Source organism: Photobacterium sp. MCCC 1A19761 (assembly GCF_037389125.1).
GTDB lineage: Bacteria > Pseudomonadota > Gammaproteobacteria > Enterobacterales > Vibrionaceae > Photobacterium.
The window spans coordinates 57,672-173,014 of record NZ_JAZGTF010000015.1 but is presented as its reverse complement, the minus strand read 5'-3'; the positions used below and the strand labels follow the sequence as shown (position 1 = coordinate 173,014).

The 115,343-nt window shown below is 54.0% G+C and carries 114 protein-coding genes, 3 tRNA genes and 3 pseudogenes (2 of these 120 cut by a window edge); 50 read left to right on the top strand and 70 right to left on the bottom strand.

Going from position 1 to position 115,343, the window contains the following annotated elements; genetic code table 11:
- Positions 1-1,359, top strand: partial view of a GTPase gene (locus VV869_RS15585; RefSeq protein ID WP_337735844.1) — the 3' portion only. The gene continues 240 nt to the left of window position 1, outside the view; 1,359 of the gene's 1,599 nt are visible here — the last part of the coding sequence; its start codon lies beyond the left edge, outside the window; it ends in the stop codon at positions 1,357-1,359.
- Between the two features lie 141 nt (positions 1,360-1,500).
- Here VV869_RS15585 and VV869_RS15580 read toward each other — a convergent pair whose 3' ends face one another.
- The 3 genes from VV869_RS15580 to VV869_RS15570 form a co-directional block, all read right to left on the bottom strand.
- Entirely contained in the window at positions 1,501-1,794 is a 294-nt protein-coding gene (locus VV869_RS15580; protein ID WP_337735843.1) for a GNAT family N-acetyltransferase, read from the bottom strand.
- Positions 1,795-1,809: 15 nt separating this feature from the next.
- On the bottom strand, positions 1,810-1,992 hold the full coding sequence (locus VV869_RS15575; RefSeq protein ID WP_337735842.1) for a hypothetical protein: 183 nt from the start codon (positions 1,990-1,992) through the stop codon (positions 1,810-1,812).
- A gap of 61 nt (positions 1,993-2,053) precedes the next feature.
- Entirely contained in the window at positions 2,054-2,971 is a 918-nt protein-coding gene (locus tag VV869_RS15570; protein ID WP_337735841.1) for a LysR family transcriptional regulator, read from the bottom strand.
- Between the two features lie 281 nt (positions 2,972-3,252).
- Here VV869_RS15570 and VV869_RS15565 point away from each other — a divergent pair, with 281 nt between their 5' ends.
- Complete coding sequence (locus tag VV869_RS15565) at positions 3,253-4,179, top strand: NADP-dependent oxidoreductase (protein WP_337735840.1); 927 nt, start codon at positions 3,253-3,255, stop codon at positions 4,177-4,179.
- Positions 4,180-4,323: 144 nt separating this feature from the next.
- Here VV869_RS15565 and VV869_RS15560 read toward each other — a convergent pair whose 3' ends face one another.
- A complete protein-coding gene (locus tag VV869_RS15560; protein WP_337735839.1) occupies positions 4,324-5,976 on the bottom strand; it encodes a hypothetical protein in 1,653 nt (550 codons plus the stop codon).
- Between the two features lie 312 nt (positions 5,977-6,288).
- Between VV869_RS15560 and VV869_RS15555 the strand changes: the two genes are divergently transcribed.
- On the top strand, positions 6,289-6,675 hold the full coding sequence (locus VV869_RS15555) for a DUF6627 family protein (protein ID WP_337735838.1): 387 nt from the start codon (positions 6,289-6,291) through the stop codon (positions 6,673-6,675).
- Positions 6,676-6,737: 62 nt separating this feature from the next.
- On the top strand, positions 6,738-7,673 hold the full coding sequence (locus VV869_RS15550) for a PA2778 family cysteine peptidase (protein ID WP_337735837.1): 936 nt from the start codon (positions 6,738-6,740) through the stop codon (positions 7,671-7,673).
- Positions 7,674-7,790: 117 nt separating this feature from the next.
- Here VV869_RS15550 and VV869_RS15545 read toward each other — a convergent pair whose 3' ends face one another.
- From VV869_RS15545 to VV869_RS15505, 9 genes are all read right to left on the bottom strand, one after another.
- The gene (locus VV869_RS15545) at positions 7,791-8,567 is read right to left on the bottom strand and encodes an SDR family NAD(P)-dependent oxidoreductase (protein ID WP_337735836.1); all 777 of its coding nucleotides are present in this window, start codon (positions 8,565-8,567) and stop codon (positions 7,791-7,793) included.
- Positions 8,568-8,616: 49 nt separating this feature from the next.
- On the bottom strand, positions 8,617-9,012 hold the full coding sequence (locus VV869_RS15540; protein WP_337735835.1) for a MerR family transcriptional regulator: 396 nt from the start codon (positions 9,010-9,012) through the stop codon (positions 8,617-8,619).
- An 88-nt stretch (positions 9,013-9,100) separates the two neighbouring features.
- Positions 9,101-9,439 carry a DUF2834 domain-containing protein gene (locus VV869_RS15535; protein ID WP_337735834.1) on the bottom strand — a complete coding sequence of 113 codons (339 nt, stop codon included), beginning with the start codon at positions 9,437-9,439 and terminating at the stop codon, positions 9,101-9,103.
- Between the two features lie 110 nt (positions 9,440-9,549).
- Positions 9,550-11,604 (bottom strand): PhoX family protein, encoded by a 2,055-nt coding sequence (locus tag VV869_RS15530; RefSeq protein WP_337735833.1) that lies wholly within the window; start codon positions 11,602-11,604, stop codon positions 9,550-9,552.
- Between the two features lie 157 nt (positions 11,605-11,761).
- Positions 11,762-12,385 carry a glutathione S-transferase family protein gene (locus VV869_RS15525; protein ID WP_337735832.1) on the bottom strand — a complete coding sequence of 208 codons (624 nt, stop codon included), beginning with the start codon at positions 12,383-12,385 and terminating at the stop codon, positions 11,762-11,764.
- A 217-nt stretch (positions 12,386-12,602) separates the two neighbouring features.
- Positions 12,603-18,722 carry a pullulanase-type alpha-1,6-glucosidase gene (gene pulA, locus VV869_RS15520; protein WP_337735831.1) on the bottom strand — a complete coding sequence of 2,040 codons (6,120 nt, stop codon included), beginning with the start codon at positions 18,720-18,722 and terminating at the stop codon, positions 12,603-12,605.
- Positions 18,723-19,340: 618 nt separating this feature from the next.
- Positions 19,341-19,417, bottom strand: a tRNA-Asp gene (locus VV869_RS15515).
- A 41-nt stretch (positions 19,418-19,458) separates the two neighbouring features.
- Positions 19,459-19,549: transfer RNA gene (locus VV869_RS15510), tRNA-Ser, on the bottom strand.
- Positions 19,550-19,658: 109 nt separating this feature from the next.
- A complete protein-coding gene (locus VV869_RS15505) occupies positions 19,659-20,519 on the bottom strand; it encodes a LysR family transcriptional regulator (RefSeq protein ID WP_337735830.1) in 861 nt (286 codons plus the stop codon).
- A 189-nt stretch (positions 20,520-20,708) separates the two neighbouring features.
- On the opposite strand from VV869_RS15505, the gene VV869_RS15500 reads away from it, so the two are divergent.
- The 5 genes from VV869_RS15500 (at position 20,709) to pcaF (ending at position 26,535) form a co-directional block, all read left to right on the top strand.
- The gene (locus VV869_RS15500; RefSeq protein ID WP_337735829.1) at positions 20,709-22,316 is read left to right on the top strand and encodes a hypothetical protein; all 1,608 of its coding nucleotides are present in this window, start codon (positions 20,709-20,711) and stop codon (positions 22,314-22,316) included.
- 90 nt (positions 22,317-22,406) lie between these two features.
- Positions 22,407-23,117, top strand: a complete 711-nt coding sequence (locus tag VV869_RS15495) for a 3-oxoacid CoA-transferase subunit A (protein WP_337735828.1) — start codon at positions 22,407-22,409, stop codon at positions 23,115-23,117.
- Positions 23,114-23,884, top strand: coding sequence for a 3-oxoacid CoA-transferase subunit B (locus VV869_RS15490; RefSeq protein WP_443147325.1), 771 nt, complete (start codon positions 23,114-23,116; stop codon positions 23,882-23,884). The genes VV869_RS15495 and VV869_RS15490 overlap by 4 nt, the downstream gene beginning before the upstream one ends.
- A gap of 9 nt (positions 23,885-23,893) precedes the next feature.
- The gene (locus VV869_RS15485; protein ID WP_337735827.1) at positions 23,894-25,243 is read left to right on the top strand and encodes an aspartate aminotransferase family protein; all 1,350 of its coding nucleotides are present in this window, start codon (positions 23,894-23,896) and stop codon (positions 25,241-25,243) included.
- A gap of 92 nt (positions 25,244-25,335) precedes the next feature.
- Positions 25,336-26,535: a 3-oxoadipyl-CoA thiolase gene (gene pcaF, locus VV869_RS15480; protein ID WP_337735826.1), complete on the top strand. Its 1,200-nt coding sequence runs from the start codon at positions 25,336-25,338 to the stop codon at positions 26,533-26,535.
- Positions 26,536-26,641: 106 nt separating this feature from the next.
- On the opposite strand, the gene VV869_RS15475 is transcribed toward pcaF, so the two are convergent.
- The 11 genes and pseudogenes from VV869_RS15475 to VV869_RS15425 form a co-directional block, all read right to left on the bottom strand.
- The gene (locus tag VV869_RS15475; RefSeq protein WP_337735825.1) at positions 26,642-27,118 is read right to left on the bottom strand and encodes a GNAT family N-acetyltransferase; all 477 of its coding nucleotides are present in this window, start codon (positions 27,116-27,118) and stop codon (positions 26,642-26,644) included.
- A 43-nt stretch (positions 27,119-27,161) separates the two neighbouring features.
- Positions 27,162-27,582 (bottom strand): annotated as a pseudogene (locus tag VV869_RS15470) (GNAT family N-acetyltransferase).
- Positions 27,583-27,635: 53 nt separating this feature from the next.
- Positions 27,636-27,893 carry a hypothetical protein gene (locus VV869_RS15465; RefSeq protein ID WP_337735824.1) on the bottom strand — a complete coding sequence of 86 codons (258 nt, stop codon included), beginning with the start codon at positions 27,891-27,893 and terminating at the stop codon, positions 27,636-27,638.
- A gap of 198 nt (positions 27,894-28,091) precedes the next feature.
- Positions 28,092-28,385 (bottom strand): antibiotic biosynthesis monooxygenase family protein, encoded by a 294-nt coding sequence (locus VV869_RS15460; protein WP_337735823.1) that lies wholly within the window; start codon positions 28,383-28,385, stop codon positions 28,092-28,094.
- A gap of 21 nt (positions 28,386-28,406) precedes the next feature.
- Positions 28,407-28,745: a cupin gene (locus VV869_RS15455; protein WP_337735822.1), complete on the bottom strand. Its 339-nt coding sequence runs from the start codon at positions 28,743-28,745 to the stop codon at positions 28,407-28,409.
- A 52-nt stretch (positions 28,746-28,797) separates the two neighbouring features.
- A pseudogene (locus VV869_RS15450) lies at positions 28,798-29,433 on the bottom strand (LysE family translocator).
- Positions 29,434-29,645: 212 nt separating this feature from the next.
- On the bottom strand, positions 29,646-30,113 hold the full coding sequence (locus VV869_RS15445; RefSeq protein ID WP_337735821.1) for a GNAT family N-acetyltransferase: 468 nt from the start codon (positions 30,111-30,113) through the stop codon (positions 29,646-29,648).
- Positions 30,114-30,247: 134 nt separating this feature from the next.
- Positions 30,248-32,128, bottom strand: a complete 1,881-nt coding sequence (locus VV869_RS15440; protein ID WP_337735820.1) for an amidohydrolase — start codon at positions 32,126-32,128, stop codon at positions 30,248-30,250.
- A 241-nt stretch (positions 32,129-32,369) separates the two neighbouring features.
- A complete protein-coding gene (locus tag VV869_RS15435) occupies positions 32,370-33,206 on the bottom strand; it encodes a sulfurtransferase (protein ID WP_337735819.1) in 837 nt (278 codons plus the stop codon).
- Positions 33,207-33,423: 217 nt separating this feature from the next.
- The gene (locus tag VV869_RS15430; protein WP_337735818.1) at positions 33,424-33,708 is read right to left on the bottom strand and encodes a MazG nucleotide pyrophosphohydrolase domain-containing protein; all 285 of its coding nucleotides are present in this window, start codon (positions 33,706-33,708) and stop codon (positions 33,424-33,426) included.
- Between the two features lie 56 nt (positions 33,709-33,764).
- The gene (locus tag VV869_RS15425; RefSeq protein ID WP_337735817.1) at positions 33,765-34,106 is read right to left on the bottom strand and encodes a winged helix-turn-helix transcriptional regulator; all 342 of its coding nucleotides are present in this window, start codon (positions 34,104-34,106) and stop codon (positions 33,765-33,767) included.
- Between the two features lie 141 nt (positions 34,107-34,247).
- Here VV869_RS15425 and VV869_RS15420 point away from each other — a divergent pair, with 141 nt between their 5' ends.
- The gene (locus VV869_RS15420) at positions 34,248-34,817 is read left to right on the top strand and encodes an NAD(P)H-dependent oxidoreductase (protein ID WP_337735816.1); all 570 of its coding nucleotides are present in this window, start codon (positions 34,248-34,250) and stop codon (positions 34,815-34,817) included.
- Positions 34,818-34,836: 19 nt separating this feature from the next.
- Entirely contained in the window at positions 34,837-35,067 is a 231-nt protein-coding gene (locus VV869_RS15415; RefSeq protein WP_337735815.1) for a tautomerase family protein, read from the top strand.
- Between the two features lie 178 nt (positions 35,068-35,245).
- Here the strand turns inward: VV869_RS15415 and VV869_RS15410 are convergent, their stop codons facing one another.
- From VV869_RS15410 to VV869_RS15390, 5 genes are all read right to left on the bottom strand, one after another.
- The gene (locus VV869_RS15410) at positions 35,246-35,731 is read right to left on the bottom strand and encodes a GNAT family N-acetyltransferase (protein ID WP_337735814.1); all 486 of its coding nucleotides are present in this window, start codon (positions 35,729-35,731) and stop codon (positions 35,246-35,248) included.
- A gap of 29 nt (positions 35,732-35,760) precedes the next feature.
- The gene (locus VV869_RS15405; protein WP_337735813.1) at positions 35,761-36,153 is read right to left on the bottom strand and encodes an NUDIX hydrolase; all 393 of its coding nucleotides are present in this window, start codon (positions 36,151-36,153) and stop codon (positions 35,761-35,763) included.
- 103 nt (positions 36,154-36,256) lie between these two features.
- A complete protein-coding gene (locus VV869_RS15400; protein WP_337735812.1) occupies positions 36,257-37,051 on the bottom strand; it encodes a carbon-nitrogen hydrolase family protein in 795 nt (264 codons plus the stop codon).
- A gap of 111 nt (positions 37,052-37,162) precedes the next feature.
- Positions 37,163-37,588 (bottom strand): GNAT family N-acetyltransferase, encoded by a 426-nt coding sequence (locus VV869_RS15395; protein ID WP_337735811.1) that lies wholly within the window; start codon positions 37,586-37,588, stop codon positions 37,163-37,165.
- Between the two features lie 144 nt (positions 37,589-37,732).
- Positions 37,733-38,224 carry a hypothetical protein gene (locus tag VV869_RS15390; protein WP_337735810.1) on the bottom strand — a complete coding sequence of 164 codons (492 nt, stop codon included), beginning with the start codon at positions 38,222-38,224 and terminating at the stop codon, positions 37,733-37,735.
- Positions 38,225-38,632: 408 nt separating this feature from the next.
- On the opposite strand from VV869_RS15390, the gene VV869_RS15385 reads away from it, so the two are divergent.
- Positions 38,633-39,154 carry a DUF2058 domain-containing protein gene (locus VV869_RS15385; RefSeq protein WP_337735809.1) on the top strand — a complete coding sequence of 174 codons (522 nt, stop codon included), beginning with the start codon at positions 38,633-38,635 and terminating at the stop codon, positions 39,152-39,154.
- A gap of 520 nt (positions 39,155-39,674) precedes the next feature.
- On the opposite strand, the gene VV869_RS15380 is transcribed toward VV869_RS15385, so the two are convergent.
- From VV869_RS15380 to VV869_RS15370, 3 genes are all read right to left on the bottom strand, one after another.
- Complete coding sequence (locus VV869_RS15380; RefSeq protein ID WP_337735808.1) at positions 39,675-41,654, bottom strand: methyl-accepting chemotaxis protein; 1,980 nt, start codon at positions 41,652-41,654, stop codon at positions 39,675-39,677.
- A gap of 659 nt (positions 41,655-42,313) precedes the next feature.
- Positions 42,314-42,404 (bottom strand) — tRNA-Ser (locus VV869_RS15375).
- Positions 42,405-42,565: 161 nt separating this feature from the next.
- The gene (locus VV869_RS15370) at positions 42,566-43,018 is read right to left on the bottom strand and encodes an NUDIX domain-containing protein (RefSeq protein ID WP_337735807.1); all 453 of its coding nucleotides are present in this window, start codon (positions 43,016-43,018) and stop codon (positions 42,566-42,568) included.
- A 127-nt stretch (positions 43,019-43,145) separates the two neighbouring features.
- Between VV869_RS15370 and VV869_RS15365 the strand changes: the two genes are divergently transcribed.
- On the top strand, positions 43,146-44,270 hold the full coding sequence (locus tag VV869_RS15365; protein WP_337735806.1) for a M14 family metallopeptidase: 1,125 nt from the start codon (positions 43,146-43,148) through the stop codon (positions 44,268-44,270).
- Between the two features lie 88 nt (positions 44,271-44,358).
- On the opposite strand, the gene VV869_RS15360 is transcribed toward VV869_RS15365, so the two are convergent.
- On the bottom strand, positions 44,359-46,320 hold the full coding sequence (locus VV869_RS15360; RefSeq protein WP_337735805.1) for a ligand-gated channel protein: 1,962 nt from the start codon (positions 46,318-46,320) through the stop codon (positions 44,359-44,361).
- Between the two features lie 159 nt (positions 46,321-46,479).
- Here VV869_RS15360 and VV869_RS15355 point away from each other — a divergent pair.
- Positions 46,480-47,370 (top strand): annotated as a pseudogene (locus VV869_RS15355) (LysR family transcriptional regulator); the annotation flags it as partial.
- Between the two features lie 117 nt (positions 47,371-47,487).
- Here VV869_RS15355 and fliJ read toward each other — a convergent pair.
- Genes fliJ through VV869_RS15315 form a run of 8 tightly spaced genes read right to left on the bottom strand, consistent with a single transcriptional unit; the run spans position 47,488 to position 55,502 of the window.
- Positions 47,488-47,931 (bottom strand): flagellar export protein FliJ, encoded by a 444-nt coding sequence (gene fliJ, locus VV869_RS15350; protein ID WP_337735804.1) that lies wholly within the window; start codon positions 47,929-47,931, stop codon positions 47,488-47,490.
- A gap of 2 nt (positions 47,932-47,933) precedes the next feature.
- Positions 47,934-49,295, bottom strand: a complete 1,362-nt coding sequence (gene fliI / locus VV869_RS15345) for a flagellar protein export ATPase FliI (protein ID WP_337735803.1) — start codon at positions 49,293-49,295, stop codon at positions 47,934-47,936.
- The gene (gene fliH, locus VV869_RS15340) at positions 49,285-50,160 is read right to left on the bottom strand and encodes a flagellar assembly protein FliH (protein ID WP_443147324.1); all 876 of its coding nucleotides are present in this window, start codon (positions 50,158-50,160) and stop codon (positions 49,285-49,287) included. The genes fliI and fliH overlap by 11 nt, the downstream gene beginning before the upstream one ends.
- 3 nt (positions 50,161-50,163) lie before the next feature.
- A complete protein-coding gene (locus tag VV869_RS15335) occupies positions 50,164-51,192 on the bottom strand; it encodes a flagellar motor switch protein FliG (RefSeq protein WP_337735802.1) in 1,029 nt (342 codons plus the stop codon).
- Complete coding sequence (gene fliF / locus VV869_RS15330; protein ID WP_337735801.1) at positions 51,146-52,885, bottom strand: flagellar basal-body MS-ring/collar protein FliF; 1,740 nt, start codon at positions 52,883-52,885, stop codon at positions 51,146-51,148. The genes VV869_RS15335 and fliF overlap by 47 nt, the downstream gene beginning before the upstream one ends.
- 3 nt (positions 52,886-52,888) lie before the next feature.
- Positions 52,889-53,254: a flagellar hook-basal body complex protein FliE gene (gene fliE, locus VV869_RS15325; RefSeq protein WP_337735800.1), complete on the bottom strand. Its 366-nt coding sequence runs from the start codon at positions 53,252-53,254 to the stop codon at positions 52,889-52,891.
- Positions 53,255-53,275: 21 nt separating this feature from the next.
- The gene (locus tag VV869_RS15320) at positions 53,276-54,619 is read right to left on the bottom strand and encodes a sigma-54-dependent transcriptional regulator (RefSeq protein WP_337735799.1); all 1,344 of its coding nucleotides are present in this window, start codon (positions 54,617-54,619) and stop codon (positions 53,276-53,278) included.
- A gap of 10 nt (positions 54,620-54,629) precedes the next feature.
- On the bottom strand, positions 54,630-55,502 hold the full coding sequence (locus tag VV869_RS15315; protein WP_337735798.1) for a MotY family protein: 873 nt from the start codon (positions 55,500-55,502) through the stop codon (positions 54,630-54,632).
- A 479-nt stretch (positions 55,503-55,981) separates the two neighbouring features.
- Here VV869_RS15315 and VV869_RS15310 point away from each other — a divergent pair, with 479 nt between their 5' ends.
- The 17 genes from VV869_RS15310 (at position 55,982) to VV869_RS15230 (ending at position 70,584) form a co-directional block, all read left to right on the top strand.
- Positions 55,982-56,800, top strand: a complete 819-nt coding sequence (locus VV869_RS15310) for a FliM/FliN family flagellar motor switch protein (protein WP_337735797.1) — start codon at positions 55,982-55,984, stop codon at positions 56,798-56,800.
- Positions 56,797-57,165 carry a flagellar motor switch protein FliN gene (fliN, locus tag VV869_RS15305; protein WP_337735796.1) on the top strand — a complete coding sequence of 123 codons (369 nt, stop codon included), beginning with the start codon at positions 56,797-56,799 and terminating at the stop codon, positions 57,163-57,165. The genes VV869_RS15310 and fliN overlap by 4 nt, the downstream gene beginning before the upstream one ends.
- A 9-nt stretch (positions 57,166-57,174) precedes the next feature.
- A complete protein-coding gene (fliP, locus tag VV869_RS15300; RefSeq protein ID WP_337735795.1) occupies positions 57,175-57,933 on the top strand; it encodes a flagellar type III secretion system pore protein FliP in 759 nt (252 codons plus the stop codon).
- Between the two features lie 15 nt (positions 57,934-57,948).
- The gene (gene fliQ / locus VV869_RS15295; RefSeq protein WP_337735794.1) at positions 57,949-58,218 is read left to right on the top strand and encodes a flagellar biosynthesis protein FliQ; all 270 of its coding nucleotides are present in this window, start codon (positions 57,949-57,951) and stop codon (positions 58,216-58,218) included.
- On the top strand, positions 58,218-58,994 hold the full coding sequence (fliR, locus tag VV869_RS15290; protein WP_337735793.1) for a flagellar biosynthetic protein FliR: 777 nt from the start codon (positions 58,218-58,220) through the stop codon (positions 58,992-58,994). The genes fliQ and fliR overlap by 1 nt, the downstream gene beginning before the upstream one ends.
- Positions 58,991-60,118 (top strand): flagellar biosynthesis protein FlhB, encoded by a 1,128-nt coding sequence (flhB, locus tag VV869_RS15285; RefSeq protein ID WP_337735792.1) that lies wholly within the window; start codon positions 58,991-58,993, stop codon positions 60,116-60,118. Before fliR ends, flhB begins: the two co-directional genes overlap by 4 nt.
- A gap of 69 nt (positions 60,119-60,187) precedes the next feature.
- Positions 60,188-62,281: a flagellar biosynthesis protein FlhA gene (locus VV869_RS15280; protein ID WP_337735791.1), complete on the top strand. Its 2,094-nt coding sequence runs from the start codon at positions 60,188-60,190 to the stop codon at positions 62,279-62,281.
- A 387-nt stretch (positions 62,282-62,668) separates the two neighbouring features.
- Entirely contained in the window at positions 62,669-63,541 is an 873-nt protein-coding gene (gene lafA / locus VV869_RS15275; protein ID WP_337735790.1) for a lateral flagellin LafA, read from the top strand.
- 434 nt (positions 63,542-63,975) lie between these two features.
- Positions 63,976-65,313, top strand: a complete 1,338-nt coding sequence (gene fliD / locus VV869_RS15270; protein WP_337735789.1) for a flagellar filament capping protein FliD — start codon at positions 63,976-63,978, stop codon at positions 65,311-65,313.
- Positions 65,314-65,326: 13 nt separating this feature from the next.
- A complete protein-coding gene (gene fliS, locus VV869_RS15265; protein ID WP_337735788.1) occupies positions 65,327-65,716 on the top strand; it encodes a flagellar export chaperone FliS in 390 nt (129 codons plus the stop codon).
- A complete protein-coding gene (locus VV869_RS15260; protein WP_337735787.1) occupies positions 65,709-66,011 on the top strand; it encodes a hypothetical protein in 303 nt (100 codons plus the stop codon). Before fliS ends, VV869_RS15260 begins: the two co-directional genes overlap by 8 nt.
- A gap of 3 nt (positions 66,012-66,014) precedes the next feature.
- The gene (locus VV869_RS15255) at positions 66,015-67,130 is read left to right on the top strand and encodes a flagellar hook-length control protein FliK (protein ID WP_337735786.1); all 1,116 of its coding nucleotides are present in this window, start codon (positions 66,015-66,017) and stop codon (positions 67,128-67,130) included.
- Between the two features lie 12 nt (positions 67,131-67,142).
- Entirely contained in the window at positions 67,143-67,625 is a 483-nt protein-coding gene (locus VV869_RS15250) for a flagellar basal body-associated FliL family protein (RefSeq protein ID WP_337735785.1), read from the top strand.
- A 7-nt stretch (positions 67,626-67,632) separates the two neighbouring features.
- A complete protein-coding gene (locus tag VV869_RS15245; protein ID WP_337735784.1) occupies positions 67,633-68,361 on the top strand; it encodes a FliA/WhiG family RNA polymerase sigma factor in 729 nt (242 codons plus the stop codon).
- A gap of 8 nt (positions 68,362-68,369) precedes the next feature.
- Positions 68,370-69,227, top strand: a complete 858-nt coding sequence (motA, locus tag VV869_RS15240; RefSeq protein ID WP_337735783.1) for a flagellar motor stator protein MotA — start codon at positions 68,370-68,372, stop codon at positions 69,225-69,227.
- Positions 69,227-70,195, top strand: a complete 969-nt coding sequence (locus VV869_RS15235) for a flagellar motor protein MotB (protein ID WP_337735782.1) — start codon at positions 69,227-69,229, stop codon at positions 70,193-70,195. The genes motA and VV869_RS15235 overlap by 1 nt, the downstream gene beginning before the upstream one ends.
- Before the next feature lie 98 nt (positions 70,196-70,293).
- Complete coding sequence (locus VV869_RS15230; protein ID WP_337735781.1) at positions 70,294-70,584, top strand: hypothetical protein; 291 nt, start codon at positions 70,294-70,296, stop codon at positions 70,582-70,584.
- An 11-nt stretch (positions 70,585-70,595) separates the two neighbouring features.
- On the opposite strand, the gene VV869_RS15225 is transcribed toward VV869_RS15230, so the two are convergent.
- From VV869_RS15225 to VV869_RS15215, 3 genes are read right to left on the bottom strand one after another with little or no spacing between them, the layout of a single operon-like run.
- A complete protein-coding gene (locus VV869_RS15225; protein ID WP_337735780.1) occupies positions 70,596-70,763 on the bottom strand; it encodes a DsbA family oxidoreductase in 168 nt (55 codons plus the stop codon).
- Positions 70,760-71,668, bottom strand: a complete 909-nt coding sequence (locus VV869_RS15220) for a glutathione S-transferase C-terminal domain-containing protein (RefSeq protein WP_337735779.1) — start codon at positions 71,666-71,668, stop codon at positions 70,760-70,762. Before VV869_RS15220 ends, VV869_RS15225 begins: the two co-directional genes overlap by 4 nt.
- Positions 71,659-72,228, bottom strand: coding sequence for an NADPH-dependent FMN reductase (locus VV869_RS15215; RefSeq protein WP_337735778.1), 570 nt, complete (start codon positions 72,226-72,228; stop codon positions 71,659-71,661). Before VV869_RS15215 ends, VV869_RS15220 begins: the two co-directional genes overlap by 10 nt.
- Before the next feature lie 210 nt (positions 72,229-72,438).
- On the opposite strand from VV869_RS15215, the gene VV869_RS15210 reads away from it, so the two are divergent.
- The 3 genes from VV869_RS15210 to VV869_RS15200 all read left to right on the top strand — a co-directional run bounded on the left by VV869_RS15210 (position 72,439) and on the right by VV869_RS15200 (position 75,752).
- Positions 72,439-73,359: a LysR family transcriptional regulator gene (locus VV869_RS15210; RefSeq protein ID WP_337735776.1), complete on the top strand. Its 921-nt coding sequence runs from the start codon at positions 72,439-72,441 to the stop codon at positions 73,357-73,359.
- Positions 73,360-73,400: 41 nt separating this feature from the next.
- Entirely contained in the window at positions 73,401-74,483 is a 1,083-nt protein-coding gene (locus VV869_RS15205) for a saccharopine dehydrogenase family protein (RefSeq protein ID WP_337735775.1), read from the top strand.
- Positions 74,484-74,954: 471 nt separating this feature from the next.
- A complete protein-coding gene (locus VV869_RS15200) occupies positions 74,955-75,752 on the top strand; it encodes a hypothetical protein (protein WP_337735774.1) in 798 nt (265 codons plus the stop codon).
- 261 nt (positions 75,753-76,013) lie between these two features.
- Here the strand turns inward: VV869_RS15200 and VV869_RS15195 are convergent, their stop codons facing one another.
- The 12 genes from VV869_RS15195 to flgB are packed head-to-tail and all read right to left on the bottom strand — an operon-like array spanning position 76,014 to position 86,102.
- Positions 76,014-77,054: a flagellin gene (locus tag VV869_RS15195; RefSeq protein ID WP_337735773.1), complete on the bottom strand. Its 1,041-nt coding sequence runs from the start codon at positions 77,052-77,054 to the stop codon at positions 76,014-76,016.
- 15 nt (positions 77,055-77,069) lie between these two features.
- On the bottom strand, positions 77,070-77,966 hold the full coding sequence (gene flgL / locus VV869_RS15190) for a flagellar hook-associated protein FlgL (RefSeq protein WP_337735772.1): 897 nt from the start codon (positions 77,964-77,966) through the stop codon (positions 77,070-77,072).
- 9 nt (positions 77,967-77,975) lie between these two features.
- Positions 77,976-79,349 (bottom strand): flagellar hook-associated protein FlgK, encoded by a 1,374-nt coding sequence (gene flgK / locus VV869_RS15185; protein ID WP_337735771.1) that lies wholly within the window; start codon positions 79,347-79,349, stop codon positions 77,976-77,978.
- A gap of 6 nt (positions 79,350-79,355) precedes the next feature.
- Complete coding sequence (locus tag VV869_RS15180; protein WP_337735770.1) at positions 79,356-79,982, bottom strand: rod-binding protein; 627 nt, start codon at positions 79,980-79,982, stop codon at positions 79,356-79,358.
- A gap of 9 nt (positions 79,983-79,991) precedes the next feature.
- Complete coding sequence (locus VV869_RS15175; protein ID WP_337735769.1) at positions 79,992-81,113, bottom strand: flagellar basal body P-ring protein FlgI; 1,122 nt, start codon at positions 81,111-81,113, stop codon at positions 79,992-79,994.
- Positions 81,113-81,790 (bottom strand): flagellar basal body L-ring protein FlgH, encoded by a 678-nt coding sequence (gene flgH, locus VV869_RS15170; RefSeq protein WP_337735768.1) that lies wholly within the window; start codon positions 81,788-81,790, stop codon positions 81,113-81,115. The genes VV869_RS15175 and flgH overlap by 1 nt, the downstream gene beginning before the upstream one ends.
- Before the next feature lie 10 nt (positions 81,791-81,800).
- Positions 81,801-82,586: a flagellar basal-body rod protein FlgG gene (gene flgG / locus VV869_RS15165; RefSeq protein WP_337735767.1), complete on the bottom strand. Its 786-nt coding sequence runs from the start codon at positions 82,584-82,586 to the stop codon at positions 81,801-81,803.
- A gap of 47 nt (positions 82,587-82,633) precedes the next feature.
- Positions 82,634-83,365 (bottom strand): flagellar basal-body rod protein FlgF, encoded by a 732-nt coding sequence (flgF, locus tag VV869_RS15160; RefSeq protein ID WP_337735766.1) that lies wholly within the window; start codon positions 83,363-83,365, stop codon positions 82,634-82,636.
- Between the two features lie 12 nt (positions 83,366-83,377).
- On the bottom strand, positions 83,378-84,598 hold the full coding sequence (gene flgE, locus VV869_RS15155; protein WP_337735765.1) for a flagellar hook protein FlgE: 1,221 nt from the start codon (positions 84,596-84,598) through the stop codon (positions 83,378-83,380).
- Positions 84,599-84,622: 24 nt separating this feature from the next.
- Positions 84,623-85,300: a flagellar hook assembly protein FlgD gene (gene flgD, locus VV869_RS15150; RefSeq protein ID WP_337735764.1), complete on the bottom strand. Its 678-nt coding sequence runs from the start codon at positions 85,298-85,300 to the stop codon at positions 84,623-84,625.
- A complete protein-coding gene (gene flgC, locus VV869_RS15145) occupies positions 85,297-85,734 on the bottom strand; it encodes a flagellar basal body rod protein FlgC (protein ID WP_337735763.1) in 438 nt (145 codons plus the stop codon). Before flgC ends, flgD begins: the two co-directional genes overlap by 4 nt.
- A 5-nt stretch (positions 85,735-85,739) precedes the next feature.
- The gene (gene flgB, locus VV869_RS15140; protein ID WP_337735762.1) at positions 85,740-86,102 is read right to left on the bottom strand and encodes a flagellar basal body rod protein FlgB; all 363 of its coding nucleotides are present in this window, start codon (positions 86,100-86,102) and stop codon (positions 85,740-85,742) included.
- Positions 86,103-86,178: 76 nt separating this feature from the next.
- Here flgB and flgA point away from each other — a divergent pair, with 76 nt between their 5' ends.
- From flgA to VV869_RS15120, 4 genes are all read left to right on the top strand, one after another.
- The gene (gene flgA, locus VV869_RS15135; RefSeq protein ID WP_337735761.1) at positions 86,179-86,985 is read left to right on the top strand and encodes a flagellar basal body P-ring formation chaperone FlgA; all 807 of its coding nucleotides are present in this window, start codon (positions 86,179-86,181) and stop codon (positions 86,983-86,985) included.
- A gap of 75 nt (positions 86,986-87,060) precedes the next feature.
- Entirely contained in the window at positions 87,061-87,342 is a 282-nt protein-coding gene (gene flgM, locus VV869_RS15130; RefSeq protein ID WP_337735760.1) for a flagellar biosynthesis anti-sigma factor FlgM, read from the top strand.
- Positions 87,343-87,393: 51 nt separating this feature from the next.
- Positions 87,394-87,891, top strand: a complete 498-nt coding sequence (flgN, locus tag VV869_RS15125; protein WP_337735759.1) for a flagellar export chaperone FlgN — start codon at positions 87,394-87,396, stop codon at positions 87,889-87,891.
- 2 nt (positions 87,892-87,893) lie between these two features.
- Complete coding sequence (locus VV869_RS15120; RefSeq protein WP_337735758.1) at positions 87,894-88,712, top strand: lytic transglycosylase domain-containing protein; 819 nt, start codon at positions 87,894-87,896, stop codon at positions 88,710-88,712.
- A 2-nt stretch (positions 88,713-88,714) separates the two neighbouring features.
- Here VV869_RS15120 and VV869_RS15115 read toward each other — a convergent pair whose 3' ends face one another.
- Positions 88,715-89,965: an MFS transporter gene (locus VV869_RS15115; RefSeq protein ID WP_337735757.1), complete on the bottom strand. Its 1,251-nt coding sequence runs from the start codon at positions 89,963-89,965 to the stop codon at positions 88,715-88,717.
- 113 nt (positions 89,966-90,078) lie between these two features.
- Here VV869_RS15115 and VV869_RS15110 point away from each other — a divergent pair, with 113 nt between their 5' ends.
- Complete coding sequence (locus VV869_RS15110) at positions 90,079-90,996, top strand: LysR family transcriptional regulator (protein ID WP_337735756.1); 918 nt, start codon at positions 90,079-90,081, stop codon at positions 90,994-90,996.
- Between the two features lie 37 nt (positions 90,997-91,033).
- Here the strand turns inward: VV869_RS15110 and VV869_RS15105 are convergent, their stop codons facing one another.
- Positions 91,034-91,465, bottom strand: coding sequence for a DMT family transporter (locus VV869_RS15105; RefSeq protein WP_337735755.1), 432 nt, complete (start codon positions 91,463-91,465; stop codon positions 91,034-91,036).
- Positions 91,462-92,067, bottom strand: coding sequence for a DMT family transporter (locus tag VV869_RS15100; protein WP_337735754.1), 606 nt, complete (start codon positions 92,065-92,067; stop codon positions 91,462-91,464). The genes VV869_RS15105 and VV869_RS15100 overlap by 4 nt, the downstream gene beginning before the upstream one ends.
- Before the next feature lie 114 nt (positions 92,068-92,181).
- Here VV869_RS15100 and VV869_RS15095 point away from each other — a divergent pair, with 114 nt between their 5' ends.
- Positions 92,182-93,081, top strand: coding sequence for a LysR family transcriptional regulator (locus VV869_RS15095; RefSeq protein WP_337735753.1), 900 nt, complete (start codon positions 92,182-92,184; stop codon positions 93,079-93,081).
- A gap of 67 nt (positions 93,082-93,148) precedes the next feature.
- On the opposite strand, the gene VV869_RS15090 is transcribed toward VV869_RS15095, so the two are convergent.
- From VV869_RS15090 to VV869_RS15055, 8 genes are all read right to left on the bottom strand, one after another.
- The gene (locus VV869_RS15090) at positions 93,149-95,146 is read right to left on the bottom strand and encodes a HAMP domain-containing methyl-accepting chemotaxis protein (protein WP_337735752.1); all 1,998 of its coding nucleotides are present in this window, start codon (positions 95,144-95,146) and stop codon (positions 93,149-93,151) included.
- 827 nt (positions 95,147-95,973) lie between these two features.
- The gene (locus VV869_RS15085; RefSeq protein ID WP_337735751.1) at positions 95,974-97,059 is read right to left on the bottom strand and encodes a YjhT family mutarotase; all 1,086 of its coding nucleotides are present in this window, start codon (positions 97,057-97,059) and stop codon (positions 95,974-95,976) included.
- 13 nt (positions 97,060-97,072) lie between these two features.
- A complete protein-coding gene (locus tag VV869_RS15080; RefSeq protein ID WP_337735750.1) occupies positions 97,073-98,230 on the bottom strand; it encodes an N-acetylneuraminate epimerase in 1,158 nt (385 codons plus the stop codon).
- Between the two features lie 190 nt (positions 98,231-98,420).
- Entirely contained in the window at positions 98,421-99,257 is an 837-nt protein-coding gene (locus VV869_RS15075; protein ID WP_337735749.1) for a MurR/RpiR family transcriptional regulator, read from the bottom strand.
- A 133-nt stretch (positions 99,258-99,390) separates the two neighbouring features.
- Positions 99,391-100,287, bottom strand: coding sequence for a dihydrodipicolinate synthase family protein (locus tag VV869_RS15070; RefSeq protein ID WP_337735748.1), 897 nt, complete (start codon positions 100,285-100,287; stop codon positions 99,391-99,393).
- Positions 100,288-100,347: 60 nt separating this feature from the next.
- A complete protein-coding gene (locus VV869_RS15065; RefSeq protein WP_337735747.1) occupies positions 100,348-101,631 on the bottom strand; it encodes a TRAP transporter large permease in 1,284 nt (427 codons plus the stop codon).
- Positions 101,632-101,640: 9 nt separating this feature from the next.
- Complete coding sequence (locus tag VV869_RS15060; protein ID WP_337735746.1) at positions 101,641-102,150, bottom strand: TRAP transporter small permease; 510 nt, start codon at positions 102,148-102,150, stop codon at positions 101,641-101,643.
- A 43-nt stretch (positions 102,151-102,193) separates the two neighbouring features.
- A complete protein-coding gene (locus VV869_RS15055) occupies positions 102,194-103,159 on the bottom strand; it encodes a sialic acid TRAP transporter substrate-binding protein SiaP (protein WP_337735745.1) in 966 nt (321 codons plus the stop codon).
- A gap of 237 nt (positions 103,160-103,396) precedes the next feature.
- Here VV869_RS15055 and VV869_RS15050 point away from each other — a divergent pair, with 237 nt between their 5' ends.
- Genes VV869_RS15050 through VV869_RS15040 form a run of 3 tightly spaced genes read left to right on the top strand, consistent with a single transcriptional unit; the run spans position 103,397 to position 105,791 of the window.
- Positions 103,397-104,098 carry a putative N-acetylmannosamine-6-phosphate 2-epimerase gene (locus tag VV869_RS15050; protein WP_337735743.1) on the top strand — a complete coding sequence of 234 codons (702 nt, stop codon included), beginning with the start codon at positions 103,397-103,399 and terminating at the stop codon, positions 104,096-104,098.
- Positions 104,095-104,979 (top strand): N-acetylmannosamine kinase, encoded by an 885-nt coding sequence (locus tag VV869_RS15045; protein ID WP_337735742.1) that lies wholly within the window; start codon positions 104,095-104,097, stop codon positions 104,977-104,979. Before VV869_RS15050 ends, VV869_RS15045 begins: the two co-directional genes overlap by 4 nt.
- Positions 104,976-105,791, top strand: coding sequence for a GDSL-type esterase/lipase family protein (locus VV869_RS15040; protein WP_337735741.1), 816 nt, complete (start codon positions 104,976-104,978; stop codon positions 105,789-105,791). The genes VV869_RS15045 and VV869_RS15040 overlap by 4 nt, the downstream gene beginning before the upstream one ends.
- A 71-nt stretch (positions 105,792-105,862) precedes the next feature.
- On the opposite strand, the gene VV869_RS15035 is transcribed toward VV869_RS15040, so the two are convergent.
- On the bottom strand, positions 105,863-106,372 hold the full coding sequence (locus tag VV869_RS15035; RefSeq protein ID WP_337735740.1) for a phage regulatory CII family protein: 510 nt from the start codon (positions 106,370-106,372) through the stop codon (positions 105,863-105,865).
- 367 nt (positions 106,373-106,739) lie between these two features.
- On the opposite strand from VV869_RS15035, the gene VV869_RS15030 reads away from it, so the two are divergent.
- A complete protein-coding gene (locus VV869_RS15030; protein ID WP_337735739.1) occupies positions 106,740-108,251 on the top strand; it encodes a vWA domain-containing protein in 1,512 nt (503 codons plus the stop codon).
- 59 nt (positions 108,252-108,310) lie between these two features.
- Here the strand turns inward: VV869_RS15030 and VV869_RS15025 are convergent, their stop codons facing one another.
- Together VV869_RS15025 and VV869_RS15020 are read right to left on the bottom strand one after the other, a co-directional pair.
- On the bottom strand, positions 108,311-110,326 hold the full coding sequence (locus tag VV869_RS15025; protein ID WP_337735738.1) for an MBL fold metallo-hydrolase: 2,016 nt from the start codon (positions 110,324-110,326) through the stop codon (positions 108,311-108,313).
- Between the two features lie 44 nt (positions 110,327-110,370).
- Entirely contained in the window at positions 110,371-111,567 is a 1,197-nt protein-coding gene (locus tag VV869_RS15020) for an RtcB family protein (RefSeq protein WP_337735737.1), read from the bottom strand.
- Positions 111,568-111,814: 247 nt separating this feature from the next.
- On the opposite strand from VV869_RS15020, the gene VV869_RS15015 reads away from it, so the two are divergent.
- The 6 genes from VV869_RS15015 to VV869_RS14990 all read left to right on the top strand — a co-directional run.
- The gene (locus VV869_RS15015; RefSeq protein ID WP_337735736.1) at positions 111,815-112,315 is read left to right on the top strand and encodes a GNAT family N-acetyltransferase; all 501 of its coding nucleotides are present in this window, start codon (positions 111,815-111,817) and stop codon (positions 112,313-112,315) included.
- Positions 112,316-112,339: 24 nt separating this feature from the next.
- Positions 112,340-112,720, top strand: coding sequence for a nuclear transport factor 2 family protein (locus VV869_RS15010; protein ID WP_337735735.1), 381 nt, complete (start codon positions 112,340-112,342; stop codon positions 112,718-112,720).
- Positions 112,721-112,805: 85 nt separating this feature from the next.
- Entirely contained in the window at positions 112,806-113,300 is a 495-nt protein-coding gene (locus VV869_RS15005; protein WP_337735734.1) for an SAM-dependent methyltransferase, read from the top strand.
- Positions 113,293-113,646: a hypothetical protein gene (locus VV869_RS15000; protein WP_337735733.1), complete on the top strand. Its 354-nt coding sequence runs from the start codon at positions 113,293-113,295 to the stop codon at positions 113,644-113,646. Before VV869_RS15005 ends, VV869_RS15000 begins: the two co-directional genes overlap by 8 nt.
- A 68-nt stretch (positions 113,647-113,714) precedes the next feature.
- On the top strand, positions 113,715-114,044 hold the full coding sequence (locus VV869_RS14995; RefSeq protein ID WP_337735732.1) for a hypothetical protein: 330 nt from the start codon (positions 113,715-113,717) through the stop codon (positions 114,042-114,044).
- A gap of 193 nt (positions 114,045-114,237) precedes the next feature.
- Positions 114,238-115,343, top strand: the 5' portion of a protein-coding gene (locus VV869_RS14990; protein ID WP_337735731.1) for a lytic polysaccharide monooxygenase. 406 nt of this gene lie beyond the right edge of the window; the window shows 1,106 of its 1,512 coding nt (coding positions 1-1,106); its start codon is at positions 114,238-114,240; its stop codon lies beyond the right edge, outside the window.

Sequence of the window (115,343 nt, the reverse complement as noted above, 5' to 3'; positions counted from 1 at the left end):
GATGCCTATCAGGTGGGCGATGTTCAGATCCTGGATACCCCGGGCATTGATGCGCCGATAGAACACGAAGCCGTCAGCCGCGAGCAACTGAAAAAATCCGATGCGGTGATCTTTGTCCTGAGCAGCGACGGAGTCCTGGAAGAACAACAGACCTATGAGGAAATCGGGAAAATTCTGGCGTCCGGTAAACCCCTGCTCGTCGTCATCAACAACAAGAGCGGTTATCAGGACAGTGATCCGGATTATGTCGCCCTGAAAGAGAAATTTCGCAGCAACCTGTATCAGCATTTTGCCGAAAACGAGCCCCTGCTGGCTCGCCTGAATGAGACCCCGGATTTTCTGGTCAATGCCGATCTGGCTTTGAAGGGCAAACTCACCGGCAAAGCGAAACTGGTCGAATTCAGCCAAATCGAAGCACTGGAAAAGGCCGTCACCCGGCTGTTTAAGGAGACCGATAGTGCCCGCATCGCATCGACGCTGGCTTACCAGTTAAGCGAGCTGCTGGAAGAAGCCATCGGTAAAGCGCAGGGACAAGCAACGCAGCATGAATTGCAGCAGCTGGAAGCCCTGATCACCAGTATTGCTGATGCCAGAAGTACGGTGTTCGACAAAGTCAAAACCCGGGCAGAAAAGGCAAAACCAAGCTTCAAGACTGAACTGGTCTCTTTGTTTGAAGACGGCCGGGTCGATGCCGTTGAGCCGGTGCTGGCTGCCTGGCAAAATGATCTGGGGGATTATTTCGATTATCAATTACAACGTACCGCTAAAAAGCTGGACGCTGAAGCAGCCGAAGTGGCGAAAATATTCCGAAACTCGCCATCATATGCCGAGAGTTTTCGCGATGATGACAACGCACAAGCTGAAAACGGCTCCGGCTTCACCGAGCTGTTAAAAGGCCTGGCGATCAAAGGCGGCAGAGCCGGCATCAGCGATGAGCTGATGAAAGAAGGGATTATCTACGCCCTCAAACAAGGGAAATCTCTGGCCCCTGAAATCTTTAAAGGGATCGGCAAGAAAACCATGGAAAAAATGGCCGGTAAGGTCGTTCCCTTTATCGGCCCAGCCATTGACGTGCTTGTGGCGATTTATGACTACCTCAAAGCCAGAGAGCAGGAACAAAAGGAAATGCGTCAGGCGCAGCAACGTTCTGAGCGGATCCGGCTGCATGTGGCAACCCTAGTCGAGGAACTCTACGACGACTTCTATGAACGGACCAGCGATACGTTAGAAGATACTTTCGAACCCATGACCTTGAGCCTGGAGAGCAGCCTTCGCGAGCTATCAGCGCAAGTTGGCGGGGTCGAATCCGACCTTCGCGCTTTAAAACGCGCGCTGGCGCAGCTGAAGCAACCGGTGTAATCCGCTCAAGCACCGGCGTTTTCGAGTCAATTCAAGCATCGAGTCCCGCAGCGCCAGCGGCGGGGTTCTTGACGCGTCTTCAGGCAGTATCATTTGGCCTGAAGGCATGCATAAACTAGGTGGGAGTGTATCCCTTTCCCCTCACGTCCCTTCAGACGCTCGCCACTCATAAAGCATATCCGGCAACCCTTCCTCATTATTGCTGTCGCCATTGATGGCACGAAAGCCGTGGTGTTCATAGAAACGTTGCGCGTTTGGGTTGACCTCAAACATGCGCAACTGCAAACCACCGCTTGACCCTTGCTTGGCGATAGCCATTAGCGCACTACCAATCCCGCGATGTTGATGCGCCACATGGATGTAGAGCTGACTGATGCACCTTTCATTAGCGGCCATAAAGCCGATTGGCGTGCCAGAGGTTGCCTCTCGTGCCACCCAAATCTGATGCTCCTATGGCAGGATTTCTCGTAGAAAATAGGCTTGCGAATCAAAGGAGTGAACCGGCGGGATCCCGATCGCTTGCTTCATAGATTCACGCCACAGCGCGGTGATCACTTCAGTCTCAGATGGCTCAAATGGGCCGATTGAAAAGCTTGATCCTGCTGGTTTACTGAATTGAATGTTGTTGTCCATCCCTGTCCCTATTCCTTGTGTGATTCAGCCGATTTGGCTCAAATCAATTAAACGCTCTCGGCTATGGCACATGATCCAAAATCGGCCGCATGGCTTCAATAATTTCCAGTACCTGCTGGCGCAACCAGCGCACCCCGGGATCCGCTTCGGAGCGGATATGGTAGGCCAGACTAATCGGTGCCGGTGGTACATCCAGTGGCAATGGCTGGCTGATCAGGGTTCCGGCAGCAATGTCATGATGGGCCACCGGATAAGGCAGCACACAAAGCAAGTCAGTTTGCTTGATCAGATCAATGGCCGCAGCAAAGCTGTTCACCGTCATCGCGATACGCCGCTGCAGCTGATGTTTTGCCAGCGCCGAACAGACCACACTTCCGGTATTGCCGGTCAGCGACACCATCAGATGATCCGCGCTCGCGAAGGCTTCGAGCGACGGCGCAGTTTGGGCGAGTGGATGTTCAGGCCGCATCAGGCAAGAGAAACGATTATCAAACAGGTGCTGGCGAACAATTTTGCGATTCTGGTTTTCATAATAATCCACCACCAAATCGACTTCGGCGTCGACCAGCAGCGATTCCCCGTTGCCGCGAAACGGCATGGCGTGCAAATTCACCTTCGGCGCCTGCTGCTCAATCCGCTGGCGCAGCGGCAGCCACAGTATCCGGGTCATGCCGTCGGTTAAAGCAATGCGAAACGTGCGTTCGCTGCTGGCTGGCTCAAACCGCTGTTCGGTGGTCGCGTGAACCAGCGTCTGGATCGCCGGACGGACTTCCTGCCACAACACTTCGGCTCTCGGCGTCGGTTTGATCCCTCGCCCATCGCGGACAAACAGCGGATCTTTCCAGGCATAGCGCATCCTCGAAATGGCTTTCGAAACGGAAGGCTGCGTCAGCGCCAGTCGATCGGCCGCTGCCGTCACCGATTGCTCCGCCATGATGGCATCAAAAATCACCAGCAAATTAATATCAAGTTTGGCCATCTTTCCTTATCTCTTTTCCTGCGATTCCTTCCTGACCCCGGGCGCTTTGGCACTTCGACTCTTTAGCGCACTGGCACACTGGCACACTGGCACACTGGCACTTTGACGCAATGACGCAATGACGCAATGACGCAATGACGCAATGACGCACTGAAACTGTACCGCCATTCAGCGCACCACTCATTCCCAGATGGAATGATATCTATATCAACCATCAATTTTACGACATGACTGTAGCAGAACATAATGATTTCAAGCCAAACAAAATGAGGAAAAACAAGATGAAAGCAATCGTCATTGAACAATACGGACCAGCCGAGCAACTCAGTATCAGCCAGATCACAGCCCCGAAACCCAAAGCCGGCCAGGTACGAATCCAGGTCAAAGCCGCCAGTGTGAACCCGGTCGATACCATGGTCCGGGCCGGGATGCTGGAGAGCTTTATCTCCTTGCCCCTGATTGCCGGATGGGATGTCTCCGGTGTGGTGCTGGAGACTGCGGGTGACAGCCATGGAGTGCAAGTGGGTGATGAAGTGATGGCGATGATCCCAATCGGCCAGCCGGGCGCTTATGCCGAGCAGGTGATTGTCGACAGCGCATTGGTGGTGAAAAAGCCCCATAACCTGAGTTTTGAACAGGCCGCCGGAACACCCATGGTGTCCCTGACCGCCTGGCAGGCCATTCATGACATCGGTAACGTTTCGTGCGGGCAAACCGTGTTGATCCACGGCGGTTCCAGTGCCGTTGGCGCCTTTGCGATTCAGTTCGCCAAGCTGGCCGGTGCCCGTGTCATCGCCACGGCTTCGGCCACGAATCATCCATACCTGCGCGAGCTGGGTGCCGATCAGTGTATTGATTATCGCAGCGGACAGTTTGAAGCCATGGTCAGCAATGTTGATCTCGTCTTTGCCGCCATCGGTGAAGAAGGACTGCTGGAGCGTTCGCTCAAGGTCATCAAATCCGGCGGCAAGCTGGTCTCAACGCTCAGTGAAATTGACCCTGAAATAGCCCAGGCCAGTGGCATCACATTCCAGCGGGTTTGGGTCACACCGGATCACGATAAACTGGCCCACATAGCCAACTTACTCAGCGACGGGCGGCTGTCGTTGAAAATTGACTCTGTCTTTCCCCTTGAACAAGCCGCGCAGGCCCATCAGCGCAGCGAGTCCAGACGCGCAGTGGGGAAAGTTATCCTGACCATGGCTTAGAGGTTCCATGGCTTAGAGGTGCCATGGCAAAGTGTCCTGCCAAGCAACAGGCCCCCGGAGGGCCTGGCTTTACCAACCTCTGATTCAATAAATTGCATTGCCTGATACGTGCAGTCAATTCGGGGTACAGGGACCAACAGAACCTTACTTGCCGGACAGAAAGTCTTTCGCATGCTGCAATCGCGGTCGACTTGCCTCCCCTGCTCCAGCGAGATCGAGTCCAGCCAGATCAAGCAGCATCTGATAGTAATGCGTTGCCTGATCTTTATCTCCAGCCAACTCTGCCGATCGTGCCGCCCCATAAATACTGTTGAAGCGATTTTTGCTGCGATTCAGGGCCGTTTCATATTCAACCAGTGCTTGCCGGTACTTTTTCATTTCCAGCAGCATGTCGGCCAACAACTCTCTGGCCGGTAATATTTCACCCGGTGTCACCGGATGTTTTTCTGTGGTTGCTTCCAAATCTGCTGCGTTTTGCATGGTCTGCAGGGCCTGATCCTGCTTGCCCAGATGGAAATAAAGCCACGCCAGGGCCGACAGGCGCTGAATTTCCACCTGCTTTGCCCAATAGGCGGAGCCTTTTTCAGCCAGGGCCTGCAACTCGCGTAACTTTTGCAGCGCTTTTTCGGCACGTTGAGTATCACCGCTACGGGCAGCACCGAGCGCATTCGCAAAATGGGTGATGGCTTCCATGGCTGGAGCGCTATCCCATGGATAGCTGCCAGGTATTCTGGGGTTGAGTTGGGCGGCAAGCGCCCACTGCTGCCTCTCTAATGCATAGCGTGCCGGAGCCGCGGCAAGCGTATAGGCGGAGGCGACATGCGGCTGAAGCGGATCATTCAGCGCCAGAATCGTGTCTCTCACATTGACGGCTTTCTCGTCTTGCGCCTGCTGAAGGTATGCATACATCAAATAATCGAGCGCATGGAGGTAATGAAGCGAGAGTTGATTCCCGGCAGGATGCTGCTTAGCTGCTTCGGCCGACCGAATGTTCATGGCTATCGACTCATCCCATAGGCCAAGCCGGGTGAAAATATGTGTTGGCATATGTAAAGCGTGCGGGATAGATGGCGCAATATCCCCATATCTTCGCGCCACCGCTAACGCTTTGGGCGCCAGCTCAGGATAATCGTACGCGTGAATCATGTAGTGATGGGCACCCGGATGCGTCGGGAGCTGCTTCAACACAGTGGCAGCCGTTTCCCCGGCCTGGTTTTGCTTCACATAGCTTTTATCTTCCGGGGAGGCTGTCGCCAAATGCGCCAACGCATAAAAAGCGGTTGCTTCCGGATCATCCGGAAACGCTTCGTGCACGTTTTGCCAGCCTTGTGCAAAAGCGGTGAGGTTATCGGTTTCCTTGGGTGTTCTGCCTTGGGCGTAATAACTTGCCACGGCTTCGATATACGCAAGTTCTCGCGGGGTTTTCTCTCCCTTACTTCTCGCCGATTCAATCATGGCCTGACCTTGCACAAACTCATCCTGATTCGGCGGATCTGACCAGAGCGGGTGGATTAATGACATTGCCATGCCCCAATAGGCCATCGCACAATCAGGTTCAGCTTTGGCAACCGCTTCAAACGTTGTCCGGGCATCGACATAGGTCATGTGATGGAGCAAGGCTAACCCTTTTTCCAGCATCGGCTGACTTTCTGCCCGACAAGAGGTGGGAAATTGAACGGCGCCAAGCTGATCCTTGTCACCGCCGTGGGAGGCGGCCTGAACACCCTGGCCCAAGAATGCTGAACTGGCAAAGATAGCCGTCACCAGCCCCCTGCGATACTTACGATTCGTACTCATATCCTCACTCCAGAACATGGGGTACCCCAAATTGATTGAGCCATGCTTGAATCGCCCCCTATTGTGATAACGACTTAGCCACGGTGAACGGGTGAAGCCCGATGATTGAAGAAAGTATAGGTAAGAATACTTGAGCCAGATAAGAAATGGCCTTCTCGCTCCAGCTCTGATGTGTGGCTCTTCGATCAGCTTTGTCTGGAACGCATTCCAACCGGATGAACACTGATATTTTTCTGCATATCAACAAGAACATTTATTTTCCTTTTCTATACTTAGGAAGCGCTGATGGAATGTTTTACAGGGAGAAATAGAATGAAAAAGCCAACAAAGTTCATGACCGCAGCCCTGGTCTTGCTGTTCAGCCTGGTGCAAATGCCTGTGGTACAGGCGGCAATGATCACCACCGGTGAAGCAATCCAGGTACAACAAAGGCATATCGATCGGGGCAATCTGCTGTCGATGCTGCAAAAGGATGAGCTGCAACAACAGCTCGCTGAATATGGATTGGATGCACAATTAGTCGCAGAAAGAGTGCGTCATATGACTGACGCTGAGATCGCCATGCTCAATAAGCACCTGGACGAAATGCCCGCCGGTGAAGGGGTTCTCAGTATCATCGGGCTGATTGTTGTCGTTCTGGTCGTCACGGATCTGATCGGCGTGACGGACGTATTTCCCTTTATCAGACCCATCAATTGACTGTGTTCTTCAGATTTTCCCTGACTTTAAGGCGTGTCCACATCTGTGGGGTAGCCATCGCTTTGTTGCTCTCGGGATGCAGCACTCCGGGGGCGTGGCGCGCGCAACTTGACCAAGAACTGTCGCTGCCTGCCAGCGTGGCCCTGGATGACACCCCGTTCTTCCCGCAGGATCAATATCAGTGCGGACCTGCGGCACTGGCGACGGTGCTGAAAGAGTCCGGCATAGAAACCAATCCTGATGCGCTGCTCCCCTATGTTTACCTCCCCGGGCGAAAGGGAAGTTTACAGCTTGATCTGATCGCCACCACCCGCCGTTTGAAGCGCCTGCCTTATCAGGTGGATGGCAATCTCGCGGCGGTCTTCACCGAATTAGCGCACGGAAAGCCTGTACTGGTAATGCAGAATCTGGGATTGAGCTGGTATCCGCAGTGGCACTATGCCGTGCTCATCGGTTATGACCTGGACCAAAATACAGTGACGTTGCGCTCAGGCAAAGAGCGCCGCCATGTGCTCCCAATCGACACTTTTGAGCAAACCTGGGCGCGCGCGGGACACTGGGCCATCATGGCCCTCAAACCCGATGAACTCCCCGTCACCGCCAACGCCCCTGATTATCTGCGTCTCGTGCACGATATTGAAACTCACCATCCCGAGCTGGCGGTGACCGCCTACCAAACGGCGCTCCACCAATGGCAAGATGAGCCGCTATTATGGCTGGCCCTGGGCAACCTGTACTACCAACAGAAGCAATTTAGCCGCTCCGTCGAAACCTTTGGCGAAGGGCTGGCGAACCATCCGCAGCAAGCTCAGCTATGGAATAACTATGCCTACGGCCTTCAAGCGCAAGGGTGCCCGGCGGCGTCACTGCGCGCAATTCAGTGCGCCCTGACAATGAAACCTGAGGATCCGGCGCTCAGACAAAGCCTCACGGAGTTGCGTGGCGCCGCTGGTATGGATGAGATTCAAGGCTGTCCAATTTTAACCTGCCCGCAATAGCTTCCTCGGATTGGCAATACGAAACCGCTATCTGCGCTCGTTCAGTTCGTTCAGGTATAGAACCGATACGCCTGAATGAGCGCAAAAATCCCGGCGGAATTGTTCAAGCCAAGCCGCTTAAATATTCTTCATCGCCCGTTCATAGATGCTCAACATGGTCGTTCGGGGCAACAACCGATTCAAAAACACATAGAACTTATTTTCAAACAACGGTATTTCGCGAAGTTTCTCGGCAAACATCGCTTTGAGACCAAGCCGGGCAATTTCTTGGGGATGGGCACGATGCTTGGCCGAAAACGTGCCGGTGCCCGATTTCGCGTCGTCTTTACCCTCAAAGGTAAAAAAACCAGTATCGGTGCGCCCCGGAGAAAGGCACGTCATACTCACGCCGCTTGATTTCATTTCCAGCGCCATCGCTTCGGTAAAACTGGCGACATAGGCTTTGGTGGCCGCATAGGCGGCAAAATAAGGCTGGGGCTGATACCCGGCTGTCGAGGCGACATTCAGAATATGACCGCTCCCCTGCACAGCCATACGTTCAGCAAAATAACGGCTCAACCGGGTCAGAGCACTCACATTTAAAGCCAGCATGGCCGCAATATCGCTCTCTTTCAGCTCAGTATGCTTTCCGTATAAGCCAAAGCCCGCATTGTTAATGGCCACATCAATCGGCTGCTTGACCTGTTCCAGCTGTTCAATCATTACCGTCACTTCGTCGCTGCATGATAGGTCGGCGGCGAGCGTCAGTTGTACATTCGGCAAAGACGCGCTTAATTCGCTCAACTTCCTGACATTTCTGCCATGAAGAATCAGCCCGTAACCTTGCTGGGCCAACAACTCAGCAAAAGCCAGTCCAATGCCTGATGTTGCGCCGGTAATCAATGCTGTTTTCATCCGTTTCACCTCAATTATTCGTATTTGAGGTGCCAGCATAAAGTCTCCCCTATACCGGAGAGTCAACCGCTTTCGGTAAAGATTGCAAAAGACAGCCATTATATTCTTGCACGCTGTTTTCCAGCTCGGTTAACCCTTCCAGCATAGCGTTCATATGCTGTATCTGCGCCAGCAGGCGTGCCCGCTTTCGGTTGATCTCAGTTGTCAGCAGATCCATCGGTATCAGGCCCTGCTGCGTTTTTGCCCGGGCAATCATTTTCAGCTCTTCCAGCGTAAACCCCAGGTTTTTGGCAAGTTTGATCATCGCCAGCACCGGCAGGTAGCTTTCATCATAAACCCGGTACTTCCCTTCCCGCTGCGGGGTTTTAATCAGACCGATGTCTTCGTAATACCGGATGGCTTTAATGCTCACCCCGGATTGTTTCGCCAATGCGCCGATATACATATGAACTCCAATGTCCTGATAAATAAAGCCGCAACCCATCGCTCATGAATGATCCACCATCAGTTGCGGAACATAGTCACGTCGCCTGTTAGCCGCGCTGTGCCTGCATCTCCCCAACGTCGCCTTGCTGTTTTTCTTTCAGATACAAATACAACGGCAGACCGCATGACACCCCGACGGTGAAAGTCCCAATCAGGGCCAACCAACGAAACCGCACCCCATGGGCTTTGCCGTCTGTGACAATGAATGTCGCGAGCGCCAGTGCGGCAACCACCACATCCAGCCAGGCAAAGATACTAATCGGGTTGGCAATAGCATCCTGGATCAGCCGGATCACATCCAATCCGTGTGTCATCAACCAGGGTAGAAATGCCCCGTAAGGCAGCAGGATCCCAAGAATAGTGAAGATAAGATAAGTTCTTGCCATATCGACCTCCTTGTCGAAAACGGTATTGGTCACAGAATACACAGGTACTATACACAAAAGAGCCGCTGGACAGACAGCGGCTCTGGGAAGGTCACAGCGAAAAATATGCGCTATACCGCGAGTTCGCCACCATCCTGACGGCGGATCACTACGATCGAAGCCCGGGCGCGAACTGTCGTTCCCGCCGGTGTCGCTTCGGCCGCATTGTCACTGTATGGCCAGTTCCCCGGGTGCTGAATCGACACAAACATCGCGCGATGATCCGGGCTGATGGTAAAGCCGGTCACCTCACAGCCATTCGGGCCGACAAAAAAGCGCTTCAGTTCTCCCTGATTGGCCGCGCCGATGGTTTCCTGCTTGCCATCGGCATCCTTCAGGTTCGAAGGCACCACAGCCAGCATCTGATCATTAGTATAATTCGCCACTTCGGCCGCACCGTTATCAGTCTGGATCCATAAAATGCCGCGTGAATCAAAAGCCAGGCCATCCGGGCTGGCAAACTGGTTCATTTCATCCAGGCCGGACAGGTTAATGTCTTCCGAGGCATCAGCCGCTGAGCCAAAGACGAAAATATCCCAGCTAAAGTCAGTGTGGTTTTCAGTTTCATCCCAGCGAATCACATGACCAAACTTGTTTTTCAGACGCGGGTTGGCCGGGTTGGTGCCGGTGTCTTCCGTGCGTCGCGTATTGTTGGTTAGCGTCAGGTAGACCGAGCCGGTGATTGGATCAACCGCACACCACTCCGGTCTGTCCATCGGTGTCGCACCAACCAAGTCTGCCGCGCCGGCAGTATTGAGGATGATCTCCGCCTGTGTGCTGAAGTGATCCGCCAGGGTGCCATTATCCTTCGTGATGCCATCTAGCTTCAGCGGCAACCAGACCCCTTTGCCATCCGCATCAAATCGCGCAACATACAGCGTGCCTTCATTCATGTATTTATCGCCCATCCCCAGGCGATCAACCGAATCAGCATCGGCCGGATCCCACAACGCGTCTGACACAAACTTATACATGTATTCAAAGCGCGAGTCGTGGCCTGAGTAGAACACCAACGGCTTGCCTGCTTCCAGCGTGCCGAAAGTGCAGCCTTCGTGACGGAAACGGCCCAGTGCCGTACGTTTGACCGCACGAGAGTTGGCGCGATACGGGTCAATTTCCACGATATAGCCGTGCCCATTGGCTTCGTTGCGATAATCGCTCAGCTCGCTGGCACCGGTTGGGGTGACATCAAAACGGCGGAACTCATCCAAACGTTCATCCGCATTGCCGGCCAGGGTTTCCCAACGGTAGCGTCCTCTCGCACCAGTCCCGGAAACAATCCCAATCCGCTCCTGATCGGCGGTGATCGTGCCCTGATTGACGAAATAACCCGGCCAGTTTTCTTCACAAGTCAGGTAAGTACCCCAAGGCGTATACCCATTGCCGCAGTTATTCAAAGTACCGCGCGCCTGGCTGCCATCCGGTGAAAACGGCGTCACCACATGCTTGGTATGGGCCAGTGGTCCTGCAATATCCATCGTGCTGGCCCCGGTATAACGGCGGTTGCGGACGTCTTGTTTGACCATCCACTGGTCACCTTCCAGCGCGATGTGGATCACGCTCACCCCATGCGCGAAGATCTCTTTGCGCACGGCATCGACATCGTTCCGGCTGCCGTCCGGATCAAAGGTCGCCGCCTTATCCTGATGCAACTCATCCATTTCAATGTATTCGTGGTTTACGCACAGTAACCCTTCGGTTGCACTGCCGTTGAGCGGGAAGAAATGCAGACCGTCATGGTTCATGCCGACCGCATTGGCCTGATCCATCGCGGTATTACTCCCATCGTTTTGCCAGGCCTGGGCAATCCCGTTCAGTGGCGTGCCCCACGGGGCCAGCACCTGCGCGGTGTACCCGTCAGCAACATGAACAGCATCGGTCAGCGCGCCGGGGATCGACTCAAACTTCAAAGAAATCGGCTGAATGGTTTCTCCAGTCTTCGCCGTTGTACTGTCGGACGATGAATTACACCCGGTCAGGCCGAAAGCGCCCATTGCCGCCATCGCACTGAGGCCCATCCCACCCTTGAGGATTTTTCGGCGGGAGACAAAGGCATCGAGCACTTCATCAAAAGAGGTATTCTCACTGCGGTTGTAACGCTTGGGATCAAAAACTGCCTTGCTCATTTACTTTCCTTGGCTATTAAGTTGTTGTTTTAAAGGCATCTAGGCTGAAGTAAATGTATGACGGATTGATTGATATTTGATGAAAAAAATATGCACAACGCGTCATAAGCGATGTGCATTGGGAGAATATGGCGTTTTGATTTGCGGGTTACGGAGCCTATCCGGCGTTGTATTGCTGTTCCAACGCATTGGCACGCTGGTAGCCCGGATGCGCACTCAGCAGCTCGCCGTAGTGCTGAATATTCGGGAACTGCTCGCCCAGGCCGTACATCTGCACCAACTCAACAATGAAAGACATCATGATATCCGCCCCGGTCAGGCGCGCTTCCACCAAGTAACTTTTCCCGGCCAGGCAATCATTGAAGTAACTCAGAACTTTCATTGCTTCTGAATCGGCGTAGTCGGCCAGGAAGTTCGTCTTTGCACCATCTTTGGCCACGAACATCTTGAGCAATAACGGCAGGATGGCCGAACTTTCGGCAAAATGCAGCCATTGCAGATATTCGGTATAGGCCCGGGTGCCGCGCGCCGGGGCTAGTTTGTCCGCGCCGTATTTGTCGATCAGGTACTCGGTGATTGCCCCGGATTCGGTGATCACCTGGCCGTCTTCTTCTATGACCGGTGCCTTGCCCAACGGATGGATCGCTTTGAGTTCCGGCGGCGCCAGAAAAGTCTCTGCATCCCGCTGATACGGGATAATCTCGTAGTTCAAGTCCAACGCTTCTAAAAGCCAGATGATGCGTTTTGAGCGTGACTGATTAAGGTGGTGGAGTTTAATCATCAAAATTTCCTTTGAATTAAATAAATCAAGTAGCGCAATGTGAACAAACCATACAATACGCCTGAACGCTGCCAATTACGTTGAAGCAGCCCAGTTCGATCACAACGCTTTGATAAAAAAATAAAAGCCCCGGCAATTCGCCAGGGCTTGTTTCAGCTCAGTTCACGTCCTGCGGACGCTTTCCTGATTCCCATCAGTGCTTATTTCACTTCAGTGCCTATTTCAAATCGAGCAACCTGCCGGTCAGGGCCGGGACGGTGATCGCCGTTTCCGGAGTTTGCACCGTAATCACCTCACCGCTCATCAAATCCACTAGCTCCGTGGCCGGTTTCACCTGATCCATCTTCAGGTTCAGGGTCTGCGGCTCGGTTGAAACGTTCAGCACATAGACCACCTGCTGCTCCCCGAAGGTTTTCAGGTCGGCATACAGTACTTCGGATTGTGCCAGGTTCCGGCGTTCACCTTTGTACAGCGCCGGATGCTCTGCGCGCACCGCCATCAATTGTGCCAGCCACTGTTTCAGCTCCGCCTGCTCAGCACTCAGCGTAACGTCTGTGACGCCTTCGATTTTGGCACTGGAGCGCGCGACATGGTCATCGCACAGTCCCAGGTTGGCACAGTTCTCGGTCACTTTGGCGGCAAAGTCCGGCACTTCATCACCAATCTCATCACCATAGTAGAAGGTGATCGGACCGGACCAGGCAGCCATAAAGCTGAACGCGGCCTTGTGACGCTGGAAGTACTCGCCTTTGTTGCCCCGCTGGATCAGATCCCCGAAGCGAACCAGGTCATGGTTGCCCAGCATCAGGTTCGGCATCGCATGGTACGGGTAATTCGACATCGCATTCCAGAACGCATTCAGCTTAGTCGCATCCCCGGACGCACCAGATTCCTCGACCGCCAGTGCCTGCACCAGACCGTAACGCAGCGGGAAGTGGAAGGCAGACGACAGGCCCGGCGCTTCATCCGTCCCGTAGGTGGTCCGGGTAATTGCTTCCGCACCATCCCAGGTTTCACCGACCAGATAGCCCAGCGTGCCCCAGGTTTTTCCGGCCGTTTTGTTCTGTGCGGCTGCCGCGTCGACCGCTGAGCGGATCTCGCGCCACTGTGCCAGCGGCAGCTGGTAGGCCTGATCCAGGCGCCAGCCATCAATGCCGAATTCTTTGATCCAGTAAGTCGCCACTTCCTGGAAGTATTCAACACTGTTGCTGTCCGGATAAACCACCAGTTGACCCGGGTAACCATCAGCACCGGCTTTCAGCGTCGGCAGTTTTCCGGTCGGTGACGGTTTCACGCCGGTGATGTTGGTGTGGCCGAATACCCCGTCGAGGAAGACGTACATGCCTTTAGCGTGCGCCTGATCAATCAGGGTTTTCAGCTGCGCCTTGGTACCGAAGTTCGGATCAACATTGAAGTAGTCGCAGGCAAAATAGCCGGTTGCATCAAGTTTAAGATCGCCGCCTTCACCGGCACAGGAGTCAAACACCGGCGTCAGCCAGATCGCATTGACATTCAGGCTCCGGATGTAATCCAGGCTATTGATAATCCCCTGCAGGTCACCACGGTGGTGGGACGAGCCGTAACCGTCGGTATAATCGGCCTGGGAGTCACCATCAACGAAGGATTCCACCATGATCTGGTAGATCCGCAGATCACAAGCCGGATCGTCACCGCCGTAACAGGCATAGTCCTGCCCGGTAGGTTTCACCGTCAGTGCCGGCTGAGACGTTTCACTGGCATCCAGCTCAAACGCCCAGACACCCTGCTCGGTAACCGTCACTTTGACGTTCTCGCCATCAACCTCGAAACTCACCGAACCTTCGCCTGCCGTCAGCTGCGCATAGCCCAGGTTCACCGAACTCCAGTTTTCGCTGGCAATTTTGAACGTATACACACCCGGCTCGAAATAACGCTCCAGCTTGTATTTACCGTCGCCGATGTACTGCATGGCTTCATTGGCAGACCAGCTGTTAAAGCTGCCGCGCACATAAACCACTTCGCTGCCGTACGGCGCAGGCACCACCGGTGCCAGGTTGCCGCCCAACCCTTCGCCTTGCTCGCCCGCCTGCGGCTTCACGAACACCACGGCAGTCAGACCAGGAATGGTAAACGTGCCCTCACTAAAGCTGGCTTGACCGATTTTGCTGTCGTCCGAGTTGGCCAGAACCGGATGCAGCTCAAAGCCACTGGTCCCGTCAACGGTGATCGACTGAGCATTCAGGTTGGCATTGACCGCCACCACCAGCGCCTGGTAATTGCCATCGAGATCAGCGCCGGCGTTCACGCCGTCATCCACACTCATGACAATCATTCCCGGCGCGGCGTTCGGGCCGGTATTGTGGAAGCGGACTCGGTTCAGAACTTCCTGTTCATCGATCAGTTTCAGCAATGGCGTCTTTGAGCGAATCTGCAGCAACTCCTTGAACCGGGCATCTGTCCAGGCGATTTCCTGCGGCCCTGCCACCGTGTTCGGGTTAGCAATGATCTGCTTGATGGCATCCCAGTTGGCCTGGTCTTTATCCGCCCGCGGCAGCCCGACATTCCAGTTGTTGGTTTGCTTGCTGAAATCAACCCGGTTCACCCAGTCGCCGGAATCATAGCTATCCCGCGCCATGGATTTAGAGCGCAACAGCTCTGAGCCCATATGCAGGAACGGGATCCCCTGTCCCAGCATCACCGGCGCCAGGCCGACAATCTGCATCCGCGCCCGATCTTCGACCGAGACATCCGCTGCCGCTTTATACTGGTTGAAGTCCCACAGAGTCTGGTTATCGTGCTTGGAAACGTAATTGATGGATTCTTGCGGATCCAGGGTATAGGCCGCGCCCTGATCGCCGTACTTGAAGTCGCGACCAGAAACCGTCATGCCACTGTAGGTCACCAGCGGGTAAGATTGCAGGTTCCCCGCCATGCCGTAACGGATCAGATCCATCCGCGACATCAGCGCCGCATCGAACCGATCGCCGGCATTGGCAAAGCCCGGGGTCTGCAACAATGCATCACCGCTGTCGAACGGACCGCCGCCGCGCACACCGTCACGCAGACGGTCGTTATAGGTGCCAATCCCGGTCCCTGCCATCGGCCACTGAGTGGCATTCTCACCTCGGGTGCCGTTCACGACTTCCCCGAAGTTCCAGCCTTCACCGTAGAACCAGCTGTCCGAATCAACCGCTTTCACCTCGGCATAGACTTTCTCCATGCTGGATTTCATCAAATGGCCCATCAAATCGAAACGGAAGCCATCGATCTTGTAGTCCTGAGCCCACATCACCACGCTGTCGGCGACCAGTTTTTCAAACATCCGGTTCTCAGAAGCGGTATTGTCACAACAGGTAGAATTCTCAACCGCGCCGCTTTCCGCGTTCAGACGGTGGTAATAACCGGGAACGGTTTTATCCAGCACCGACTTGTCATACAGACCCGAAGAATAGGTATGGTTGTAGACCACATCCTGCACCACCCGGAAGCCCAGCTCATGCAGCTTCTGGATCATCTGACGATATTCTTTAATCCGGGCAATACCATCACTGGCGACCGCATAGCTGCCTTCCGGCGCGCTGTAATGGAACGGATCATAACCCCAGTTGAAGCTGTCGAGCGGACGGATATCCGCCATCAACGCCTGCGCTTGATCTGTTGCCGGATCGGTCTGCTCCAGCAGCGCCAGAATGGTGGTGGTGCGTGGCGTACCGTCCTGACACAAGTTGGCTTTTGGGTTCAATTCACACAGTTTGCCGACCGTATCGTTCAGATCGACTCGTTTTTCTTCATCTTCGGCAATCGAGGCCAGATCGTAACTCGGTAGTAGATGGACCGTGGTCAGCCCGGCAGCTTTCAATTGCTTGAGATGGCTGACGCTGTCGCGATCTTCTTCAGTAAACGCCAGATATTTACCGTCATATGCCGGGGTCCCTTTGCTATCACTGGAACTAAAGTCACGGATATGGACTTCATAGACAATGTTATCTTCCGGGTTGGTCAGGGTCGGGATCACTTGTTCATCCCATCCCGCCGGTTTGGTGGCCGGATCGGACAGATCCACCAGCTGCGAGTAACGGCTATCGGTGCTGAGCGACAACGAATATGGATCGGTAGTGCTCATCCACTCCACCTGAGCGGTTTTCGGATGATAGGCTTTGATCCGGTAACGATAGAACACATGCTTGAGATCCGCAGTGCCGGTATAGCGCCAGATCCCGGTCGTCGGATCTTCGATCAGCGTCAGGGGTGAGTTCGCCAACGGGGTCTTATCTTCGCCGTAGAGATACAGCTCGACTGCGGTTGCGGTCGGTGCCCATAAGGCAAACTGGGCCTGGCCGTTCTCCAGCCACGAACCAAGCCGCGCTTCGTCGGCATCCTGTGCACCTGCGGTATAGAGCGCATCTACCACACCCGGGATCTGCACTTTGGTCGCCGCCAGGACTTTGCCGTTGTCATCCATCGCCACCGCAATCAGCTGCTGTTTCAGCAGGGCTTTGGCCTGTGCTGCTTCCACGTCCAGGTGAAACCCGGTGCGGCCGTTCAGGTGCGGGAAGTCGCCATGGTTGGTGGTACCGGCTTGTGTCAGTGGTAGCCGCTCAAACTGGGCCGGCTGATTGATATCGCCATTGCCTTTAGGGTTCGCCCACAGTTCGTAACGCGATGCACCATTTTGTTCATGCCAGGACAGCTCATTCACACCCAGCCAGTGCGCAGATGCGCCAGAGAGCATCACCGGCACTTCCGTCACGGGCTCGTAATACAGGGTGCTGTTGCCATCAAAGGTATATATTTGGTTCCCTTTAGTGAGATCCAGCTGCAAATCGTTGCCACCCAGTGCTTTGGTGTCCCCTTTGTGGAGAATAAAGTTCAGGCAGCTGGCATGCTCCGCTTTCAACGGCAGGCGATACACAGCGCCGTATTCATCGCTGATTTCAGAGGCGAGGAAAGGCGTGCCCCAATCCATTCCTTCCAGGGCACTGTCAGCAATACTGTCACAGCTGGCGTTATTCCAGAGATGAAGCCCCCAGCCTTCATAGTTACCGTCATCCCGCTTGTAGTGGATCACCGCTTCGGTGTAGTGCGGCGCCGGCTCACCGGTATCGGCGGTGTTGTTCGGATTTTTCGGCTCCGGATCGATACTGTCCGGGATGCCGTCGCCGTCATCATCACTGGAAGCAAAATCCCCCAGACCGTCGCCATTGGTATCCTGGCTTTCAAAGCGATCACGCGGGAACCGATCCTGTTCGTTATTCGCCCCGTCATTATCGATATCGGTGTCCTCGATATCTGCGACCTTATCCCCGTCCAAATCAGCCGGAACTGCGGTTGGATCCTGGCTGTCGGTGCCGAGTCGCGCTTCATCAGCATTCGACCACCCATCACCGTCGATATCATCGTCATCGGCGTCCGCGATCCTATCGCCATCGAGATCCGCCGGAGTGGACTTGGCATCATACGGATCGGTGCCGAGGCGCAGCTCATCCGTATCGTTCCAGCCATCACCGTCATCGTCCAAATCCGCGTGATCGCCAATCTGATCCTGATCGAAATCCGCACTTTCCAGCGGATCGTTCGGGAATGCGTCAATCTCATCGGCGACGCCGTCACCATCACTATCGGTCGCCAGTACCGGTTTGCCGCCGACTCCCGGGTGAAGCGTTTTCCCTTTCAAATTCGGCGTTTGATTATTCTTACGCTGCTCCGCGATGGTTTGCCCCAAGGTTCCTGCTCCCTGAGACAAATTCTCCAGATGCTCGGCAACGCTGTTATTTCCCAGCTGTTCCGGCAGCAGCTGGGCCAAAGCCCGAGCCGAATCCGCCAACAGGGTATTTTTCTCTGCGATATAGTCCTGCTCAGGTGCCAGATCCGGCTGCGCCAGCTCGCTACGCACGGCCGCTAAGGCTTCTTCTGCCGTAGCTCCTTGCGCCATTTTCAGGCCAATCAGCGTCGTCACCGGGCTGATTTTCTGATAGCCCTCCGGCGCCATCATCAGATAGTCCCGGGTCACAGCAACTCCCGGATTATCTTCATCAATTGTCTGACCTTTCAGCACCCGGGTCATCAGCGGATACTGGGCCGGATCGCCGTTAAACTCGCTCAGATCGAGCGTCGCTTTACCCTGCTTCCCCGTCACCGCCTGTGGCTCTCCGGCATCCAGGGCGAAGTTACGATTCACATCCAGCCATACCTGCGCTTTTTGCAGATATCCATCCATCGCCTGAACACTGAGTTCGGTTTGCATCTCGACCTTCGGCTGCGAAGCATCAGCATTGTTCTGCGTCGCATCATCGCCGCATCCCGCCAGTGCTCCCACCGACGCCAGCGCAACCGCCAGCTTGGTTAGATTTGTCTTCATTGCTATCCCACTGATTTATTGAACATGATTCCGTAAACAAATCGAGGTGATTGCACGCCAAACCCAACCCACAACAACGGATGCCGCGCGCAAATCACCAGTTCAGACAGGGTAAATAAAATCGAGAATGACCCACCTCACCCCGCCCCTTCACTGCAGGGGGAGGACACGGGAGGCGTAGAAGGGAGCGCAATTGATAATCATCACACTTTGTTTGGGCAAGGCATTATTTCCCTTTCTTCTGGGGCAACAGAAAAGGGAGAAGCATCACAGCAGGCGTAACTTTTCGCATGATTTGTGAAAGTTAACTACATTTCAGTCAATATGATGGAATATCAAAAATTATGCAGCAAATCACAAACGGATGTTTACGGCAGGGGTCGCACCTGAAGGGCAGGCCTTCCTGCGGGACTCATTTGCCCATAGGGCAAACACAAATTCGAGATATACAAAAAAACCTTCATCTTGCGATGAAGGTTTCATGTAGTGGCAGAGCGGCCGGGCTGGCGCTCCAGCGGACTCGATGGTCCGGCATTCCGGCCCGCGAAAAAGTGCGCAGCACTTTCGGGAGCGTTAAATACAAAAAACCCCAAACCTTTCGGCTTGGGGTTATTGTAGTGGCGGAGCGGACGGGACTCGAACCCGCGACCCCCGGCGTGACAGGCCGGTATTCTAACCAACTGAACTACCGCTCCAATTTTTTAAGAAATCCGGCAAATGCCCAACTTCTGAAATGTGGCGGAGAGATAGGGATTTGAACCCTAGATACGCTATAAACGTATGCCGGTTTTCAAGACCGGTGCTTTCAACCACTCAGCCATCTCTCCGTAAGCGGGATGAATAATATTGAGCAAACTCAAGGTTGTAAAGCAGTTTTTTCATGATTTTGCACAACTGGGCAAGCTTTAGGCACAAGAGTGCGACTCAGCGCACTTTTCATACCCCAACCAAAGTCTGCGACTGACTGGCCGCACGACAAACGTCAATCACCGAAGCGATCAGCGGATCACTTTCCCGGCCTGCTTTATACGCCAATCCAATTCGTTTCTGTAAATCGAGCGAGGCCACCTGCCGCAGGACGATCTCCTGCGCCTGACAAATCTCCTGCCAGTCCGGCAGCAAAGCCGCCCCGACCCCCGCTCCCACCAACGGCCAGGCGTACTCGACAGTCCGAATATTCGCCCGGTGCTGAAATTTCACCCCGGCTTCGGCCATCACCAGCTTAAGTTTTTCCAGCGCATCACACGGGCTGCGATGGATAAACGGCAGTCCGTCCAGCTCCTCCAGTGAGATCTGATCCTGCGCCGCCAACGGCCAGGAACGAGGTAGCGCTAACAAGTAGAGATCATTCCAAATCGGTACAAATTGCTCACTTTTCGTTGCCGATTGCGACAGAATGATTCTGGCATCACACGGCTCATCCGGATCCACCAGCGTCAGTTCCAGATGCTCGATCTGGTTGGTCAGCGCGGTCAACAAACAACTCATGCGCTGAGCCCCCAGCGATCGCATCAACCCCAACCTCAGGGGCACCGGTGCCGGACCTTCCCCAAACAAGTTCAGGATTTTCTGCTCGCCCGCACTCATATTTTTGGCCAGCGGATACAGCTTCTCGGCCGCTGCCGTCGGCAATACCCCCCGGGCATGACGGACAAATAAACTGGTCCCGAGAAGGTGCTCTAACTGCTTGATCGCAGCGGTAATGGAAGGTTGCGACACATAACACTGGCGCGCCGCGCCGCTGACACTCCCTTGCTCATAAACTGCCTGAAAATACTTTAAAGCCCGCAATTCCATTGCCACTTCCCCTGAGTACGAAATCGAGAACCCGTGGTTCTCGCGCGCCGTACAAACAACACATCTTTGCAGAGGTATAGCTCTGCCCTATAAGCAACATAAAAATAACATATTTCTCATAACCGGCGAGCATCTCTAAGGTAATAACCATCAAAAGAGTGAGGTAAATACCGAATACAGGATGAACCGATGAATATGCCAAACACCGCTGAACACATTGCTGTCACAACCCCGACTACCTTAAAAAAGCACCTGGTGGTGACCCCAGACCAGGTCGTTGAAGCCATGGTACGCCATGGCTACAGCCCGGAAACATCCGCCATCATCGCCCAGGAAAACCTGCTCCCGGCCGGACTACTCAGCCGACTGCATGCCTCTTACCCGCAGCACTCCGGTCTGCTGGAAACCCGTGCGATGCTTTTTACCGACAAGGCCCATTACACCGGGTTATCCGGGTTCCGGGAAGTTGTCAGTATTTTGCTGAAAAACGGGATCAATATCGGCGATATTGAAGAAAGAGAGCTGTTTGTTGAGGTTTATCGCTTTCTTGCCACCCGCCATACGCTCAACAGCATCAACTGGGACGACTACGAAACCGATTCGGTGTTTCAGCTGGTGTTCCCGCAACCGGGGATGATCAACCCGGAAACAACCCAGGCGTATTTACAGGCCGAAACCCGCGAACAACGCACCCAGGTTGCTGTTGCTTATATGGAAAAAACCAATCCCCATGACGGCAACCAGCAACTAAACAAACCCTGGTTTGAAAACGAGCAGGGAGAGATTGAATTTCTCGACGGCAGCCAACACAAATACCCACAATGCCAGCTGATCTTCGACAAAACGACGCAGAACTGCTTTTCATTTTGTACCTACTGCTTCCGACATGCTCAGGTCCGCGGCGATGAAGATATGTTCATCCAGAAAGATATCCAGCAGATCCACCAGTATCTGCGCCAGCACACGGAAGTGACCGATTTGCTGATCACCGGCGGTGACGGCGGCTATATGCCGGTGAACCGGCTACAACAATATGTGATGCCGCTGATCGAAGACCCATCCTTGCTGCATGTGAAGAATGTCCGGCTGGCGACCCGCGCACTGACCTTTCAACCCGAGATGATCCTGAGCCACAAATACGATGCCATGCTCGAGCTGTTTGATACCCTGCGCGACAATGGCATACAGCTGGCCTGGATGGCCCACTTCTCAACCCCGCGCGAGTTGCTCAACCCAACAACCATTGCCGCGATCCGCCGCTTACAGAATCACGGTGTCACGATCCGCAGCCAGAGCCCGATGATGAACCATATCAGCCTGTTCACCGACGAGCATGGTGAAGTCGACATTGAACGTTCAGCACAAAACTGGATCGATCTGGCCAATATCCTCGGCATGCTGTCGGTCGGTTTCCACTCCATGTACTGCGCTCGCCCGACAGGGGAACACCATTACTACACAGCACCGCTGGCTGCGGTCGAGCAGATCTTCAACCGCATATACCGCTCGCTGTCGTCAATCAACCGGCCATCGCGTCATATCTCGATGACCATCTCTGCCGGTAAGCTGGCGATTCTCGGCACCTCGATTATCAACGGCGAGAAATGCTTTGCCCTGAGGTTCACCGAAGCCCGCAACATGGCATGGATGGATCGAATTTTTCACGCCAAATACGACGAGCAGGAAAACAAGGTGGATTTCCTGACGCCCATCGACGGCGACAAATTCTTCTTTGAAGACGAACTCAAGACTATCGAAGCCGAACTAGCCAATGCGATTCGCCAGCGACTGCGCTGAGATCTTTCCGACAACCATTCTCCGGGTCACCACAGCCGCTGTGGTGGCCTCTGAACCATACAGAGATACGTTTCACAAGGCGTGACTTACATGATAAATAAACATTTTGACTCCCCCGCCCGGGCCGTCGCCGATATCTTCGACGGCGCAACCGTCATGATTGGCGGCTTTGGCGAAGCCGGCAGCCCGATTGAGCTGATCCATGCACTGATCGACCACGGGGCCCGCAACCTGACGGTGATCAACAACAACACCGGCAGCGGCCATGTCGGCCTGGCGGCGCTGATTGAGAACCGTCAGGTCGGCAAAATGATCTGCTCGTTTCCCCGCACGGCCAATTCCACGGTTTTTCCGGATTTATATCGCGCCGGTGAAATTGAGCTGGAACTGGTGCCACAAGGCACCCTGGCAGAACGCATCCGGGCCGGCGGCGCCGGGATCCCCGCGTTCTATACTGCAACTTCGGTCGGCACCCCTCTGGCCGAAGGCAAAGAGCACCGCATATTTCATCAGCGGGAGTATGTACTGGAAACCGGCCTGACTGCGGATTTTGCCCTGCTCAAATGCCAGCAGGCTGATCGCTACGGCAACCTGACTTACAACAAAACGGCGCGCAACTTTGCCCCCATTATGGCGATGGCATCCAACACCACCATCGTGCAGACCAGCGCTTCGGTCGAAGCCGGTGAGATCGACCCTGAAATGATCGTCACCCCGGGCATTTTCGTCGACCGGATTGTGACCGTGTCAGCACCCGCCCAGGAATCCCAACTTGTTGCTGAGGGGAGATGTTACCCATGACCAGTCCATCATTACAAAAATCTCAACCACAATTTCAGTCACCCGCAATGGGCTGGAGCCGCGACCAGATGGCCCAGCGTGCGGCGCTGGACATTCCCGATGGCGCTTACGTGAATCTGGGGATTGGGATTCCGGAGCAGGTCGCCCGTTATGTCCCCGAAGGCCGTGAGGTGATCTATCACACCGAAAACGGCCTGCTGGGCATGGGCGTGGCGCCAGAACCCGGCGCGGAAGACAGCGAACTGATCAACGCCGGGAAAAAGCCGGTCACGGCGATCCCCGGTGCTGCGTATTTTCACCACGCCGACAGCTTCGCGATGATCCGCGGCCACCACATCGATATTTGCGTGCTGGGCGCGATGCAGATCTCCCAGTCCGGCGATCTGGCCAACTGGTCAACCGGGGCAGCCGATGCCATTCCTGCGGTCGGTGGTGCAATGGATTTAGTTGCCGGGGTCAAAACCATTTATGTCATCACCCAACACACCACCAAGAACGGCGAGCCCAAACTGGTAGAGCACTGCACCTACCCGCTCACCGGGCGCCAGGTGGTTAATCGCATCTATACCGATCTGGCGGTGATTGCCGTGACGCCTGAAGGCTTCGAAGTGCTGGAACTGGCACCCGGCGTCGATTTTGAAACGGTGCAGCAACGTACAGGCGGCACCGTGTTTCTCAGTGAGCAACTGAACCAAGCTGCAAAGCAGGCGCCAGAAACCGCTATAAAATTCGCCGATTCCAATTCCGCAGATTACGCCCTGAAGTGAGCCAATCCCATGATGAAACAACAAACTCAATCATCTAAACAGCCGTCCTCACAACGCAGCGCGGCACTGTATCAGAAAGCCCTCCAGCTGATGCCCGGCGGCTGTAGCCGAAACACTGTGCTGCGCCAGCCGCACCCACTCTATGCCGAGGCTGGTCGGGGCTGCTACGTCACCGATATTGATGGCGTGCAGCGGATCGATTTTGCCAACAACATGGCTGCGCTTATCCACGGTCACGCCCATCCACAGATTGTCGCAGCGGTCACCGAGCAGCTCCACAAAGGCACGGCGTTTACCCTGGCAACCGAAGTTGAAATCGATTTTGCCGAACACCTGTGCAGCCGCAATCCCGGCTTCGAGAACATTCGCTTCGTTAACTCCGGTACCGAAGCCATTATGAGCTGCCTCAAGGCCGCGCGCGCCTTCACCGGACGCCCGAAAATTGCCAAGGTCGAAGGCGCCTATCACGGCCTGTATGATTTTGCTGAAGTCAGCCAGACCGCCAAACCGGAGAACTGGGGCGCACCCGATCACCCGGCGAGCGTGCCGGTGGCCCACGGAACCCCCCCTTCCACCTTGAATGACGTCATTGTGATCCCATTCAACGATCCGGAAACCGCCCTCGCCATCCTGGATCAGCACGCTGACGATCTAGCTTGCGTACTGGTCGATCCGATGCCGCATCGGGTCGGCCTGATCCCGGCCTCGGAGTCCTTTATCACCGCCCTGAGCAACTGGACCCGCAAGCACGGCGCGCTGCTGGTGTTCGATGAAGTGATCACCTTCCGCACCCGGTACGGCGGCGCACAAGAGCGCTATTCGGTTCAGCCGGACTTGACCGCGATGGGCAAATTGATTGGCGGCGGCTTTCCGGTCGGTGCCCTGGCCGGACGCCGGGACGTCATGGAAGTAATGAATCCCCGGGCGAATCAACTGCTGTTCCCGCACTCTGGAACCTTCTCAGCCAACCCGATCACCATGACCGCCGGACTGACCGCGATGCAGCTGTTCGACCGCGATGCCGTGTGCCGACTCAACGCCCTGAGCGATCAGCTCCGCGGCCAGATCACCGAAGCGATCCAGCTAGCCGATGTCCCGGCCTGTGTCACAGGCGAAGGCTCGATGTTCCGCATCCACATGAAACCGACGCCGCCGACGGATTATCGCTCGGCTTACGAGACCCCACAGGAAGCCCGGATCAAATCCGCCCTGCTGGATCACCTGTTCGACCATGGATTCATGATGATCAACACCTGCTCGGGGACTTTGTCGACCGCCATGACTGAGAAAGAAATCAGCGCTTTCAGTGAAGTCCTGCTCAACGGATTGCGCACCGTGAAGCCGCTCTTTGATGAATAAGTCTGAGGCATGAACCTGACGAATGCGCTTGATGGCTTGGGTTTCTGAAGGATTGAGCGCTTCAAGCATGAAACAAGGAAGGATTTTGAGTAATGAATAACGTTTATCTGTGCGATGCGGTGCGGACCCCAATTGGCCGCTACGGCGGGGCGCTGGCTTCGGTGCGAGCCGATGATCTGGCAGCGCTGCCCATCAAAGCGTTAATGGTGCGCAACCCGGAAGTGAACTGGCAGCAAGTCGATGATGTATTGCTCGGCTGTGCCAACCAATCCGGCGAAGACAACCGCAATGTGGCAAGGATGGCATCCCTGCTGGCCGGACTACCAATCGAGGTTCCCGGCGCGACCATCAACCGGCTATGCGGCTCCGGCCTCAACGCGATTGGCGATGCCGCCCGCGCCATTCGATGCGGCGAGGCCGATTTAATCATCGCCGGCGGCGTCGAGAGTATGTCCCGCGCGCCGTTTGTCATGCCCAAGGCCACCAGCGCCTTTGCCCGCTCGGCAGAGCTGTACGACACCACCATGGGCTGGCGGTTTATCAACCCCGAGTTCGACCGGCAGTTCGGCACCGAAACCATGCCAAAGACCGCTGAAAACCTGGCGGCTGAGTTTGGCATCAGCCGCGCCGATCAGGACAAGTTTGCCGTCAGCAGCCAGCTCAAAGCCGCCACCGCGCAGGAAGACGGACGGCTGGCTGAAGAGATCATCGCCGTCACCCTGGCCAATCGCAAAGGTCCGCCGACGATTGTTGATCGAGACGAGCATCTGCGTGCCACCAGCTTCGACAAGCTCAGCCAACTCAAACCTCTGTTTGAGGGCGGAACCATCACTGCCGGCAATGCCTCCGGGATCAACGACGGTGCCGCCGCCCTGCTGCTGGCATCATCCGCCGGACTGAAGCAACACAACCTGACGCCCCGAGCCAGAATCCTGGGGATGGCCGTCGCCGGTGTACCGCCGCGCATTATGGGGCTCGGGCCGGTACCAGCGACCAAAAAACTGCTGAGCCAGCTCAACATGACCCTGAGTGATTTTGACCTGCTGGAATTCAATGAGGCATTCGCCGCCCAGGCGCTCACCTGTACCCGCCAGCTCGGCCTGGCGGATGACGATCCGCGGATCAACCCGCAAGGCGGTGCGATTGCCCTGGGCCATCCGTTAGGGATGAGCGGCGCCCGTCTGGCAACCACGGCGGTATATCAGTTAGAACGTACAGGTGGGAAGCTGGCGCTGTGCACCATGTGTATCGGCGTCGGCCAGGGGATCGCCGTGGCGATTGCGCGGGTGTAAGGTTAAAAGGTGAACCGCCTCACCACGATATATCGCGAATAAACCGCTGGCTGTTAAGCATTTATCAGCCCGCGGTTTTAAGAGATGAAGATACGATGATGAAGCTTCATAGAGCCAGTTCCATCTGATATACAGGCCACTCCCGGCCATCAAACACTTTGACATGCGGCGCTTTGTCCGTAATCTGAAACCCTAGCGATTCATAACAGTTTTTCGCCACGACATTCCGCTGAAAGACGGCCAGCGTCACCAGAGTCACATGCGGCAATGCTTTGATTTTCAACAAAGATAACTGAATCAGCTGCCTGCCGAGCCCTTTTCCTCTGACTGCCGGGTGGATCGCGACCCGACACAAGCGCACCTCCGTGAGCGACATCCGCTGAAATTCAATAAAACCGAGTACTTGCGTCCCTTCAACCAAGGTGAAAAATTGCAGATTGTCTTCAGTGGCGCGCTGAATGATTGAGCTTTGATTTAACGGCCAGTCAAATACCCGACCACCCCACATTAAAGATTCTTCCTTGGTTTGGAACCAGTTCACCAGCTCTGATGCGTGTTCGTCCTGAAACCGCATAAGCTCCATATCTATTTACTCCTTGTATATGATACTGAGCGCATTTTACGTATCATCCCTGATTCTTGCCCAAGTCCACCGTCATCTTCAAATACGGGATATCACCTTTGTAAAAACGCTCGCCTTCCGGTTGCATGCCGAATCGCTGGTAAAATCCCAGCGCGGACTCTCTGGCATCACACCAGAAGTGATTCACGTTGCGCTCGGCCAGATCTGTCATAATATGCGCAATCATCGCGCTGCCAATCCCCCCGGCCCTGATGATCCGGCTCGGTCGCAAACTTTCTCAACCGCGCCTGATGAGAAGATAAAAACACCGACGCCACGCAAACCAGGCGGTCATCAGTAAAGACGCCAAAATGTACGGCGTCTTCATCACCTTCAACATGGCAAAATTCAGGCGGTTTTTCCGGCCACAATACCTGGTGACGTAAGGGGATGGTTTGTTGCCAAGTAATCGATTTGATTTCCATGTGAGCTGTTTTTGAATTTGTTGAACCCTTGATGAGAAGCAGGTTTCCGGTGACTAGTCTTTCTTATTTTTTAGTCCCGACTCTAACGCAGTCGCTCTTGTTTTGGCCGCGTCCTGATACACCTCATAGACATCGCCACGCTTGTTGCCGGAGAGATGAAGAAAGCCATAAGTGACGAGCATAAAGAAGGAGATAACAATGACAAAAATCGGCACCAAACCCCAGACATCCAATTGAAGCAGGACGAAACCGAAGACTAAAAAAATCGCTGAAATAATGGCGATGGACTTACTACGTGATTGATTATTCATAGGAAACCTACACTACAGGTAATGATTTCCGTCAATGCTATCAGTGATGTATTGCACATACATTGAGCCCGCTAACAATCAGTGAAAGCTGACGAACAGTTGTTCACCGAATTCCCGTCGAACACCACAACATTGTTGCCAGAGGTTGCGCCGGAACGATCTTTTCAGGCGCAACCAGGACTGTAACTGGCTCAGCCACTACTCGTTGAATCTGTATTGCCTTTTCACTTCAACAACCTGGACAGTGTATGACGCATACCACTTTTCACGGCCAAACTGCTGCGCCACCACGTGCTGGCTGTCCTTGTGCCAGCGCTGGATATCGTCTTCAGATGCCCAGTATGAAATCGCGATTTCCTGCTCCCCTTCGGTCACTGCGATAAAATCCAGACAGCCGTACTTGTCGAAAGCCAGGTTGCGCATCACAGACACCATCTCTGAATATTGATGATCCTGAACACCGGTTTTTGCTCTGAATATTACTGCAAACATTTGCGTCTCCTTCGCGAATTTTTACACACTACCTTCTTTTTCAATAACCAAAATACGGGCTTCCCCGATGGGATGAGCGACATGCTCTGTCCCTATCGACGCATAAAAAATATCGCCCGCTTCCAATATGGCGGAGGATGTTTGCCCCGCCTGTTTAAAAAACATTTCTACCCGGCCATGCAAAACGACAAAGACTTCTTCACCATCATTGACATGCCATTTGTACGGCTGATCGGTCCAGTGAAGTCGCGTGGTCATGCCATTCATCTTGGCAATTGTTTTAGCGCCCCACGCTCGATCGGCTGTAAAATTCTGACTTCTCGTGATTTCCATATTGTCACGTCCTTGTTCATTCATCATCCGGCATCACACATCAACAATCCCGAGAGCGGGTTTTAGACGGGGCGTGTCGTTAACTCTGACCTGAAATCAGCAACTTCACGCCAAATACACCAAATAAGCTCGCCGTCATGCGAGACAGCCATTTTTGTACATTTTCATTCACCGAGAGTCGATTGCTCACGGTTGAAGAAAGCCAGGCGAGAAAATGGCACCACAACATACCGTTAAAGTTGAAAATCAACCCGAGCACAATAAATGCCAGCGCCTTATTGTCGCTGGATGCGGAAATAAACTGGGGCACAAAGGCCAGGAAAAAAAACGCGATTTTAGGATTAAACAGATTCGTGATGAACCCTTGAGAGTAAATCCGGGACAGTGATGTTTTGACCGGTTTCGCTGTGGGCGCCTCACCGGCTTCATGGCGCTGAAGTAACATGGTGATCGCCATGTAAATCAAATACGCACCGCCAATCAACTTCACGACGGTAAAGGCCATCGCAGAGGTGGCCAGAATTGCCTACAGCCCGAATGCCGCGGCCAGGATGTGAATGAGAGTGCCCGTGCCGATCCCCTGCGCCGCTGCAGAGCCGGCTTTAAATCCCTGGGTTGCCCCACGCCCGATAATCAGGAGCGAATCCGGACCGGGAATGAGGTTCAACAGAAGACCAGAAACGACAAACAACCATAAATTTTCAATGCCGAGCATGTTGCAACTTCCTTATCACGACGTCACCAATCAGAACACAGGATTGTGTTCAACGCTTGTCGTTTTGACCAGCCGTGCGCCTTCCTCCAAAACGGACGCGCTCGACCAGGCAACCAGACGCGCCATTATGCATGAACAACCATACAAAACAACACGAGTATCAACAACACAAACCGAGAGTGAAAAACGCCCTGTCCGTGATTTAGGGCCGTTCAGTCTCTGCTTCCCGCAGGGTCCTGACGCATCAAACGCATCGGAACAAACCGGATGCCATGAAACTGAGACTCCTCTCCCGTCCGTTCAAAGCCGTAGGCCTGATAAAACCCGACCGCATTCACTGACGAGCGCAAAGTGATTTCCCGGGCATTGGTGGCGTGAAGTAAACGGCCGAGGAGCTGTTTGCCGAGTCCGCTTCCTTGCACTTGCTTTGAAATAAACAGATGCGTCAGGTAATTGCCATCACGCAAGGCACCAAAACCGACTACTTCACCGTCCATCACGGCTTTCAGGCAATAAAACTTCGAATTGTCGAACACTTGTTCAATATTCAATAGAACGCTCGACCTGTAGGCTTGCTTACCCGCCTCACTCAAGTCAGGCAGAATATCCACTTGCGAAACATCTTTGATGAGCCGGACCACAGCCTCAGCATCAACGGGGACAGCCTGACTAATTTCCATTGCTTCTCCTAAGCTACTTAAGTATCCGGTTGCCCACGTCAGTCCACGGTGACCGGCAGTTCGCGATTCTTGAAAAAGAAAAATACCGCAGTGGTACTGGCCCACTGCGGCAGAAGATGATTAAAACAGTTTGATTAAGCCGGCGTTAGTTCTGTGTTCGTGCCGACCGCAACCTGCTCAACTTTTTGATCAGGGTTCTCAGGTTTAGGGTAGCGAAGCTTCCCGCCGACCCAGGTTTGAAGAACACGAATGCCCCTGATTTGTATGCTTTTCTCGACAGTGATCGGATCATCTTCCAGAATGACGTAATCAGCCAGCTTTCCTTGCTCCAGGCTCCCAACCCAAGAGTCAACATGACATTGCCAGGCGGCATCCAGGGTGATCGCTCTGAGTGCTTCCTCACGGGTGATCCGCTCATCCGCATTCAGCGGGGAAAGTTCCGGAGATTTCTCCATCACCCGGGTGACCGCCTGCTCCATCATCCGCAACGGGCCTAACGGTGTGACCGATAAGTCGCTGTGAAGCGTGATACGCGCGCCTTTATCCAGCATTGTCCGGCACCGGTCCAATAACTGGGATTTTTCTTTAAAAATCACCTCTTCAAAGGCATAACCCCAGTAGCCCACATGCCCAATTAAGAAACTGGGTGAAATGCCCAGCGCCATCATTTTATCCGCGCTGGCGTCACTCAGGAGCGAGCAATGCTCGATACGATGGCGCTTATCAAGCCCGGAGCGGTGATTGAGGGCCTTTCCATACACTTCCAGCGTATAATCAACCGCTTGATCGCCATTGGCATGAATCAGAATGGGCCAGTTTTTTTCGACGATGGTCGTGACCAGATTTAGATAATTCGGCTTCTCTGCTTCGCTGGGCTCAGAGCAACATGGGAGCAGGGCCGAGTCCGGCTCATAACTGAAGTTGAAAATGCCGTAGTTATCCTTTGGCTCACAACAGTAAGGGGTGGACTGGTAACCCGTTAGCCCTTGGTTCGAGCCGTCAGACACTAACTTGACCGCACTTTGGAATAACGTGCCCATGTCTTGTTCTGTCAATGCTTCATAACCAGGAAGCGCATTGGCATCGTCCTGTGTTTCACACAACAGTGCGTAACCCACCCGGACGTTATGCGCATGGGATGACCTGAAATCTTCAAGAATTGAGATCATCTTAGATTGAATCTTGCCGTTTTCATCGACAGATTCAAATCGCATCCCGGCTTCAAACATCGTGGTGACGCCACGCTGATTGGCGGTGTCGAAAATAGACGCGATATGCTGATCCAGCTCCGCCTTAATCGCCGCTTTTTGTGTTGGAGGTATACAATCAAACCCGAGGGTCATTTGCTCTAATTCCTGCAACGCCCCTTGTTCCTTCACCGTCTCAAGAAATGAGGCACGCTCAGCTTCCGGCAGCTTCTTAGCAATCAATTCCAGCGCCGCTTCGTTGATATAAGCGGTATGCAAAGATGCCGAAATCAGATAAACCGGATGAACAGGCTCCAAGTCGGTTAACTGGTCCAGATCCAACTGATAGAGTTGTGGATCATCCTCACTTCCCACAAAGGGCATCAGCGCAGGATCCACACCAGTCCCTAAAATCCACTCGCCTTGTTTTAGCTGGGCTGATTGAATCACGGACTTCAGATATTCCAGGTCATACTCTAAATTTAAATCCTGACCAAGATACGGCCCCAAATCCAGCCAACCCATGGTTAATGCCGTCGGGACAATATGGACATGGGGCTCAATTAAACCGGGCAACAAGGTTTGTTTTTCTTTGAGCAGGATGTGATTGTCCGGGTGCATCCCTAAGGCTCGCATTTGCACGCTCACCTCAGCAACACTGCCGACCGCCACGACTTTACCGCCATCAAAGCCGATGGCCTCCACGGTGTCTGTACAGCCGTCAATCATTGGTCGAATAATGCCACCGGAATACATAACACTCGTCGTTGGCAGCAGATCTTCCGGATATTGAAGCTTGCCGGCATCTGTATCGGCTGAATTGCTCAAGCTGGAATGATGTCCTGCAAACGTGGTCCATAACGGATTATGACAGGCACATTGTGCGCACCCTTGATGGCTATGATTGTGACTCATCTTGATTCCCTTATTCAGTGACTGGTGAGGTGAACAAATGAGTCTTCATTCTTTCTCAAGGCTACTGATAAATGTATTACACGGGATTACAGATCACTCACCGGAGGATCACAACCAATCAAGGGCGTCTTACTGCGTCAAAATCGGGGGGAAACTACTCAATCGGCAATGATGGCTGACTGCCCCAATCCGACCAAGAGCCGTCATACAACACCGTGTTTTGATACCCGGCAATCACCGCAGCCAATAACACGACGCATGCCGTGATCCCGGAGCCGCAGGAAAAAATCAGTTGATTTGGCTGATTGACGAGCAGTCGGTCAAAGATTTGTGTTAATTGCGCCGGACTTTTCAATCCGTGGCCATCAAGCACCTCAGTAAACGGTAAGTTTAACGCCCCCGGAATATGGCCCGAGCGCACGCCCGCTCTCGGCTCTGGAGCCCGCCCCAAAAAACGGTCTTGCGCCCGGACATCCAGCACGGTGATCTGCTCCCGATCCAACCGTTCAAGAATATACTGCGAATCACAGATCCGCCCTGGCAGGGCTTCCCCTTCAATATTGCCGAAATGTTTCGTTTCGGGCGCTACGGTGCTTACCGTATCCCGGTTCTCAGCGAGCCACTGCGGCAAGCCGCCATCCAGCACAAAGGCATTACCAAACCCCATGGCTTGAAATATCCACCAGACTCTCGGAGATGAATACACCCCTTGGTTATCATAAATCACGACCAGGCTATCGGCGTTAATTCCCAGCGACTGCGCCGCCGAAGTAAATTGCTGCACAGTAGGAAATGCATGGATTTGATCCGATGCCAAATCACAAAAGGTAGTTTCTAAATCAAGGCGTTGGCTCTTTGGGATGAAAATTGGCTGATCGTAAACAATCGGCTGCTTCCCAACCACTTTCCCCATACTTGCATCCAGGATGACAAGATTCTCCAAGTGTAAATGTTCAGCCAGCCAATGGGTTGTCACGAGTGGAAATTCCATATTCACTCCGATTGATTAAAATTTGAAAACAACGGACATCACGAAGCGCCGCGGCCTTACACGCTTGATCACGCCTTTGCTGCCACCAGCGTTTTGTCCGATAGTTTTAGTGACTCAGCCTTTATCGATATCATCCAACACCGAAGTTTCGCTGTGAAATGTGCCGGTGCCATATTTTTGTGCCGCGCGATGAAAGTTACGGCTGTTATTGAGATATTCAGCGATTGTATTTGGCTTTGTTCAGCACTTCCTTCAGTTCATGGGTGCGCTCAAGATCGACCCCATGCACATTCGCCAATGCACACACGTAATACAGCACGTCATACAACTCTTCTGCGACTGACCCTTTTAATTCCGCCAGTTCCGGCTGACCGAATTTTTGTTGATTGATCGCTTCGGACAACTCGCCGACCTCTTCGATCAGCTTCAGAAAATAGCAATGTGAATATTCTGGCGCAAAATCGAACGATTGAATATACGCCTGTAATTCGGAGATTTTCATAACTTCCTTCTTAATTTAACGAACTCGGCCATGCCGGGAGTTCACTCTCTTTGTTTTCAACGGGACGAATTCACTTTATCCAGGTGTTGTCGCCCCCACCTATGGAGGGCGGTAATGACCGGCGCTAAAGTTTTTCCATAGTCGGTAATGCTGTATTCCACCCGAGGAGGAACCTCAGGATAAACCGTGCGTGAAATCAGCGCATGAGCTTCCAGATCCCGCAATTGCTTGGTCAGCATGCGCTGTGTAATCTCAGGCATCAGGCGTCTAATTTCGTTAAAACGAAGCGTATCTTGCAGTAAATGGTAAAGAATTGCACCACGCCATTTTGCGCCGATCACCTCCAGAGCGGCTTCAACCGGGCAACCCTGATTACACTCATAATCTGTGTGAGCCATTCGTTTTAAAAACTCCATAGGTATATAAAAGGGTACTGAGTATCAAAAAATTGCGTTCTTACGAAAGAAGTCGGGGTTTGTTATGTTCTTTCCATCCCGACTCCCGGGAATAGATAAAACACAATGATGTAAGGACAAGCAATGAATATTTTAGTTTTACTGGCGCACGCTGATCTGGCACATGGCTCCATTGCCAATCATCGAATCATGACCCGACTAAAAGAAATAAATCATGTAGAAGTGCGTGATCTCTACCGGTTGTATCCCGACTTTAAAATCGATATCGAAGCCGAGCAGCAAGCATTAATCAATGCCGACTTGATCATCCTGCAATACCCGATTCACTGGTACAACGTTCCCGGACTCCTCAAAGAGTGGATGGATCAAGTCCTGCAATACGGATTCGCCTACGGCTCAAAAGGCGATCAATTACACGGCAAAGGGCTCATGGCGTCTGTCACCGTGGGTGGCCCGGAAAGCTCGTACCAGGAAGGTGGCAATAATAGCTTTCCATTGACGACATTTCTGACACCAATCCAGCAAACCGCGAAGTTCTGTGGGATGGTATGGCAACCCCCTGTCATCAGCCATGATATGGTTTACATTCCGGGCGTCTGGAACGAAAAAGAGGCCATCGCACAACGAGCAGAAGATCACGCCGATCGTTTAATCCAACAGATTAGCCAATATCGATTGCTGAACGTTGCTTAACTGTTCCCACCCAGGAGGAATGATGCCTTTTATTGCGTTCGAGTCCGGACAACTGTCCGATGACGTCAAACAAGCGCTCATTGAGCGGTTAACCCAAACATCCGCTGAAATCACCGGGATCCCAGAGGCCATGTTCATGGTCTCGATACGGGAGCTCCCCAATCACCACATCGCACTGGGCGGAAAAACCGTGGCTCAATTAAAGCAAACTGCCAAGTTGCAGGTAGGGTGTGAGTTTCACACGGAATAACTTCCGTCTTTCATGTACCTGCAACATCGCTCCCCCGCTAAGGCACGTTGTCACATGACACCGGAATGACGCAGTGGGGAGCTTTGTTGGGAAATTATTATTCAGGGGGCTTCTCTCACAACTTGTCCATCACTAAATTGCAACAGTACATTATAGGCAAAGATTCTAAATCACCAACTCATGCTTTGAGCTGCTTATGCATGATATAGCTATCCACATAGCCTAATCGTTTGTGGCGATAAGCCCGCGGGATCGTGCCGATGATCTGATATCCCAGTGTTTGCCATAACTTGACGGCCACTGCATTGGTTGAGACCACCGAGTTAAACTGCATGGCTTCAAAGCCTAGCTCAATGGCAATTTGCTGCGAATGCTCGCAAAGTTGTCTCGCGATGCCTTTTCCCCGGGCAGCTTTCGTGACCATATAACCGCAATTACAGATGTGGTTACTCGGCCCCATGCCATTGGCCCTGATGTAGTAAGAGCCCAAGACTTGCCCACCTTCAGCAAACACAAACGCTTTCAGGGGCGTTGCACACCACAGTTGATATGCTTCCTCAAAGTCCATCTCCGGGTCAAAGGCATATGTTTCCTGCGCTTTGATCACTGACTCAAAACAAGGCCAAAATGCTGCAAAATCTTCTTTCGTCATTTCCCTGATCATTGAATCTCCTCCTAGAAATCAAACCTTGCTTACAAGTAACGACTGACCCTTTGATACTCAGATAAAGCCACTTGATCAGCCCGAATATCGATCGGTGCTGCCGATATTGGATACCACTCAATCGTTTCGGCTTCCAGCGAGCGCAACGCCCCTTCCCAAGCATTCACCACATAGTAATGAATGAGCTGTAATTCTTTGGTCGGATGGTACAGCGAACATAAGTATTGGTAAGCTTGGGGAGTGACATCCAGTTCTTCTTTCATTTCCCGGAACAACGTTTGAAGTTGGCTTTCACCACCCTCAATGTGGCCGCCGGGAATGGCGATCAGCCCCGGATCAGTTGCTTTATCTTCCGCGCGTTTTTCCAGCAAAATCTGGCCATCTTCAATGAGCAGAAAAGACACACATTCATGCACTTGCATCTATAGTTCCTTTGTAAAACCGAATCAATAAGGCGCCACATGTGGTGGCCCGATCAAGAAGGAAGAACACGGCGTAGAAATCAAATATTGACTCGTCTGTGATTCAACCAACATCAACAGCTAAAACTTCGGAATCTACTTTAAAATGCTCAACCGAGCATAGCGCCAGGCTTTCCGTATCGAATACCGCAAGACAAGGTTGATCGAGAGGTAACTGACACAGTACTTCCCCAGTTGGACCGAAGATTTTGCTGCCACCTAGCCCTAGATTCTCTTCGCCCGCTTTATTCAGTGACTGAGGCCAATTACATTGAACAACCACAGCTTTGAGAGTCAAAGCGATCTTTGAAGCGCCCTCATCATAGTCTTCACCGACTTGCAGCGGAACAACTTCAGGCTGACTCACATAGCCGGGCCAGATAATGTATTCTGGCTGATGAACGCTTACTTCTTCGATAAACCAGTCATAGTCACTTGCTTCCCGACAGATAAAAGTACTAAAACGCCCAAAGGTATGCGCAAAGACATCACGTCCCACGCCTGGTTCGAAGAATGTTGCCTCACTCTCGGTGAGCCCGACTTTTCTCCAGGTCGCAGCAATCATCCCATGCTCATCAATCGCAGCATAGCCATTGTATATTTTCCCATGATCAATGATCGGATATCCGATAAAGGCCAGAGTCTTTGATTGCCTACAGTGCTTTTTTATCTGAGTCAACGCTTGCGAAATCCGATCCGGGCAGCTTTCCCGTGGAATCTTCCGATGAAATCCAGTGATGGCTAATTCCGGGAACACCAGAACATCAAGTGCAGCGTGCTTTGTTATTGTGCTGCATATTACATTCACATTTTTTTCCAACGTCCATGCCATGGGCATTTGTACGATGCCTATTTTCAAGCAATAATCCTTATTCTTTTAAAAAGCAACGACAGGCCCGACGTTGCACCCCACCACTGTTTGCCGATCATCTCCATTTCATCGGAGACAATTCAATATCAGTCACTTCATTCATACCCGATAAACATCAGGTTGCCAGATTTGCATGAAAATCTCCGGGTTTTCGATAGCTTTAAAACCATATTGAGCATACAGCCCATGCGCATCCCGTGTCGCTAAAACCATACGGCGTAATCCCTGAAGCTCAGGGTGCGCAACAATGTGCTCAATGAGCCACTTACTTAACCCCAGGCCTTGATGCGACTGAACAATAAACACATCAGCCAGGTAGGCAAAAGTGGCTTTGTCCGTGATCAGTCGGGCGAACCCGACTTGCTGTCCCGTGTCTTCATAAACACCAAAGCACAATGAATTAGCGATCGCCTTGGCGAGGATTTCCCGGGGGATCCCACTCGCCCAGTAGCTTTGTGAAATCACTTGATAGATCACTTCGAAATCAAAGTCATCTTGGGTTGTGCTGATTTTATATCCTTGCACGAAAACTGCCTCCTTTGCATTATTTTCAATAATGGTTAATAGTAAAAATCCAGGTCTGTTAAACCTGCCGTTATTACAACGTCGCCGTTTCTAAACCTGATGCGTTTCTTACAAAGAAATTTCAGAATGACCTTATTCAACACGCTACATTTCATAGACAACAGCGCTTAAAATCCCAATAAACAGGAATATCATTGTTGCGAATGCTGAGTATGTCGCCACATAATGAATTAATTTTGAAATCAAATAGAGCTTCCGATTCATTGAATTGGTTCGATATGATAAATAAATTTCTTTTAAAAAACCAATTGGATAAATGAAATACTGGATTTTCCCGTACCCAAACGCTATGCCTCGGTATAGCTTTTTTTTGTATTCGTGAAGTTCCGAAGACAAGTGAATCAATATTCGAGTGAGAACACCTAAGACTAAAACAATCGAACCGAATGCCATCGATAACATCAATGAATAACAACGAATACCGTCAACAGAACAAGTCTCCGGCAGCCACCCGCCAAAGGTGAAAATAATAAAATAAAATCCACCAGCAAGCACACATAATGAGAGAATGACATTGATAACAGGCACGATAATATATTTCAAAAACAACTTTATTACGATAAAAATATTCAACATGAACTCTCAGTATAATAATCAGCCGTAAATGGAAAACACGAGAAATAGCACCTGACACGGATAACCCCACGCGACCGGTCATAAGTCACGTTCTTATAGTCACCTCATGGGTACTGACCACCCAGTGCGTCTCACTGAAAACAATATCGAAAAACATGCCACCTGTGTTTGATACAGAGTAACTGAGACATCACTCCGAACACTTCCCGGCACTTGAGCCATGCACCACCGGCAGACCAACACAAAGTGCCCGAGGGCGGCACGATTTTAGATAGGGAGCCGCCAATGATCGTCGGCAAGCCGTTCTTGCTTATACATGTCACTTGTACGAAGTGACTTGCAACCATCACTTTATTTAGCCGAGATGACTCAGTAGAATGTCCACAAACCACGCATACCGAGAACATCATGGCAAAACTGACACTCCAAGAGCAGTTACAACAAGCTGGCCTCATCAGCAAAAGTAAACTGGAAAAAGCCAAGAAACGCCCTAAAAAATCACGCGTTCAAGCCCGTGAAGTCAAAGCGGCGATTGAAGAGAAGAAGCGCCAACAACAAGAGCATGATAAAGCGTTAAGCGCACAACAGAATGAACAGCGCCTCACGAAGGAAATTCAGGCTCAAATCAAGATGTTAATTAACATGAACAAGATTGATTTGGGTGATGGTGACATCAAATACAACTTCACTGATGGGACGCTTGTAAAATCACTCTATATGACGGGCGCCGTTCGGGAGCAGCTGATAAAGGGAGTGCTGGCCATTGCGCGCGATGAAGACCGCTATGTTGTCATCCCAAGCACAGTTGCCAACAAAATTGCACAGCGAGATCCTGAGTCCATCATCGACCAGAAAGAGCCGGAATCTGACGTCATCGCTGAAGACGACCCTTATGCTGACTTCGTCGTTCCAGACGATCTCATGTGGTAATTCAGATCGAGCTGCCTCATCCACAGTTGGCAGCTCAATTCTCATCCTCTTTGCACCTGCGAACTGAGCTCATCGCTCTCCCCCGTTTGTCACAATCACATCCGGCCACAAACTCAGCCAGCCATGCTACCGCCCTTAGGTTACGCTCCTACGGTCGTATCGTTAATATTGATAACAAAATGCATCTCATTGAATACAATTTCGTGCAGACATTCAATCAATGATTGAAAAAAGAACAAGTTAGCTAGCGTTCAGAGTAACGGCCAAGGCGCGGAGCATCAGAGACGCAAAACCCCAGCTCAGTGGCTGGGGCCTTACATAAAAGGGAAGTGATTTCGGTACATGGCAAATTGACCCAGCGATAAACCTGACTTTCAGCATGATCAGGTTTTCTGGGGCAGCCTTAACGGTGATATTTGACGATACGGTTGATGAAACCATATCGTCGTCACAAGCAAGATATTTTAGTTTTAACCCAATACCATTCTGTTGTCTCGTTGAGTCAAACCCCGTCAAGCCGCTAAATTTTGAAAGTATTCGCCAGTTTTCTCAGGGTTGTTGCTAACTCTGCTTGCTCCCTCGCTGTCGAAGCGATTTGAGCTGCCCCGGTCGTCGATTCTGTCGACTTGTCTTCGACTGTCATGATGTTTTTGGCAATGTCCTGAGTCACAACGGCCTGCTCTTCAGTCGCCGTCGCAATCTGCTCTGTCATGCTGAAGATTTGACTGACAGATTCAGAAATTCCCTCAAGCGTCTGCTCTACATTTCTGGAATCTTGAACAGCCGCCATGGCCTTGGTCTGATTGTTCTCAATGAGATGAAATGCTGATTCAACATCGGATCGCAACGAATTAATAAAGCCCTCAATTTCAGCGGTTGATTCTTGTGTGCGCTGTGCAAGCTTTCTGACTTCGTCGGCAACAACAGCAAAACCACGTCCTTGATCGCCGGCGCGAGCAGCTTCAATCGCAGCATTCAAAGCCAGTAAATTCGTTTGATCTGCGACGGATTTAATCACATCCACCACGTTGTGGATATTGTTACTACTGTCGTGCAGGTGGATAATTTTCTCTGCCAAACCATCGATTTCTGCAGCCAACCCTTCAATAGATTGGTAAGAATGCTGTACCGTTCTTAAGCCATTGAGCGTCTGTTCGTCAGCCAATTTGGCAGATTCAGACGTTTGCTGCGTTTTGCTGGCCACTTCATTGACAGTGGTAGAAAGCTCCTCAATCGCCGTGGCTATCAATCCAATTTGCTCTTGCTGCTCAACCATGGATGTTGAGTTGTACTGACATGTCTGGGAGGTTTCCTCCGCCGCAGACGCAAGGGTCATACTTGAGTTTGAAAGATTATCGATCACGTGGGAAAACTGCGCCAAGGTCGAGTTTAAGGCTGAAGAAATCGATCCCAGTTCACTCGTATCGATATACTGAGCACGGGCGGTTAAATCATTTTCTTCTCTCACCTTTGCCATCACGGAAGTTAAGTCGTTGACCCGCGCAGTGAGGTCTTTAATCACAACATAGCTCACAACCGCCACGGTCAGCGTAGTCAGCAGGAAAATGATGAGATTGACCGTCATTGATGTTTGAGCAGCTTGATACTTTTCCTCTGTAAGCTTGATCAGAGAAGCCGCGACTTCATTTTCAATCTTTTTCAGCTGACCAATCCGTTTCGTTGCTTGTGCAAACCAGTAGACTGGATCAACATCGAATTGGCTGGACTGCGCCTTGGCTAGTTCTCGAAACTTATTGACTTCTTGAACAGACTTGTCATTCAGCTGCTGTGAAAAATACTGCTTGTTGGTGTCATTCGTCAGTACATTAAAATTATCGAAATAAGTCTCTTGCTCCGTTACTAAAGCAATAAACTTCACCAGCATGCCGGTTGTAAACGCATCTTTTGAAAAAGTGTTACTGAGAACGGCACGCTCAATGCCCGCTCGCTCCTTACCCTGTAGGAAATTATAGTAAGCAACAGTTTCTTTCGTGATGGCCGGGTTTGTACTGATCTCCGCAATCAGGCCAGAGACGCTCAGCAATTTATGATTAAGCTGAGTGTAATAAGCAAGCGCATCCGGCAGTGAAATCGACTGCGTCTCAACCCGGCGACGAATGGATTCAATGTCACGCAGGCCCTGATCAATAGCATCATTGAGCTGCTGTATTTCGTGCAGGTCGATATCAGCCGACTGCCAGTCACTAATACGTTGATTCCGTTTGCTATCGGTAGCTTGTTGCTGGGATCTGAGTTCATCGCCAAACTGGCTGCCATGGGAACCAAGATATCCCGCAGTCATGCCTCGCTCTTTTTGTAATTCATGAACAAGTTCACTATATGAAACAGACAACCTAATGAGTTGATTCAGAGAAGCCATCTCACGGGTCGTCGACACACTATGAGAAATTGAAGACCCGCTTAAAAAGAGAAAAGCGAGCACAGGCAAAGCAAGCAAAACAACGATTTTTTGCTTAAAGGAGAAGTTAGACAGATTCATTTTATTTCTTGTCGGTGTTCATGCGTTACAGACCTCGGCATTAATCCATACTATTTGCACGGCTAAGCAGGGCGTATTGCTTGAATTTTTCAGCTTGGTTGTACATTACCAGTCATTCTATTCAGGCACATAAATCCCACCATGACTTGAAACAATATTTACTTCGTTATTAACAATGTGCTCAAAATAAATTAAGAAGGATTTTCGAAATTATCACCGCGTTGTTTATTTCTTATCCACAGCCTCCTTTGAACAAAGGTGTAAACCTCGTTTTTATTAATTCAGTGACCAGACAAATAATGATCTGAGGAAAACCATCGTCACAACAATGCCAATGCCCAGAAACACAAAACCCCAGCTCGGAAGCTGGGGTTGCAAATGTGGCGGAGCGCTTTGGGTATGGGAGGATTTTTCAAATCCCGACACTCAGCACCTCACCAGAAACGAGAAAAGCCCTGTCTGACGACAGGGCTTTTAAATGTGGCGGAGAGATAGGGATTTACTTCGCCCTTCGGGCCGTTGCTCTAAAGCGCCTTCGGCTAGCAACGTTGTCTCGCTGCGCTCGGCTGACCCCTGCTCTAGGGTTCGGCACCCTATCTCTTTCATTGCCAATTAACCAAAAACGATAAACCCCAGCACAGTGGCTGGGGTTTCGAATGTGGCGGAGAGATAGGGATTTGAACCCTAGATACGCTATTAACGTATGCCGGTTTTCAAGACCGGTGCTTTCAACCACTCAGCCATCTCTCCGTAAGTGCGATGAATCATACCCAGTACGGCGGGTATTGTAAAACCCCAAGAGACTCAACTGCTCAATTGTTCAGCGAATCTTTCAAATTTTTCTGATATTTCCCGAGGTTTGACGAATAAATAGCAACAACGCGTAATAACAGACCATCAATCTCGGCGAATTATTCCGCTTCCACAGACTTTTCTTCAATACCTGAGCCCCAGAAAGCCTGCTCTGGGCTGACTCCAGTTGCGATGAGATCCCGTAATGACACCGGATACAAATTGAATTGTTCCATCTCGGTTTGATGTGCCCAAAGGAACTCCAGATGCGACTCGTTGGAGATGACCGGTTGCAGCGCCTGCAACTCCGTTTTCACCGCGAAGATCAGGTTGATTTCGGCATTGCGCGTGTCCCGTTCGAACCACTCATTCTCCGCCGCGCCGATAAATTCGCCCACCTCAGCATCAATGGACGCCTCTTCCCACAGCTCACGCTTGAGCGCCTGTTTGGCTGGCTCGGCAAATTCAATGTGCCCGCCGGGCAAGAAGGTTTTGTCTTCCCCTTTGGCCCGCACCAACAACACATACGCTCCCGAGGTGATGATCCCTCGCGCCTGATAGTGAAACGTCATTCTAATCCCCCTGCTTTCAAACCGGGTCATGATAAACCGTTCTTCCCGGATCTACTGATCCTTTTTCAGCCCTGCACCAAAGTTGTGCTAACCTCAGGCATTCATCCTCCAATAACGCAAGATCACCATGAAAATATTCAGTAATTTCGAAAGCGGCAATATCAATGTCGTCAAAGCCGACGACGCCAATGACATCCAACTGACGATCCCGAACGATAACCAGTCTGAGTTCTACCAGTGGTTCCACTTCCGCCTGGAGAGTCAGCCGCATACCGAGCACCAGATCAAGCTGCTGAACCTGGCCAAATCCGCCTACCCGGAAGGCTGGCAAGGCTACGATGTGGTGGCGTCTTATGATCGCGAAGAGTGGTTCCGCATCCCGGCCGAGTTTGACGGTGACACACTGACCTTCAAGATGATCCCGGAACATCACTCGATGTATTTCGCCTACTTTGCACCGTACAGCTACGATCGTCACCAGGATCTGTTGCATCAGGCACAACTGCATCCGGAATGTCGCCTGGAGACTCTGGGCAGCACCCTGGACGGCAACGACATGAGCCTGCTGACCATCGGTGAGCCGTCGGATGAGAAGAAGAACGTCTGGATCATCGGTCGTCAGCACCCGGGTGAAACCATGGCCGAGTGGTTTATTGAAGGCCTGCTGCAACGCCTGCTGGATGATACCGACACCGTGGGCCGGGCGCTGCTGGAAACAGCAGTGTTCCACGTGGTACCAAACATGAACCCGGACGGCAGTATCCGCGGTCACCTGCGTACTAATGCGGTCGGGGTGAACCTGAACCGCGAATGGCAAACGCCGTCGATGGAGAAGAGCCCGGAAGTTTACCTGGTCCGTGAGCGCATGCTGGCCACCGGGATTGATCTGTTCCTGGATATCCATGGGGACGAAGCGATCCCGTATAACTTTGTTGCCGGAAGTGAAGGCGTCCCATCTTACGATGCGCGCATGGCTGAACTGGAGCAGGCCTTCAAACAAGCACTGCTGACCATCACCCCGGAGTTTCAGGACGAGCACGGTTACAACAAAGATAAGCCGGGCGAAGCGAACCTGACGGTTGGCTCGAACTGGGTGGCGGAGCAGTTCAAGTGCCTGTCCTACACTGTAGAAATGCCATTCAAGGATCACAACCTCCATCCGGACAGCTTCTACGGTTGGTCACCGGAGCGAAGCGTGGCGTTTGGTCAGGACATGCTGGCCGCAGTTCAGGCCGTGATTGCCAAGGTTTAATCGCCCTGCGCAAAACTAAACGGAATTAAAAGAGGCTCACCGAAGTGAGCCTCTTTTTTGTTATACGTATGTTTGCCTGTTCGACTGCTTAGAAGGCGACATCCATGCCCAGCCAGTAACGACGACCATCTTCGACGTACTGGTATTCTTCGTAGGTGATCGACTCATCCAGCAGGTTATAAATCGCCGCTTTCACTCGCGCATTCTCAGTCAGCTGATAGGTCAGGCCCGCATCAACAAAGGTTGAAGACGGCGCCACAAACGTCTTGCTTGATGGCGTGGTGACCGGCTGGCTTTCTTCGCCACGATACGTCACTTTCAGCCAGCTGCTGGTCGTGTCGTTCATCAGCCAGTCCAGACCCGCATTGGCCAGGTGCTCCGGCAACTGGTTCAACGGCTGCCCTTTATATTTCCCGGTCTTCTGCTCAGAATCGGTATAGGTGTAGCTGGCATTCATGGTCAGCGTGTCCGTCAACGGCGCCATCAGCGAGGCTTCCACACCACGGGTGATTGCTTCGTCCACATTTACACGGTACGTCGGATCAGAACCCCACTGGTTCGGGCCAGAAGTACACACGGTGTCCGGGCACACCACGCGGGTGATCTTGTCATCAAAGTCATTGTGGAACAGGGTCAGGCCAGCCGTCAGCCCATCCAGGTTCGAGTACAACAGACCAATTTCCTTGTTGACCGACTTCTCCGGCTCCAGATCCGGGTTCCCGTAAATATTCCCGCCTTTGCTAACCTGCGCCCAGTCGGCTGTGATTTCACGCAACTGTGGTGAGCGGAAACCGGTCGAGACCCCACCTTTCAGGGTCCAGTCTTCAGCGAAGTGCCACACCCCGTACATCCGCGGACTGATGTGATCGCCATAGTTATCGTCATGATCCAGACGAGCGCCCAAAGTCAGAGCAAATGTCTCGGTCAAGCCCCACTCATCTTCGATGAATGCCGCCATTTGGGTGTTTGAAATGTGTGTCCGGCTTGAGTTTTTCGCTTTGTTGGACGACTCATCATCCAGAGATGCATGGCTCACTTCCGCCCCCATCGTCAGCAAGTGATCACCCAATGGCATGAACATGCTGGCTTTGGCCGTGGTGTTGGCGATCTCCATCTGACGGCTTTTGTTGGTGCTGATCTCATGCTGCACATAAGCGTCCGTGCTTAACGCATCCCAGTTCCCCTGGTGCGTCAGCGCGTAGTGCGTGCGGCGGTATTCATTCAAAGAGTCTTTACACTCGCCACGGCAGCCTGTCGTCGGTACCGACAGACCAACATTGCCCCGGCGATCCTGCTCGGATACCCCGGCTTCAAATTGGATCAGGTTGGATTCATTCACCTGGTAGTTCAGTCGCCCGGTCACGCTGTTCAGTGATTTATCTTCAAAACCTTGCGCAATGTTATCTTCGTCGCGCTGCGTCGTCTGACCGTACAATTGCAGGCCCAGCTTGTCATTCACCAATGGACCGTTCAAAAAGAAGTTGGCGCTACGCTGATCGCCGGAATGACTGTCTTCCTGGATGATGGTATCGATCTGGACGTTACCGGCCCATTCCTGGTTGACTTTACGGGTGATCACGTTAATCACCCCGCCGATCGCATCCGAGCCGTATAGCGTTGACATCGGACCACGAATGACCTCGATACGCTCAATGGCTTGCAGCGGTGGCAGCCAGCCCTGCTCGATGCCCGGACCATCACTGTTTGGTCGGGTTTCACGAGATGACTGGCGCTTGCCATCGACCAGGATCAGCGTGTATTTGGAGCCCATGCCACGCAGGCTGATATCGGTTGTGTCGCCCCCCCCGGTGATCACCACCCCAGGAACGTCACGCAGCGCGTCTGTCACATCGCGGTAATACCGCTTTTCCAGATCGCTGCGGGAAATCACGCTGATGCTGGCCGGCGCATCGGCCTGCAGCTGCTCGTAACCCGCGGCCGTCACCACCATGGTTTCCGTCGGCTCAGATGATTTCGCCAGTACAGTTCCCGACATAACCGATGCAATTGCCGCCACTAGAGGCAATACCGCAGGCATAGGTCTGGACATACATAACTCCTTAAATGATAATCATTACTAATTCGGTTGCGGATTTTTCCCTAAGTAAACACAAATCACTAGGGAGATATGCGGAACTGCGCTTTCCATTTATGGAACAGCTTATGGGTTGCTGTTTTCCATAACTATTGATATGAGAATTAATGCACAATGCATGATCTAGCCGCAATCAAAGCCTTCGATGCCCTGTGTCAGTACCAAAGCCTGACCGCTGCGGCGGAGGCCCTGAACCAGCCTAAATCCACCCTGAGCCGCCGACTGGCCCAGTTGGAGACTGATCTCGGTCAGGCCCTGGTGACCCGACAGGGGAACCGGCTGACCCTGACCCAAGCCGGACATGTATTTTCCCGATTTTCGAAACAAATGCTTACACTTTCCGAGCAGAGTCACGAGGCATTACAAAGTCTGAACAATGAAATTTCCGGCGAACTGAACGTCGTGATCCACCCGAGCCTGATCCGGGGCTGGTTCTCCAAAGTCTTACATCCTTTCATGCAGGAGCATCCGGATGTACAGATTAACCTGCACACCCAGATGGTGCCGGAGATCGGTCAGGACATTGATCTGATGATTTGGGTCGGTTCGCCGCCGGAGCACCAGCTTCGCCGTGAATTGCTGGGTTACTGGCAGTTCGGGCTGTATGCGTCACCAGCGTACCTGGCAGAAAACCCGGTGCCGGAGCACCCTAGTGAGTTGCCTCAGCACCCGTGGATTGATCTGATGGCCCACCGGCAAACCGGGCTGAGCCTGATCCATGCGCAGGAAGGAAGCTATGATTTACCGCCAGTGAACTGTCGCCTGCGTAGCGACAGCCTGACCATGCAGGCCGATGCGATTGCCAAGGGGAAAGGGATAGGCATGTTGCCGATCTGGCTGGCAAACGGATTTGAGCGCTCCCACCCGGGGAGCGTGCGCCAGTGCCTGAAAGGATGGCACCCACCCGCGACGGAAGTTGCCTGCTACTATACCGCCGGACGACCGCCCCTGCGGGTGAAAGTGTTACTCGATACGCTGCGCAGCCAGTGTCCACCGGAATGGCGGACTTACCTGGATACTTCGCTCAAAGAAGGGATCGCCTGTGAGACGAAGGCCCCTTTTGAAGCCAGGGCTCCCTTCACCACAGTGCAGCAACCTATGGCTCTGAGCGCCGAATAAGCATTACACCGGCTTACGGCGATAGCGGGCATTGATCAGATCTTCCAACTGTCTTTGCGCTTTGCGGGCTTCCTCAAAGCGCTGTTTCGCCTGCCAGCGATCGATCACCGTTTCCAACCCCTTCACCCGGGCGTGGCTTTTTTCCAACTGCATCTTACTTTGCTGACACTGTGCATCCATCACCGCTTTCTCATGCTGGTGATGGTTGAGCAGCCGGGAAAGCTGGGTTTGTACCGTGGCGCTGTTTTGCAAGGTACTGCTCGACAGAGACGTTTTCCCCACAGTGCTGCCCCCCTGACAGCCGGATTTGAGCAACTGTAATGCATCCAACTGGCGCTGGTAGTGCTCGCTCTGCTGTTGCTGCTGAGCAAACAACTTGCTCTGGCGATCACGTTGCTGCGTCGCCAGCTGCTGGAGCTGGCCGGCAGCCTTAAGTTTTCCTTTCATGCTTATCCTCCTTGCTGTCCGCTATTCAGCCCGCTACCGAACAGCTGCGCCAATTGGGTCAGGCTTCCCGGATAGTCTGCAGCTTCGTCTACCTGCTGTTGCAAATACGCTTTCAACTGCGGTTGCATCGCCACCGCCTGATCCAACTCCGGATCCTGCCCCGGTTGATAACCGCCCAGTGGCAGCAGCTCTTTCACCTGCTGATAATTGGCGTTCAGCTGGCGAAACTGATTCGCCACCAGCGTGTGGGATTTATTCGTCACGTTACTCATACAGCGGCTGATCGATGCATTGATATCAATGGCTGGATAATGCCCCTGCTCGGCTAAGTTTCGCGACAGCACCACATGGCCATCCAGGATCGCCCGGGCCGAATCGACCACCGGATCCTGTTGATCGTCGCCGTCTGCCAGCACGGTATAAATCGCCGTCAGGCTGCCGTTCGGATGCTCGCTGTTCCCGGCACGCTCCAGCAACTGCGGCAACAGGCTGAATACCGACGGCGGATATCCCCGGGAGGCCGGCGGCTCTCCCAGCGACAACGCGATTTCCCGTTGTGCCATCGCATAACGGGTCAGCGAATCCATCAGCAATAAGACATCCTTGCCCTGATCGCGGAAATATTCCGCGGTCCGGTGACACAGCTTGGTCGCCCGCAGCCGCATCAGTGGTGATTCATCGGCAGGCGCGGCGATGATCACCGCGCGCTTGCGTCCGTCTTCGCCGAGGTTCTGCTCAATAAACTCACGCACCTCACGACCACGCTCACCAATCAACCCGACCACAATCACATCCGCGGTAGTGTTTTTAGTGATCATCCCCAGCAGCACACTTTTCCCCACGCCGCTGCCGGCCATCAGGCCGATCCGCTGCCCCTTGCCCAGGGTGATCAAGCCGTTGATTGCCCGGACCCCGACATCCAGCGGGGTATCGACCGGACGACGCTTAAGCGGATTAATCGGCGAGGTGTCGAGCGCGACCCGCTCTCCGCCTTTCAGCGGGCCACCGTCATCGAGCGGCTCACCTAGGCCGTTCACCACCCGACCCATCCAGTGCTCTCCGAGCTGTACGGTGCTGTCGCCGTCAAGCGGAATCACTTTCGCTCCGGCAAACAGGCCACCCAGTTGACGAATGGGCATCAGGTAAGCCACGTGGTGATCAAATCCCACCACTTGGGCTTCGATCATCTCGCCGTCTGCCGTTTCGACCAGGCAACGTTGCTCAAGCCTGAAACGACAACCCACGGCCTGAAGCATCAGGCCGTTGACTTTCACCAGTTGTCCGGTCACACGGGCGACCGGAATGGCATCGAGCGAGGCCATGGCCTCGCTCAATCGTTCAGTGAGGAGACCTTTACTGCTCACTCACCACCTCCGCACTATCACCGCTGTCTTCGCCCTCGGCAGGCACTGCCGGGGCATCCGTCGGGACGGCATCAGCCTGCGTGATATCAACCTCAGTGGTGTCTATCTGAGTCGCATCCGGCTGCGCCTCAGCGCTTATGACTCCTGGCTCCTCGTCAAGCAAATGTCCCCGCACGGTTTCCATACAGGCCGCCAGACGGGCATCGCAACTGGCATCCGCCTCGGCGTGATCCGTCATCAACTGGCAACTGCCAATGGTAAGTTCCGAATTCGCCACCAGTTTCCAGGCTTGCGGCAAATTCGGATTGATATTGGTGATCCGCTCAAGATCCTGCGGATTCAGGTGCACCACCACCTGCTCGGTTTTGCCCGGCATCGCTTCCAGGGTTTCATCCACCAAGGCCAGAATTTGCTGCGGCATCAGGGTTAGTTCCGCCCGGATCACCTGCTGCGCCACTTTCTGCACCAGCTCACAGATTTGGATGCGCTGCTCACGCTCCTTATCCGCCTGCCACTGACTCAGTTGGCCCAGCAAAGCGCTCACCGGCTCGGCGGCGGCGGCAAATTGCGCCTGACCGGCCTGCTCACCCCGGGCAAAGCCCTGTTGATAACCTTCTTTCTGACCGTCCATCAGCCCCTGTTGGTGCCCCTGCGCGATCCCCTGCTGCAATCCTTCCTGGTGACCTTGTTGCAGGCCCTGCTGGAAACCGGCTTCGAGCCGTTCCTGCAATTCAAGCGGATTCTCATAACCGCCAGACAGACCGGGATCAGCAGCATGGGGAACCGGCTGCTGCTCGGCAACCGGCGGAAAGCGGTGTAGTCGGTACTGACCCGGCTGTAAGCGCATCACATTACTTTTCTTCATCGCTTACTCCACCGTCTTTTCCTGGTAAAGCACCAGTTCAATCTCACCCTTGTCGGCGAGTTTACGAACCTGCTGCATGATCTCCTGGCGGGCTTTCTCGACCTGGCTGATCGCCAGAGCCCCTTTCGCCGACATTTCGTCTTCCAGAGATTTCGCCATTCGCTGCGGCATCGATCGCTTGACCGATTGCTGCAAGGTGATTTCCGCACCTTTCAGGGCAATCGCCCAGGTTTCGACCGGCACTTCCTGTACCAGACGATCGATGGTGGCTTCCGGCTGGCGACCCAGCACCATAAAGTCAAACATGTTGTCTTCGATTTCTTTCACAACATCCGCATCGTGCAGCTTCAGCAGTTCCATCAACTGGGCCCGATCTCCGCCGAACCGGTTGATGATATCCGCAGCCTGCTTCACGCCCGACACCGGTGCCCGCTGGCTCACCGACACATGTTCGATGCAGCGATCGATCAGAGTATTGAGATCCTCGGCTACTTCATGGTCGATCTCTTTCAGCCGGGCAATACGATAGATCAGTTCATCATGGTAGTCTTCCGGCAAGCTGTTAAGCACACTCGCCGATGTATCCGGCGGCAAATAGGCCAGGAAGATCGCCTGCATCTGCGGGTGCTCCTGGGCGATAAACTTGGCCAACAACTCCGGGTCCACCCACTGCAAGCGCAGCATATTATTGCGCAGCTCATCGCCGTAGATGTTATTCAGCAGCCCTTTGGCCAAGTCGTTGCCGAGGGCCTTACGGAGCGTATTCGCCAGATATTGCTTCGAGGCGCCCCGGATCCCGCTGTGAGATTTGAAATCGTTGAAAAAGCGCTGAATCACCCCTTTGGCATTCTCGCTTTTGATCCCGTTCAGCTTCGCCATGGCATGCGTCACTTTCTGGACCTCATCCCGGCTGAAATGCTTCAATACCTGTGCGGCGGCTTCTTCGCCCATGCCCAGCAGCACGAGCGCAGTCCTGTCGATATTATCAAGCTCCGCGGACTGGTGCTTTTTGCTTGCTTGTGTGCTGTTCATTCGCGTTTACCCATTGTTTTAATACTTCTGCAACACGTTCCGGCTCTTCATTGGCAATCAGCTGCAAATGCTTCAGCTGAACTTCCAGCGGTGAGCCGGAAGCCGGCAATAGATCATGGTTGGTATCCAGCGCCGAGAGATTGGTCTCAATCCCTTTCGCAGCCAGACGCTTATCCAGGTTATCTTCCAACTCTCGCTCAGCACGGGTCTGAAGACCGTTCTCAAAGGTTTCTTCATCCTGAACCGGCGGGGCGATTTCCAGGTTTTCCTTGCGTTGGTCAATGCCTATCAAGTGGTTGATCAGCGGGCGCAACACGAAGAAGATCATCGCCAGGCCCAGCAGACCACCAATCACATATCGGATTGGCTGCTGAATCGTTGGATCCTGCCACCAAGAAATGGCCGGCGGCGTTTCAATCTCAATCGGCGTAAAGTTGAAACTCATCAGGCTCAGGGTATCGCCGCGTGCCGCAGTAATCCCAACCGCATCCGCAATCATGGTTTGGATCTGTTGCTTCTCGGCATCGCTCCAGGCCGTCCCATTCGGTGCAGCCGATGAATTGAGCAGCACCGACACCGTCAGCTTACGCAGTTGGCCCTGTTGATACTGGGTATGGCGAACACTGCTGCCCAGCGCGTACTGGCGATTGAGTTCGGTTCGCTCATTGGTGTTTTTGCTGTCTTCCTCATCCTGCCCGGCTGTCGGCGGCTTGTTGCTCAAGGTACCCGGGACGCCCACGGCAATCTGGTCGATGGAGTTATTCTCAACCCGATGCTCGCTTTTTACGACCGGCGTCGAGTCGACAATCTCCTGGGTTTCCTGGATCCGGTTGAAGTCGAGATCCGCGGCGACCTGCACCCGGTAGTTACTCGGGCCAACGATCGGGGTCAGCATATCTGCCGCACGCTGGATCACCTGCTTCTCAAACTTTTTCTGATAGTCGAGATACTTGGCATTGACCTTGCCGACATCGTCGTTGCCAATTTCAGCACTCAGCAACCGGCCGTACTGATCGACGACCGAAACCGCGTCAGCTTTCATGCCGGTCACACTGCCGACCACCAGGTTGATAATGGCTTCCACCTGTTCGGACTTCAGATCTTCCCCGGCTTTCAACTCCACCATCACCGACGCCGATGGCGCCTCGCCGTTTTGGGTCACAAACAAGGTTTTGCGCGGGATCGCCAAATGGACCCGCGCATTCGAAACCGCATTCAGTGCAATGATGGTACGAACCAGCTCGCCTTCCAGGCCATGCCGGTAGCGGGCGGTTTCCATAAACTGGCTGGTGCCCAGGGAAGCATCTTCCTTCAGCGATTCCAGTCCGGTCGGCAACTGGGCCTTCACCCCTTTGGCTGCCAACAGCATCCGGATCCGCGCCACTTCGCCCTCTTCAACCAGGACCTGACCGTTTTCTTCCTGCAGGCGATACGGGATCCCTTCGGTTTCGAGAACCGAGATAATCTCCCCGCTGTCAAAACGCTCCTGCTGGCTATACAGCGGGCGGTAATTCTGGGTAGAACTCCACAGGGCAACCACAATCATCGCCGCCACAATGGCCGCCAAAACCGCAGACAACACCAAGTTTCGCTGGCTGCTTTGCCACAAATGACGCGCCCGGTCAGTCATGGAGTTCATGTCCCGAAATCCGGCACCTGAAACCGTCGCTGGCTGAGAAATAACTTCTGACATAAATTACACCGGCATCTTCATTACATCTTCAAACGAGCCCACCACCTTGTTCCGGACCTGCATCAGGGCGGAAAAAGAGAGGCTGGCTTTCTGACTGGCGATCATGGCGCCAACCAAATCATCACTTTGCCCGGTTTCGACCGCGGTCATTTTGGCACTCGCCACCGACTGCTGTTCGTTCACCACATCCAGCACCTGGCGCATGGCGCCGGAGAAAGACATCGGGGTTTGTTGTGCGGCCGCATTCACTTGTTGATCCAGCGGGTTTGCAGTGACTGAAAACTCCGGTTGGACTTTCAGCTGCATGTTTTGCATCTTTGCCAGCATCAAATGCTCCGCAGAGATCAGTTGGGTCGTTACTTCAGTCATGGTGTCATTCCTCCTCTTCTACTATGCCGCCGATCCCAACTCGGCCTGTAAATCGATACCCTGATCCCGCATCGCAGCCAGCTTGTATCTCAGTCCGCGTGTCGTCACACCAAGGGCTTTAGCGGTTTGGGTCCGATTGCCGCCGTTTTGTTTTAGAATGTCTATAATGTATTGAAATTCAGCCATTTTCTTTGCTTCCACATGGCCATTCCCGCGACTGTTGACCGACACCAGCGTCGGGGTGTCAGCGGCGGATTCCACCGGCAGCATCAGATCCTGGGCCGTGATAAAATCGCCGTGGCGCATCACCAGCGCCCGCTGGATCACATTCTCCAGCTCACGAATATTGCCCGGCCAGTCATACCGCGCCAGGGCTGTGCGGGCATCCTCCGACAAACGGCAATCACTATTTTCCTGATACTTGTGAATGAAGAACTGGCTCAGCGGCAGAATGTCTTCCGAGCGTTCGCGCAGCGGTGGCCAGTGCAGCGGCAGCACATCCAGGCGGTAATACAAATCTTCCCGGAATGTCCCTTGCTGGACCGCCAGGCGCAAATCTTTATTAGTCGCCGCAATCACCCGGATATCGAGCTTGATTGCCTTATGGCTCCCGATCCGCTCCACTTCGCGCTCTTGCAACACCCGGAGTAACTTGGCCTGCAGCGGCGGCGTCATTTCCGCAATTTCATCGAGCAGAATGGTTCCACCGTTGGCTTCTTCGAATTTGCCGGTTTGCGTTTGGGTCGCACCGGTAAATGCCCCTTTTACATGGCCGAACAACACCGCTTCCAGCATCGATTCCGGGATCGCGGCGCAGTTGACGGCGATAAAAGGCTGGTTGCTTCGGGAAGACTGGGCGTGTACGTAACGCGCCAGCACTTCTTTTCCGGTCCCGGATTCCCCGGTGATCAGCACGCTGGCATTGGTACAGGCTGCACGGTGCGCCAGTTGCAACACCTGCTTGCTGCGCCAGGACTCCACGACGATATTGGCCAGCGGTTGCTCCAGGGCTTCCACCCGGCGCAACAGGCTCAGCAATTGCTCCGCATCAAACGGGCGCAGCAAATAGTCAGTCGCGCCCGCACGCATGGCTTCCGCGGCCAGCAGCCCTTCATCCTGCTCGACAATGGCAATCGCGACGCCACTCTGTGCCCGGCTGACTTCCTGATGGCGCTTAATCCATTCCGTCAGGCTCATATCGCGCAGAGATGAACTGACCAGGGTGATCGCCTCTGTCGGATTAAACAACGCTGCCCGACCCGATGTGACATGCGTCACCCGGTAACCGGACAGTTCCAGAACATCAATGACCCGCTGAGCCAGCATCATGTCCGGCTCAACCAATTGAATGTGCTTACGATACATACTTTGAGCCTTATGGATTATTCGTACTGCGGCGAATCACACGAATGGTGACCCGGCGGTTTTTGGCCTGGCCTTGTTCAGTCTGGTTATTGGCTACCGGATAACGATCACCATGCGCTCGGGTTTCAATGAGCGCGTGATCGACACCGGCCTCTTCCAGAACGCTGGCGACATCATCGGCACGAACCCGGGCAATTTGCAGGTTGGCCAACGATGAACCCACATTGTCGGTATGACCGTCGACCAGCACTTTGCTGACCGATTGATCCAACCGGATGTATTCCGCCAGTTGGTTCAGAACAAGACGCTGATCGCCGGACACAACCCGCTGCCCGAGCGCAAACGCTAACTGAACATCACGCGCCTGCTTGTAAGACAGCGCAGGCAGGGATTCACGGCACCGGTTAAATGCCCGGAGGGGTTCTTCAATATTGACACTCGGGACATCGACAGACAGGACGCGCGGATTAAACGAGGACGTAAATTGCAATTGAGTCCATCCCCCCTGCGCCACCGACTGAAGGACTTCATTCACGTCGTGATCAAACACCACTTGTTTCCGACCCGTCCATTCACCATGACTAACAAACTGCGCCTCATCCGGCGATATCCACGGCGAATTGAGCAAAAAAAGCCCGGCTTGATCATATAAGTTTTGGAGTTGACTGCTTTCAACTTTTAAGCGAACTGCGTGACTTGGTTCTGCGATAAAGGTCAGACCACCAAAGTTTTTAATTTTTTGATTTAATTCGCAATAAAAATGGTCGCCTTGATATTCCCATTTAACCAAATCCAAAGGAATGGATACTTCTTGAGCATGAGCCCAGCCAATATTAAAGACGAATAAAAATACGACCTTGCTTCGACAAAACCTTTTCAGCACGAGTATTTCCTACCTACCAACTTACATTCACAAACTTATATATCCATATATTAACGGTCATATCGCCGGGGATAACTATAAAACCGCTCACATAGAATACGCTTTAGTTACATTCATGAAACAAGCATATATTTGACACTGCTCTGACAAAAAATCGTCATACAGACGGAAAATAGTTCTGACGAGCATGATAATTTATATTAGTTATAATTCAGCGGCTTATAGTCATCTTAGATAAACCGAACCGCGAACGTTGGGTATATTAATATATTTATTATTAATTTGTTTTTTAGAAAGGCCGGAAAATAAATAAAAATACAACATGTGGACTAACATCACACTATTGGAAAAATAAACTCAATAATTATATTTTTATCAGGGTAGACTACGGCCGCTAAACCAATAGTAATATTTATGTTAATAGACGAACTATATGGGACATGTTTCCTACATTCACTAGAACATCCAAAGAATTAACCATGATGGAAAATGATGCTTCTCGAGCCTATCCTGTTTTGGATGTTGAGCTTTTAGGTAAACCTATTCATAAAATTCGTGACGACTTGACTCGTCTGCTTAGCCAGAGTGTTCCGGATATCACACTCCATATTCAGCACTGGGCGAGAATTAGTGATCTTGCTCTGGAATTCAAAAGCATTAGTACGGTGCGCTGTAGTGAAACAGCTCCTGACTATTACTCGTCAAATTTTTGTCACCAACAGCAGGGCTTGCTGCGTCTTTCAATGACCAATAGCCTGCTGATGGCGTTGTCTGATCGCTTTTACGGTGCCGATATTGCCCGTAAGGCTGAGGGCATACCGTCGCTTTCAAGCAGTGATAAACGACTCCAGCAGCGGATCGGAGCTCTGTTTGCCAAGGTCATTGCGCCGGAAGAGATGTGGTCCCGGACCGAATCGCAATTGGCCCCGGGGGCCGGCTTGCAAGCGCAGTACACGGTCACATTCGGCGACCATCAGGGCGAACTATGGCTGGAACTGGACGCAACCCTGATCCAAACCCTGATCCAGGAGTTAGCTCTGACGCCGACGCAACCGATCAAATCCAGGTTCGATGTGGCGCTGACCCAGACCCCGGTCCATCTGACCGCCATTCTGAGCCGCAAAACCATGCCGCTCGACCAGGTCCTGAGCCTCAAGCCGGATGATATTCTGCCGATTGAGCTCCTCAACCAGGTGCCCGTCACGATCGGCCAGGAACATTTATTTAACGGACGTATCGCTGAACAAAACGGCCAGCTCGTTCTCATATTGCAAGACTCAAAGGAACAACAGCGATGAGCGAACACACTTCATTCAACCCAGACGATCTAAATTTTGATGAATTGCAGCTGGACCAGTTTGAACCTGAGCTGGAAGCGAAACCGGTTGCTGAGCCTGAGATGCCATCCCGTGATTTGAATTTCTTCAAACGCATTCCGGTCACCGTCACCCTGGAAGTCGCCAGCACCGAAATCTCCCTCGGTGATCTGATGCAAGCTGGGGAAGGCTGCGTGATTGAACTCGACAAACTCAACGGTGAGCCGCTGGATGTCAAAGTCAACGGTTCGCTGATGGGTCATGCGGAAGTGGTCGTCGTCAACGATAAATACGGCCTTCGTCTGGTCGACGTGGTGGATTCCCCGTTTAATTCTGTAGGCAGCTGACACGTTACCATGTCGAAATCTTCTTGCTTCACGGGGCGCGTCTGGGCGTGCCTCGGGTTGCTGGCACTTCTGGTCAGCTTTCCCACCGCCGCGGACAGCGGTCTGTCATTTCTCACCGTCACCGATGGTCAAACCGAACAGGAATACAGCGTCAAGCTGCAAATCCTGATCCTCATGACCGCGCTCAGCTTTCTGCCGGCTTTTCTGCTGATGGCGACCAGTTTTACCCGGATCATTATCGTGCTGGCGATTCTTCGTCAGGCGCTGGGCCTGCAACAAAGCCCGCCGAACCGGGTCATGGTTGGCATTGCGCTGTCCCTGACTATTCTGATCATGCGGCCGGTCTGGACCGACGTCTATGAAAACGCGTTTGTGCCTTACGACGAAGGACAAATCACCCTGATGCAGGCGTTCAGCGTCGCGGAAAAACCCGTGCGCGATTTCATGTTGCGCCAGACCCATCAAAGCTCCCTTGAGCAGATGCTGCTGATCGCCAATGAACCGCTGGACCAACGCGTTGAAGACATCTCTTTCGCGGTGATCCTGCCCGCCTTTGTGATCAGCGAGCTGAAAACAGCCTTCCAAATCGGGTTTATGCTGTTCATTCCGTTTTTGATCATCGATCTGGTGGTCGCCAGCGTCCTGATGGCCATGGGGATGATGATGCTGTCGCCGCTCATCATTTCGCTGCCGTTCAAACTGATCGTCTTTGTTCTGGTCGATGGCTGGGCGATGACCGTCGGTACCCTCTCTGCCAGCTTCGGATAACCAGGAGGCGTTGCCATGACCCCGGAACTTGTCGTCACCCTGTTCTCCGAAGCCGTCTGGATCATTATCAATCTGGTAATGGTGCTGGTGATCCCGGGCCTACTGGTCGGCCTGGTGATTGCCGTCTTTCAGGCAGCGACCCAAATTAACGAACAAACCTTAAGCTTTCTGCCGCGCCTGCTGGTGACCCTGCTGATGGTCATCTTCGCCGGGCACTGGATGCTGCGCCGACTGATGGATCTGTTTGACTACCTGTTTCACAATATCCCGGGAATGATCGGCTGATGGTGGTCACCTTTGCTGAAATTTCAACCTGGCTCGGCCAATTCTGGTGGCCCTTCTTTCGCCTGGGCGCAGCAATGCTGGCCATGCCGTTCTACGGCGATGCCATTATTCCGGTGTGGGTTCGGGCCCTGCTGGCGCTGTCACTCACGGTGATCACCGCCCCGCTGATGCCGGCCATGCCCGCGGTCGATTTGCTGTCATTTAAAGCGATTTTTCTGGCGCTGGAACAAGCGGTCTGGGGCGCGCTGTTTGGCCTGATCCTGCATCTGCTATTTACCGTCCTGACCACCCTCGGGCAAATCATCTCCATGCAAATGGGTCTCGGGATGGCCGTGATGAACGATCCGGTCAACGGCTTGTCGGTGGCCATCCTGGCGCGGATGTTCCTGATTTTTGCCACCTTGCTGTTTCTGGCGCTCGACGGCCATTTGGTCGTGATTGATATTCTGATCCAGAGCTTCACGATCTGGCCGGTCGGCTCCGGCTTAGCCGGCCCTTCGGTTCAGGGCGTGGTAAATCTGTTTGGCTGGATGTTTGCCTCCGCACTGGCGCTGGCGCTACCCGCGATCGTTTCCATGCTGCTGGCGAACATCAGCTTCGGGGTCATGAACCGAGCGGCCCCCAGCCTCAATGTCTACGCCCTGGGCTTTCCGATGACCATGTTACTCGGTCTGTTCAGTGTCCTGTTATCCATCAGCGGCATTCCGAGCCGCTATACCGAACTGGTGCATACCGGGCTGGACCAACTCCGCCTGTTCACCTTGGGGGGTCTATGAGTAACAGCTCTGCTCAGGATAAAACCGAAAAGGCTACGCCCCAGAAAATCCGCAAAGCCCGGCTCGAAGGCCAGATCCCCCGCGCCAAAGAACTCACCACCGCGGTGATTTTTCTGTTGGTGACGGTGTATTTCTCGTTCCAGTTGGACACGATCTGGCAGCATATACAGGGTGTGTTCCGGTTCAACCTGGAGCTGACCCGCGCCGACCTGGAAAACCCATGGCAGGGCATTGAGCACCTGGGCAACAGCCTGGGCATATTGATTGATCTGCTGTTGCCGCTGTTTGCCGTCATCGTCGTCGCCACGCTCGGCAGCAGCCTGATGGTCGGCGGCTGGCTGTTTCACCCGGCAAGCGTGATGCCTAAGCTCAGTAAACTCAACCCGCTGGCGGGGATCAAACGGATGTTTTCGACCCGCTCGCTGGTCGAGTTGCTGAAATCATCGCTGAAAGTCAGCGTGATCTTCACCCTGCTGTATATCTATCTCGACAGCCACCTGGCCCACCTGCTGGCGATGCAGCAGCTCCCCCTGGAACAAGGGGTGGCGCTGATCATGGAAATTTTATTTGACGGCGTACTGCTGATGGGGGCCGCCCTGTTGCTGTTCGGCCTGATCGATGTGCCGTACCAGCGCTGGGAACACCTCAAGCAACTGAAAATGACCAAGCAGGAAATCAAAGAAGAATACAAAAACAGCGAAGGTCGGCCGGAAGTAAAACAGCGGATCCGTCAAATCCAGCAACAGTTTGCCCGGCGCAAAATCGAAAAAACCGTTCCCCAGGCCGATGTGGTGATCACCAACCCGACCCACTATGCCGTCGCCATCAAATACGATCCGTCACTGTCGGATGCGCCGTTTGTGGTCGCCAAAGGTGTCGATGAAACCGCGCAGCACATTCAGCGTCTGGCCCGTGAGCACAATGTCGAAGTGCTCAGCTCACCGCCGCTGACCCGGGCCATCTATCACACCACGCAGTTGGAACAGGCGATCCCGAGCCAGCTTTATATTGCGGTGGCCCATATTCTCACCTATGTGCTCCAGCTCAAGGCATTTCGCAGCGGGCAAGGTGAAACGCCGCAGCCGCCGCCGGTATTTAACATACCCAAGCATTTACAACACTGATGAACCCCACGGTTCATCACCCGAAGTCGTTATCAATCTGAGTACTTACCACCGTATGAAGGACAGTCAATGCAAAACTGGCTAACCACGCTTAAACATTCCAACAAAGGGTACATCGGGATCCCGTTTGTCCTGTTGATGATTCTGGCCATGGTCATTCTGCCGTTGCCGCCAATCCTGCTGGATGCCCTGTTTACCTTCAACATTGTCCTGGCAGTGCTGGTGCTGCTGGTCAGTACCACGGCCAAGCGACCGCTGGACTTTTCGGTCTTCCCGACCATTCTTTTGGTCGCGACCCTGCTGCGCCTGACGCTGAACGTTGCCTCGACCCGGGTGGTCCTGCTCGAAGGTCACAATGGCGGTGCGGCTGCCGGTAAGGTGATTCAGTCATTCGGCGAAGTAGTGATCGGCGGCAACTACGTGGTCGGTATGGTGATTTTCGTGATCCTGATGATCATCAACTTTGTGGTGATCACGAAAGGGGGCGAGCGAATTTCCGAAGTGGCCGCCCGTTTCACCCTTGATGCCCTGCCCGGCAAACAGATGGCGATTGACGCCGATCTCAACGCCGGTTTGATCGATCAGGATCGTGCCAAGCAGCGTCGCCGGGACGTGGCCAATGAAGCAGACTTCTACGGCTCCATGGACGGTGCGTCAAAGTTTGTCCGGGGGGACGCCGTTGCCGGTTTGCTGATCCTGTTTATCAACATCATCGGCGGCATCAGCATCGGGGTATTCGAACACGGCCTGGCCGCAGCGGAAGCGTTCAAAACCTATGCCCTGCTCACCATTGGTGACGGCCTGGTGGCCCAGATCCCGTCCCTGTTGCTGGCCACTTCAGCCGCGATCATCGTTACCCGGATCAACGACAGCGATGACGACATGGCCCAGGCGATGCACAACCAGCTGCTGGCTTCGCCGACCACGCTGTTTACCGTCGCAATCGTGATGCTGGTGATCGGCCTGGTCCCGGGGATGCCGCACCTGGCCTTTTTCACCTTCGCCGCCGTGGTCGCCTTTGCAGCCTGGCGTCAGCTCAAAGCACCCGCGGCTGATACCCAGCTGGAAGAAGTTCAGGCCCTGAGCAACGCCATGCAACGGGAAAATGAGCAGTCGTTGACCTGGGATGACATTCCCCATGTTCACAGCCTGTCCCTGGCGCTGGGCTTTCGCTTGGTCCACCTGGTCAACCCGGAGCAAGGCGCGCCGCTGTCCCAACGGATCCGCGGGGTCCGGAAAAACCTGTCCGAGCAGGTCGGTTACCTGCTGCCGGAAGTCAGCATTCGTGACAACCTGAGCCTGAAACCAAACCAGTACACCCTCTCGCTGAACGGGGAAGTGATTGAGCAAGGCTTTATTGAACCGGATCGCCTGATGGCGATTGCCGTCGGTGAAACCTACGGGGAAGTCGATGGGATCCTGGGTCACGATCCGGCGTATCAACTGCCGGCCGTCTGGATCCAGCATAACGATAAAGCCAAGGCGCTGAATATGGGTTACCAGGTGGTCGATGATGCCACCGTGATCGCGACGCATCTCAGCAAAGTGATGAAAACCCACCTGTCTGAGCTGTTCAACCACGACGATGTCGAGCAACTGAACCAGCGACTGGCCCGACAGGCCCCCAAGCTGGCCGAAGCCCTGAGCGGCGTGCTCAATGCCAGCCAGCAACTGAAAGTCTATCGCCAGTTACTGCTCGATCAGGTCCCGCTCAAAGATATCCGGACCATTGCCAACACCATGTTGGAAAGTGCCGAAAACAGCAAAGATCCGATCCTGCTGGCTGCGGATGTCCGGTGCAGCCTGCGACGGACGCTGGTGAATTTGATCAACGGTGAACGACAGGAGCTGAGCGTCTATGCGCTGTCAGACTCGCTGGAGCAGATCATGCTGAGCTCGCTGCAACAGGCACAGGCGGCCGGGCCGGTGATGCTCGACAGTTTCCCGGTGGAACCGAACATTCTGGGCCAGTTCCAGCAGAATCTGCCGCTGATCCGCCAACAGCTCAAACAGCAGGGGCTGCCGCCGGTGCTGTTGGTAATGCCGCAGCTCCGTCCGCTGCTCTCGCGCTATGCCCGTACCTTCGCCCAAGGACTGGCCGTGCTGTCTTACAATGAAATCCCGGAAAACAAGCCGATTAATGTGATTGGCAATCTGGGCTAAACCCACCCCCACCAGGCTCTGTGACGGAGCCTGGTGTCCCATCCCCACGCAATACCACCCGTGCAAACAGGCTCACAGCCACAACAGAATAATCATTCATAAATCCGTGCCACTTCACGCAATATCGCAAAAGCAATAAACACGTACAATAATTCGCCTCGCTTCCCCACACCGACACAACACCTCTCAACCTTTCACCTCCGAAAACTCGAGCTCTCCCGTACCCAAAAAACTAAAAATCAGAATTATAAACCCTTTAAAAACATATAATTAAATGAAAATCGAAAAATATCTGAATTTTTTAATTAATCTTTTTCAACCCTCGTCCGCCTTACTATAGCGAACAGGAAATCTTCTGAAAGATAGACAAAAAATAGGAGAACACTCATGGCTCTGTCTATGCATACAAACTACGCTTCACTGGTTACTCAAAACACAATGAACCAAAACTCAAACCTGCTGAACACAGCCATGGAGCGTTTGAGCACAGGCTTCCGTGTAAACTCTGCTGCAGATGACGCCGCTGGCCTGCAAATCGCCAACCGTCTGGAAGCACAAACACGTGGTATGTCTACCGCGATGCGTAACGCCCAGGACGGCATCTCAATGATGCAAACTGCCGAAGGTGCGATGGATGAAATGACCAACATCGTATACCGCATGAACGACCTGGCGACTCAGGCGTCAAACGGCTCTGTAACGGCTGCCGACGGCGTTGCGATGAACAAAGAGTTCCAACAGCTGAACGAAGAGCTGGTGAACATCATGTCTTCTACCAACTTCGGTGGTCGAGACCTGCTGGCAACGGGTACTGGTGCTTTTGAAGCAGCTGCCGTGAACTTCCAAATCGGCACCAATGCCGGTGACCAACTGGCTGTTAACGTATCAGTCGAAGTTAAGGCTATCAACACCTCTGTAGGTGCAGCCGGTGCTTTTGCCCTGGGTGACATCAGCACAGCAGCGGGTGCGCAAACTGCACTGACAACGCTGAAAGGTGCCAACGGTGACGCGGGCCTGCTGAAAGAAATCGGTGATGCCCGTTCAGCACTGGGTGCGAACATCAACCGTCTGGACCACACGATTACCAACCTGAGCAACATGGTTGAGAATACGACTGCAGCGAAAGGCCGTATCATGGATGCTGACTTCGCGGTTGAATCGTCCAACATGACGAAGAACCAGATGCTGATGCAAGCCGGCACCAGCGTTCTGAGCAAAACGAACCAGCTGCCAGGCATGGCGATGTCTATGCTGCGCTAAGCAGACATCTCCGCCACTCCAACAAAAGCCTCCGCACCGGAGGCTTTTTTATACCCGGCGTCCCGCTCCGGCATTCACCGATAAACACCCTCTGTACGTGTTAAGCGCTGATATTTTATCCGGCGCAGTACGACTTCGCGATTAATATCTCTCCCCTTTCTGTCGCCTTGATATGGAAGAGCTCCTATCTGCACATCGACACGATACGCCTGCGCCACGCATCTCCGCCCGAGCAACCCGATGAAACGGAAGAGCGGAAAGCCAAGCGGAAGAATGACAAGGAAACAACACTTCCGCCCATCTCGGACAGTAGCCGGGGATTGGTGAAGAAAGATACATAACCTACTCGTTTTTCAAGCTTTCGCATCGATAGCAATAGGAAAATAACTGGCACAGATATTGCCATAACTGCAAACAGTAAGAAGGAGTACGCAATGAGCTCTATGGATCCGATCACCATGGCAACCCAGCTGGCCACCTTTGATGTCCAGCCGTTTCAACACCGCTACCAACTCCAGGCCAATCAGTACCAGAGCCAGCTTACAGCACTGGGCAAAATTGAGTCTGCCCTGCGCGAGTTTCGCAGTACCGTTGAAAAAATGAACAGCGCCACCGCCAGTGTGATTCAGAATGCAGCCACGCTGTCCCAGGAAGGTAACTTTTCCGCCAGTGTGGATGCCAATGCGCTCAGCGGAAGTTATCAGGTCTTTGTTGAGCAGGTTGCGACCGCCCATCAGCTGTCCGCAAACATGCCTGCCGGCACCACAGCAGAGAGCGAAGTGCCAATTACCGGCACTTTGGATATCACCGTCAATGGCGAAGTGATGTCACTGGATTTGAATACCATCGACACTGACGGTGACGGCAAGGGCACCCTGGCGGAGCTTACCAGTGCCATTAATGCCAACACGACCAATCCGGGCGTCAATGCCACCCTGGTCCGTACGGACGGCGAAACCCATTTTATGCTGTCGAGCTCCAAAACCGGCCAAGCCAATACCATCACTGTCAGTGCCAGCGGTACGGGTCAGGCCTGGTTTGAAGATGCCTTCACCAACGCGACCGATATCAGCACCCCGCAGGATGCCAAAATCTGGCTCGGCCCGCAGGGGACCGGCCTGGCGCTGACCAACAGCTCCAACACGTTTTCAAACGTGATTGACGGCGTCAGCCTGACCGTCACCAAAGCCCAGGCTGCCGGCGAGCAGCCGATCGGCATGGACATCGGCACCGATCAGGAAGGGACCAAAAAGCAGCTCAATGCCTTCATTGACGCGTACAACAGCCTGGTCTCCACCATCGACAGCTACACCCAGAGCGGTTCAGAAAATGAAAAGCGTGGTGTGCTGGCCGGCGATCCGACCGTGCGCTCAATTGAGAGTCAGCTCAACAACCTGCTGCGCACCGAGTACAACGGAAAAAGCCTGATGGAAGTGGGGCTGAGCATTAATCGTAGCGGCAAACTGGAACTGGACTCGGCGCGATTCGAAGCCGCCCAGGCCACCGACGGCGCATCTCTGGAAGCCATGTTTAACGGCGACGGTAACCTATTCGATTCCTTAGAGCAGACCATTGAGCCGTTCCTGAAATTTTCCAATGGCCTGTTCAAGTCACGCAAGGATGTGTTGCAACAGAACATTTCCCGCATCGACGACAAGCAGGTCACATTAGAACGCAAATACCAGATGTCGTATGACCGCTATCTGGCTCAATTTACCCAAATGAACGCGCTGATGGCGCAAATGAACCAGACAAGCAGTCTGTTCATGTAACAAGGAGTCACCCATGTTAATGCAAGATTCTGGCTACAACTCATACCAGCAAGTGGATCTGGATGCTCAGGCCGCCGCTGCAAACCCACACCAGTTGGTACTGATGTTGATCGACGGCCTGCTCGACGAGCTGATCCGGGTCAAAGGTCATATCACAGCCAAACGCCTGGCTGACAAAAGTGCCGGGATCAACAAGTGCATGAATATCCTGATGGGACTCGATAGCGCCCTGGATATGGACAATGGCGGCGAAGTGGCAGCGAACCTGCACGATCTGTATGAGTTCTCCCAGGTCGAACTCTTTAACGCCAGTGTTCACAACGACATTGATCGCATCGGTCAGGTTGAAGTGGTGATGAATAATATCCGTGAAGGCTGGGAAGGACTGGCTCAGCATGGCTAACCTGACGCCACAGCACCTGTCCCTGTTGGCCGATCAGCTCAACACTGCTGCCGGTCGTCACGACTGGCAGCAGGTCAAGCGCATTGACCTGCAAATCAGACAACTGGTCCCGGCGTCGAAGTCGCTGCCTGCGACCCCGGTGCTTCAGGAAAGCCTGAGCCAGCTCAAGCACGCCCATCAGCACGCCTTGATTTCGCTGTCCCAGGCCCGGGAAAAGCTCAAACAACAGCTGGATTCAGCCACGGAGCAAAAGGAACGCCTGATGGCCTATCAACTTGCGATGGATATGGAGTAACGCATGCAACCAACGCCTCACCTTCCCCCGGGCAACACGGCGGGCAACCTGAGCCAGGCTCAGCAAAACGGCAGCCCGGCTGAATCCGGCGCCAAAGTACGCGCCGCAAATGCTTCTGCATCGGAGCAGGCGGGACAGTCGCGTCCGGGAACGTTCAAACAGGCGATCGGCCTGATGCAGCGCCAGAATGGGTCAGTTGATCCGGAAACCCAAGGACCAGCCGAAGAGACGGCAACCGAGGGTCTGTTCAATTTGGTCGGGGCCGAGCCGCACCTGCAAAATGCCACGCAGCCCCTGCAAGCCGGAGCTTTTTCCTTGCAAGACAGTTTCGGCCAAGCGACAGCCCAACCACCAGCAGCGGTCTCAGCAGCCGTCTCGACCGTGTCATCAACAAGCCGTCTCGGCGGCCAGCCAATTGATCGGGCAGCCTCGCTGACCGCGCAACTGTCCCGCGCAGAGCCGCATCTGACTGCCGGGCAGCACCTCAGCACGGAACAACGTACAGCGGTCTTACTCCCGGAGGGCACCGGCAAAGTGACGTCGCTTTCTCCGGTCACGCAAGAGCTGTTCAACTTTCGTGCCGAGGGGATGGCCCCGTCGCTGACCGCTACAACCGGCTCTGAACACGCGACTTCAACCCTTTCCCAGCAGCCGACAGCGACTGCGGCCACCCGCGCCGTATGGGCGACCGTGCCGATGGATGCCGCCCCGGGCAAGTGGGGAGAACAAATGCTTCAGGTACTGCAAGATCGCGTGTATCTGCAAGCCAGCCAGCAAATGCAGGAAGCCCGTATCCGCCTCGATCCGCCGGATCTGGGTAAGTTGGATCTGGTGGTGCGCGTTGACGGTGACCGCCTGAACGTGCAGATCAACGCCAACCACAGTGCCGTGCGTGATGCCCTGGTTCAGGTGTCGGATCGACTCCGGGCCGAGCTGGCGCAACAACAATTCGTCCATGTGGATGTGAATGTCGGCACCGGCGAGCAAGGCCGGGGCGAACAGGCACACACGCAACAGGAAGAGGACCACTATCAACCTGTGATCCACCAAGCCAGTGAACCATCAACAACAACCATCGCTGGCACCCCTGATGAACACTGGTTATCGACAACCGCTTAAAAGGTTATATCAATGACAAAAAAGCAACTTTCCGTAATTATTGCTGTGATGATCCTGGTCAGTATCATCATTTCTGCCGCCACATTTACCGGTGCCGTGCTGTACATGAAAAACAGTGACCCGAATGCAACGGATAGCATGTCACAGATGTTCTCTTTCAAAAGCGAACCGGAACCCGTCCAACCCACGTTTCACCAGCTTGAGAAGCTGGTCCTGAGCGTGAAAGGCCAGCGTCAAACCCACTTCGTCATGTTGGAGCTGGCGGTCGAAACCCGCTTCCCGGAAGAAATTAAGGAAATTGACAACTACATGCCGGTGGTTCGCAACTCATTACTCAAGCTGTTCAGCAATAAAACTTATGAGCAGTTGCAGCAGGAGCGGACCATCGACAACCTGCAGGAAGAGGTCAAGAACACCCTGCTGGACGCCTTTGCAGAGACCCAGTTTGCAAAGCACATTGATGATGTGCTCTTCACCAAGTACGTGATCCAGTGAGGCCGCCATGCTTGATATGAATCCAGACGTTCACTACAACACAGCGCCGGTGTCGAGCACACCGGCGGCTCCTTATAATGAAGAACGGCTGATCCAAAAACACCTGATCCTGGTGAAGCGCGTAGTCAACCAGCTGCGCAGTCACACCAGTACCCATTGCAGCCTGGAAGATATGCAGCAAATCGGCCTGATCGGGTTATTGGAAGCGGCACGACGCTTTGATAATGTAGAGGATCCGAATTTTCCTTCCTTTGCTGTATGCCGGATCCGCGGTGCGATTCTGGACGAGCTGCGTCGCCTGGACTGGCGCTCGCGTCAAACCCGTCAGCAAGCGCATGAGCTGAACGACATTACCCGCGATCTGACCAAGCAACTGAAGCGACAACCGACCGAAAGCGAAATTATCGCCGCACTGGGCACCGACAAACACGACTACCAGCAGCGTCTGCATGCCTCTATGGCCAGCGAAATGCAGAGCCTGGATCAAATGCTTGAAGCCGGTACCGATATGCCCGAATCGCAACAAAGTGATTCGGTTAACCATGAGCACACCCGCCGCACGTTAGAAGTGGCCCTGAGCAAACTCAAACCACGTGAGCAGCTTCTGCTGACCCTGTTTTACCAACACGATATGAACCTACACGAAATTGCACTGGTGCTGGAGCTGACCCCGCCACGGATCTGCCAGCTGCATAAACAAGCCCTGAAACAACTTAACCAATACTTGTCTGCTTAGGAGTCCCCATGCAAAAGCTTATCGGTGCACTGGTCATCATTCTCTGTGTCTTCGGAGGCTACCTATGGGCAGGCGGCTTCCTGAAGGCGATCTGGCAACCGGCGGAGATCCTGATCATTGCCGGTGCCGCCCTTGGCTCATTGATTGTCGGTAATCCGCCGCATGTGATCCGCGAGCTGCGCACCCAACTACGTCAAGTGCTCTCCGCCCCGAAAGATGAAAAAGAATTTCATCTTGATTTGCTGGCCCTGATGCAAGCCCTGCTGGAAACCATTCGCACCGGCGGCTTCAAAGCCCTGGATAAGCATATTGAAGCACCGGAAAACAGTGACATTTTCCAGCGCTACCCGAAAATCGCCCAGGATGAACACATGGTCGCGTTTATTACGGATAACTTCCGTCTGATGGCGATGGGGCAAATGTCTCCTCATGAACTGGAAGGGCTGCTGGAGCAGGAAATCATGGCGATTGAGGACGACCTGCTGCTGCCTTCCCGTTCGCTGCAACGGATGGCCGAAGCCCTGCCGGGATTTGGGATCCTGGCCGCGGTGATGGGGATCATTATCACCATGCAGGCGATTGATGGTGCGATTGCCCTGATCGGCTATTATGTGGCAGCCGCCCTGGTCGGGACCTTCCTCGGCATTTTCGGCTGTTACTGTATTTTCGATCCCCTCAGCAACGCCATGGCCCAACGTGTCAAGCGCTACATGTCCGGGTTCGAATGTATTCGTGCCATCATGGTCGCCAACGCCGCCAAAAAGCCAACTCTCCTGGCCATTGATGCAGGTCGTAAGCACATCCAGCTGGACATCAAACCATCTTTCAATGAGATGGAAAAATGGCTGTCTGAGCAGGAGGCCTAATGGAACATCACGAGCCGGTCATCATCAAACGCGCCGGACGCCGCCATCACGAAGAAGGCCATGGCGGCGCCTGGAAAGTTGCGTTTGCCGATTTTATGATTGCCATGATGGCGCTGTTTCTGGTGCTGTGGATCCTGCAGGTCTCGAACCAGGAAGAGCGGGAAGCCATCGTTTCTTACCTCAATAGTTCGAGCATCTTCGATCAGGGCTCTTCCGGAAACCCGTTTGATTCCTCGCCTGGTCTGTCGCCGATCGATTTAGGTGGCGACGCATCCGATCTCAGCTCCCATGATGCTGCTCAGACGATCACTTCATTTTTCGACGGCAATGGCGATGGTAAAGAAAGCGACGCGTTGATCCCGGGGCAGTTTGAAACCCAGGAGCAGCTCAGTGTGCTGGCGAAAGTCGTCGAAGAAATGGCCAAACAGGTCTCAGCTCAAGGAAATGTGATGGTTGATGTGACCCCGCAAGGGTTGCGGATCATCCTGCAAGACGATTATAAGCAGAACATGTTCAGTCGCGGTGGCGACGATCTGACGCCCTTCTTTGAGGATCTGCTGCTGGCGATTGCCCCGGTGTTTGAGCGAATTAGCAACCAGCTGATCATCAGCGGCCATACCGATTCAACCCAGTTCAAAAGCCGGTTTAGCAATACCTCAAACTGGGAGCTCTCGACGTCGCGCGCCAACGTTGCGCGTCAAACCCTGATTGCCGGCGGTATGCCGGAGCAGCGGGTACTGCAAGTCGCCGGGATGTCGGATCGGGCCCTACTCAATACCGACGCGCCGCGTGCCAGCGAAAACCGCCGGATTGAGCTGTTTGTCCTCACGACTCCGGCAGCGCAGGTGCTTGATGCCCTGTTCGGCGGGGAAAGAAACAATGAACTGGATAAAGCTCAGCAGCAGGCTAAGTTCAACCAGCCGGTACTCCGCCGAGATCAGGCCAGTGCTGCAGGAACAGACAGTTAAGTAAAACGGCATAATTGGGTGGTGATAGCAGTAACCCATCAATGCAAGATATTGCTATCGCCACCGTCTTTTGATTGTCAGTGAAGACACGGATACTCATGCAACCTACAACAAGAATAAGAAGACCGGATAGCCTGCAGAAACTCTTTCTGTGGCTCATTATTTTCGATTACCTGCTCTTAACCATGTTTCTGGTCAAGCTCCACACGCTGCCCCTCAATACAGGCAGCGCCATCAGCTTATTGCTCGTCGTCTATAACACCCTTTTAGCTTTCCTCTGCTTTCGGCGAGCAAGACGCCAGACGGATTACTATATTGTCTATCCCGTGATTTCAGCGACACTCCTGGCTTTGATCTGCTTCTTGTATTTCTTCTTCCTCCTGCCCTGAACCCTATCCGTTCAGGCCCCCCTTCGGATCTGATCGGTCCGGGTCGGCGACAAGGCGAACGCATGGTGATGCACGTCTAAGTCAAACTCGGTGGCCAGCCGTCGCAATCGTGGCGAGATGACATAGCACCAGCCGCAAATCACATCATGGAAAAAGTCGACGCGAATTTTCTGACTCATAGCTGTTCTCCTGAATGTGCTGGCCACCAGCTGAGCTCCGGCCCGGCCGGCACAATGCCGTGCGGGTTGAGATGCCGGTGCGAGACGTAATAGTGCTGTTTCATGTGATCGACATCGATGGTCCGGCGGATGCGCTCAATACTGATCAGATCCAGCATATAGCGATACAACCGGGTAAACGCGCTGAGCGGTTGTCGATTGGCCTTGAAGTGAAGCGCGTACACCGCTTCAAAACGCACCAGCGTAGGCAATAAAAACAGATCGGACAGCGTGATCTGGTCCCCTAGCAAATAGCGACGTTCACCCAGTGTGCGATCCAATTGCGCCAGTGCCGAGAACAGCGTGTCACTGGCCGCATCGTAGGCTTGCTGATCGGTGGCAAACCCGACGTGATAGACCTTACGGTTGACGTTCTGATGCAACCACAGATTCATCGCCTCAATCTCTTTGCGTAATTGCGCAGGCACCAATGCTACCGGGTACCTGGCGAGCGGCAGCCAGTCCGTCGCCAGCATCATCGCCAGTGCCGACGAGTCATTCCCCCGGATGGTGTGCGCCTGTTTGTCCCACAATACCGGCACGGTCACGCTCCCGGTATACGTCGGCTTGGCCTGAAGGTAACGTTCGGCCAGATTAGGCACGCTATCCAGAGGATCCGGATATTCCGTATCAAACTGCCAGCCAGCTTCAAACCGCTCAGCCGCCACCGAAGAAACCGTGATCGCATCCTCTAATCCCAGATAGCGGATCACCAGATAGGGACGATGGGCAAACGGGCAGGCGTAAGACAGATACAGGTGATACCGCCCGGCCTCTGCTGCTGTCGGCAGAGCAAACTGATCTTCAGCCACCAGATCGACCGCCGCTTTGTCGGGATACCAGATCCCCTGCGCCATCACTGCCATGATTGGTTCTCCTGCTCGGGTGAAATCGCCTGCTCAAACGCCGCAATCAGGTCCGCCAGCGCTGCTTGTGTTTTGGCATCAAACGCCCCCTCGCGGAACTTCTCCGGATAATTGCCCAGGCTAAAGGTGGCTTTGACGTCCCCGCCCCACCACGGCATCAGGGCTGCCATATGCTTGAGATTCGTCGCCCCGCCATTTTCCCCCGACGAAGTGCTCGCCAGCAGCACCGGCTTCTTCGACGCACCGAAGTAAGTCTCGCCCGGCTCGGCCACCCGGGAGAGCCAGTCAATCACATTTTTCAGAAACGCCGGCATTGCGCCATTGTGCTCCGGCGAAGCGATAATCAGGGCATCATGGGCGTGCATCATGGCTTTTAACTTCATAACATTGGCGGGAATGCCCTCGGCCTCGCGATCAAGTCCGTACATGGGTAATTCGTAATCACGCAGATCCAGCACTGTGACTGCAGACTGGGTCACTTGCGCCGCAAGGGCATGGATCAAGGTGTTATGAATCGACTGGCTATGGTTGCTGCCTGAGAACGCTAGGATTTTTTTCATCACGTATTCCTGTGTTAGTTAAAGTGAGCTTCAAGGTGAAGTCCTTCACTCTGGTGAAACGATTTATTCATGGTGAAGCGGTTCATGTACCGTGAAGCAATAAACTCATCCTAATTGACAGCTAACGGTAGATAAACCGCACATGAGTTGCTATATAGTTCACCAAGAGTAAACTATTAAACCAACATCCCCAGGGCAGCGGAGGCCAAAATGGATAAACTCAGAGCACTCACGGTGTTCAGAAGAGTGGTGGAACTGGGCAGCTTTAAAGCTGCGGCGGAAGATCTGGCGCTGTCCAAAGCGGCAGTGAGCAAAAATATCAACGAGCTGGAAGATTACCTGAAAAGCCCGTTGATCAACCGCACCACCCGAAACATGCACATTACTGATCAGGGGCAGCACTATTACCACCGAGTGTGCCATATTCTCGATGAGCTGGCCTCGGCCGATCTGTCGGTGATCGAGTCTTCCCACAACTTAACCGGCTCGCTCAAAATCAGCGTCCCGATGTCACTCGGGCTCCTTGAAATCAACCCGATCATCTGTGCGTTCATGCACCAGCATCCGGAGTTATCGATTGAAGTGGTGATGAATGATCAGTACGTGGATCTGATTGATCAAGGCATTGACATCGCGATCCGCGGCGGTGGTGAGCTCAGCAGCTCCAGCCTGAGATCGCGTAAACTGCTCGAAATGCAACGTGTCCTGTGCGCCGCCCCGGACTATCTGGCCACCGCGCCGGATCTGCGGGAACCCCGGGATCTCATTCAACATCAATGCCTGATCTACAGCTTCTCGTCCTCCGCCCGGCGCTGGTTATTCACTCATAATGACGATGCGACAAATGACGAAACACAAGTTCAGGAAGTCGATCTGCCGCCCGGCCCCTATGTGGTGAATAACGGCATCGCCCTGAAGCAAGCTGCCTGCGCCGGCCATGGCATTTTATTACTGCCGAAATTGTTCGTGGATGAGGAGCTCAAATCCGGCCAACTGGTCACCCTGCTGCCAGACTGGCAAGCCGAGACCCATTCCCTGTATGTGGTGTACCCTTACCACAAAGAGCAATCGCAAAAAGTCAGGGCTTTGATTGATTTCATGGCCGAGTATTTTGCCCAGTCGCAGCCATAAGTGTGAACCCTCATTCCCATACCCCAGCAGGAGTCAGCAAGATGACGGAGTCAAATGTTTCACCAACGCAAGCCCCATGGATGATTTACGGCGCCTATGGGTACACCGGCGCGCTGATTGCCCGTGAAGCGGTCCGACGGGGCATGCGACCGATTCTGGCCGGACGCGATCGCCAAAGAACGGAAGCCCTGGCGCAGGAACTTGGCTTGCCCGCGACAGTGTTCGGGCTGGATGATCTCGAAACCGCCGCGGCAAACATTGGAGAGACTGTCGCTGTGCTCAATTGTGCCGGGCCATTTTCGGCCACCGCACACTCCATGATGGCAGCCTGTCTGAAAGCAGGCGCTCACTATCTTGATATTACCGGGGAAATAGCCGTCTTTGAGCTGGCGCAATCGCTGCGAGAGCAAGCCCGGGCAGCAAATATTGTCCTTTGCCCGGGGGTTGGGTTCGACGTGATCCCGACTGACTGCGTGGCAGCTGCACTCAAGGCAGCCATGCCGGATGCCACGCACCTGGCGCTCGGATTTAACTCCCGCTCCGGCTTTTCGCCCGGCACTGCCAAAACCTCGGTGGAAGGTCTGGCTCAGGGCGGAAAAGTCCGTCGGGAAGGACAGATTGTCCCGGTACCACTGGCCTACAAGGTGCGCCGGATCGACTTTGGCGATGGTGAGAAAGACGCAATGACGATCCCCTGGGGCGATGTCTCCACGGCGTACTACACCACCGGCATTCCGAACATTGAGGTGTATCTTCCGGGCTCCCCCGGGATGATCGCCAATGCGAAACGGGCCAACTATCTTCGTCCGCTACTGCGACTTCACTGGGTCCAGCAACTGATCAAGGCCCGGATCAGTAAAACCGTGACAGGACCCGATGAAGCAACGCGCGCCCAACGGCCAACGTTTGTCTGGGGAGAGGTCAGCAATGCCCGCGGCGAACGCAAAACCGCCCGCATTCAGACCGCAAACGGCTACAGCCTCACAGTCACGGGCGCACTGGCAGTTATGGCGCATGTACTGGAAAACCCGCACGCGGGCGGCACTTATACACCGTCACAGCTCGTCGGAGCCGATCTCATTACCCGACTCCCGGGCTCAGGTGAGCTTCAGATCACATCGTAAGCATGCAGCTGAAAACGACATTGCCCGGAACTTCGGTTGCCACTTACCCACAATCCTGGCTTATGGTAGACCTGTTCCTGACGCGCCTCGCCCCTGCTTTGCGGGGCGAGCGCGATTGGCGTACACGGCTCAGTCAGCGCCAGACCACCAGCGCAGTGACCAACAAAGAGAGTCAGTGATATTTCGGAGTGTTCATGTCCAGCTTTCCTGTGTCAGGGAACCAATAGGTGCATCGCAACACCGGCACTTGATCAACCCCAGGCTGTAAAGAAACACAGGTTGAGTAACTTCATTGCTCACCAAAACAAAACAATCAAAGGGAAAATAGTAACAATTCCCGTTATTACCCCGAAATAATTTACCAATAGTAAATAATCTATTCATCTGAGTCCTGTTTATCCCCGTCCGCACCGCCCCTACACTGAATCGCGAACTCACAATTCAACTTTTTACGAACGCGGAGAGCGAACAATGAACAAATGGATCAATCTGGTACTTGCCGGCATGCTGGCCGTCTTACCCGTAGCAGAGAGCGTGGCGAAAACAGGATCGACCGGAGGGCAACTGACCCTGTCATACAGTGATGGTCGGGCAGCCTCGCATGGCCTGCAGGAAGTCAACAAGGTGCTGAAAACCGTCGGAGTACGGGTCAGCCAGACAACCATTCCGAGCGATGCGGCACCGCTGCTGAAAGTGTCTGAGCAACGGGCGCTGAATAGCGCAGAATCGAACCAGTTAATCTCGCTGTTCCACCTGCACCGGGGCGATCTGTTAGATCAAATCAAACTGGCAGGCCGTGAACCGGAAGCCCATCGCGGTGGATTCCTGTCGACGTCGGAGATCGGTGTCGCCCCCTACCCGAAAGTCTATGATATGAAAGCCATGACCCCGGAAGTGATGCATTACTTGCAGGAAAAATTCGGCAAACTCCACGTCAACAGCGCCGATAATGGTGTCGGGATCGACGAAGTCATGACCATTGTCTCAGGCGGGCCATGGACCTGGTTTTTCGTCCTGCCGGATAACGTGATCGGGAAACTGACTTTGGGTGAAGTGTCCTACCCGGGCTACGCATGGCGGATCAGCTATCCGGGGCTAGTGCCTCATGGCGGATTCCTGGATGCCCCCCACGGGCTTGTCGTGGCCTTCGCGCACGGACCGGAACACTTCGTGATGCGTTACGAAGAGCCCAGCGTGATGGGAACTGAAGTGCTCGGCACCAACAGCTGGATCGATTTCAGCGGCGAAGTCCCTCGACTGCTGGACTAACCCCTGAACGAAAATCGCCCGCGCAGCCGAAGTTCTGGTCCCGGTCGATTGGCCATGCTTTGCTGACCAGCCAGGCTCGCCAACAACTAACGACTGTTTAGACGTTTATCGCTGAAGTACTGGGTGATCGAGCAACGGGTGTTATTCCGGACGCCAGATAACAAAAAGCCGACACGATGTCGGCTTTTTTCTGGGATTTATCGCAATATTTGGTTATCGCAACATTTGGTTGTCACAGCAATTGTTTATCACAGCAATTGGTTAGCGCAGCAGAGCCACCACGGTCTGGCGCCGCACATTGGCCTGGGCAGACACGGCCTGATACGTTGCGCGGAAATCCTGCTCGCCCAACTGACGAGCGCTCGTCAACTTGCTTTCCAGCACTTCGCCCCCCAGCGTACCCGCGGAAACTTGCTGAGCACGCCGGTCGATAGCACCCAAGTAAGCCTGGGTGTCGGACAGGCTGGTTTGTACCTGCTGTAGGTACTGATTGACCTGGCTGAGGCTGCTGCGAATCCCTTCCTGGCTGCCGAGATTGATCGCCAGCTCTTCCACCCCTTCCGGCTCCGGCTGGACCTTAATCGTGTTCGGCTGACCGGCCGGGTAGCGATGCCCCTGCCCGGTCACCATCACCTGCTGTTCCAGCTGACGGTAGGCCGACTCTTCAGCCCGGAACAGCAGGGCGCCGTTTTCTCCGGCCTGCAGTCGGATGCCCAACGGGATCAGCGCCCGATCCAGTTGGTTCACCAGAGCTTTGTCGCTTTTCTGACTGTCGAGGCTCAGCACCACACTGCCCATTTGCGGGAAGTCGATCCGAACTTGTTCGCTTTGCTCACGCTGACGCGTCAGGTTCAACCCCGGGATCGTAAACGTCCGTTGCACCGGCTGCTTGTGCTGAAACCGCAGTCGCGCATCGAGCACACGGCCTTCTTCGTTCCGCGCCTGATCCAGGGACTGACGGATCCGCTGCTGGCTGGTTGCCATCTGATCGGCCAGAGAAGCTGCGCTCTGCGCCCCTTGTAACACGCGGGTCAGCCCCCGCTTCACCGTAAACAGATCTTGCCCGACCTGCTTCAACGCCTGCTGGGCGATCTGCGCCGCGCTGACCTGCTGCTGCCCCTGGGCCAGCAGCACATTCATCGACGAATAGCCGCCCTTCGGCATCGCGGCCTGATCAAAGGTGCGTCCCGGCAACGCTTTCGAGCCCGTTTTTTCCGCCACCATGGACGGGACGATCCCGGCCTGGCTCTGGCCGGTTAACCTGACATCGTGGGCTCTGACTTCAGTTGTTGCACTTACCATGGGATACCTGACCTGCTAGATCCGTGAAAAGAGTGACAAGTCATTGATCTTGACGTAACTGGCCTGCGTGGCCTGCAGCGCACTTATATAGTTGTTGAGCCGAACAGACGCCTCGCCGTAGTCCAGCGCCTCAATATCACTGCTGACTTTCTCCACAAACAGTTTGTTATCCGTGTGGCTGCTGGCCATCAAGTCCAGATTGTTGAAACGGCCGCCAATGGTCGTCATCGCCGACAGTACATTCCCCAGGGTGGTATCGATCGCGCCCAGGGCTGAATTCACTTCCGCCTGAAAGTTCGGCGTCGGCTGGCGAAACTCGGTCAGCAGTCGATCAATCTGGTTGATCACATTGGTCCCGCCTAAGTCGAGGATGTCCTGGGCGGTCACATTGGACTCCATGGTCACGCCTTTCGCAACGGTGACCACACGCTTATCGGCATTGCCACCGATATTTAAGGTACCGTTATTCTCAACCAGTGACGGGGTATCGGTTTGCGTCCCGGAAAAGATATAGTGACCCTCTTCATTCTGGGCATTAAACGTCGACACCAGTGAATCCCGCAGGCTTTCCAGCTGGTTGGCAATACCCGCCCGGTCAACGTCGGTCAGCGAGCCGTTGGCCCCCCAAACCACCAGATCACGCATACTCTTGAGCGTATTATTGGCCGCATCCAGATATGTTTCCTGACCGGACAACGCTGTCTTGACATTGTCGATGTTACTTTTGTACTGATCGATCGCGCTGCCTTCCCGTGACAGGTTCAGCAGCTTGATGGCGTCAATCGGCGCATCAGACAATTTAGTTAACTCTTTCCCGGTCGCCATCTGCTCCATCACTTTGCCGAGCCCGGCATTGTTCGTTTGCAGGCTTTGCAACATCATCTGGCTAAACTGGGTATCACTAATTCTCATGCGCCCTCCTTAAAACGTTTTCAAAACGGTGTCGAACAGTTGATTGGCCGTACTGATCACTTTCATGTTGGCCTGGTAGGCATTGGCGAACTGCATCAGGTTCGCGGCCTCTTCATCGCTGTTCACCGCACTCAAGTTATCCCGGGCAGCAATGGCCTGTTGGTTCAGGCTTTTCTTGGCCGAGAAGTCGGTACTGGCCTGGCGGGACTTGATGGCCGTTTCACCCACCATAGCGCCAAAGGCATCGTTGATGCTGACATTCCCCAGCCCGGTGATTGAAAACGTCTTGTTGCTGAGTGCAATCAGCTCGGTCAGGACACCGCTGTTGCCCGGATTGCCGTCTGCCGAAAAGGCCAGCTCTTCGGGTTTCAGACCGGTCACATCCAGGCTCGCGGCCGGGTTGGCCGGATCATATTGAAACAGCGCCTGCCCCGGCTGACCGTTCAAATCCTTACCGCCGGCAAGCGTGGTATTCATCGCGTCTGCAATGGATGCGGCCATTTCATTCAACATATTCTGGTACGGCTTCAGCGTCTCTTGCTGATAGTCAGCAATCGCACCGATTTCACCGCCCACATTCGTATTGATTGGAAAATTCTGGTCCGCAAACGTCACACTAAGCTGGGCCGAGTAAGCATCGTCCACGTCCGGAATTGCCTTCAGCGTTGCGGCATCCCCGCCAATCACCAACGGTTGGCCAGTCGCCAGCGTCAGTTGCAAACTGCCGTCCGGTTGCTCGGAAGTCTGAATGTCCATCAACTGCGACAGCTCACCAATGAGCTTATCGCGGGCATCCTGCAGCTGGGCCGGGTTGCCCGTGGTACCGGACAGCTCAACGAGCTGGTCATTGATACCGGCGATATTGCTGAGCAGGTTATTCGCCTGGTTGATCGCGGCACCGCGCTGATCATGCAAGGCTTTGTGTTGCTCGTGCAGGGACGTCGTCAGGGTATTAAAGCGGCGGGACAATGCCTCGGCTTCGTTAATGATTTGCTGACGCAACGGGGCCGATTCCGGCCGCACCGATGCGTCATTCAAGGCTGCATAAAGCGTGTCGAGACCCGCCGAAATACTGAAACCATCCGCACCAAGCATGTTTTCCAACTGGCTTAAGTTTTCCATATAGCGGGACGAATAGGCGGCATCGCTGGTCGTCGACCAGGTCTGACGCACCAGATATTGATCGCTGATCCGCCGAATACTGGTGACTTCTACACCGCCACCGGCGCTGTAACGATCCAAGCTGCCAGAACTCAAGGCGTTCATCACGGCCTGTTGGCGGCTATACCCCGGGGTATTCACGTTGGCGACGTTTTGCGCCGTCGCATCCAGGGCTGCCTTGTTGGCATTCAACCCGGTTAACGCAATATTCATTAAACTCATCTGCGGCTATCGCTCCATTCTGCGGATCAGCGGCTGCTGAAATGCGACCTGACTCAAGGTCGTTTGGATACGCATTCTCAGTTCCTCTGGTGATTCCATGGCGACCACCGGTGCGCTTTCATTAAGGCGGGTGTCGTTTTTCATCTCAGTCTTGTCGGACACCGCAGCGTTTTGCTGGGTATCCGCAGCTGCGGTGCCTACCCCATCGGCGATCGGTGTTTGGGCGGCAGACGGAGCTGTCTTACCCGCAGCGCCGACCGGGTTAGCCTCATTGGCAGATTCAACGGCCTGGGCCAACACTTGCTGAGACTTGGGACCCAGCTGTTTGATCAGCATATCGGCGATTCCGCTGCGCTGGTTCTTCGCCAGTTCAATCGCCAGCTGGCCGTCGTAGAAATCCCGGTACACCCCTTGCTCCTTGCTGGAAAACGGGTTGTCATCCGCCGCCAGCACATCACTGCTGCTGCGCATCTGGCGCAGCACCATTTGTAAGAACATGGCTTCAAACTGACCGGCAACCGTCTCCAGCGCCTGCTGCTTATCACTGCTATGACGGATCCCGGCCAGCGCGCTGTTATCGTGATACAACATCGCAGATTGATAAGGCTGATCGGCTTTCGCGTCTAATTTCATTGCTGCTCCTTAAATCACAACCAGCTCGGCATTCAGGGCACCGGCTTCATGGAGCGCCTGAAGGATTGACATCAGATCATCAGGGGTCGCGCCGAGGCTGTTCACGGCCGTCACGATCGTGTTGAGCTCAGTCCCTTCCGGCCAGATGTACATCTGCGCTTCTTCCTGATTAATATCGACCGCGGAGTCGTTCACCACTTTGGTTTCCCCGCCGGCAAAGGCATTCGGCTGGCTGACCTGCTGCTTCTCGGAAATCGTCACCGTCAGGCTGCCGTGACTGACCGCCGCCTTGCTGACTTTCACATTCTGGCCGATCACCACCGTGCCGGTCCGTGAGTTAAACACCACCCGCGCCGGCTTGCGCCCCTGAACCACGGTCAGCTCTTCGAGCATCGACATCAAAATCACCCGCTGCTGGGTGTCCTTCGGCGCCTGCATCTCTACCCGGCCCTGGTTAATGGCTGTCGCGACATTCGGGCCAAAGGTGCGATTGATCACCCGGGTAATATTTTTGGCGGTGGTAAAGCTCGGTTGACGCAAGTTCAGCGTGATCACCGACTTGTCATTGAAATCCGACGAAATCTCCCGCTCCAGAATGGCCCCGTTCGGGATCCGGCCGGTCGTCGGCGTGTTAATCGTCACTTTCGAGCCGCTGCGCCCTTCGGCCTGGGCACCACCCACGACCAGGTTCCCCTGGGCGACGGCGTACACTTCCCCGTCAATCCCGCGCAGAGGAGTCATCAGCAGGGTGCCGCCACGCAGGCTCTTGGCATCCCCGATGGAAGAGATCACCACGTTCAGCGACTGCCCCGGTCCCGCCATGGGATCGACCATAGCCGTCACGCTCACCGAGGCAACGTTTTTCAGTTTCGGATCGCTGCTGTCCCCAATCTGCACGCCGAACTGGCGCAGCATGTTGGTGATCGACTGGCTGGTAAACTTCACCTGGTTCCGGTCCCCGGTCCCGTCCAGGCCCACCACCAGCCCGTAGCCCACCAGTTGGTTCGAGCGAATACCCTGAATATCGACCAGATCCATCATGGGCGTGGCCGTTTCGGCCCGGGCGGTAACACTCAACGCGGCCGACAGACTCAGGGCCGCGAACAGAAAAAATTTTGCACTAGGCTTCATTAAAATGGCATCCAAGGGCTGTTGAAGAACTGGGAAAGCCAGCCGGCGGCATTGCTGTCTGCCAGCGCCCCACGGCCGGAGTAGGTGATCCGGGCATCGCCGATCCGCAGAGACGAGACCTGATTCCGACGATCGACATCGTCGACCCGGACAATCCCGGTCAGGCGGATAAATTCATCCCCCTGATTCAGACGCAACCATTTTTCACCACTGACCCGCAGCACCCCATTCGGCAAGACTTCATGAACGGTGACGGTAATGGCCCCCTCCAGCTTGTTGCCCTGCGAGCTGGCGGCCGAACCGTCAAAACTGCGGTCGGCGTTGATTTCAACCTCCAGGTCTTCAATCGTCTTGCTGCCAAACGTCGGCGCTTCGAACCCGACCGATGAGTCTTTGCCGTATTTGGTATTGGCTTTCTTGCTCGACTCGGTTTCCTCGTTGAGCAGCACCGTCAGGATGTCACCAACCCGGTAAGCCCGGCGATCCTGAAACAACGTCATCATGTACTGATGACGATACAGGCTGCCGTCTTTCGCTTCAGGCAGGGAATAATCCAACGGCGGCGGCGCGTAAGCTGCATCGTCCGGCTCGGGCGGAACAAATTCAGGCCGCATACTGCAGCCGGTCAGGAACACGGCTGCGAGTAAGCAAAACTGGAAGGAGGTAGGCCATTTCATGCGTCACTCCTTACACTGACTGAGCAACAAACTTCAGCATGTCGTCAGCCGCTGAGACAACTTTGGCATTCATCTCGTAAGCACGCTGGGTTGTGATCATGTCGACCATTTCTTCAACCACCTGTACGTTGGAGCCTTCGAGTGCCCCTTGCTTGATGCTGCCGGCACCATCCAGCCCCGGTACCATCTCATCGGCCTGGCCGCTGGCGCCCGTTTCACGGAACAGGTTGCCGCCGACGGCTTCCAGACCGGCCGGGTTGATGAATTTCGCCAACGTGATCTGTCCCAGATCCTGCGGCTGCGAGTTGCCCGCAACCACTGCGGTGACTGTGCCGTCAACGCCGACAGACAGGCTGTGCGCATTTTCCGGGATCTGAATTTGCGGCATCAGCGGCAGGCCCTGGCTGTTCACCATCATGCCTTCAGAGTTGACATGGAACTGACCGTTCCGGCTGTACATCAGCTCGCCGTCCGAGTTTTCAATCTGGAAGAAACCCGCACCCATCACCGCCAGATCCAGCTCCTGGCTGGTGTTTTGCGTGTTGCCCTGGGTAAACACTTTCTGCGTGCCGACCACCCGTACCCCGCTGCCCAACTGGACACCGCTTGGCAACTCATTGACCTGATCCACCTGGGCGCCCGGCTGGCGCTGGATGCTGTAGAACAGATCTTCAAACACCACGCGATCGCGCTTAAAGCCGACCGTGTTTACGTTGGCCAGGTTGTTGGAAATGGCGGTCATCTTGGTATCTTGTGCCGCCATCCCCGTTTTACTTACCCATAATGCCGAGTGCATTACTCTCTCCTTAAACTCTGAATTTGATGTTGTTCCGGCGGAAGCCGTTAACGCTCACTGATCAAACGGTTGCCCGACTTGGCCAGGGTTTCCGCGGTTTTCATCATCCGCACCTGCATTTCGAAGTTCCGGGTCAGGGACATCACCCCCACCAGCTCATCGATTGCCGAGACATTACTGCCTTCGAGGTGCTCCGCGGCCACCATCACGGTGGCATCGGCTGCCAGGGCATCACCATCAACGCTGTGCAGCAAGCCATCGCTCTCTTTTTGCAATTGGTTGTTGTCCGGTTTCACCAGTTTCAGCTGACCGACTTCAACCTTGGCACCGCCCCCCGGCGGCACCACGGACACCACGCCTTTATCACTGATTTCAACCTGCTGGTGCTGCGGCAGCACCATCGCATTGCCGTCAGCCATCAGCGGGAAACCGTTAACCGTCATGTTGCCCTGCTGATCGACCCGGATATTCCCGGCCCGGGTATAGGCTTCATTGCCGTCCGGGGTCTGGACGGTGAAAAAGCCGTCGCCACTAATTGCAATATCCAGCGCGCGGCCGGTTTTAATTAAATCGCCGGAGTCAAAGCGTGTTGAAGCCGAGTTGGTTGCCACCAGGGTGCGGCCGTCAAAACCCGCGCCCTGGATCTGCATACTCTGAACCCGCTCCATATCCGCCCGGAAACCGGCGGTATCGGCATTCGACAAGTTATTCGAGCGAACATGCTGGGCCTGCAATACCCGGCTGGCACCACTCGTTGCGGTATATAGGAAGCTATCCACAATGCGGCTCCGTTACACTGCGTTAAACAGGGTCTGGGTCAGCTTGTCTGACGTGGAAATCGTTTTAGCATTGGCCTGGTAGTTCCGCTGCGCCGTCATCAGGCTGACCAGCTCAGTGGTCAGATCCACGTTCGAGCCTTCCAGTGCGCCCGACGTCAGACCGCCGAAAATACCGTTGCCCGGCTCACCGGTCACCGGTGCCCCGGAGCTGAAGCTTTCCATCCAGGCGGTATTGCTGGTTTTCACCAGTCCCTGGGTGTTGGCAAAGTTCGCCAGTACCACCTGACCTTGCAGCTGCGACTGCCCGTTGGTGTAGGTGGCAAACACCATCCCGTTATCTTCAACCCGGACCCCGGCCAGCTGGCCAGAGCTGTAGCCGTTCGGATTATTGGTGCTCACACCGAAGTCCGCGCCATACTGGGTGGAGCCCTTCAGATTCAGGTCCATCGTGACGGCTTCAGCACCCGGGGGCGCAAACGCGATATCCACCGCATCCACCGGCGCGCTCAGAGAGCCATCCTGTTTAAAATCAACACTGTAGGTGTAAGTGTTCTGATTGTTGACCTGCACTTTGCCGCCATCGACCTGAACATGCACGTCCCACTTGTTCTCACCGCTTTTCACAAAGTACTGGGTCACGGTGTGCGGGTTGCCCAGCGAGTCAAACACCTTGGTGGTATAGGATGAGTTAAAGGTTTCCGGATTGTTTGCATCAAAGACCTGCGCGGTACCGTCCGCTTTCAGCGGCTGAGACACACGGGCATCAAAGTTTGCCACAAAGTCCATGTTGTCCGTCGCTTTCGCCGCCAGCGAAGAGGTGGAGATTTTCAGATCGCCGACCGCACCGGTTTGCAGCTGGTTATTGCCGTCGACCCCGTAACCTTGCAGCTTCATGCCGCCATTGCTGATAATGTTGTTGTCTTTATCGGTGTTGAACACCCCGGAGCGGGTGTACAGGGTCTGGCCGGCAGCATCTTTGGTCATGAAAAAGCCACCACCGCTGATGGCCAGATCCAGCGCCCGACCGGTCCCGGTCACCTGGCCGTTCTTGTCAAAGTTCTGCGAAATCGACGCGACTTCCACCCCGCCCGGCTGCATGCCGTTATACACCGCTGAAAATTCGGTCCGGGCTTCTTTAAAGCCGGAAGTGCCGACGTTGGCAATGTTGTTACTGATGGTGTTGAGCTGAACGTTAGTTGCGCCCAGACCACTTAGTGCAATATCAAAACTCATAAGATCCTCTGTTCAAGAAAAAGGTTAAGCGCCAAATTGACTGATTTGGTAGAAAGGAACGCTCCCCACCCCGGCAACGTTCACCAGCGCAGCGCCACCGTTACTCGGCACACGGACCTGAGCCACTTCACCGCTCATCAGAATGTTCGGCTGGCCCAGTCCCTCGTCCAGTTCAACCGCAACGGTATATTTACCCGGCTTCAGGCCGAGCTCCGCCGGATTAATCGTAAAGTCGACATCGCCCGGGGCACGGCCGCCCATCGGTACTTTGGTGGTCTGACCGTATTCATCTTTGATCAGCAGATTGACCTGGTTCGAGGCGTGCTGCAGTTCAATTTTTCCCTTCTGAACCTGATCAGACAGCTCGAACGCACCGGTATCGACATACACGGTCTGGCCCACCAGCCCGGCCGTGGACAACACCTGCATGTTATCCAGCAACACCATGCTGTTTTGCATCACCTTGGACATGTTCTCGGTACTTTCAACCTGAGAGAACTGCGCCAGCTGGCTGACATACTCGGTGCCATCTAGCGGGTTGAGCGGGTCCTGGTTCTGGATCTGCGCCACCATCAGGGTAATGAATTCATTGTGCAGCGACTCCGCGCTGTTCATGTTCGTCGGGTTGGCTTTCACCTGGCTTTCCGAAACCGTGCTGACCGGCTTGTCGGTGCTCATGGCATTAAACGGGGCCAGACTCATCGGTTACCCTCCCCCAGACGCAGCAGGCCCTGCTGCATGCTTTTCACATTGCTGAGGACCGACACATTGGTTTCAAAACTGCGGGTGGCCGACATCATGTCCGCCATTTCCGCCACCACATCCACATCCGGGTAGTAGACATAGCCTTCATCGTCGGCCAGCGGGCTGTGCGGCTCAAACCGCTTTTCCGCGTCGCCCTGACTCTTCACCACGTCGACAATCCGGACTTCAGCATGCGGGTAAGCCGCATTGCCCTGGGACAACTGAGTCTTGTTGTAGACAGTGGCAAACACCGGCTTCATGGCCTTGTAAACATCATCCGGGTTGGCTGAAACCGCATCGGCATTGGCCAGGTTACTGGCCACGGTATTCAGACGAACCGTCTGGGCTGTCATCGCCGAACCGGCAATCGAGTAGATATCAGTAAATGACATAGTGCTTAACGTCCTTCTATCGCTTTTGCTAATCCGCTGAATTTCATATTCAAAAATGTCAGACTGGTCTGGAAACTCATGTTGTTCTCGGCAAATTTGGCTTGCTCGACGCCCAATTCAACCGTGTTACCGTCTTGCGTGTTCTGGTACGGCACTGCGTACTGCGATGACATCTGAAGCTGAGGTACCGGCTTGTCGACCTTGTTTCCGCCGCTATTTTTCATTACGGTTTTAAAGCTCAGGTCTTTCGCGAGATACCCAGGTGTGTCAACATTCGCCAGGTTACTGGCCAGCACCTTGGTGCGTTCCACCCTGAAGTTCAGCGCATCCGGGTGAACACCTAACGCATTGTCAAAACTGATCGCCATAATAAGGTCCTTAAATCTGGCTATTACTCGTGTGGTCATCCAAAATTCGTGCCATAAATTAATTTTATATTTTTCAATGAATTATAATTACAAACGGAAGCAGCACTTCCGCCCGGCGGAAGAAAAACGGAAACACGGGAAGCAAGCACGCATCGGCTTGCACCTGGGCCTGCTCCTCGGCTTGGCTGGGCTGTGGGCGACGCCGGGAACCAGTGCGCCGACAGACACCAACGTCGACCCGGCGGCTTTGCACGCGCAACTGCAGGGCGAAATCACCCGCGAGTTGTCCGTTGCTGCCGAACGCTATCAGTGGCAAGACTACCGGGCAGCGATCAACATCACCCTGCCGACTTCCGTCAAGCACCTGCCGGCTTGCGATACGCCGATCGTGATTGCCGCCGCCGATCAACAAAGCCAGCCAATCGGCAACCTCAAGCGGAAAGTCAGTTGCCAGAGCGGCCCGCAAACCTGGGAGCTCAACACCACCGTCAGTGTGGCGCTGACACTCCCGGTGCTCGTCGCTAAATCCACCATCAACCGGGACACCAAAATTGACGCGACGATGCTGTCGCAACAAACCCTGACCTTCCGGCACGACAAGGCGTTTGCAACGCAGCCACAGCAAGTGATTGGCCGACTCGCTACCCGGCGGATCCGGACCGGACAGGTGATCAGCCCGACCTATCTTGAACGCCTGTGGCTGGTCGAAAAGGGGGAGGAAGTGCTGATCATTGCCAGCAAACACGGCATGCAGGCAACCACCAAAGGGATTGCCCGGGAAAACGGTGCCCAGGGAGAGCAAATCAGTGTTCAGAATCAACGCTCGGCCAAAGTCATCCGCGCCATCGTCAGCGACCGGGGCAAGGTCCGAACTATTTTTTAATTTTGATTTAACAACGGCGGCGAACCCGTCGTTCCTATTAAGTATCAATCATCACTTTCACACATCGGAGCCAGCATGAAGATCGATAAAGTGTCGGGCACGCACATTCCGCACACCCCAGTCAGCACTCGGGACACCAAGCCGGAGACGGCAGAACCCGTCCGTCAACCGCAATCACCGGCTGTCTCCGTCAATACCCGGATGATTGACCAGGCTCAATCTGAACTCAGCACTTTACCGGATATCGATCTGGCCAAAGTTGAATCGGTGAAGCAGGCACTGGCCCGCGGCGAACTGAATTTAGACATTAAAGCCCTGGCCGGGGCCGTGATGCGTTTTCACACCGGCCACGAATAACAGCCGGATACCCGTCATCACCAGAGACACGTTTTCAAAGAGGCATTTCAGGTGACGCAGTTCAGTAACCACACCACTGAGCAGGCACGCGCAGGACACGCGCAGCCGGGGCAAAAGCCCAACAAGCAACAGGCATTACTGCTGCTGATGAAAGGGATCCAAAGTGATTTGGCGCATTATCGCCAGCTCCATCAACTGATGTATGAGCAGCAACGCAGCTACCTTCACTTTGATGGTGAACAGTTGTTGCAGCTTACCCAGCAACAGCAACCCCTCATTGACCGTTTGCAAAGCAGCGCAGCCGAACGGCACGCCCTGCTGGGTCAACTCGGCGTACCGCAGAATCAGGCCGGAATGCAGGCACTCCTGAATGCCTTGCCGGACAAGGTCAAGCGGCCGATGCAAACCTATTGGCAGCAACTGGCAAGCCAGGTGCAGGCCTGCCAAAAGCTCAACCACAGCAATGGCCGACTGTCGGCATCGTTCCGGGAACTCTTAAAAGATGTCGGCCAGGGACAAAGTTACGAAACCGACCGGCTGATGACCTGACCATGTTTCACGGTATCACATCCGATTCCCCAAACCGGCCGGATGCCGCGCCCGGAAAACGTTGGCTCCGGGCACCGTCCAAGCTCGCTCGTATCCTGATGCTGGCTGGGAGCTTCAGCCTGGCGCTGTTGCAACCGACCGTGAGTGTCGCGGCGATCGCCAATAGCACGGCCGAACAGCTCTCTATCTTGCAGATCGAAGATCACTATCAAGCGCTGTATCCGCACAAGCAGCTCATTGAACAGCAATATCAACGCTACCCGCGCCAGGTCGCGCAGATCTTTCACTTACTCAAACAACACCATTTACCGGCTGAGCTGGCGCTGATCCCGATGATGGAATCCTCATTCAACCCGCAGGCAGTCTCACCTGCCGGTGCCGGCGGCTTATGGCAACTGATGCCCGCCACCGCCCAGCGCTTCGGCCTGACGGTAAATGATCAGACCGACGAGCGTTTTGATCTGGCGCGCAGCACCGAAGCGGCCGTGCGTTATCTGGCGTTTCTTTATCAGAAATTCGACCGGAATCTCCCTCTGATCCTGGCAGCATACAATGCCGGAGAAGGCCGGGTTCAGCGCACCCTTGCCAAGCAACCGGACACCCCGTTCTCGGCGTTAGAACTGCCGCAGGAAACCCTGTCCTATGTGCATAAATTCTATGCTTTGAAGGATTTGCTCAGCCTGGCGTCGCTTGCTGAACACTCCCCGGCGGCTGAGTCCATCCGCCCGCTGAACGCGCGCCAGAAACAACAGCTGGCAGCCCTGTTCGCCCGACGGGAGATCATCGATATGTCCCCCATCGCTCCCCTGATCGCGCTGTAAACTCAGCGCGACACTTTGATGAGCGGCACGCACATGATCAGCAATGCCGCAGTCCACAGCAACACCTGATAACTCAGCGCACCCGAATCTGACACCGAGCCAGTGACCGAATCTGTTACCGAGACCAGGGCGGCTCCGGCTATCCCGGCCGCACCACTCCCCAAGTGCTGCAATGCATTTTGAAAGCCGATAAACCGGGCCCGCAACGCGTCACTCAGCGCGCAAGTCACTTCTGCAACCACCACGGTGGTGCGGGTCGCGCTGAGGATCATAAAAACAATCAAACCAAACAGTGCCTGCTGAGACAGCTGGGTATGAAAACCGGCCAACACCGCCAGCACCATGCCCGCGGAAAGCCCGGCAATCAGCCGTTGTTTCCGGACCCGGTGGTGCCACCGGCCATAAGCCTGAAAGGCCAGAAAACATCCGGCGCCCCCGATGATATACGCCCAGCTCAGCGATGCGGTCGGCACCTGTAACCCGGCCACCAGATAGACCGGATACTGAGTGACAATCAAAAAGGTACTGAACACCGCAAGAAACACCGCCAGCAACGGCCGGGCCAATCCCCAAACCGAGGGCGGCTCCGACGCAGCTTCCTGCCCTGCCCCTTTGGTCGCCTGCGCGCCGGCAGCCTGTTCAGTTGTTCGCTCTGCTGCGAGGTCTGAGCAGGATTCCGGTTTCAGCGGACGCAACATCGCCAGGGTGCTGGTCACCAAAATGCCACTCCCCAGCCAGATAAACACCCTCGGCCAACCGGCATCACCACTGAGCTGAAGCAAGGCGGGCACCCCCAGGGTCAGGGCCAGGGGGAACATCCCCATCACCAACGCCACCGCTTGTTTACGTTGCTCCAGCGGCAGTAAAGCCATCAGCAAGTTCAGATTCAGCGCCATCACCACGCCGGCACAACCACCTGCCAGGCCCCTCATTCCCAACAAGGCCGCAAAGCCGGGGGCAAACGCAAAACCGACCGTGACGGCGCCCAATCCCACCAGGGCCAGGCACAGTACACGCTGCATGCCGCCGGGCGTCGCGGCCGGTCTGAACAACACACTGGCCAGTGCCGCGGCCAACGCATAACTGCTGTTGAGATAACCGGCCTGTGCCGGAGACACCCCCATCGACAGCACCACCTCGGCGCTGAGCGGGATCACCACCAGGGCATCCAGCGCCACAAAAAATTGGATCAGGCACAGCAAGCCGAGTACAGTTCGGGCGCGACGGCGCACCTGTTCAACAATGACATCCATTTTAATTCTCCTTCTGAACGACAGCGGCCACCTTAAAACCTGAGACATGTGGGATAAAGATGCTAAATTGGGAAGGATAATTTCAAAAACAGGGATAGTAATGAGGAAAAGTCATGATGAGTGAGCTGGATCCCCGCTGGCTACGGAGCTTTCACCGTGTCGCGGAGTGCCGGAGCTTCAAAGCGGCGGCCGAACAACTGGAGATCCCGACCTCCAACCTCAGCCGGTATATCGCCAGCCTGGAAAAGCACCTCGATACCCGGCTGATTGAACGAACAACCCGGCACATGCGGCTCACCCAGGCCGGTGAACAGCTCTATGCCCGAACCTTGCCCCTGCTGGCAGCGCTCGATGCCGCACTGGAGGATGTTCGCCAGGAGACCCGGCAGATCAGCGGCACGCTGCGGATCCTGCTGCCGGACAGCCCGCAGTTTGCCACCCTGCTGACCCATTTTGCCCGCCGCCATCCGGGACTGACGATCCACTGTGATACCAGCCTGAGCGGGCGCGATCTCATGCAGGATTTGGTCACGGACGGCTTCGATCTGGTGCTGACTTTCAATCGGGGCCAACTGGCCGACAGCGGTTGGGTGGCCCGAAAAATCGCCGGTTGGCCGAGTCTCGTGGTTGGCTCGCCCGAGCTGATCCAAACCTACGGCAAGCCGGAATCCCTTCAGGCGCTGGCAAAATCTCCCTGCATTACCACCCTCACCGCGCTGAACGGCTCCCCCTGGCAGTTTGACACCGGCGGGCCAACACCGACCGTGCTCAAGGTAAACAGTCGGTTTAAGGTCAACAGCGGCCCAATGGCCGCCGCGGCTGCCCTCGCCGGACTTGGTTTTGCTTTGTTACCCGCAGATGCCTGTCAGCAGGCCATTGACGAGGGCCGACTGATCCCACTGGTACTGGAAGCGCCGCCGGTTGAACTGGCCCTCTATGCCTTTTACGCCGGACGTGCCCACTTGCCGAGAAAAGTTACCCTGTTTCTGGACGAGCTGCGCGCACATTTCCCCATCGACAATCTCGGCTGAGCGTCAGCGACCGCGTTTAATAGACCACTACGCTTGGTCAGCCACTGCGCTTGGTCAGCCAGACTGCCGCCAGGATCAGCAGGACGCCCAGCAACTGAATGGCACTGACGCCGCGGCTCATCGCATCCAGCGCGACCCCGGTCAGCAGCTGGCCGCCAATCACCAGCAGTGCGGTCAGCGACGCGCCCAGCCGGGGCAATACATAACTGTTCAGGGTGACGAACAGCGCGCCGATGATGCCGCCGGTCCAGGCCAGGAGCGGCGCATCAAGCGTTGCCGCAATAGACGCACTCGACCCGGATGTCGCAGCCATCAGCCAGACCACCAGGCTGAGAAAACCAAAGCCGACCAGGTGATTCCACAGGGAGGCATTGAGTGCGCCGGTTTCCTGGCCCAGGCGGCCGTTGATGATTCGACAGATGCTGATACAACCACCATTGATCAGCGCCAGTAAAATTGAAGTGATCATTGAACGTTTCCTCCGAATAAAATCAGCACGCCCCCGAGGGCAATCAAGGCCAGCACCATCGCATCGCCGCGTTTGATCGCCCGCTTGGGCAGGCCGAACCAACCGAAGGCATCACTGAGCAGCCCGAACAGCACTTGCCCGGCCATGATCAGTGCAATGGTGCCGGACAGTCCCAGCGGACTGTTCACGGTCACAGCGGCCAGGATCACGGTCATTGCCCCGGGGATCCCCCCCAAATAGGCCCAGAACGGCACACCGGTCACGATGGGTAAACGCAACTTGGTCCGATGCCATAGATTTGCCATCACCACCAAAATCAAACTGGTGATCGCCCCCACGCCATGGGCCAGCCAGGACGCCAACAGCGGCGAGCTGAACGTCGCGAGGTAGCTGTTGATTGCAATCATACTGGCCAGGGTGATCCCGCCGGTCAGCGCCAGGGCCACGTTCTTCGGTCCGAGGTGCGCCGCATTTGGGTGCTTTTCATTTGGCCGCTGTGCATTTAGATCTGGCGCGCCGGAATGGTTCGGGACCGAGTGATTGGCCCCGAGAGACTTGGCCTCGGGATATCTGGCGTCTAAAGATACCGAATGTGATTTCATCAGAATTTTCCTTCCTTACTGCATGGCGGGCACTATAGTTGGTTTCTTATTCTCTGATAATCACCTATATTTGGATTTCTTTGTTCCCCTGAAGTAAACAATAAAACATCACGTATGGATAACTACACCACTATTCCGGTCTTCACAACTGTGGTCGAGCTGGGCAGCTTCTCAGAGGCCGGGCGAAAGCTGGGGATCAACAAGTCTGCCGTCAGTAAGCGGATCTCAGCCCTGGAGGCCCACTTGGGCGTCAAACTCATTCAGCGAACCACCCGCAAACTGCGCCTGACCGAAGCCGGCGAGCAATACTACAGTTACGTGTGTCGGGCGCAGGCCCTGATCCAGGACGGCGAAGCCGCGATCAGCAGCCTGCAGGGCAGTCCCAAAGGCCACTTGAAAGTCAGTATTCCCATGGTCTTCGGCCAGCGCCACATTGCGCCGCTGCTCAGTGAGTTTTTGCAGCGCTATCCGGAGATTAAGCTGACGTTATCACTCGATGATCGGGTGGTGGATTTGTACGAAGAAGGGCTGGATATGGTGCTGCGTATCGGTGCGCTGGCCGATTCGAATCTGGTAGCCCGCAAGCTCTCCCCCTGCCGCAGCGTCCTTTGTGCCTCGCCAGAATACCTGGCCCGGCACGGCGTCCCGGCCACACTGGCCGATCTCAAACAGCACAATTGCCTGTACTACTCTTATTTCCGGGCCGGCACCGAATGGACATTCGAGGGACCGCAAGGCACCGAGCGATTCAAGCCGGAAGGGAACATTCAGGTCAACAACAGCGAGGTGCTGAAACAGTTGATGCTGGAACATATCGGGATTGGACAGATGCCGCTGTTTCTGGTCGAGCCGGAGCTGGCCTGCGGCAACCTGGTCCCGATGCTGGAGGACTATGCCCTGCCGGAGCACGGCATCTATGCCGTCTACCCGGAGCGGGCCTTTATGCCGGCCAAACTCCGGGTCTTTATTGAGTATCTGGAAGAAAAACTCTCGGCCAAGGAGCACATCTGGTAGGCATGGAGCAGCATCCGGTTTATTGAGCCGCCGGGTACCGGCGGCATATTCTCGAGGTCCCGAACGTCTATACCGCGAACTTCTGCATGGCCTGATTGAGATCGTCCACCTGGGCTTTAATCGTTTCGGCACGCTGACGCGCTGAGTCGCAGTGGCCTGAAACATCGCTGGCCGAGCCGGACAGCTCATGCACCAGACTCGCCAGCGACGCGGCCACTTCCGACTGCTGCTCTGTCGCCACGGCCATATTGCGAACTTTCTCCGCCACGTCATCCATCGAGCGAATCGTCGCCTGCAACGTCTCGCCAGCGGCGACGGTGTGCTCGGTGCCGGTCCCGACCAGGGTCTGGCTGGTCTCGATCACCGAAACCACCTGACGGGTCGACCCCTGAATCGCCTGAACAATAGCGTTAATCTCCGTGGTGGAATCGGTGGTGCGCTGCGCCAACAACCGCACTTCATCAGCCACGACCGCAAATCCGCGCCCCTGCTCACCGGCCCGGGCCGCTTCAATCGCCGCATTCAACGCCAGCAAATTGGTCTGCCCGGCGAGGTTTTCGATCACTTCCGTCACCCGCTCAATACGATCGCTTTCCGCGCTGAGGTGCTCCACCATACTGCTGGCCTGGCCGATCAGGGTATTCAGTTCAGCCACCGTTTGCTGGTTCCGGGCCAACGCCTGCTCGCCATCGGTGAGTTGTGACACGGCTTGTTGCAAATCCGCGGCAGCCGTTTGGGTATGCCGGGCCGTCTCATCCGCCGTCACCGACATTTCCTCGATTGCCGCAGCCATCGAACTGACTTTCTCCGCCTGTTTCACCGCCTCGCCGGCCGTACCGCTGTTATTCACCAGCAGTTGATCCATGCTGCGGTCAACCCCGGCCGTTTTCTCGCTCACCCCGGTCACCAGGGACGACAGGGAAGCTGTCATTCGGTTTACCGCATTCACCAAGGCTGCAATTTCATCCCGGCCTTCCCCGGCCAGCGGCTGTCCGGAAAAATCACCGTGAGAGATGTCATCGGCCCGTTTGACCACCCGTGCCAAACGGGTACCGATATGGCGGCCCAGCCAGGTCGCCACAAGCAAAGCACTCGTTGCGGCCACCAGCACGACCGCAATCAAGGTCATGGTGATCTGATCCATTTTCTCAGCAACCGCCACCCCGCCCTGTTGGGCCTGCGCCTGCCGGGCAGAGACTACGCCATCAAGGATCTCAGCCAGCGTTGCCGCAGCCGGGGCTGTTTGTTGCGCCATCATATCGTTCGCCCGATTCCATTGCGGCGACTGACGCAATGTAATCACTTGCTCGGCCAGCGGCAGATACAGCTGCTGCATTTCTTCAAACAGTTGCCATAACCCCTGATCACTGCTGCTTAAGCTGTGTTGCTTGCCCTGAATCTCAGCCACGGCCTGTTGATGACGCGCCATCAACTCCTGGTACTTCTCCAGTCGTGCCGTCTGGCCATCAAACAAATAATCGCGCAACACGCCCAGCGCATTTGAGAGTGACGTGTAGCTATCGGCATACAACTTCATCAGCCGTTTCCGCTCACCCCCTTCGGGGTTGGTCACTTCTTCATTGATCAGGCTTTGCAACTGATCTAAAGCCACTTCCGCGATTGGTGCCGCTTCATTTTGCATCAGAGCATGCGCCGGTAAATTCTCTTCGCTGTGGCTGATTGCTACAATCGCCTGCTCGCTGGCCTTCAATGTCTGCCAAACGTCGTTGAGTTGCCGAGATTGCGTGTCGCTCACCAGCGGGCTCAACGCCTCCAGTTGCTGCTCAACCTGAGAGAAAATCCCGTTCATCTGCCGGGTTAAAGCCTGGGCTTCCTCCCCGGCACCGTCGAGCAACATATAAGCGCGCAGCGTCAACAGCGACGCCTGGACGGATTGCTGTAACGAACGGCTGACTTCGACCGTCGGTAAATCATCATGAAGCAAAGAGCGGGCGCTCCGCTCGACCTGGCCGATTTGCTGATAGAGGATCACGGCAGCGCCGATAAACAGCGCGATGATCAACAAAAAACTCATCCTGAGTTTTCTGGCAATAGAAAATGTCATGGGCAGTCAGTCCGTTGTTACACCACAGAAAGGTTAATATAGTGTTAATAAACCAGGGAATAAACAACAAACGCCGATTGTTCTCTCCAAACGGTGATCAACCACTCCTTGATACGCAATCACCAACATATGCAACCAAATCATTGATTCCATCAATGTGAAACGGCCAATCTCGTTCACGTAGCATTCACCCCTACCTCAATAATATAAATATCAACAAGAAAGCGACGCGCAAACCGCGGCGTTGAATCGAAAAACAGAACTGAAGAACAAGGGGATAAGGGATGCAGTGTCATCACAAACGTCTACAGCGAATCAAACGGACACTTTGGCAACGAATGATTTATAAAGAAGTCCACCGCTGCCATGAATGTGGTGAACGGATTAAGATCTAACGCCGTAGCGCCTGGACGTTGAACAAACAATACAAAATCAAATGGCGTCCGTGCACTCGAAGGCCAGCAAAGACATCGTCAACGCTAGGGATAAATAAAAAAGGAGGTCACTCAGGGTGACCTCCTTTTTTTTCATCGACCGGGCAGAAATCACACAATCCAGCTTACGAGTGATAAATTTCGTTTTAGCCTTCAGTATTTCCCGTGCAGGTTAAAGATAATCCGTTGGACGTTACTTCCCGACCAGCCCGATATCGATCACCATCCATCGGATCTCAGTACTCGGCGCAGTGCCATCAATATCAAGAATGCCAAACTGTGCGTTGATTAAGGTTGTTGCGCATTGGGGAGCACCCTGCGCCTTGATTGGGGGAATTTGGGGCGCCGGGTACTCAATTGCTAAAGTGATTGATCAAAGATTGACTGTCTGTTTTAGAGCGGAGCAGATGGATCAATCCAGTCCAACACATAGCAACTTGTGAGCGGTTCTCCTTGTGAGTTTTCTCCTCCGATCAATATCATTCCATTGTCCGTAGTAAGACTGATGCCATACGCAGCACCAGACGGTAGACAGCCAACTTTGTGCCAACACGTCCCATCGAGCCGCCAAATGCTATCGGTGTAATGTTTGGTGAGCCCGAGATGGGTGTACCACTGCCCTTTCCGAAAGTTGTGCTGACTGCCCTGAAAATACGTGCCACCCGCAATAACATAGTTATTGTTGATTTGGCCGGAATAACTGCCTGCCAGCCCCTCATGGTCGCTGTCACTCGCCACAATTGATGGGATAAGCTGGCAGGAGATTTCATGACGTGAATGGAAAATAAACTGTTTGATTTGCGTACTTCTGAGACCCGGCTTAATTTCACCTTCAATCAAAGTGACGGTATGACCATCGTGAATCATCCCGGCGCCACAATTTGCTGAAAAAGGGTTCGGCTGTAAAATATGCCAATGATTATGCTCGACATCGAAACACCAGATATTCTGATTCCAGCCATAAGCCTCGACCGGTTGTGACATAAATTCCCTGAAGAGTCGCTGGTAACGCTCCGGCTCCAGGTTTTGATCGACTTTGGCAAGCGAAGCCAGAAAGCGGTCAAAAACGACGTTGTTATAACCGCCAAAAAATACCAGATAGCCCGGCTGAATCTCACATCCTGAAGCCCCCAATAACCCAATCGGAAGAACAGTATCCAACTGCTGCCATTGGCCAGTGCGGCCATCAAAGTAATATCCGTCCATCAAAACCTGAGGGGGATGCGCTGCATCTGTCGAGCCGGCACCGGAAAAGACATACAAACCGTCAGCAACCGGGATGGCAACCGCATCGTTTCGGGCAATGCCGGGAAACGCTGCAACTGCCTGCCAACCCAGAGACGGGGCATCCAGGTCGTAACAAAAAAAGCGGCTCCCTGCGCTCCCCAATCCAGCGTAAAGTCGGCGGCCAATTTTTCCGCCGACGCCGTTTTTCAGTCCCACCGGGAATTTGGCAAAAGAAGTGATATGAAGGGTCATGGCAGCATTCCTGTTAATCGGTGATCTCGACAGATGAGCCATTCCAGGCGAGCAGATACACTTTATTGCTCGCCTGGCGATCACTTTTTTCACCGCCGACGATCAACACGCCATCTTGAACGGTAAATGAGGCCCCGTAGGCCAACCCTTCTGGCAAATCGCTTGACTGCGACCACAGACCGTTCTGCAACACATATGACTGCGGATTAAATACTTTCTGCAATCCATTATGAGCAAACAGTTTTCCGTCTTCAAAGGCCGCTTTTGCGCCATGAAAGTTCGCCCCCCCAGCCACGATCAGCGCGCCGTTGCTGATCCCGGCGAATGCACCGGCCATCCCTTCCTGGACGGCAGATGGCTCAGGCGCTGGAAGAGAAAGTAAGCTCCGCCAGGGCTGTTTCTCGCCGAAGCGATATTGTTTTACTTCTGCGGTACGCAATCCCGGTTTGATTTCACCGCTCACCAGCGTCGCCAGCGGCCCTTCGGCGACCAGCGCCGAGCCGCAATTGGGGAGGTAGGGAGAGAGCCCTTGCTCGGACCACTGGCCGCTTGCCGGATGAAAACTCAGGACGTGGCGGTTCCACCGATAATCCAGTGGCGGCATTCCCATGTAGTCATCGACAACCTTCTGCCAAGCCGCGGGCTGTGTTTTTTTGTCAATCGTGTTGATATCGGAGAGGTACTGATCGAAATAGGCCTTATTGTATCCGCCAAAAAATACTATCTGTTGCCCGTCAGGTGAGTATGAGGCTGCCCCTAATAAGCCGACAGGGGACGAAGTGTCGACCTGTGACCAAGTGTCGGTTGTCAGGCGGTAACGATAGACGGTCTCAAACAGCACCGGGGATACATCTGCAGACTTGGCCTTACCCGAACCACCAAACACATAGATGTCGTCCCCAACAACCGCTGCCGTGGCGCCGTGGCGCGCCGGACCAATAAATGCTGCTTTCTGTTGCCAGCCTTGCTCCGGCTGCTGCAGATCCAGCATGTAAAACGTCTTACCGGCCGAGCCCAAACCTACAAAGACTTTATCGCCAATTTGGGCGCCGACCCCGTTTTTCATCCCCACTGGTAAATCTGGCCACAGATTGTCTGCATTCACACCAGTACTGGCGAACACAACAGCTGCAAGCAAAGGTGTAGTGAAAGGATTGGATATCTTATTCATTGTTCTGATTTCCTTATCATGAATGGCCTAAGCTGCCATCGCTGCGAATTAAAACCAGTCCAATTATCGATCAATGAAAAAATATTTCTTTGATCAATTTAACAATAAAAATAATTTTTATTTTTTGGTAAAAAAAAAGCTCATCTTGAATGAGCCTTACGAAAAAACATGAATCATCCGTCAGGAATCGTCAGCCATTCAATAATGGCATCACCACTTCCGCAGTATCGACAACGGATTCTGAGTATTCGGGATAAGTGTCGAGTAACGTATTAATCAGCACATCCACCAACAACAGGGCGCCCACTTTCGAAGCAAACGCGCCGCCGGAGAGCGGGCCTTCGGGCCGGGCAGCAACCAGCATTTCGGTCGACACTGCCGTCAGAGGGCTGTGGCTGACATTGGTAAGAGAGACGACGGGAATACCACGGGCATACGCTTGACTGGCCGCGTAGACAACTTCTTTGGTTGACCCTGAGCTGGACGCCGAAAACCACAGATCCCCTGCCGTGCACCGGACCGCGTTCATGGCCGCTAAATGGGTATCTTCGTACATGGTGACTTTCTTACCAATGCGCAACAGGCGGAACGCCAAATAGTGGCCGACGATACTGGAGGCTCCCACTCCCACACAGCTGATAAACTTCGCCTCATGGACCAGCTCACAAATCCGCTGGAGCGAGTTTCGATCGATCAACTTTGCCGTATCCTGCAAACTCGCCACCGCACTTTGCGCAGAGATCGTACAGATATCGCCATCAGTTTCCGCCAGAGGCTTACTGGCTGTCTGGCTGAGATCAACGGCTAATGCCATTCGAAAATCAGAATAACCTTTGTAGCCCATATCCCGGCAAAGGCGCACAACCGTCGCCTCGCTGGTTTTCGTATAACGCGCCAAATCCGTGATGGTTTGAAATTGAACGTCGTGAGCATTTGCCAGGATATAGTCAGCAACCACTCTGAGCTTTTTGCTCAACGGCTCTATGTTGGAACGTAACCGAACTAATAGATTTTTAGGCGAACTCACACTGGCCTCTTTGGGTATTTTTATACTGCTGTAAAAGTATCAAAGACATGGGTCTTTTAACACCATAAGCCTACAGCTTCATTGATAATTTCTGTAACAGGACATAAGGGGCTTGCGCCCCTTTTGTGTTCAGTTACGCCGTGAGAAAACCAATATCACGCATCTTGGCGACCACATCGGCTTTCTGCGCCGCAGTAAGCGCACGGATCGGCAGTCGCGGATCACCGGCATCAATGCCATGGAGTTGCATGGCCGCTTTCCCGGCTGCAACGCCGCCGTATTCCACCAGGATACGGACGATAGCGATCACTTTGTCCATAATCTGTGCCACCTGCTCGTGCTGCCCCTGCTGGAACGCGTCGATCATTTCCAGATACAGCGGCGCAGCATAGTTATAAGTACTGCCCACAGCACTGACGGCCCCCACTGCCAGCCCGGCCGGGAAAAACTCATCCACCCCGAATGGCATGTCAAATTTTCCGCCGGCAACCCGCACACAACGTTGATATTCATATAAATCAACATGATTGAACTTCGCGCCCGACAAGTTGGGAATTCGCTCGTTCCCCTGGATCAGGAACTGTTCCAGATCCAGGTTCACTCCGGACATCCCCGAATGGTAGTAGTAGAAACCCTTTGATGGCGCTGCGGCGGCAATTTGCGCGCAATACTCGACCAGATCAGCAACACTGCCCGGTTTGAAGAAACATGGACCAATGGCCGAGGTGGCGAGAATGTCCAGCGTTTCAGCATGGCGCGTCAGCTCTAACGTATCCACAATGCTCAAGGTGCCGGTATGCAGAATAATATCCAGTTTACCGTCGACAGCCTTCACCCAGCGTTCGGCAATGGCTTTACGTTCTGCAACCGAGCAGTGAATCCCTTCCCCAGTTGTCCCGCACACGTACGCGCCTTGCACGCCCTGCTCAATCAGCAGCTGAGCAATCTCATCGATTGCCGAGAAGTTGACTTGATTGTTCGCATCGAACGGCGTGTGTGGCGCAGCAATCAGTCCGGTTAATTTTTTCATCTTCAAATACCTTTCATCTTATATTTCGGGCCAAATAGAATTGCATTTGGCGGTTATCAGTTATTGCCCGTAATCCAGGAGCAACTCGGGCAGAAACAGAGTGATCTGCGGGAAGATCGCAACCAGAGCAAGCACAATAAATAACGGAACCAACAGCGGAAGAACGCCTCGAGTCAAAGTATGGAACGGTATATCCCCCACCCGGGAAACAACATACAGCGCCATACCCATGGGCGGCGTCAAGATCCCGATCATCAAGTTCAGGATGGCCATCACCCCGAAGTGAACCGGATCAATCCCCACCGCCGAGGCAACCGGCACCAGGAAGGGCACCAGCAACAGCAGTAAGGCCAGCGACTCGATAAACGTGCCGAGGAACAGTAAGAGCAAATTGATCAGCAGTAACAAGATCAGCGGATTATCACTGATGGTCAGGAAATAGCTGGCCAGCAGTTGCGGCAACTGTTCGCGGGCGACGATCCATCCGAAGACGGTCACCCCCATCACCATCAGCGCAACCACCGCCGTGGTATTGACCGTCTCTTGCAGAACCTGAAGAAAACCGCCCCAGGTCAGCTGCTTATAAACCACCACCCCAAGAAATAAGGCATAGAGCGATGACACGACTGCCGCTTCGGTCGGGGTAAATTTACCTGAGAAGATCCCGCCAATAATGATGACCGGGGTCAGGAGAGACAAAAATGCTTCTTTAAAACGTTTCAACTGCTCTCGACGGGATGCCCGAGGCAAGGTGATGTAACCGCGCTTTTTACAAATCACATAGCTCATCACCATCAGCGCCACACAGCACAACAATCCGGGGATGGCACCGGCCAGAAACAAGGCGCCAATCGAGGTATTCGAGACCACACCGTAGATCACCAGCGGGATCGACGGCGGGACCAGCGGGCCGATAATACAGGAGGCTGCCGTCAAACCACCGGCAAAATCATCGTCATACTTGGCATCTCGCATCGACTTGATTTCAAGCTGACCCAAGCCGCCCGCATCCGCAAGTGCTGAGCCTGACATGCCTGAAAACAGCAGGCTTGCCATAATATTCACATGGCCAAGGCTACCGGTAATATGACCAACCATGGCTTTGGCAAAATCAAAGATACGCTCGGTGATCCCGGCACTGTTCATCAGGTGGCCGGTCAGCACAAAAAACGGGACCGCCAGCAAGGTAAAGTTGTTGATCCCCCCCAGCATCTGTTGGGCGGCAAAGTTAATCCCGGTGCTCTGAGTCAGCACCAGAAAAACCAATGCCACAAAAATCAGCGAGAAACCGACCGGCATCCCTGCAAACAGCAGCGCAAGCCAGCCAAATATTGAACCTGTCATAACATTTTCCTACCGGTGAATTTCTTTGGAGCGCTGGTGCATCGCTGCACTCCCTGCGCGGCGGTATTGCACAACCAGGGCCAGCATTTTCTGAAGCTGACGAAAGACCATAAACAAGCCGCCGAGCGGCAAGCTGTAGTTCATCCACTGGCTTGAAACCCCCAGGGTAATGAGTTCAAAGAACGCATTGCGCTGGACGTGCTGATAACCGAGATAAATAATGGCGAAAATAGAAATCAGCACCGCGACCTCCAGGGTCAGTGCCAAAATCAGGCGCAGTTTTTCCGGCAACTTGTCGGAGAAATAGGTGATGTTTACATGTGAATTGCGCTTGATGGCGATGGCGCAGCCAATCAGCGACATATACATAAAAAGCACCCGGGCAAGCTCTTCACTCCAAAGAGAAGGATCATTAAACAACCAGCGCGTCACGATCTGCCAGGTCAGGACCACCAGCAATAGAATCATCAACGGCACCGTGATGATTTCTTCAATGTTACTTATCAATTTACGTCGCATGTTTCGCTCCAGGGCTGACTGTTTCCAGCCAGCCAAGCATTCATTACATATTGGCCAGTTTGTTGATCAGCGGTTCGCCGATCTTCTGATCAAACTCGCGATACAACGGCTCCATCGCCTGGCGGAACGGCGTCAGTTCCGGGTAAGTCACATTCACGCCCTGCGACTTGAAGAAGGACACCAGTTCTTCCTCTTGCGCTTTCACCGTCGCCGTATGCGCTGCACCGGTTTTCTCCACAGCATCCTGGATCAGTTGTTGCTCTTTCTCGGACAGTTTTTGCCACGATGTTTCTGAAACCAGCACCATCTGGTCATTGACAATATGGTTGGTCATCGCCAGGTTGTCCTGCACCTCGTAAAACTTCATCGCTTTGATCGTTGGCAGCGGGTTTTCCTGGCCGTCTACCGCATTGGTCTGCAGTGCAAGGTACACTTCCGAGAAGGCCATCGGTGTCGGAGAAGCGCCGGAAAGTTTCGCAAAGTTCAGATTGGGTTTAGCGTTCGGCACCCGCAGCTTCAGCCCCTGAAAGTCCTGGATCGATTTCAGGGCACGATTCGAGGTGGTCTGGCGGGTTCCGTTGTACCAGGTATCCAGCGCACGCCAGTTGAATTTGGCCAGCATCTCATCGCGCACCCCTTGCCCGAACTCGGACTCAAACATCCGGCGAATATGGGCATAGTCTTTTGCGACATAAGGTAGAGCAACGGCCTCAGCCCGCGGGATCCACAGACCAATCCGCCCGAATTCGGCATAGGTCAGGTCCAGATCGCCATAGGTCAGTTGCTGCATCATGGCGCGATCATCTCCGAGCTGCGCACTCGGGTAGAGGGTGATTTTTAATTCGCCGTGACTCATCTGATCGACGGTATCTGCCAGCATTTTGGCTGAGTTGTATTCCACGGAGCCCACAGCAGCCTGCATGCCCATTTTCAGTGTGGTCGCCGCTTGCGCTGATACCGTTACTCCCAGCGAGAGCAAGACCAACGTCAGTTTATTGATGCCTTTCATATGATTTCCTTTCTGTTCTACACCTGAGTTATACGATAAAAAAAATTTTTATTTAATTTGAAAAAAATCTTTTTAATGGATTATTATTGCGGTGAAGATTATTTTCAAACCAAGTTTTTACAAAATGTGATCACGGACAGCCAATCGCTTCTTTCTCAAGCATAGAGCCGGTTTTGCGATTGGTTGTGGCCCAGGCACACAGCTCCGTGACCCTCACAGCAGTAGAAGAGGCACAGTATGAAAACCAAAGTGAACCAGCTCCGTGAACTCAAAAGAAAATTGAATGGCCAGACCGTGGTCTCTATCCAGCCGGTGGCCGGTAGCCCGTTGGAAAGAACCGACTTTATTGTTGCGATGGCCCAGGCCGCTGAGCAAGCAGGAGCTCAGGCGCTTCGTATTGAAGGGGTCAGCAATGTTGCCGCGGTGACTGCAAAAGTTCGAATCCCGGTGATCGGCATCGTCAAACGCGACCTGCCGGACAGCCCGGTTCGGATCACCCCTTTTCTCGAAGATGTCTTCGATTTAGAGCGAGCCGGCGCGAGTATCATTGCGTTTGATGCCACGGATCGCTCCCGCCCGACGTCCCGTGAGATGATTGCCGATACGATTGCCGAAACCCGGTGCCTGGCCATGGCAGATTGCTCCTGTTTTGACGACGGCCTCTGGGCCCATCGACAAGGCGTTGAGATCATCGGTTCAACCCTGTCCGGCTATGTTGGCGGCCCGGAACCGACTGAGCCAGACTTTGAACTGATCCGCCAATTCGCTGCCCAAGGTTTCTTTACCATGGCAGAAGGCCGCTTCAATACCCCGGAACTGGCAGCAAAAGCCATTGAGTGCGGCGCAGTGGCTGTCACAGTCGGTTCTGCCCTCACCCGGCTGGAAATTGTGACCCATTGGTTCAATCAGGCAACCCAAACCGCAGGAGCGCGTTCATGAACGTATTGGCAATTGACATCGGCGGGACCAAAGTCGCCCTAGGCTTACTCCAGGCTGGCGTTTTGACCGAACGCAAACAGATCCCGACGCCCGCGGTCACCACAGCAGATGCGTTCGCCGACGAGATCCTTCAAGCATGCCGCCCCTGGCTGGTACAGGCAGACTGTATCGGTGTCTCCACCACAGGGGTAGTCACCGAGGCCGGAATTACTGCCATCAATCCGGTCACCCTGGCATTCCCGGCGCCGTTCCCGCTGCAAGCCGCCTTGCAATCGCAAACCCAGCTGCCCGTCAGCATGCTGAACGACGCTCAAGCCGCTGCATGGTATGAGTATCAACGTCTGGACGGGAAATATCGCAATATGGCCTACCTGACGGTATCGACCGGCATTGGCGGCGGGCTGGTGATTGACGGCAAGCTGCATACCGGGGCGCAGAATTTCGCCGGCCACATTGGTCACACCGTGATTGACCGATTTGGCCCCCTATGCGGCTGTGGCCAAACTGGCTGCGCCGAAGCAACGGCTTCGGGTACCGCCATTCAAACGCTGGCTCGGAAACTTATTTCTTCGTCTATTCGCAATCCGGAGCTGTTCGACATGGCGCCGGAACATGCACAGGCCGAGGCCATCATTCAGAACAGTGCCCAAGCCGTCGCCACCTTATGCGCGAATTTAAAAGCTACCCTGGATTTAGAGGTGATCGTACTGGGCGGCGGGATAGGCTTAGCGGCAGGATACCTTGAGCGGGTGAAACAGCACCTCGCGGCCAAGCCGCCGTTTTTCCAGGTCGAGCTTGTTGCGGCCCAGGGCGATCATGACGCGTGCTTGCTTGGCGCAGCCTGTCTTCACACCCGACTGGCGTCAGGAGCGTCGCAATGAGCCAGCACATCAGGCCCGATGCACAGGATGCCGACACCGATCTTATCGCCCTGTGCCATAGGCTGAAGCCGGTATCGCCGTATCTGTTTCTGGAAAATCTCTTCCGTAACCTCGCGAGTCAAAATCCGGATTGGAACAAGAGGCTGTTTCTAAGTGACGCCTACAACATCTTAGCGCAGCTTCCCGACACTACGAATGACGCCGAGCGCTTGACTGCACTCTGTGACCAGCTCAGTGTGAAGCAAACCGCCGGTTTTATCAGTCGATCCTTACAGATGACCGACTGCCACCGCACGTTCGGGACCCTGGCGGATGTCGTGATGTTCGGTGACTCGATTACCGAATGGGGGATGTGGTCTGAGATGTTTCCCGGCATCAAACTGGCCAACCGGGGTCTGGCCGGTGATACCACCCGGGGAATGTTGTGCCGGATAGACACCACGTTACAACTGCAGCCACAGCGAGTCTTTGTGATGGCAGGGATCAACGACCTGGCCCAAGATGAAACGGTCGAAGCCGTGTTTGGCCGGTATGAAGAAATGCTCGAGTTCTGGCAACAACACGCCATTGAGCCGGTTGTACAGTCGACCCTGTATGTTGGCAGCCGGCTGGCCTCGTTAAACCCGTCAGTGGCGCTGCTCAACCAGCATCTCAGACAAGCCTGCCACGCAAGAGGTCTTCGTTTTGTTGATGTGAATGCAGCGCTGAGCGAGCGGCAGCAACTCCTTGCCGAGCACAGCCGCGATGATCTCCACCTCAATGCCGTCGCCTACCAGAAATGGCGGCTGCTCATCGCCCCCCTACTCACTTGAAAATGGCGGGGCCTGATTGAGAGGGTTGTCCTGAAACTCTCTCAATCAGCGTCTGCTCCTAATCCGAGAACTTACTTGATATTGATTCGGTTTTCGCAGGCAAATTCCAGCATATCGCGTAATTTAATCATGGCGTCAATATCCTGGCTCATTTCTTTTTTAATTTCTTCCAGCTCATTGGCACTGACTTTGCCGTCTGACAGCGCAGCCCGAATCTCCAGCTGCACCTCGCCACGCTCTTTATCCCAGTCCATCCAGGCATTAAGCACATTGCGGTAAGTGACCTCATGCTCCTCATCACTCTCACTCCGCTCACATTTCAGGCCAAAGAGCTTCAGCATTTCATCCAGAATAAACACATGGCGATCTTCTTGCTGCAGCACTTTGACCGTCAGCATAAATTCTTGCAAGGTCAGTTGGTGGCCCGCCTGAGCCGGGTTGATTTTATTGGAAAATGTCCGTGAGCTAATGTTTTTACCGCTCATCGCTTTGACTTCATTGAACAGCTTCTCAATGCCGAATTCCTTGCTCTGGAGATGAAGGGAGCGTGAAAAACCAGTCAATAACGAATCTTTGTCCATTCGGGTTGCCATGATGTTCAGGGGTTACAAAGGTGGGGCAATCATAGGGAAATACAGGTAAACATCCAGAAAAACCGTGATATCGCTCCAGAAAACCAACCTAACTGATGAATTTATCAACATAGATACCTTACCGGTATCAGAAAATATGAGAGACATCCCGAATTTCATGCACGCCGCTGTGATTCTCCCCTCCCGAATGTGCACTGAATTGCATCATGTCAAGCGAATCAGCATCAAAATTTTAATGATTGAATAGAAGTGGCATTTTTATGCACATATGATTCACTACGCATATGCAATCATGCTCAAATGGCCACCCTTTTGATGAATCTTTACACAAACAAAACAATGATTGGGTGACACAATGAAGAAGGAACTCTTTTCACTAACCGTGCTTGCTGCCGCTTTATTGAGTGGCTGTAATAACAGCAACTCCTCCGGTGAATCAAAAACAGGCCCCGGACAAACGCCGGATCCAACCCCCGCCAAAACCACATTCAGCGGGACGCTGGTGACGCCGGAACCGGTTCAGGCCACGACACAAAAAGCGCTATTCAGGGCAACCCGGGGCTTTACCACCCAAGCGACGGATACACCTTGTCCGAATGTACCCACCGGCTACTATCCGCTCAGTAATGCTTCAATCTCGTTGGTCGCCAACAATGATGCGGTCTTCAGCGAAACCACAACAACTGATACCTGTGGCCAGTTCTCACTGGAAGTTGAAGGCGAAAACACAGCCTTTGAGAACTCCAAACTGGTCGCCACCTCCGACAACTTCAAAACCCTCGAAGCCAATGCCCAAAACTTCGTGCAAACTGCCGATAAGCCGAACGATACCGTGGCTTCAACCATTGCCAAAAATGCCAGCTACGTGATTAGCGGGATCCAGAAAATCGATGATGATACCCTGGCATTCTCGATCACCGACAGCCAGTCCGGTAAAGCCGTGATCCAGGTGGCGAAAAGCGCGTTCCAGATCCTGGTCAATGCCAACGAGAACCCGATCGTCTCCCTCAACACCGCCGATCAGCTGCAAGTCAGCAACAGCATCGTGATGACCCTCGATGCTAGTGGTTCAATGTCTGGGAAAGTATATGACGAGCAAGGCGATCCCGTCACTGACAGTAATAACGTCATCTACAACCGCTTTCGCCTGACAGCACTGGCAGCACATCAGTTTATGATGGAAAAAAATGCCGAAGATGAAGTGGCAGTGATCCCCTTCAGTTTATATGTCAATCCCATCAATAAAACATTCCTGGATGGGTACAATTTTCAGGACGAGAACGGACTGAAGACCACCATCAATTACAGTGACTCCGGATTTATGAAAGATAAAGCCGCACTTCACTTTGCAATCGATTTTTACAACATGCACGTGCCAATGTGGGAGGAACGTGTCCTCGATACCAAACATGCCGGCCGAACCGATAACGTTCACACCATTGTTGAGGACTATCCTTGGGGAGGCGGAACTGAGCTTGAAGATTCGATTCATGTCGCGCTCGATACCACCAAGCAGGCCACGGGTGATGTCAACTCAGTGTTCGTGATGACTGACGGCGATGCCAGGTTTAACGATCTTGACGGCCTGATCACGAAAGCCAAATCAATGAATCTGCCGGTTCACAGTATTGCTATCAGCAACGACGCCTATACCCAGGACTTAATGCAGATCTCAGAGCAAACCGGCGGTAGCTTCAAGCACATTACCGATGTTCAGAATATCGCCGGCGTATATTCTGCCCTGCAAACCACGGTGAAGTTTAATTATTTGGCCGACTTAACCCTGCCGGTCAAGAGCCAGGATGTCATTAAAATGATCCTGACGCTGAACGGCGAAGTCGTGGAGCGGGAAGTGACCCTGAACTGATTGCGCGCCCGGACCGTACTCAGCAACTGCGCCCTGCTCGCCACACCGGTGGGCAGGGTTCAGGGCGACAGGCCGGGACCGGCCCGGACCACATGGGGGAAGATCGCCTCCACCTCCCGGTACATGGCTTCCGGATCGCCTTCATAACGCCGTGAGAAATGAAACGGCACCAATTGACTCACATTCGCAGCCACGGCAATTTCCCCGCAGGCCGTCGTCGTCAGGTGACCGTTATTTCGCCCACGCCAGCGATCCTGATGCGCAAATGCCGCTTCGCAGATCAGTGTATCGGCATCACGGGCCAGGGTGATCAGCTTACGTCGGTTCTCGGGGGTATCGGCCAGATCGGTTGCGTAAACCAGCTTCTTCCCGGCCTGCTTTTCGATCAGTTGTGAGGCCAAGGTACTGACCGCACATGTCTCTCCGTTGGGCAAAGTGATCACATCATCCAGCTGACCGGCAAGATAACAATACTTGAGTTGGCCCAGCCAGCGATCCGGCGGATACGGCATGGCTTGCAACGCCTGCTCGGAAATACGGATCGATTCGACCGGCTCATAAGCATAAGCCAGCACTGGGGTGCCGTGATCCAGCTCGACCGCCCGGATCAAAAACCGGGCTTCCTGGTGAATGATCCCCTGATGAATCATGCGTTCCGGGAGCACATCAATGGTCCGGTAACCCGCCTTTAACCGGAAACACCGCAACGTCTGCCCATGCAACTCAGCCACCTCAAACTCCGGCCCGTTCTCCCCGATGCGATCCCATAATATCCCGCTCAGCATGCCGGCGACATGCAGCGCCAGCCCGGGCGGCCCAAACAGCTTGCAGGGTGACGGTGAGCCGAGCCTTACCCGCAACAATCCCATAAACCCGCCGATGTGATCAAAATGCGCGTGGGTAATAAAAATATGGCTGACATGATGGCTATGGCGCATCGGTAAACGGATCGTGTTCCCTAAATCAAACAAAATGCAGCGACGACTCCAGTGGGTTTTGATCAGCAACAGCGGATCTTCAAACAAGCCGTTGACCAGCTCGGCAGTCATATCCCGTTGCTTGATCGGCGGACTGCGATCCACCACTTTGGTGCGGTGGGCATACACTAGAGACGGTTTGCAAACAGGCGGTAATGTTTGGGGTGAGCGAGGTTGACGGACGGTTCGCAGCTTGTGCCCGGGCAAGTGCCTGGCATCGCGGATCAGCAGCTGAATTGGCCCACGCAGTGGCGACAAAGACGGTGGTATCGCCACGCCCTGCGGACTGCGCAGGCGGATCCCCCGGGGCGTCAGCGTCACCACCTCCCCCATCACCGATTGACCTTGCGGATCCCTGAGTTGTACCAGCATCCCCGGCCAGCGCTCAGGCTCAGCGCGCGGCGGCGGTGTTCCCAGCAATACCAGCGCCTGCCACGGCAACTCGTACTCAACCGCGTGGGTCAGATAGCACTGCCATAACCGGGTCCGCCAATCCAGTCGCTCACTGCGCAGGGGCAGTCGCGCCAGCGATGACGGCGACAACCAGAGCACCGGGCACGGAAGCGCGGAAATCACCGACGCCACTTCCGCCACCTGTTCACGCTCAGCCAGTACCACCAACCGGGACGCGGCGGTACGGGCCACCAGCGTTTGCAACATTTCCGCAGCGGCAACCCCCTGGATCATCCCCGGCGCATCAATCAAACACGGGCAATCGTCCAGAACCTGCTGCATCAATTGTCCGACGGCTTCAGACAACGGCAAGCGAAAGCGGGCGGCATCCAGGCTGCAGAGGGCTTCAAATGCAAGCAACTGCCAGTCCCCCTGATGGTTGTTCTCCAGACGCCTATGTCCTAGACGCCACTGCCCCAGATTGACTGCCGCCGGGATCCCAAAACTCGGCGTTCCGGGATCCGCGCTCAGGCACAGGCACCCTCGACCGGCAGCCGACAAGCGCCGGGCCAGCTCGGCAGCCAGCGTGCTTTTCCCGGCCCCGGTCGGGCCGAAGATCAACACACGTTCAGCTTTGTGCAGCAGCTTTTCATACAGCAACGCAGCACCCGCGTGATACGCAAACCTTGTCGTCGGTGCCTCCATGTTTCCCCCAACCCTCCTGTGATACCCCAATCTGTTAAGTATACTTAACCTTTGATGTTCACAATCTGCCGCAGGGTATGGACAATCTCGACCAAATCACGCTGATTGGCCATCACCGTGTCGATGTCTTTGTATGCCGAAGGAATTTCGTCAATCACGCCCTTGTCTTTGCGACACTCAATCCCGGCGGTCTGGGCTTTGAGGTCGCTAACGGTGTGCAGTTTTTTCGCCTGGGTCCGCGACATGCGACGCCCGGCCCCATGGCTACAGCTACAAAAAGAGTCCGGATTGCCGAGCCCGCGCACCACGTAAGAATGGGTGCCCATACTGCCGGGGATCACCCCGAGATCTCCCACCCCGGCCCGAATGGCACCTTTGCGGGTCACCCAGACCTCGCGGCCGAAATGGAACTCGCGTTCAATATAGTTGTGGTGACAATTGATCGCTTCCTGGGTCACGGTAAAGGGGGGCAACAATCGCGCCATTCGTTTCAAGGCCGCATCCATCATCAGCGTCCGGTTCACCCGGGCATAAGCTTGCGCCCAGCTCACCGCTTCCACATATGGTTGATAATAGCGAGCCCCTTCCTCGAAATACGCCAGATCGGTATCGGGTAAGTGGATATGATGGCGCGCCATGTCGCGCTTGGCCTGGGTAATAAAATAACGGCCTATTGCATTGCCGATCCCCCGGCTGCCCGAGTGGAGCATCACCCAGAGATCGTCGGCTTCATCCAGGCAGAGCTCAAAAAAGTGGTTGCCGCCGCCTAACGTCCCGGCTTGGTAAGCCCAGCGGCCGGGTTTCACCATTTTCCGCAACTCAGGATTGGCCTGAAGGATCTGCTCAAGCTGGACAGCCAGAGGAGAATCACCACGGATCCGGGGCCGCGGATGCTCCTGGCCCGGCCCGAGCGGGATCACCGATTCCAGCTCCTGGCGCAGCATCCGGCAGCTGTCCGGCAAATCAGCCGCGGTCAGTGACAGGCGCACCGCATTGATCCCGCAGCCGATATCCACTCCGACCGCTGCCGGAATGATCGCCCGGACGGTACAAATCACGCTGCCGATGGTGGCCCCTTTGCCCAGATGCACATCCGGCATCCCGGCAACATGATGATAAATAAAGGGTAAGGACGCCGTGTGTTTGAGCTGTAAGGCAGTCTGATCATCCAGATCATCGGTCCAGACTTTAACCGGATGCAGTTGCTTGCCTTGCGGCGGATAAAAGGTTGATACCGGCATGAACATGCCTCCACAGAACGGGCATTGGCCTCTTTTGAGTATATGCACCGCACAAGGGCTGAGCGCGCAAACTCACACCGACCTTCACCGCCCGCCTACATCCCATCCATGACGTCCCCCCTGCCCCGATTACTACGATCGCATAATGATGAGCGAGCCCACTGAAATCAAACGATGTTAAGCCTATGATATGCCGATATAGGATATGAAGCATGGATGATTCAGCGGTGGTCTCAGGAGCGCGTCAATGATTAGAAAAGCCGAGCAGCGGGATTGTGTTAATCTGGCGGCGATGTCACTGCAAGTGTGGTTGGATACTTATGCAATTCAGGGCCTGCGAACGCAGTTATCTCAGTATGTGTTATCGACCTTTACCGAAAGTCATTTTTCTCAGCTCTTGAATCAAGATGTCATTGAGATCATCGTGTATGAAGCAGAGAACCACCTGGTTGGCTTTATCGTGGTGGATTTATCTTCTCGTTTCGAACAGTGCGAACGTTATGGTTATGAAGTGGCCACGTTGTATATATCCCGACACTTTCAGGGGCAAGGCATCGGACGGAAACTACTCCAGGAAATCGAGTGTTTATATGGCGCGCCGTTTTGGGTATCCGTTTGGGTGAATAACGAAGCAGCCATTCAGTTTTATCACCAATTCGATTTTCAGCGGGTGGGCGAGCTTCATTTTCATCTTGAGGGTGAACGTCACCGGAATGACGTGTTTTCCTATTTCGGCAGAGAAGCCTGAATTCAGATGAAAACGGTAAAACACATGGATTTATTAATCGAACAAGAAATCGCTTTGCATCAATTTGACATTCGCCAGAACATGGCTGAAGTCACGCGATTAATTCATCCCGATTTTCGGGAAGTCGGCCGTTCCGGAACGAGCTTTGATTTTACAGCGATGCTTGACATGATGGCCTCTGAACAAGCACCCAATGGCTATGTTCATTCGCAGGACTTTGAAACGATGAAACTGGAAGAGCGCGTATTTTTACTGCTCTACAAATCAGCATGGATCGATGACGCCGGCAATGCCCGTCATTTCGCCAAACGATCATCGATTTGGTCATTCGACGGTGAAAAATGGCAACTCAAGTATCATCAGGGAACCCCCTGCGCCGAATTTCAGCTTCAAAAAATCACATGAGTTTGGCAGCTTGCCTTCAGCATCCCACCATGAAGCAAAAAAGAATTTACTCAAATATCAATACTCAGGAGGCGTGAGTCAGTCTATGGAAAATAACACCATCACGATATCCCCAATCGGTCACGTTCTGTCGACCAGAACTGAAGTAATTGATGATCGCTGGGATGAAGAAACCAGCGCGATCGTTATTCAGGACACATTTGAGCCCGAGGTCCTGTCCGGTCTTTCTGAGTTCTCTCACATTGAGGTGATTTACTATTTTAACCAGGTCGATGCGTCAAAAATTACCCTTGGCGCACGCCACCCGAGAAATAACCCGGACTGGCCGAAAGTCGGCATCTTTGCCCAACGGGGTAAAAACAGGCCGAACCGACTCGGCGCAACCCTATGTCGTATCGTTTCCGTCAAGGGACATAAAATACACGTCGAAGGTTTAGACGCCATTGATGGCACCCCGGTCATCGACATCAAACCAGTGATGAAAGAGTTTCTGCCAAGAGAGCCTGTCAGACAGCCGGCCTGGTCCGAAGAAATCATGTCCAACTACTGGGCGCCAAAGAGCAAACAATATCATGAATAACCTTTCAACTTATGTTTCTGCGCTCAAAGGGAAAGAAACCAAGGTGGCTATCGTTGAGCATCAGTTCACTCAGCACCAATGTGAAGAGGGCGGCGTCACCATAGACTCTGTCGAGCATATCGTGACCTTCAGCAATGGGGTCACCTTAGCCATGCGGCAAGAATTCGATCATCCGGATACGTTCTCTGAAGGCGTGCCTGAAGGCATCTGTGCTGAGTGTTGGATCACCTATGAAATCACCGACAACCTGCAATATTTGCCGATTCGGCCGAGAAAAAAGAGCTTTACCAATCGCTGCCAGGAGGCATTCTGGTTAAAGATAAATGAAGTGCGTGCGGCGAATTAACCGTACACTTTCAAACAAACGGCAATATTAAATCGCCTTCACGAGAAAACAACGAATTCCAAAAGAACATGATTGAAATTGAGGTTTTTATGTTTGACTTTTTTACACAACTCCCAATTTGGTTTTATGTCATCGCCATCGTGACAAATTTACCGCTGATTTTATCTGACAGTCCAAAGAAAAAGAATAAACTCTGGCCCATCATCACTGTCATTAACGCCATTAACTTTACCGTCATGATTAGGCTATTCCAAGGAGACATCCCACCGTCTTTTTATGTCATGATTGGGATTGCAACCCTGGCATCAGCGCTCAAATTAAGCCATTCACATCATGATGACCACTCTGTATTTTCCGCCAAGACTCCAGGTATAGAATACTCGCAATATTCCCCATGAGAATATATTGATAACGATGGAGAAGGGATTTAGAGATTCATCCCATAATTTAAACATTCTACTCAATCAATAATTTTTCATTGCTACTATTTTTAATAACAGCCGTCTTATTGAAATAGTGAATATTATTTACTGCTTCGATACTTCATAAATATAACTATCAATAGTCTATTGAATAAATAAGGGTTCATTTATGTTTTGGAAATCCACACTCACGCTTGCCGCGTCATCCATTTCTTTCATGCTCTTCAGTGCGCAGGCACAAGCGCACGGATGGTCGGAATATCCTGAAGCCAGACAACAAATCTGTTATAACCAAGGCGGCCTTTGGGATAGTACGCCCCCTAATCCTGCATGTGCGCAAGCAAAAGCTATTTCCGGCTCGTATCCGTTTATTCAACGAAATGAGTACTCCATCAACATTCCTGACTACAACAATATGCAAGCGGTCAGAACTGCGATTCCTGACGGCACCCTGTGTTATGCCAACGATGCCCAGAAAAAAGGTATGGGCGCACCGCATGACGGCTGGACTCGTACAGAACTCAATGCCGGGACATTCGAGTATGTCTTCAATGCAACCGCCCCCCATAACCCGTCTTTCTGGCAGTTCTACTTAACCAAACCGGGCGCGGATCTCTCCCAGGCGCTGGCCTGGAGCGATTTGGAGCTCATTCATGAAGAAGGCAACGTGCCGGTGAACGGCGGTAAATACCGCATGAACGTGACGATTCCTACCGACCGGGTGGGGAATGCAACGCTGTTTGTCCGCTGGCAGCGTGTCGATGTGGTCGGAGAAGGCTTTTACAACTGTAGCGACATCGTCATTAACAATGGCAATGTCACGCCACCCGTTGTCCCGACCCCGGAGCCGGCAGAGCCGAACCTGATCCAGGGCAGCCCCTTTATTCCAGCCATGTTGACTTTAAACTCAGCGACAGTGGGCGATACCGTTCACTACACAGTATTCAACGCATACCGCGAAGCGCATGCCTCGTTCTCGCTGGTGATTACCACCGAAAACCAGCACGACTGGGACCGCCTGCTGGCCTCACAGGTCAATGGTTGGTATGAAGCGAATCATCAGGGCCAGGTGTTCATCGGCCGCTGGCATGAGGCTATGAGCCACTACATGTATTTCAAAGATGACCTGTATGGCAATTATTTCAATTCAAAAGACGGGCTTTTCTCCGGTGAGTTTTCGATCACTTCCGAAGCCAGCCCCATCGATGCTGTGATCTCGCCGAAAGTCCTGAAAACCATCAACCAGGCGCAGGTTGAGCACGGCGACTATGTGGT

Excerpts from the sequence above, each read along its gene's own strand:
- VV869_RS15575 (WP_337735842.1), bottom strand. The coding sequence starts at position 1,992 with ATGGACAACAACATTCAATTCAGTAAACCAGCAGGATCAAGCTTTTCA.
- VV869_RS15570 (WP_337735841.1), bottom strand. The coding sequence starts at position 2,971 with ATGGCCAAACTTGATATTAATTTGCTGGTGATTTTTGATGCCATCATG.
- VV869_RS15565 (WP_337735840.1), top strand. The coding sequence starts at position 3,253 with ATGAAAGCAATCGTCATTGAACAATACGGACCAGCCGAGCAACTCAGT.
- VV869_RS15560 (WP_337735839.1), bottom strand. The coding sequence starts at position 5,976 with ATGAGTACGAATCGTAAGTATCGCAGGGGGCTGGTGACGGCTATCTTT.
- VV869_RS15555 (WP_337735838.1), top strand. The coding sequence starts at position 6,289 with ATGAAAAAGCCAACAAAGTTCATGACCGCAGCCCTGGTCTTGCTGTTC.
- VV869_RS15545 (WP_337735836.1), bottom strand. The coding sequence starts at position 8,567 with ATGAAAACAGCATTGATTACCGGCGCAACATCAGGCATTGGACTGGCT.
- VV869_RS15540 (WP_337735835.1), bottom strand. The coding sequence starts at position 9,012 with ATGTATATCGGCGCATTGGCGAAACAATCCGGGGTGAGCATTAAAGCC.
- VV869_RS15535 (WP_337735834.1), bottom strand. The coding sequence starts at position 9,439 with ATGGCAAGAACTTATCTTATCTTCACTATTCTTGGGATCCTGCTGCCT.
- VV869_RS15530 (WP_337735833.1), bottom strand. The coding sequence starts at position 11,604 with ATGAGCAAGGCAGTTTTTGATCCCAAGCGTTACAACCGCAGTGAGAAT.
- VV869_RS15525 (WP_337735832.1), bottom strand. The coding sequence starts at position 12,385 with ATGATTAAACTCCACCACCTTAATCAGTCACGCTCAAAACGCATCATC.
- pulA (WP_337735831.1), bottom strand. The coding sequence starts at position 18,722 with ATGAAGACAAATCTAACCAAGCTGGCGGTTGCGCTGGCGTCGGTGGGA.
- VV869_RS15505 (WP_337735830.1), bottom strand. The coding sequence starts at position 20,519 with ATGGAATTGCGGGCTTTAAAGTATTTTCAGGCAGTTTATGAGCAAGGG.
- VV869_RS15500 (WP_337735829.1), top strand. The coding sequence starts at position 20,709 with ATGAATATGCCAAACACCGCTGAACACATTGCTGTCACAACCCCGACT.
- VV869_RS15495 (WP_337735828.1), top strand. The coding sequence starts at position 22,407 with ATGATAAATAAACATTTTGACTCCCCCGCCCGGGCCGTCGCCGATATC.
- VV869_RS15490 (WP_443147325.1), top strand. The coding sequence starts at position 23,114 with ATGACCAGTCCATCATTACAAAAATCTCAACCACAATTTCAGTCACCC.
- VV869_RS15485 (WP_337735827.1), top strand. The coding sequence starts at position 23,894 with ATGATGAAACAACAAACTCAATCATCTAAACAGCCGTCCTCACAACGC.
- pcaF (WP_337735826.1), top strand. The coding sequence starts at position 25,336 with ATGAATAACGTTTATCTGTGCGATGCGGTGCGGACCCCAATTGGCCGC.
- VV869_RS15475 (WP_337735825.1), bottom strand. The coding sequence starts at position 27,118 with ATGGAGCTTATGCGGTTTCAGGACGAACACGCATCAGAGCTGGTGAAC.
- VV869_RS15465 (WP_337735824.1), bottom strand. The coding sequence starts at position 27,893 with ATGAATAATCAATCACGTAGTAAGTCCATCGCCATTATTTCAGCGATT.
- VV869_RS15460 (WP_337735823.1), bottom strand. The coding sequence starts at position 28,385 with ATGTTTGCAGTAATATTCAGAGCAAAAACCGGTGTTCAGGATCATCAA.
- VV869_RS15455 (WP_337735822.1), bottom strand. The coding sequence starts at position 28,745 with ATGATGAATGAACAAGGACGTGACAATATGGAAATCACGAGAAGTCAG.
- VV869_RS15445 (WP_337735821.1), bottom strand. The coding sequence starts at position 30,113 with ATGGAAATTAGTCAGGCTGTCCCCGTTGATGCTGAGGCTGTGGTCCGG.
- VV869_RS15435 (WP_337735819.1), bottom strand. The coding sequence starts at position 33,206 with ATGGAATTTCCACTCGTGACAACCCATTGGCTGGCTGAACATTTACAC.
- VV869_RS15430 (WP_337735818.1), bottom strand. The coding sequence starts at position 33,708 with ATGAAAATCTCCGAATTACAGGCGTATATTCAATCGTTCGATTTTGCG.
- VV869_RS15425 (WP_337735817.1), bottom strand. The coding sequence starts at position 34,106 with ATGGCTCACACAGATTATGAGTGTAATCAGGGTTGCCCGGTTGAAGCC.
- VV869_RS15420 (WP_337735816.1), top strand. The coding sequence starts at position 34,248 with ATGAATATTTTAGTTTTACTGGCGCACGCTGATCTGGCACATGGCTCC.
- VV869_RS15415 (WP_337735815.1), top strand. The coding sequence starts at position 34,837 with ATGATGCCTTTTATTGCGTTCGAGTCCGGACAACTGTCCGATGACGTC.
- VV869_RS15410 (WP_337735814.1), bottom strand. The coding sequence starts at position 35,731 with ATGATCAGGGAAATGACGAAAGAAGATTTTGCAGCATTTTGGCCTTGT.
- VV869_RS15405 (WP_337735813.1), bottom strand. The coding sequence starts at position 36,153 with ATGCAAGTGCATGAATGTGTGTCTTTTCTGCTCATTGAAGATGGCCAG.
- VV869_RS15390 (WP_337735810.1), bottom strand. The coding sequence starts at position 38,224 with ATGTTGAATATTTTTATCGTAATAAAGTTGTTTTTGAAATATATTATC.
- VV869_RS15385 (WP_337735809.1), top strand. The coding sequence starts at position 38,633 with ATGGCAAAACTGACACTCCAAGAGCAGTTACAACAAGCTGGCCTCATC.
- VV869_RS15380 (WP_337735808.1), bottom strand. The coding sequence starts at position 41,654 with ATGAATCTGTCTAACTTCTCCTTTAAGCAAAAAATCGTTGTTTTGCTT.
- VV869_RS15370 (WP_337735807.1), bottom strand. The coding sequence starts at position 43,018 with ATGACGTTTCACTATCAGGCGCGAGGGATCATCACCTCGGGAGCGTAT.
- VV869_RS15365 (WP_337735806.1), top strand. The coding sequence starts at position 43,146 with ATGAAAATATTCAGTAATTTCGAAAGCGGCAATATCAATGTCGTCAAA.
- VV869_RS15360 (WP_337735805.1), bottom strand. The coding sequence starts at position 46,320 with ATGTCCAGACCTATGCCTGCGGTATTGCCTCTAGTGGCGGCAATTGCA.
- fliJ (WP_337735804.1), bottom strand. The coding sequence starts at position 47,931 with ATGAAAGGAAAACTTAAGGCTGCCGGCCAGCTCCAGCAGCTGGCGACG.
- fliH (WP_443147324.1), bottom strand. The coding sequence starts at position 50,160 with ATGAAGAAAAGTAATGTGATGCGCTTACAGCCGGGTCAGTACCGACTA.
- VV869_RS15335 (WP_337735802.1), bottom strand. The coding sequence starts at position 51,192 with ATGAACAGCACACAAGCAAGCAAAAAGCACCAGTCCGCGGAGCTTGAT.
- fliF (WP_337735801.1), bottom strand. The coding sequence starts at position 52,885 with ATGTCAGAAGTTATTTCTCAGCCAGCGACGGTTTCAGGTGCCGGATTT.
- fliE (WP_337735800.1), bottom strand. The coding sequence starts at position 53,254 with ATGACTGAAGTAACGACCCAACTGATCTCTGCGGAGCATTTGATGCTG.
- VV869_RS15320 (WP_337735799.1), bottom strand. The coding sequence starts at position 54,619 with ATGTATCGTAAGCACATTCAATTGGTTGAGCCGGACATGATGCTGGCT.
- VV869_RS15310 (WP_337735797.1), top strand. The coding sequence starts at position 55,982 with ATGATGGAAAATGATGCTTCTCGAGCCTATCCTGTTTTGGATGTTGAG.
- fliN (WP_337735796.1), top strand. The coding sequence starts at position 56,797 with ATGAGCGAACACACTTCATTCAACCCAGACGATCTAAATTTTGATGAA.
- fliP (WP_337735795.1), top strand. The coding sequence starts at position 57,175 with ATGTCGAAATCTTCTTGCTTCACGGGGCGCGTCTGGGCGTGCCTCGGG.
- fliQ (WP_337735794.1), top strand. The coding sequence starts at position 57,949 with ATGACCCCGGAACTTGTCGTCACCCTGTTCTCCGAAGCCGTCTGGATC.
- fliR (WP_337735793.1), top strand. The coding sequence starts at position 58,218 with ATGGTGGTCACCTTTGCTGAAATTTCAACCTGGCTCGGCCAATTCTGG.
- flhB (WP_337735792.1), top strand. The coding sequence starts at position 58,991 with ATGAGTAACAGCTCTGCTCAGGATAAAACCGAAAAGGCTACGCCCCAG.
- VV869_RS15280 (WP_337735791.1), top strand. The coding sequence starts at position 60,188 with ATGCAAAACTGGCTAACCACGCTTAAACATTCCAACAAAGGGTACATC.
- lafA (WP_337735790.1), top strand. The coding sequence starts at position 62,669 with ATGGCTCTGTCTATGCATACAAACTACGCTTCACTGGTTACTCAAAAC.
- fliD (WP_337735789.1), top strand. The coding sequence starts at position 63,976 with ATGAGCTCTATGGATCCGATCACCATGGCAACCCAGCTGGCCACCTTT.
- fliS (WP_337735788.1), top strand. The coding sequence starts at position 65,327 with ATGTTAATGCAAGATTCTGGCTACAACTCATACCAGCAAGTGGATCTG.
- VV869_RS15260 (WP_337735787.1), top strand. The coding sequence starts at position 65,709 with ATGGCTAACCTGACGCCACAGCACCTGTCCCTGTTGGCCGATCAGCTC.
- VV869_RS15255 (WP_337735786.1), top strand. The coding sequence starts at position 66,015 with ATGCAACCAACGCCTCACCTTCCCCCGGGCAACACGGCGGGCAACCTG.
- VV869_RS15250 (WP_337735785.1), top strand. The coding sequence starts at position 67,143 with ATGACAAAAAAGCAACTTTCCGTAATTATTGCTGTGATGATCCTGGTC.
- VV869_RS15245 (WP_337735784.1), top strand. The coding sequence starts at position 67,633 with ATGCTTGATATGAATCCAGACGTTCACTACAACACAGCGCCGGTGTCG.
- motA (WP_337735783.1), top strand. The coding sequence starts at position 68,370 with ATGCAAAAGCTTATCGGTGCACTGGTCATCATTCTCTGTGTCTTCGGA.
- VV869_RS15235 (WP_337735782.1), top strand. The coding sequence starts at position 69,227 with ATGGAACATCACGAGCCGGTCATCATCAAACGCGCCGGACGCCGCCAT.
- VV869_RS15230 (WP_337735781.1), top strand. The coding sequence starts at position 70,294 with ATGCAACCTACAACAAGAATAAGAAGACCGGATAGCCTGCAGAAACTC.
- VV869_RS15225 (WP_337735780.1), bottom strand. The coding sequence starts at position 70,763 with ATGAGTCAGAAAATTCGCGTCGACTTTTTCCATGATGTGATTTGCGGC.
- VV869_RS15220 (WP_337735779.1), bottom strand. The coding sequence starts at position 71,668 with ATGGCAGTGATGGCGCAGGGGATCTGGTATCCCGACAAAGCGGCGGTC.
- VV869_RS15215 (WP_337735778.1), bottom strand. The coding sequence starts at position 72,228 with ATGAAAAAAATCCTAGCGTTCTCAGGCAGCAACCATAGCCAGTCGATT.
- VV869_RS15210 (WP_337735776.1), top strand. The coding sequence starts at position 72,439 with ATGGATAAACTCAGAGCACTCACGGTGTTCAGAAGAGTGGTGGAACTG.
- VV869_RS15205 (WP_337735775.1), top strand. The coding sequence starts at position 73,401 with ATGACGGAGTCAAATGTTTCACCAACGCAAGCCCCATGGATGATTTAC.
- VV869_RS15200 (WP_337735774.1), top strand. The coding sequence starts at position 74,955 with ATGAACAAATGGATCAATCTGGTACTTGCCGGCATGCTGGCCGTCTTA.
- VV869_RS15195 (WP_337735773.1), bottom strand. The coding sequence starts at position 77,054 with ATGGTAAGTGCAACAACTGAAGTCAGAGCCCACGATGTCAGGTTAACC.
- flgL (WP_337735772.1), bottom strand. The coding sequence starts at position 77,966 with ATGAGAATTAGTGATACCCAGTTTAGCCAGATGATGTTGCAAAGCCTG.
- flgK (WP_337735771.1), bottom strand. The coding sequence starts at position 79,349 with ATGAGTTTAATGAATATTGCGTTAACCGGGTTGAATGCCAACAAGGCA.
- VV869_RS15180 (WP_337735770.1), bottom strand. The coding sequence starts at position 79,982 with ATGAAATTAGACGCGAAAGCCGATCAGCCTTATCAATCTGCGATGTTG.
- VV869_RS15175 (WP_337735769.1), bottom strand. The coding sequence starts at position 81,113 with ATGAAGCCTAGTGCAAAATTTTTTCTGTTCGCGGCCCTGAGTCTGTCG.
- flgH (WP_337735768.1), bottom strand. The coding sequence starts at position 81,790 with ATGAAATGGCCTACCTCCTTCCAGTTTTGCTTACTCGCAGCCGTGTTC.
- flgG (WP_337735767.1), bottom strand. The coding sequence starts at position 82,586 with ATGCACTCGGCATTATGGGTAAGTAAAACGGGGATGGCGGCACAAGAT.
- flgE (WP_337735765.1), bottom strand. The coding sequence starts at position 84,598 with ATGAGTTTTGATATTGCACTAAGTGGTCTGGGCGCAACTAACGTTCAG.
- flgD (WP_337735764.1), bottom strand. The coding sequence starts at position 85,300 with ATGAGTCTGGCCCCGTTTAATGCCATGAGCACCGACAAGCCGGTCAGC.
- flgC (WP_337735763.1), bottom strand. The coding sequence starts at position 85,734 with ATGTCATTTACTGATATCTACTCGATTGCCGGTTCGGCGATGACAGCC.
- flgB (WP_337735762.1), bottom strand. The coding sequence starts at position 86,102 with ATGGCGATCAGTTTTGACAATGCGTTAGGTGTTCACCCGGATGCGCTG.
- flgA (WP_337735761.1), top strand. The coding sequence starts at position 86,179 with ATGAATTATAATTACAAACGGAAGCAGCACTTCCGCCCGGCGGAAGAA.
- flgM (WP_337735760.1), top strand. The coding sequence starts at position 87,061 with ATGAAGATCGATAAAGTGTCGGGCACGCACATTCCGCACACCCCAGTC.
- VV869_RS15120 (WP_337735758.1), top strand. The coding sequence starts at position 87,894 with ATGTTTCACGGTATCACATCCGATTCCCCAAACCGGCCGGATGCCGCG.
- VV869_RS15115 (WP_337735757.1), bottom strand. The coding sequence starts at position 89,965 with ATGGATGTCATTGTTGAACAGGTGCGCCGTCGCGCCCGAACTGTACTC.
- VV869_RS15110 (WP_337735756.1), top strand. The coding sequence starts at position 90,079 with ATGATGAGTGAGCTGGATCCCCGCTGGCTACGGAGCTTTCACCGTGTC.
- VV869_RS15105 (WP_337735755.1), bottom strand. The coding sequence starts at position 91,465 with ATGATCACTTCAATTTTACTGGCGCTGATCAATGGTGGTTGTATCAGC.
- VV869_RS15100 (WP_337735754.1), bottom strand. The coding sequence starts at position 92,067 with ATGAAATCACATTCGGTATCTTTAGACGCCAGATATCCCGAGGCCAAG.
- VV869_RS15095 (WP_337735753.1), top strand. The coding sequence starts at position 92,182 with ATGGATAACTACACCACTATTCCGGTCTTCACAACTGTGGTCGAGCTG.
- VV869_RS15090 (WP_337735752.1), bottom strand. The coding sequence starts at position 95,146 with ATGACATTTTCTATTGCCAGAAAACTCAGGATGAGTTTTTTGTTGATC.
- VV869_RS15085 (WP_337735751.1), bottom strand. The coding sequence starts at position 97,059 with ATGACCCTTCATATCACTTCTTTTGCCAAATTCCCGGTGGGACTGAAA.
- VV869_RS15080 (WP_337735750.1), bottom strand. The coding sequence starts at position 98,230 with ATGAATAAGATATCCAATCCTTTCACTACACCTTTGCTTGCAGCTGTT.
- VV869_RS15070 (WP_337735748.1), bottom strand. The coding sequence starts at position 100,287 with ATGAAAAAATTAACCGGACTGATTGCTGCGCCACACACGCCGTTCGAT.
- VV869_RS15065 (WP_337735747.1), bottom strand. The coding sequence starts at position 101,631 with ATGACAGGTTCAATATTTGGCTGGCTTGCGCTGCTGTTTGCAGGGATG.
- VV869_RS15060 (WP_337735746.1), bottom strand. The coding sequence starts at position 102,150 with ATGCGACGTAAATTGATAAGTAACATTGAAGAAATCATCACGGTGCCG.
- VV869_RS15055 (WP_337735745.1), bottom strand. The coding sequence starts at position 103,159 with ATGAAAGGCATCAATAAACTGACGTTGGTCTTGCTCTCGCTGGGAGTA.
- VV869_RS15050 (WP_337735743.1), top strand. The coding sequence starts at position 103,397 with ATGAAAACCAAAGTGAACCAGCTCCGTGAACTCAAAAGAAAATTGAAT.
- VV869_RS15045 (WP_337735742.1), top strand. The coding sequence starts at position 104,095 with ATGAACGTATTGGCAATTGACATCGGCGGGACCAAAGTCGCCCTAGGC.
- VV869_RS15040 (WP_337735741.1), top strand. The coding sequence starts at position 104,976 with ATGAGCCAGCACATCAGGCCCGATGCACAGGATGCCGACACCGATCTT.
- VV869_RS15035 (WP_337735740.1), bottom strand. The coding sequence starts at position 106,372 with ATGGACAAAGATTCGTTATTGACTGGTTTTTCACGCTCCCTTCATCTC.
- VV869_RS15030 (WP_337735739.1), top strand. The coding sequence starts at position 106,740 with ATGAAGAAGGAACTCTTTTCACTAACCGTGCTTGCTGCCGCTTTATTG.
- VV869_RS15025 (WP_337735738.1), bottom strand. The coding sequence starts at position 110,326 with ATGGAGGCACCGACGACAAGGTTTGCGTATCACGCGGGTGCTGCGTTG.
- VV869_RS15020 (WP_337735737.1), bottom strand. The coding sequence starts at position 111,567 with ATGCCGGTATCAACCTTTTATCCGCCGCAAGGCAAGCAACTGCATCCG.
- VV869_RS15015 (WP_337735736.1), top strand. The coding sequence starts at position 111,815 with ATGATTAGAAAAGCCGAGCAGCGGGATTGTGTTAATCTGGCGGCGATG.
- VV869_RS15010 (WP_337735735.1), top strand. The coding sequence starts at position 112,340 with ATGGATTTATTAATCGAACAAGAAATCGCTTTGCATCAATTTGACATT.
- VV869_RS15005 (WP_337735734.1), top strand. The coding sequence starts at position 112,806 with ATGGAAAATAACACCATCACGATATCCCCAATCGGTCACGTTCTGTCG.
- VV869_RS15000 (WP_337735733.1), top strand. The coding sequence starts at position 113,293 with ATGAATAACCTTTCAACTTATGTTTCTGCGCTCAAAGGGAAAGAAACC.
- VV869_RS14995 (WP_337735732.1), top strand. The coding sequence starts at position 113,715 with ATGATTGAAATTGAGGTTTTTATGTTTGACTTTTTTACACAACTCCCA.